Origin of the sequence: Streptomyces noursei (genome assembly GCF_001646665.1) — a bacterium.
Classification (GTDB): domain Bacteria; phylum Actinomycetota; class Actinomycetes; order Streptomycetales; family Streptomycetaceae; genus Streptomyces; species Streptomyces lavendulocolor.
The window spans coordinates 57,002-170,962 of the sequence record NZ_LWBU01000091.1 but is presented as its reverse complement, the minus strand read 5'-3'; the positions used below and the strand labels follow the sequence as shown (position 1 = coordinate 170,962).

General features: G+C 74.1%; 98 protein-coding genes and 4 pseudogenes (2 of these 102 only partly in view). 51 read left to right on the top strand and 51 right to left on the bottom strand.

The window, feature by feature from the left end:
- Together A4V12_RS09090 and A4V12_RS09085 are read right to left on the bottom strand one after the other, a co-directional pair.
- Positions 1-3: the 5' end (the start) of a GNAT family N-acetyltransferase gene (locus A4V12_RS09090; RefSeq protein WP_064068736.1), read on the bottom strand. Its footprint begins 570 nt before the window's first position; only the first 3 of its 573 coding nucleotides appear in the window; it begins with the start codon at positions 1-3; its stop codon lies off the left edge, out of view.
- A gap of 484 nt (positions 4-487) precedes the next feature.
- Entirely contained in the window at positions 488-877 is a 390-nt protein-coding gene (locus A4V12_RS09085; protein ID WP_064068735.1) for a VOC family protein, read from the bottom strand.
- Between the two features lie 68 nt (positions 878-945).
- Here A4V12_RS09085 and A4V12_RS09080 point away from each other — a divergent pair, with 68 nt between their 5' ends.
- Positions 946-1,572 carry a nucleoside/nucleotide kinase family protein gene (locus A4V12_RS09080; RefSeq protein ID WP_064068734.1) on the top strand — a complete coding sequence of 209 codons (627 nt, stop codon included), beginning with the start codon at positions 946-948 and terminating at the stop codon, positions 1,570-1,572.
- A gap of 107 nt (positions 1,573-1,679) precedes the next feature.
- Here A4V12_RS09080 and treZ read toward each other — a convergent pair whose 3' ends face one another.
- Positions 1,680-3,425 (bottom strand): malto-oligosyltrehalose trehalohydrolase, encoded by a 1,746-nt coding sequence (treZ, locus tag A4V12_RS09075; RefSeq protein ID WP_064068733.1) that lies wholly within the window; start codon positions 3,423-3,425, stop codon positions 1,680-1,682.
- Positions 3,426-3,619: 194 nt separating this feature from the next.
- On the opposite strand from treZ, the gene A4V12_RS09070 reads away from it, so the two are divergent.
- Positions 3,620-4,168, top strand: coding sequence for a DUF1707 and FHA domain-containing protein (locus A4V12_RS09070; RefSeq protein ID WP_064068732.1), 549 nt, complete (start codon positions 3,620-3,622; stop codon positions 4,166-4,168).
- A gap of 1 nt (position 4,169) precedes the next feature.
- Here A4V12_RS09070 and treY read toward each other — a convergent pair whose 3' ends face one another.
- Positions 4,170-6,506: a malto-oligosyltrehalose synthase gene (gene treY / locus A4V12_RS09065; RefSeq protein ID WP_064068731.1), complete on the bottom strand. Its 2,337-nt coding sequence runs from the start codon at positions 6,504-6,506 to the stop codon at positions 4,170-4,172.
- 98 nt (positions 6,507-6,604) lie between these two features.
- A complete protein-coding gene (locus A4V12_RS09060; protein WP_064068730.1) occupies positions 6,605-7,213 on the bottom strand; it encodes a TetR/AcrR family transcriptional regulator in 609 nt (202 codons plus the stop codon).
- A 137-nt stretch (positions 7,214-7,350) separates the two neighbouring features.
- Here A4V12_RS09060 and A4V12_RS09055 point away from each other — a divergent pair, with 137 nt between their 5' ends.
- On the top strand, positions 7,351-8,145 hold the full coding sequence (locus A4V12_RS09055; protein WP_064068729.1) for an alpha/beta fold hydrolase: 795 nt from the start codon (positions 7,351-7,353) through the stop codon (positions 8,143-8,145).
- 7 nt (positions 8,146-8,152) lie between these two features.
- Positions 8,153-8,365 carry a DUF4287 domain-containing protein gene (locus A4V12_RS09050; RefSeq protein ID WP_064068728.1) on the top strand — a complete coding sequence of 71 codons (213 nt, stop codon included), beginning with the start codon at positions 8,153-8,155 and terminating at the stop codon, positions 8,363-8,365.
- Between the two features lie 79 nt (positions 8,366-8,444).
- Here the strand turns inward: A4V12_RS09050 and glgX are convergent, their stop codons facing one another.
- On the bottom strand, positions 8,445-10,568 hold the full coding sequence (glgX, locus tag A4V12_RS09045) for a glycogen debranching protein GlgX (protein ID WP_064068727.1): 2,124 nt from the start codon (positions 10,566-10,568) through the stop codon (positions 8,445-8,447).
- A 479-nt stretch (positions 10,569-11,047) separates the two neighbouring features.
- On the opposite strand from glgX, the gene A4V12_RS09040 reads away from it, so the two are divergent.
- Both A4V12_RS09040 and A4V12_RS34520 read left to right on the top strand, forming a co-directional pair.
- The gene (locus A4V12_RS09040) at positions 11,048-12,289 is read left to right on the top strand and encodes an SAV2148 family HEPN domain-containing protein (protein WP_079136922.1); all 1,242 of its coding nucleotides are present in this window, start codon (positions 11,048-11,050) and stop codon (positions 12,287-12,289) included.
- A gap of 106 nt (positions 12,290-12,395) precedes the next feature.
- Positions 12,396-13,106: pseudogene (locus tag A4V12_RS34520) on the top strand (3'-5' exonuclease); the annotation flags it as partial.
- Positions 13,107-13,161: 55 nt separating this feature from the next.
- On the opposite strand, the gene A4V12_RS38435 reads toward A4V12_RS34520, so the two are convergent.
- Positions 13,162-14,016 (bottom strand): phosphotransferase enzyme family protein, encoded by an 855-nt coding sequence (locus tag A4V12_RS38435; RefSeq protein WP_064068724.1) that lies wholly within the window; start codon positions 14,014-14,016, stop codon positions 13,162-13,164.
- 127 nt (positions 14,017-14,143) lie between these two features.
- On the opposite strand from A4V12_RS38435, the gene A4V12_RS09025 reads away from it, so the two are divergent.
- The 6 genes from A4V12_RS09025 (at position 14,144) to A4V12_RS09000 (ending at position 20,609) form a co-directional block, all read left to right on the top strand.
- Entirely contained in the window at positions 14,144-15,082 is a 939-nt protein-coding gene (locus A4V12_RS09025; RefSeq protein WP_079136920.1) for a carbohydrate ABC transporter permease, read from the top strand.
- Positions 15,079-15,921 carry a carbohydrate ABC transporter permease gene (locus A4V12_RS09020; RefSeq protein ID WP_064068722.1) on the top strand — a complete coding sequence of 281 codons (843 nt, stop codon included), beginning with the start codon at positions 15,079-15,081 and terminating at the stop codon, positions 15,919-15,921. The genes A4V12_RS09025 and A4V12_RS09020 overlap by 4 nt, the downstream gene beginning before the upstream one ends.
- Positions 15,921-17,225 carry an ABC transporter substrate-binding protein gene (locus A4V12_RS09015; RefSeq protein ID WP_064068721.1) on the top strand — a complete coding sequence of 435 codons (1,305 nt, stop codon included), beginning with the start codon at positions 15,921-15,923 and terminating at the stop codon, positions 17,223-17,225. Before A4V12_RS09020 ends, A4V12_RS09015 begins: the two co-directional genes overlap by 1 nt.
- An 85-nt stretch (positions 17,226-17,310) precedes the next feature.
- Positions 17,311-18,531: a macrolide-inactivating glycosyltransferase gene (gene mgt, locus A4V12_RS09010; protein ID WP_064068828.1), complete on the top strand. Its 1,221-nt coding sequence runs from the start codon at positions 17,311-17,313 to the stop codon at positions 18,529-18,531.
- 253 nt (positions 18,532-18,784) lie between these two features.
- Complete coding sequence (locus A4V12_RS09005; RefSeq protein WP_064068720.1) at positions 18,785-19,984, top strand: S8 family peptidase; 1,200 nt, start codon at positions 18,785-18,787, stop codon at positions 19,982-19,984.
- Between the two features lie 73 nt (positions 19,985-20,057).
- The gene (locus A4V12_RS09000) at positions 20,058-20,609 is read left to right on the top strand and encodes a DUF1697 domain-containing protein (RefSeq protein WP_064068719.1); all 552 of its coding nucleotides are present in this window, start codon (positions 20,058-20,060) and stop codon (positions 20,607-20,609) included.
- Positions 20,610-20,664: 55 nt separating this feature from the next.
- On the opposite strand, the gene A4V12_RS08995 is transcribed toward A4V12_RS09000, so the two are convergent.
- The 14 genes from A4V12_RS08995 to A4V12_RS08940 all read right to left on the bottom strand — a co-directional run bounded on the left by A4V12_RS08995 (position 20,665) and on the right by A4V12_RS08940 (position 34,303).
- A complete protein-coding gene (locus A4V12_RS08995) occupies positions 20,665-21,471 on the bottom strand; it encodes a sirohydrochlorin chelatase (RefSeq protein ID WP_079136919.1) in 807 nt (268 codons plus the stop codon).
- A gap of 10 nt (positions 21,472-21,481) precedes the next feature.
- Positions 21,482-22,378: an ABC transporter permease gene (locus A4V12_RS08990; protein WP_064068717.1), complete on the bottom strand. Its 897-nt coding sequence runs from the start codon at positions 22,376-22,378 to the stop codon at positions 21,482-21,484.
- Complete coding sequence (locus A4V12_RS08985) at positions 22,365-23,153, bottom strand: ABC transporter ATP-binding protein (protein WP_064068716.1); 789 nt, start codon at positions 23,151-23,153, stop codon at positions 22,365-22,367. Before A4V12_RS08985 ends, A4V12_RS08990 begins: the two co-directional genes overlap by 14 nt.
- Before the next feature lie 42 nt (positions 23,154-23,195).
- Positions 23,196-24,302 (bottom strand): aliphatic sulfonate ABC transporter substrate-binding protein, encoded by a 1,107-nt coding sequence (locus A4V12_RS08980; protein WP_064068715.1) that lies wholly within the window; start codon positions 24,300-24,302, stop codon positions 23,196-23,198.
- Positions 24,303-24,502: 200 nt separating this feature from the next.
- Positions 24,503-25,843: a sulfate adenylyltransferase subunit 1 gene (locus tag A4V12_RS08975; protein ID WP_064068714.1), complete on the bottom strand. Its 1,341-nt coding sequence runs from the start codon at positions 25,841-25,843 to the stop codon at positions 24,503-24,505.
- A 2-nt stretch (positions 25,844-25,845) separates the two neighbouring features.
- Positions 25,846-26,781, bottom strand: coding sequence for a sulfate adenylyltransferase subunit CysD (gene cysD / locus A4V12_RS08970; protein WP_064068713.1), 936 nt, complete (start codon positions 26,779-26,781; stop codon positions 25,846-25,848).
- 91 nt (positions 26,782-26,872) lie between these two features.
- Complete coding sequence (gene cysC, locus A4V12_RS08965; protein WP_079136918.1) at positions 26,873-27,430, bottom strand: adenylyl-sulfate kinase; 558 nt, start codon at positions 27,428-27,430, stop codon at positions 26,873-26,875.
- Complete coding sequence (locus tag A4V12_RS08960; RefSeq protein WP_064068711.1) at positions 27,430-28,131, bottom strand: phosphoadenylyl-sulfate reductase; 702 nt, start codon at positions 28,129-28,131, stop codon at positions 27,430-27,432. Before A4V12_RS08960 ends, cysC begins: the two co-directional genes overlap by 1 nt.
- Positions 28,128-28,307: a hypothetical protein gene (locus A4V12_RS34515; protein ID WP_079136917.1), complete on the bottom strand. Its 180-nt coding sequence runs from the start codon at positions 28,305-28,307 to the stop codon at positions 28,128-28,130. Before A4V12_RS34515 ends, A4V12_RS08960 begins: the two co-directional genes overlap by 4 nt.
- Positions 28,308-28,338: 31 nt before the next feature.
- The gene (locus tag A4V12_RS08955) at positions 28,339-30,036 is read right to left on the bottom strand and encodes a nitrite/sulfite reductase (protein ID WP_064068710.1); all 1,698 of its coding nucleotides are present in this window, start codon (positions 30,034-30,036) and stop codon (positions 28,339-28,341) included.
- A gap of 126 nt (positions 30,037-30,162) precedes the next feature.
- Positions 30,163-30,246, bottom strand: coding sequence for a putative leader peptide (locus tag A4V12_RS39710; protein ID WP_312846103.1), 84 nt, complete (start codon positions 30,244-30,246; stop codon positions 30,163-30,165).
- Between the two features lie 152 nt (positions 30,247-30,398).
- Positions 30,399-30,968 (bottom strand): GNAT family N-acetyltransferase, encoded by a 570-nt coding sequence (locus A4V12_RS08950; RefSeq protein WP_064068709.1) that lies wholly within the window; start codon positions 30,966-30,968, stop codon positions 30,399-30,401.
- A gap of 37 nt (positions 30,969-31,005) precedes the next feature.
- On the bottom strand, positions 31,006-32,361 hold the full coding sequence (locus tag A4V12_RS08945; protein WP_064068827.1) for a GAF domain-containing protein: 1,356 nt from the start codon (positions 32,359-32,361) through the stop codon (positions 31,006-31,008).
- Positions 32,362-32,662: 301 nt separating this feature from the next.
- Complete coding sequence (locus A4V12_RS08940; protein ID WP_064068708.1) at positions 32,663-34,303, bottom strand: acyl-CoA dehydrogenase family protein; 1,641 nt, start codon at positions 34,301-34,303, stop codon at positions 32,663-32,665.
- A 17-nt stretch (positions 34,304-34,320) separates the two neighbouring features.
- Here A4V12_RS08940 and A4V12_RS08935 point away from each other — a divergent pair, with 17 nt between their 5' ends.
- Both A4V12_RS08935 and A4V12_RS34510 read left to right on the top strand, forming a co-directional pair.
- The gene (locus tag A4V12_RS08935; RefSeq protein WP_064068707.1) at positions 34,321-35,613 is read left to right on the top strand and encodes a YihY/virulence factor BrkB family protein; all 1,293 of its coding nucleotides are present in this window, start codon (positions 34,321-34,323) and stop codon (positions 35,611-35,613) included.
- Between the two features lie 67 nt (positions 35,614-35,680).
- Positions 35,681-35,978, top strand: a pseudogene (locus A4V12_RS34510) (helix-turn-helix domain-containing protein); the annotation flags it as partial.
- Here A4V12_RS34510 and A4V12_RS38430 read toward each other — a convergent pair.
- A pseudogene (locus A4V12_RS38430) lies at positions 35,974-36,300 on the bottom strand (hypothetical protein); the annotation flags it as partial. The pseudogenes A4V12_RS34510 and A4V12_RS38430 overlap by 5 nt on opposite strands.
- Positions 36,301-36,421: 121 nt before the next feature.
- Between A4V12_RS38430 and A4V12_RS08925 the strand changes: the two are divergent.
- The 7 genes from A4V12_RS08925 (at position 36,422) to A4V12_RS08895 (ending at position 43,541) form a co-directional block, all read left to right on the top strand.
- Positions 36,422-37,165: a response regulator transcription factor gene (locus A4V12_RS08925; protein ID WP_079136936.1), complete on the top strand. Its 744-nt coding sequence runs from the start codon at positions 36,422-36,424 to the stop codon at positions 37,163-37,165.
- Positions 37,158-38,273 (top strand): sensor histidine kinase, encoded by a 1,116-nt coding sequence (locus tag A4V12_RS08920; protein ID WP_064068706.1) that lies wholly within the window; start codon positions 37,158-37,160, stop codon positions 38,271-38,273. Before A4V12_RS08925 ends, A4V12_RS08920 begins: the two co-directional genes overlap by 8 nt.
- An 85-nt stretch (positions 38,274-38,358) precedes the next feature.
- Positions 38,359-38,925: a DM13 domain-containing protein gene (locus tag A4V12_RS08915; RefSeq protein WP_064068705.1), complete on the top strand. Its 567-nt coding sequence runs from the start codon at positions 38,359-38,361 to the stop codon at positions 38,923-38,925.
- A gap of 69 nt (positions 38,926-38,994) precedes the next feature.
- Positions 38,995-39,465 (top strand): cation:proton antiporter regulatory subunit, encoded by a 471-nt coding sequence (locus A4V12_RS08910; protein ID WP_064068704.1) that lies wholly within the window; start codon positions 38,995-38,997, stop codon positions 39,463-39,465.
- Positions 39,466-39,470: 5 nt separating this feature from the next.
- A complete protein-coding gene (locus tag A4V12_RS08905; protein ID WP_064068703.1) occupies positions 39,471-40,709 on the top strand; it encodes a cation:proton antiporter in 1,239 nt (412 codons plus the stop codon).
- Positions 40,710-41,042: 333 nt separating this feature from the next.
- Entirely contained in the window at positions 41,043-42,152 is a 1,110-nt protein-coding gene (gene rsgA, locus A4V12_RS08900; protein ID WP_064068702.1) for a ribosome small subunit-dependent GTPase A, read from the top strand.
- Positions 42,153-42,233: 81 nt separating this feature from the next.
- Complete coding sequence (locus tag A4V12_RS08895; protein ID WP_064068701.1) at positions 42,234-43,541, top strand: Ada metal-binding domain-containing protein; 1,308 nt, start codon at positions 42,234-42,236, stop codon at positions 43,539-43,541.
- A 9-nt stretch (positions 43,542-43,550) separates the two neighbouring features.
- On the opposite strand, the gene A4V12_RS08890 is transcribed toward A4V12_RS08895, so the two are convergent.
- Positions 43,551-44,033 carry a DUF456 domain-containing protein gene (locus A4V12_RS08890; RefSeq protein WP_064068700.1) on the bottom strand — a complete coding sequence of 161 codons (483 nt, stop codon included), beginning with the start codon at positions 44,031-44,033 and terminating at the stop codon, positions 43,551-43,553.
- A gap of 355 nt (positions 44,034-44,388) precedes the next feature.
- The gene (locus A4V12_RS08885) at positions 44,389-45,339 is read right to left on the bottom strand and encodes a helix-turn-helix domain-containing protein (RefSeq protein ID WP_064068699.1); all 951 of its coding nucleotides are present in this window, start codon (positions 45,337-45,339) and stop codon (positions 44,389-44,391) included.
- A 255-nt stretch (positions 45,340-45,594) separates the two neighbouring features.
- On the opposite strand from A4V12_RS08885, the gene A4V12_RS08880 reads away from it, so the two are divergent.
- Together A4V12_RS08880 and A4V12_RS08875 are read left to right on the top strand one after the other, a co-directional pair.
- Complete coding sequence (locus A4V12_RS08880; RefSeq protein ID WP_064068826.1) at positions 45,595-46,830, top strand: protein phosphatase 2C domain-containing protein; 1,236 nt, start codon at positions 45,595-45,597, stop codon at positions 46,828-46,830.
- A gap of 27 nt (positions 46,831-46,857) precedes the next feature.
- Positions 46,858-48,600, top strand: coding sequence for a pyruvate dehydrogenase (locus A4V12_RS08875; RefSeq protein ID WP_064068698.1), 1,743 nt, complete (start codon positions 46,858-46,860; stop codon positions 48,598-48,600).
- Positions 48,601-48,713: 113 nt separating this feature from the next.
- On the opposite strand, the gene A4V12_RS08870 is transcribed toward A4V12_RS08875, so the two are convergent.
- The gene (locus tag A4V12_RS08870; protein WP_064068697.1) at positions 48,714-49,976 is read right to left on the bottom strand and encodes a beta-ketoacyl-[acyl-carrier-protein] synthase family protein; all 1,263 of its coding nucleotides are present in this window, start codon (positions 49,974-49,976) and stop codon (positions 48,714-48,716) included.
- 65 nt (positions 49,977-50,041) lie between these two features.
- Between A4V12_RS08870 and A4V12_RS08865 the strand changes: the two genes are divergently transcribed.
- The 3 genes from A4V12_RS08865 to A4V12_RS08855 all read left to right on the top strand — a co-directional run bounded on the left by A4V12_RS08865 (position 50,042) and on the right by A4V12_RS08855 (position 53,446).
- On the top strand, positions 50,042-50,665 hold the full coding sequence (locus A4V12_RS08865) for a TetR/AcrR family transcriptional regulator C-terminal domain-containing protein (RefSeq protein WP_064068696.1): 624 nt from the start codon (positions 50,042-50,044) through the stop codon (positions 50,663-50,665).
- Between the two features lie 533 nt (positions 50,666-51,198).
- On the top strand, positions 51,199-52,641 hold the full coding sequence (locus tag A4V12_RS08860; protein WP_423563956.1) for an alpha/beta hydrolase family protein: 1,443 nt from the start codon (positions 51,199-51,201) through the stop codon (positions 52,639-52,641).
- A 334-nt stretch (positions 52,642-52,975) separates the two neighbouring features.
- Positions 52,976-53,446 carry an ATP-binding protein gene (locus A4V12_RS08855; protein ID WP_423563957.1) on the top strand — a complete coding sequence of 157 codons (471 nt, stop codon included), beginning with the start codon at positions 52,976-52,978 and terminating at the stop codon, positions 53,444-53,446.
- 44 nt (positions 53,447-53,490) lie between these two features.
- Here A4V12_RS08855 and A4V12_RS08850 read toward each other — a convergent pair whose 3' ends face one another.
- Positions 53,491-54,591 carry a DUF2637 domain-containing protein gene (locus A4V12_RS08850; RefSeq protein WP_064068694.1) on the bottom strand — a complete coding sequence of 367 codons (1,101 nt, stop codon included), beginning with the start codon at positions 54,589-54,591 and terminating at the stop codon, positions 53,491-53,493.
- A 208-nt stretch (positions 54,592-54,799) separates the two neighbouring features.
- Positions 54,800-55,651 carry a (2Fe-2S)-binding protein gene (locus A4V12_RS08845; protein ID WP_064068693.1) on the bottom strand — a complete coding sequence of 284 codons (852 nt, stop codon included), beginning with the start codon at positions 55,649-55,651 and terminating at the stop codon, positions 54,800-54,802.
- A 152-nt stretch (positions 55,652-55,803) separates the two neighbouring features.
- Here A4V12_RS08845 and A4V12_RS08840 point away from each other — a divergent pair, with 152 nt between their 5' ends.
- Complete coding sequence (locus A4V12_RS08840) at positions 55,804-56,562, top strand: GntR family transcriptional regulator (RefSeq protein ID WP_064068692.1); 759 nt, start codon at positions 55,804-55,806, stop codon at positions 56,560-56,562.
- A 2-nt stretch (positions 56,563-56,564) separates the two neighbouring features.
- Complete coding sequence (locus tag A4V12_RS08835) at positions 56,565-57,749, top strand: hypothetical protein (RefSeq protein ID WP_064068691.1); 1,185 nt, start codon at positions 56,565-56,567, stop codon at positions 57,747-57,749.
- A gap of 66 nt (positions 57,750-57,815) precedes the next feature.
- Here the strand turns inward: A4V12_RS08835 and A4V12_RS08830 are convergent, their stop codons facing one another.
- A complete protein-coding gene (locus A4V12_RS08830; protein WP_064068690.1) occupies positions 57,816-58,592 on the bottom strand; it encodes a hypothetical protein in 777 nt (258 codons plus the stop codon).
- Between the two features lie 594 nt (positions 58,593-59,186).
- Between A4V12_RS08830 and A4V12_RS36305 the strand changes: the two genes are divergently transcribed.
- From A4V12_RS36305 to A4V12_RS08815, 4 genes and pseudogenes are all read left to right on the top strand, one after another.
- Positions 59,187-59,297: a keywimysin-related RiPP gene (locus A4V12_RS36305; protein WP_107415367.1), complete on the top strand. Its 111-nt coding sequence runs from the start codon at positions 59,187-59,189 to the stop codon at positions 59,295-59,297.
- A 25-nt stretch (positions 59,298-59,322) separates the two neighbouring features.
- A pseudogene (locus A4V12_RS08825) lies at positions 59,323-61,143 on the top strand (lasso peptide isopeptide bond-forming cyclase); the annotation flags it as partial.
- 35 nt (positions 61,144-61,178) lie between these two features.
- On the top strand, positions 61,179-61,433 hold the full coding sequence (locus A4V12_RS08820) for a lasso peptide biosynthesis PqqD family chaperone (protein ID WP_064068689.1): 255 nt from the start codon (positions 61,179-61,181) through the stop codon (positions 61,431-61,433).
- Positions 61,430-61,876 carry a lasso peptide biosynthesis B2 protein gene (locus A4V12_RS08815; RefSeq protein WP_064068688.1) on the top strand — a complete coding sequence of 149 codons (447 nt, stop codon included), beginning with the start codon at positions 61,430-61,432 and terminating at the stop codon, positions 61,874-61,876. The genes A4V12_RS08820 and A4V12_RS08815 overlap by 4 nt, the downstream gene beginning before the upstream one ends.
- A gap of 58 nt (positions 61,877-61,934) precedes the next feature.
- On the opposite strand, the gene A4V12_RS08810 is transcribed toward A4V12_RS08815, so the two are convergent.
- Together A4V12_RS08810 and A4V12_RS08805 are read right to left on the bottom strand one after the other, a co-directional pair.
- Positions 61,935-62,777, bottom strand: coding sequence for a pentapeptide repeat-containing protein (locus A4V12_RS08810; protein WP_064068824.1), 843 nt, complete (start codon positions 62,775-62,777; stop codon positions 61,935-61,937).
- A gap of 48 nt (positions 62,778-62,825) precedes the next feature.
- The gene (locus tag A4V12_RS08805; protein ID WP_064068687.1) at positions 62,826-64,544 is read right to left on the bottom strand and encodes a PucR family transcriptional regulator; all 1,719 of its coding nucleotides are present in this window, start codon (positions 64,542-64,544) and stop codon (positions 62,826-62,828) included.
- Between the two features lie 356 nt (positions 64,545-64,900).
- Between A4V12_RS08805 and A4V12_RS08800 the strand changes: the two genes are divergently transcribed.
- From A4V12_RS08800 to A4V12_RS08740, 14 genes are all read left to right on the top strand, one after another.
- The gene (locus A4V12_RS08800; protein ID WP_064068686.1) at positions 64,901-65,791 is read left to right on the top strand and encodes an FAD binding domain-containing protein; all 891 of its coding nucleotides are present in this window, start codon (positions 64,901-64,903) and stop codon (positions 65,789-65,791) included.
- A gap of 2 nt (positions 65,792-65,793) precedes the next feature.
- The gene (locus A4V12_RS08795; protein WP_064068685.1) at positions 65,794-66,408 is read left to right on the top strand and encodes a (2Fe-2S)-binding protein; all 615 of its coding nucleotides are present in this window, start codon (positions 65,794-65,796) and stop codon (positions 66,406-66,408) included.
- A gap of 2 nt (positions 66,409-66,410) precedes the next feature.
- A complete protein-coding gene (gene pucD, locus A4V12_RS08790; protein ID WP_064068684.1) occupies positions 66,411-68,819 on the top strand; it encodes a xanthine dehydrogenase subunit D in 2,409 nt (802 codons plus the stop codon).
- 222 nt (positions 68,820-69,041) lie between these two features.
- On the top strand, positions 69,042-70,484 hold the full coding sequence (locus tag A4V12_RS08785; protein ID WP_064068683.1) for an NCS2 family permease: 1,443 nt from the start codon (positions 69,042-69,044) through the stop codon (positions 70,482-70,484).
- Positions 70,485-70,524: 40 nt separating this feature from the next.
- The gene (locus A4V12_RS08780) at positions 70,525-71,664 is read left to right on the top strand and encodes an XdhC family protein (RefSeq protein WP_064068682.1); all 1,140 of its coding nucleotides are present in this window, start codon (positions 70,525-70,527) and stop codon (positions 71,662-71,664) included.
- Positions 71,665-71,747: 83 nt separating this feature from the next.
- Positions 71,748-72,962, top strand: a complete 1,215-nt coding sequence (locus A4V12_RS08775) for a GNAT family N-acetyltransferase (RefSeq protein WP_064068681.1) — start codon at positions 71,748-71,750, stop codon at positions 72,960-72,962.
- Positions 72,963-73,132: 170 nt separating this feature from the next.
- Complete coding sequence (locus A4V12_RS08770; RefSeq protein WP_064068680.1) at positions 73,133-74,230, top strand: glutamate--cysteine ligase 2; 1,098 nt, start codon at positions 73,133-73,135, stop codon at positions 74,228-74,230.
- A 74-nt stretch (positions 74,231-74,304) separates the two neighbouring features.
- Positions 74,305-75,090 (top strand): hypothetical protein, encoded by a 786-nt coding sequence (locus A4V12_RS08765; RefSeq protein ID WP_064068679.1) that lies wholly within the window; start codon positions 74,305-74,307, stop codon positions 75,088-75,090.
- Positions 75,091-75,120: 30 nt separating this feature from the next.
- Positions 75,121-75,285, top strand: coding sequence for a hypothetical protein (locus A4V12_RS37975; protein WP_199831244.1), 165 nt, complete (start codon positions 75,121-75,123; stop codon positions 75,283-75,285).
- Positions 75,286-75,414: 129 nt separating this feature from the next.
- Positions 75,415-75,897, top strand: coding sequence for a DUF5709 domain-containing protein (locus A4V12_RS08760; RefSeq protein WP_064068678.1), 483 nt, complete (start codon positions 75,415-75,417; stop codon positions 75,895-75,897).
- Positions 75,894-76,538: a (2Fe-2S)-binding protein gene (locus tag A4V12_RS08755; RefSeq protein WP_079136913.1), complete on the top strand. Its 645-nt coding sequence runs from the start codon at positions 75,894-75,896 to the stop codon at positions 76,536-76,538. The genes A4V12_RS08760 and A4V12_RS08755 overlap by 4 nt, the downstream gene beginning before the upstream one ends.
- Positions 76,535-77,527: an FAD binding domain-containing protein gene (locus A4V12_RS08750; RefSeq protein WP_064068677.1), complete on the top strand. Its 993-nt coding sequence runs from the start codon at positions 76,535-76,537 to the stop codon at positions 77,525-77,527. The genes A4V12_RS08755 and A4V12_RS08750 overlap by 4 nt, the downstream gene beginning before the upstream one ends.
- A 15-nt stretch (positions 77,528-77,542) precedes the next feature.
- Positions 77,543-79,681, top strand: coding sequence for a xanthine dehydrogenase family protein molybdopterin-binding subunit (locus A4V12_RS08745; protein ID WP_064068676.1), 2,139 nt, complete (start codon positions 77,543-77,545; stop codon positions 79,679-79,681).
- Positions 79,682-79,699: 18 nt separating this feature from the next.
- Positions 79,700-80,635, top strand: coding sequence for a glutaminase (locus tag A4V12_RS08740; protein WP_064068675.1), 936 nt, complete (start codon positions 79,700-79,702; stop codon positions 80,633-80,635).
- Between the two features lie 21 nt (positions 80,636-80,656).
- Here A4V12_RS08740 and A4V12_RS08735 read toward each other — a convergent pair whose 3' ends face one another.
- Positions 80,657-82,318, bottom strand: a complete 1,662-nt coding sequence (locus tag A4V12_RS08735) for an IclR family transcriptional regulator domain-containing protein (RefSeq protein ID WP_064068674.1) — start codon at positions 82,316-82,318, stop codon at positions 80,657-80,659.
- Positions 82,319-82,577: 259 nt separating this feature from the next.
- Here A4V12_RS08735 and ctaD point away from each other — a divergent pair, with 259 nt between their 5' ends.
- A complete protein-coding gene (ctaD, locus tag A4V12_RS08730; protein ID WP_064068673.1) occupies positions 82,578-84,320 on the top strand; it encodes an aa3-type cytochrome oxidase subunit I in 1,743 nt (580 codons plus the stop codon).
- Between the two features lie 6 nt (positions 84,321-84,326).
- Here the strand turns inward: ctaD and A4V12_RS08725 are convergent, their stop codons facing one another.
- The 7 genes from A4V12_RS08725 to A4V12_RS08695 all read right to left on the bottom strand — a co-directional run bounded on the left by A4V12_RS08725 (position 84,327) and on the right by A4V12_RS08695 (position 92,855).
- The gene (locus A4V12_RS08725) at positions 84,327-84,977 is read right to left on the bottom strand and encodes a phosphoribosyltransferase (RefSeq protein ID WP_064068672.1); all 651 of its coding nucleotides are present in this window, start codon (positions 84,975-84,977) and stop codon (positions 84,327-84,329) included.
- Between the two features lie 110 nt (positions 84,978-85,087).
- Positions 85,088-85,606: a GNAT family N-acetyltransferase gene (locus A4V12_RS08720; protein ID WP_234372112.1), complete on the bottom strand. Its 519-nt coding sequence runs from the start codon at positions 85,604-85,606 to the stop codon at positions 85,088-85,090.
- A gap of 191 nt (positions 85,607-85,797) precedes the next feature.
- Complete coding sequence (locus A4V12_RS08715) at positions 85,798-87,123, bottom strand: lysine N(6)-hydroxylase/L-ornithine N(5)-oxygenase family protein (RefSeq protein ID WP_064068671.1); 1,326 nt, start codon at positions 87,121-87,123, stop codon at positions 85,798-85,800.
- Positions 87,120-87,704 carry a GNAT family N-acetyltransferase gene (locus A4V12_RS08710; RefSeq protein ID WP_064068670.1) on the bottom strand — a complete coding sequence of 195 codons (585 nt, stop codon included), beginning with the start codon at positions 87,702-87,704 and terminating at the stop codon, positions 87,120-87,122. Before A4V12_RS08710 ends, A4V12_RS08715 begins: the two co-directional genes overlap by 4 nt.
- The gene (locus A4V12_RS08705) at positions 87,701-89,497 is read right to left on the bottom strand and encodes an IucA/IucC family protein (protein WP_064068669.1); all 1,797 of its coding nucleotides are present in this window, start codon (positions 89,495-89,497) and stop codon (positions 87,701-87,703) included. Before A4V12_RS08705 ends, A4V12_RS08710 begins: the two co-directional genes overlap by 4 nt.
- Positions 89,494-91,032: a pyridoxal phosphate-dependent decarboxylase family protein gene (locus A4V12_RS08700; protein WP_064068668.1), complete on the bottom strand. Its 1,539-nt coding sequence runs from the start codon at positions 91,030-91,032 to the stop codon at positions 89,494-89,496. The genes A4V12_RS08705 and A4V12_RS08700 overlap by 4 nt, the downstream gene beginning before the upstream one ends.
- An 11-nt stretch (positions 91,033-91,043) precedes the next feature.
- Positions 91,044-92,855, bottom strand: coding sequence for an IucA/IucC family protein (locus A4V12_RS08695; RefSeq protein ID WP_064068667.1), 1,812 nt, complete (start codon positions 92,853-92,855; stop codon positions 91,044-91,046).
- Positions 92,856-93,045: 190 nt separating this feature from the next.
- On the opposite strand from A4V12_RS08695, the gene A4V12_RS08690 reads away from it, so the two are divergent.
- Positions 93,046-94,569 carry an MFS transporter gene (locus A4V12_RS08690; RefSeq protein WP_064068666.1) on the top strand — a complete coding sequence of 508 codons (1,524 nt, stop codon included), beginning with the start codon at positions 93,046-93,048 and terminating at the stop codon, positions 94,567-94,569.
- A gap of 91 nt (positions 94,570-94,660) precedes the next feature.
- On the opposite strand, the gene A4V12_RS08685 is transcribed toward A4V12_RS08690, so the two are convergent.
- Genes A4V12_RS08685 through A4V12_RS08675 form a run of 3 tightly spaced genes read right to left on the bottom strand, consistent with a single transcriptional unit; the run spans position 94,661 to position 98,597 of the window.
- On the bottom strand, positions 94,661-96,736 hold the full coding sequence (locus A4V12_RS08685; RefSeq protein ID WP_064068665.1) for an iron ABC transporter permease: 2,076 nt from the start codon (positions 96,734-96,736) through the stop codon (positions 94,661-94,663).
- Positions 96,736-97,737 (bottom strand): ABC transporter substrate-binding protein, encoded by a 1,002-nt coding sequence (locus A4V12_RS08680; protein WP_064068664.1) that lies wholly within the window; start codon positions 97,735-97,737, stop codon positions 96,736-96,738. Before A4V12_RS08680 ends, A4V12_RS08685 begins: the two co-directional genes overlap by 1 nt.
- 56 nt (positions 97,738-97,793) lie before the next feature.
- The gene (locus tag A4V12_RS08675; RefSeq protein WP_064068663.1) at positions 97,794-98,597 is read right to left on the bottom strand and encodes an ABC transporter ATP-binding protein; all 804 of its coding nucleotides are present in this window, start codon (positions 98,595-98,597) and stop codon (positions 97,794-97,796) included.
- 358 nt (positions 98,598-98,955) lie between these two features.
- On the opposite strand from A4V12_RS08675, the gene A4V12_RS08670 reads away from it, so the two are divergent.
- The gene (locus tag A4V12_RS08670) at positions 98,956-99,906 is read left to right on the top strand and encodes an NAD-dependent epimerase/dehydratase family protein (RefSeq protein ID WP_064068662.1); all 951 of its coding nucleotides are present in this window, start codon (positions 98,956-98,958) and stop codon (positions 99,904-99,906) included.
- A 62-nt stretch (positions 99,907-99,968) separates the two neighbouring features.
- Positions 99,969-103,604, top strand: coding sequence for an aminotransferase class I/II-fold pyridoxal phosphate-dependent enzyme (locus tag A4V12_RS08665; RefSeq protein ID WP_064068821.1), 3,636 nt, complete (start codon positions 99,969-99,971; stop codon positions 103,602-103,604).
- Here A4V12_RS08665 and A4V12_RS08660 read toward each other — a convergent pair.
- From A4V12_RS08660 to A4V12_RS08625, 8 genes are all read right to left on the bottom strand, one after another.
- Positions 103,597-104,154 carry a hypothetical protein gene (locus A4V12_RS08660; RefSeq protein ID WP_064068661.1) on the bottom strand — a complete coding sequence of 186 codons (558 nt, stop codon included), beginning with the start codon at positions 104,152-104,154 and terminating at the stop codon, positions 103,597-103,599. The genes A4V12_RS08665 and A4V12_RS08660 overlap by 8 nt on opposite strands.
- Complete coding sequence (locus A4V12_RS08655) at positions 104,151-104,591, bottom strand: helix-turn-helix domain-containing protein (RefSeq protein WP_064068660.1); 441 nt, start codon at positions 104,589-104,591, stop codon at positions 104,151-104,153. The genes A4V12_RS08660 and A4V12_RS08655 overlap by 4 nt, the downstream gene beginning before the upstream one ends.
- 350 nt (positions 104,592-104,941) lie before the next feature.
- Complete coding sequence (locus A4V12_RS08650) at positions 104,942-106,111, bottom strand: MAB_1171c family putative transporter (protein WP_064068659.1); 1,170 nt, start codon at positions 106,109-106,111, stop codon at positions 104,942-104,944.
- A 43-nt stretch (positions 106,112-106,154) separates the two neighbouring features.
- Entirely contained in the window at positions 106,155-106,865 is a 711-nt protein-coding gene (locus tag A4V12_RS08645) for a TetR/AcrR family transcriptional regulator (protein WP_107415366.1), read from the bottom strand.
- Positions 106,866-107,144: 279 nt separating this feature from the next.
- Positions 107,145-107,819 carry a DUF3618 domain-containing protein gene (locus A4V12_RS08640; RefSeq protein ID WP_064068657.1) on the bottom strand — a complete coding sequence of 225 codons (675 nt, stop codon included), beginning with the start codon at positions 107,817-107,819 and terminating at the stop codon, positions 107,145-107,147.
- On the bottom strand, positions 107,795-108,241 hold the full coding sequence (locus A4V12_RS08635) for a phage holin family protein (RefSeq protein WP_064068656.1): 447 nt from the start codon (positions 108,239-108,241) through the stop codon (positions 107,795-107,797). The genes A4V12_RS08640 and A4V12_RS08635 overlap by 25 nt, the downstream gene beginning before the upstream one ends.
- Positions 108,232-109,038, bottom strand: coding sequence for a hypothetical protein (locus tag A4V12_RS37420; RefSeq protein ID WP_064068655.1), 807 nt, complete (start codon positions 109,036-109,038; stop codon positions 108,232-108,234). The genes A4V12_RS08635 and A4V12_RS37420 overlap by 10 nt, the downstream gene beginning before the upstream one ends.
- Positions 109,039-109,645: 607 nt before the next feature.
- A complete protein-coding gene (locus A4V12_RS08625) occupies positions 109,646-110,215 on the bottom strand; it encodes a suppressor of fused domain protein (protein ID WP_064068654.1) in 570 nt (189 codons plus the stop codon).
- Between the two features lie 291 nt (positions 110,216-110,506).
- On the opposite strand from A4V12_RS08625, the gene A4V12_RS08620 reads away from it, so the two are divergent.
- Complete coding sequence (locus A4V12_RS08620; protein ID WP_159028833.1) at positions 110,507-111,469, top strand: SGNH/GDSL hydrolase family protein; 963 nt, start codon at positions 110,507-110,509, stop codon at positions 111,467-111,469.
- 84 nt (positions 111,470-111,553) lie between these two features.
- Here A4V12_RS08620 and A4V12_RS08615 read toward each other — a convergent pair whose 3' ends face one another.
- On the bottom strand, positions 111,554-113,116 hold the full coding sequence (locus tag A4V12_RS08615) for an alpha/beta fold hydrolase (RefSeq protein WP_064068652.1): 1,563 nt from the start codon (positions 113,114-113,116) through the stop codon (positions 111,554-111,556).
- 84 nt (positions 113,117-113,200) lie between these two features.
- A protein-coding gene (locus A4V12_RS08610) for a macrolide family glycosyltransferase (RefSeq protein WP_064068651.1) crosses the window boundary here: on the bottom strand, positions 113,201-113,961 show its 3' portion. Its footprint extends 454 nt past the window's final position; only the last 761 of its 1,215 coding nucleotides appear in the window; its start codon lies off the right edge, out of view; it ends in the stop codon at positions 113,201-113,203.

Here is a 113,961-nt window from a genome sequence, read left to right as displayed (position 1 = left end):
CATGCCGCCAGCCTACCCGTCCGGCCCCCGCGCCTCAGGGGTCGCCGGGTGGCGAAAGCCCAGGCAGCGCCGGACAGTTGGAGGGCACCGCCGGCGAGCACGACCACCAGGTGGTAGCCCCCGTCGAAGCCGTGCGAGAGCACGAACGTCAGGAGCGAACCGGCCAGGAAGACCCGCAGCGGGGCGGCGTACCAGGCCTCGGCGGCCGGTATCCGCGGCGCCTTCGCGCCGCCGCCGGACGAGGGCGCGCACGGCGGAACGGGCGCGCGCAAGGAGGCGGGCGCATCTGCCGAAGCGCGCGGACGGGCGTCCCCTGCCATCACGGTGTCCATGGCTCAAGTCCACCGCGCCACGGCGGCCGTGTCACTGGCGCCTGCTCTCGTACGGGGGTGGGGTCCGCCCCACCCCCGCAGGCCGGGCCCGCCCCCGGTTCCTGACACCCCGGTTCCTGGCACCTCCGGCGTGCGGCGCCCCGGCACGGGCGGCCTCAGGCGGGCTGGAGCAGGTCCCACCGGTTGCCGTACAGGTCCTCGAAGACGGCCACCGTGCCGTACGGCTCGTGGCGCGGCTCCTCCAGGAACCGCACCCCCGCGGCCAGCATCCGCTCCCGGTCGCCGGCGAAGTCCTCGGTGTGCAGGAAGAACCCGACGCGCCCGCCCGTCTGCGCGCCGACGCTCCGCTCCTGCGCCTCGCCCGCCGCCCGGGCCAGCAGCAGACCGGTCCCCGCGCCGGCGCCCCGGGGCCGGACCACGACCCACCGGGAGCCCCCGCCGCGATCCGCGTCCTCCACCAGGTCGAAGCCGAGCGCGCGGGTGTAGAAGGAGATGGCCTCGTCGTAGTCACGGACGACGAGGGTGATCAGGGCGATGTGCGACATGCTTCCAGACGTTATACGTATGACCCTAGATCTGACCAGCGGGCCCGCCGACTGCCACACTGGCTGCCATGGACTCGCACGCGCTCGCAGGGCTCACCGCCCGCGCCCGCCGCCTCGCCGTCCCGGGCACCCGCCGCATCCTCGGGCTGGCGGGAGCACCGGGCGCGGGCAAGTCGACCCTCGCGGCCCGGCTGGTCGACCGCCTCGGCGGGCTCGCCGCGCTCGTCCCGATGGACGGCTTCCACCTCGCCCAGGCGGAGCTGCACCGGCTGGGACGGGCCGCCCGCAAGGGCGCCCCCGACACGTTCGACGCGGCCGGCTACGCCGCGCTCCTCGCCCGCCTCCGCACGCCCGAGCCCGGCACCGTCGTCTACGCCCCGGCCTTCGACCGCGCCCTGGAGGAACCGGTCGCGGGCAGCATCCCGGTCGCCCCGGACGTGCCGCTCGTCGTCACCGAGGGCAACTACCTCCTCCACGACGACGGCCCCTGGGCGCCCGTCCGGCCGCTCCTCGACGAGGTCTGGTTCCTGGAGCTGGACGACCACCGCCGGGTCCACCGCCTCGTCGAACGGCACGTCCGGTTCGGCAAGGACCGTCCGGCCGCCGAGCGCTGGGTCGAGGAGAGCGACGAGGCCAACGCCCGGCTGGTCTCCGCCGGCCGTGACCGCGCCGACCTCGTCGTCCGCATGACCTGACGCCCACCGTCACCCGCCGGGGACACCGTTACCCCGGCGGGCCGCCGCCCCGGCATCGCGCGAGCGGCGGTGGCAGCCTGGGCGGCGGCGCGCGGGGAGCCGGAGGACTACGCGTCCGCCAGTACCACGCACGACTCCGGGGGCAGGGTCATCAGCCCGTCGCCGTTCGGCATCTCCACCGGCTCCCAGGCCGCCAGGACGCGCCCCCGGCCGCCGAGCGGGATCGCGGCGGGTTCCTTGGCGAGGTTCACCGCCACGCGCAGGTCCCCGCGCCGGTAGGCCAGCCAGCGGGCGTCCTCGTCGAAGGCCACCCGCACCGCGGCCAGGTCGGGGTCGGTCAGGTCCGGCTGCGCGGCGCGCAGCGCGATCAGCTCCCGGTACCAGGCGAGCAGCCGGGCGTGCGGCTCCCGGTCGCGCTCCGCCCAGTCGAGGCAGGACCGGTCGCGGGTGGCGGGGTCCTGCGGGTCGGGGACGTCCTCCTCCGCCCAACCGTGCTCGGCGAACTCCCTCCGGCGGCCGTTGCGGACCGCCTCCGCGAGCTGCGGGTCCGTGTGGTCGGTGAAGAACTGCCACGGGGTGCCCGCGCCCCACTCCTCGCCCATGAACAGCATCGGCGTGGCCGGGCCGGTCAGCACCAGGGCCGCCGCGCACGCCAGCAGCCCGGGGGAGCAGGAGGCCGAGAGCCGGTCGCCGGTCGCCCGGTTGCCGACCTGGTCGTGCGTCTGGGCGTAGCCCAGGAAGCGGTGCGCCGGGGTCCTCGACCGGTCGAGCGGCCGGCCGTGCGTGCGGCCGCGGAAGGTCGAGTACGTGCCGTCGTGGAAGAAGACGTGCCCCAGGGTCTTGGCCAGGGCGGCCAGCGGGGCGCGCGCGAAGTCCGCGTAGTAGCCCTGGGCCTCACCGGTCAGGGCGGTGTGCAGGGCGTGGTGGAAGTCGTCGTTCCACTGGGCGTGCAGACCCAGACCGCCCTCGTTGCGGGGCGTCGTGGTGCGCGGGTCCGCGAGGTCCGACTCGGCGATCAGGAACAGCTCACGGCCCTGCTCGGCGGCGAGCCGGTCCACCGCCGCCGACAGCTCCTCCAGGAAGGTCAGCGCACGCGTGTCGGCCAGCGCGTGCACGGCGTCGAGCCGCAGGCCGTCGATCCGGTAGTCGCGCAGCCAGGCCAGGGCGCTGCCCAGCAGATACGCCCGGACCTCGTCGGAGCCGGGCGCGTCCAGGTTCACGGCGGCGCCCCACGGGGTGTGGTGGGTGTCGGTGAAGTACGGGCCGAAGGCCGGGAGGTAGTTGCCGGACGGGCCCAGGTGGTTGTGGACGACGTCCAGCACCACGCCGAGCCCGAGCCCGTGCGCCGCGTCGACGAAGCGCCGCAGCGCTCCGGGCCCGCCGTACGGCTCGTGCACCGCCCACAGCGACACGCCCTCGTACCCCCAGCCGTGCCGGCCGGGGAAGGGGCACAGCGGCATCAGCTCCACGTGCGTGACGCCCAGCTCCACCAGGTGGTCCAGCCGGGCGGCCGCCGCGTCCAGGGTGCCTTCGGGGGTGTACGTACCGACGTGCATCTCGTACAGCACGGCGCCGCGCAGCCCGCGCTCCGGCGGGTCGTGCCGCCAGTCGTACGCGGCGTGGTCCACGACCGCGCTCAGGCCGTCCGGCCCGTCCGGCTGGCGCCGCGACCGCGGGTCGGGCAGCACCGGGCCGCCGTCCAGCGCGTATCCGTACCGTGCGCCGTCGGCGGCCTCCACGTCGGCCACCCACCAGCCGTCCCGCTCCGGGTCGCGCTCCAACCCGTGGGTGGTGTCCTCCAGTAGGAGCTCCACCCGTTCCTCTGCCTGCGGTGCCCACACCTCGAACAGCACTGGTGATCCCCTCGTCGTCGTAACGCCCCAATCCTGGCAAGATCGAGATCGGGAAGCACGGCACTTGGCCGAACGGAACGCGAGCGTCCCCCCGCGCGAAGCCCCCGCTGATCACGTACCAAGACCGTACCAACGGGGTCCGACAACGGGGTCCGTCTGGACACTCCGCCCCGCCCCGGCCGACAATCACGTCTGTGACGTCCGCTTTCGAGCCCCACACGTATCCCGCCCGGCTCTCCGACGCCGAACGGGACCGTGCGCTGGGGCTGCTGAGGGAAGGCGCCGCGCAGGGCAAGCTGTCGCACGACACGTTCCTCCGGCGCATGGAACTGGCCCTGGTCGCCCGCCGCCCCGACGAGCTGGCGGCGCTCACCGCCGACCTGCGCACCGAAGGGCGTTGGTCGAAGCGGCTGTTCGGCGCGGTCGAAAAGATGTCCGCCTTCAACGTCCGGCTGCGCCGGGCGTGGCAGGCGGAGCGGCTGCCGAAGCTGCTGCTCCCCGAGCCCGGACCGTACCCGCTGCGCATAGGGCGGGACCCGGCCAACGGACTGCGGCTCAGTCACGAGACGGTCTCCCGGCTGCACGCCGAACTCGCCCTCCAGGACGGGCTGTGGGTGCTGCGCGACCTCGGGTCCACCAACGGCACCGCCGTCAACGGGCAGCGGGTCACCGGCCCGGTCGTCGTCCAGGCCGGTGACATGGTGGCCTTCGGCCGGATGAGCTTCCGGCTCTCGGGCCGCTGACTCACCCGGCCGCGTCCGCCTCCGGCACGGGGCGGCGGCTGAGGAGGGCCACCGGCCGCGTCGCGAACAGGTCGGCCAGTGCCACCGCCTCCCCGCCCTCGAACTCGCGCCCCGCCTCCAGGGCGTCGAACCACCGCCCGTCCGGCAGCGTCAGCGAGGTGTCGCCCCAGCCGCCGCTCTCCGCGAGCCGCATCGACAGCCGCGTGACCGCCGTGACCGTCCCGCCCGCGCGGCAGAACGCCACGCAGTGCCCGGCGGCCGGGCCGTCCGCCACCAGCGGCTCGTACGTCCCCGACGGGCCGAACACGTCCGGGTACCGCTGCCGCAGGCGCAGCGCCGCGCGCGTGACGGCGGTCTTCTCGTCCGGGGGCCCCTCCCGGAAGGGCCGCCGGTTGTCCGGGTCCACCAGCGCCAGATACACCCGCTCCGTCTCCTGGTACAGGTCCGGGACGCCCGGCATGGTCAGGTGCAGCAGCGCCGCACCGAGCACGTTGGCCCGCACGTACGGATCCAGCTCGCGGGCCAGGAGGGACACCGTGTAGAGACCCGGCCCGGCGGGGCCCGCGTCCACGAAGTCCAGCACCGCCTGCTCGTACGCCGGGTCCGGCTCGGTCCAGCTGGTGCGCAGCCCCGCCTCCCGCACCGCCTTCAGCAGCGCCGGCGCCAGCCGGTCCCCGAACGGGTAGCCGAAGCCCACCGCCGTCTGCCACGCCGTCCACGCCACCTGGCCGTCCGGCGCGGGCGTCCGGGCCACGTCGTCCAGGAGCTTGGCCCACCGCTGCGGGCACTCGGACAGGACCGCGATCCTGGCCCGTACGTCCGCGCTGCGCTTGGTGTCGTGCGTCGACAGCACCGTGCCCGTGGCCGGCCAGTCGCGGGCCAGCCGCGCGCAGTAGGCGTGGAACTCCTCCGGGCCCACCGCCGGCCTGCCGGGCTCCCCGCCCACCTCGTTCGCCGACACCAGCGGGGTGTACCGGTAGAACGCCGTGTCCTCCACGGACTTAGCCCGCAGCGCCGACGAGGTCTGCGCGAACCGCGTCAGGAACGCCCGCTGCTCCGGCCCGTCCCCGAGCCGGCCCAGGGCCAGGTCCCGCACCACGTCGACGGCCGCCGCCTCCTCCGGGACGACGAACGTGGCCCTGGCCTCCTCGGCCGCCTCCTCCGTCAGGACGTCCTCCGCGCCGGGCCCGTACGGGCGGTAGACCGGCACGCGGATCAGCAGCTCCCGGACCGCCGCCCGCAGCGCCCAGGGCGCGTGGTCGCGCAGCGCCGGGTCGGCGGCGCACACGGCCTCCGCCGTCCTGGTCAGGTACGCCACCTCCGAGGCCAGCTGGTGCGTCACCACCTTGTACGCGGCGCGCCGCGCCGTCGCCTCCCAGTGGCCGCCCCGGTCCCCGGCCGGGCCGGCGAACCGCCGGTAGGCGTCGGCCAGTTCCGCCGCGCCGGTCCCGTCCACGAAGAGCCCGTCGACGTGCCGCAGGGCGTCGTAGCCGGTCGTCCCCGCGACCGGCCACCGGGCGGGCAGCCGTTCCTCGCCGGTGAGGATCTTCTCGACCACGATCCAGCAGTCCTCGCCCGTGGCCCGGCGCAGCCGGCGCAGGTACGCCTCGGGGTCGGCGAGCCCGTCCGGGTGGTCGATCCGCAGGCCCTGGACCACCCCGTCCCGCACCAGCTCCACGATCTTGGCGTGGGTCGCCTCGAAGACCTCCTCGTCCTCGACCCGTACCGCGATGAGGTCCGAGATGGTGAAGAACCTGCGGTAGTTCAGTTCCGTACGGGCCAGGCGCCACCACGCCGGCCGGTACCACTGGGCGTCCAGCAGCTCCGGCAGGGGGAGGTCCTCCGTACCGGGCCGCAGCGGGAACTCCTGCTCGCCGTGGCGCAGCGTCCCGCCCTCCACGCGCATCGCGGCCAGCTCGTCGCCGAGCCGGCCGGGCAGGACCGGCAGCAGCAGCTTTCCGCCGCCGGCCGCCCAGTCGATGTCGAACCAGCGGGCGTACGGGGACGAGGGGCCCTCGCGCAGCACCTCCCACAGGGCCCGGTTGTGGCGCGGAGCCGCCGCCATGTGGTTGGGCACCAGGTCGACCACCAGCCCCATGCCGTGGGCCCGGGCGGTGCGCGCGAGGTCTCGCAGGCCGGCCTCGCCGCCGAGCTCCTCGCGCACCCGTCCGTGGTCGGTGACGTCGTACCCGTGCGTGGAGCCGGGGACCGCCTCCAGCACCGGCGACAGATGCAGGTGCGAGACCCCGAGCGAGGCGAGGTACGGCACCGCGTCCCCGGCCTCCGAGAAGGGGAAGTCCGGCTGGATCTGGAGCCGATAGGTCGAGTTGGGCGTCATGCGAACGTACGTACCCGGTTGGGCGGCTTCTGTGTCATGGGGTGAGGCGATTTACGCCCGACGCCACGTCCGCCCCGGCCCGGCCGCCGGCGGGCCGGTCAGCCGTGGGCGGCGAGGAAGGCGCGGACGCCGCCGGCCGCGTACGCGTCGAGGTCGTCCTCGGAGTGCTGGGGGCCGCCGTGGAACATGGCCCGGTTCACCGGGATCCAGAGCAGCAGCCCGGCGAAGTGGTGGGCGGCGAGGAGCGGGTCCTCGGCGTGGAGCAGTCCCCGGTCGGTCAGGCGCCGGAAGGTCGCCGCGAGGGTGGCCAGGACGCGCTCGAAGCCCTGTTCGTACCAGGCGGCGCCCAGTTCGGGGAAGGCCTCGGCGTTGGCGATGACCAGGCGCCGCAGCCGGAGGACGTCGGGGCGGGTGAGGGTCGTCAGGAACCCGCGGGCGAGGCGGGTCAGGTTCTCCTCCAGGTGCTCGGCGTCGGCGGGGATGTCGGCGACCAGGTCGATCACGCCGTCGATGCGGTCGGTGGTGGCCATGACGATCTCCGTGAACAGCTTCTCCTTGTCGGCGAAGTGCTTGTAGACCGTCTGCTTGGACACCGCGGCCAGCCGCGCGATGTCGTCCATGCTCGTCCCCGAGTACCCCTTGTTCAGGAACACCGTGGTCGCGGCGTCCAGGATCGCCTGGTGCTTTCGTTCCGAACGGTTGTCCATCGTCGGCTCCTCGACCCGTCGTCCGTCCCCGCGCCAGAAGAGTACTGGACTGACCAGTACTCGTACGAGTACTGTACCGTCCAGTTCCGCAGCGGACGGGCAACCGGCTCGTGCCGCGCATCTGAGGAGGGGTCCGCATGGACCAGGTGTTCTCCGCCGACGGCACGGCCATCGCCCACGAACGGCGGGGCTCGGGTCCGGTGGTGGTGCTCGTGGGCGGCGCCTTCATGACCCGCCACGACTCCGCCCCCCTCGCCGAACGGCTGGCGGAGCACTTCACCGTGGTCACCTACGACCGCCGGGGGCGCGGCGACAGCGGTGACGCCCCCGTGTACGAGGTGCGCCGCGAGATCGAGGACCTGGACGCGGTGATCGCCGCCGCCGGCGGCACCGCGAGGGTCTTCGGCATGTCCTCCGGCGCCGTGCTGGCGCTCCACGCCGCGGCCGGGGGCAGCGCGATCGGCCGGCTCGCCCTCTACGAGCCCCCGTTCATCACGGACGACAGCCGTCCGCCGCTGCCCGCCGACTACGTGCCCCACCTGGAGGGCCTGGTGGAGCGCGGGGCGTACGGCGACGCCGTGGCCTACTTCCTGACCGCCGCCGTGGGCATGCCCGCCGAGGCCGTCGCCGGGATGCGGCAGGCGCCCTTCTGGGCCGGGATGGAGGCCACCGCCCGGACCCTGCCGTACGACGGCCGCGTCATGGGCGACACCATGTCCGGCCGCCCGCTGCCCGCCGACCGGTGGCGGTCCGTGACGGTCCCCGTCCTCGTCGGCAGCGGGGACGCCGGCGATCCGCACATGCTCACCGGCGCGCGCGAACTGGCGGAGCTGGGAGGCAACTTCACCCTGCGCACCTTCCCCGGCCAGGGGCACGACATCGACCCCGGCCTCCTCGCCCCCGTCCTGACCGACTTCTTCGCCGGAGAGTGATGACCGCATGAGCGAACCCGTGAAGGGCCCCGCGAGCTACTTCCCCTCGATCGAGAGGACGTACGGCCGCCCGATCGCGGAGTGGAAGGACCTCATCCGCTCCGCTCCCGCGACCCGCCACATGGAGCTGGTCGCCTGGCTCAAGACGGAGCACGGCCTCGGGCACGGCCACGCCAACGCCCTGGTGGCCCACACCCTGGCCGAGGACGCCGGGCGGTAGCCGGGGGCGGCCGCGGCACCGCCGCCGCACCCCTGCCGCCCCGGGGCCGCCGCGGTCGCCCGCCGCGGCCGGGGGAGCGTCACGCGGGGCGGCGCAGCACCGTCAGGCTGCGGCCGATCAGGGTCAGCCGGTCGCCCGCGGCGACCTTCGCGCCCTGCCCCGGCTCCACGCCCCCGGGGACGGCCGTGTCCACGACCACCTGCCACTGACGGCCGTGGTTGACCGGCACCACGAACTCCAGGTCCTCCGCGCTGGCGTTGAACATCAGCAGGAACGAGTCGTCCCCGATCCGCTCCCCGCGCGGCCCCGGTTCGGAGATCGCGCTGCCGTTCAGGAACACGGACAGGGCCTTGGCGTGCGCCGCCTGCCAGTCCCGAGCGGTCATCTCCTCACCCTCGGGGGTGAACCAGTTGATGTCCGACAACTCGTCGTGCGTCCCCTCCACCGGCCGCCCGTGGAAGAAGCGCCGCCGGCGGAAGACCGGGTGGTCGCGCCGGAGCCACACCATCGAACGGGTGAACTCCAGCAGTGACCGGGCCTCCTCCGAGTCCTCGTCCGGCCAGCGCACCCAGGCGACCTCGTTGTCCTGGCAGTACGCGTTGTTGTTGCCGCCCTGGGTGCGCCCGAACTCGTCGCCGTGGCTGAGCATCGGCACGCCCTGCGACAGCATCAGCGTGGCGATGAAGTTGCGCATCTGGCGCAGCCGCAGCTCCGCGATCGGCTCGTCGTCGGTGTCGCCCTCCGCGCCGCAGTTCCAGGAGCGGTTGTGGCTCTCGCCGTCCCGGTTGCCCTCGCCGTTCGCGTCGTTGTGCTTGTCGTTGTACGAGACCAGGTCGCGCAGCGTGAACCCGTCGTGGCAGGTGACGAAGTTGACGGAGGCGAGCGGGCGCCGGCCGTCGTCCTGGTAGAGGTCGGACGAACCGGTCAGCCGGGAGGCGAACTCGGCGAGCGTGCGCGGCTCGCCCCGCCACAGGTCCCGGACCGTGTCGCGGTACTTGCCGTTCCATTCGGTCCACAGCGGCGGGAAGTTGCCCACCTGGTACCCGCCCTCGCCGACGTCCCACGGCTCGGCGATCAGCTTGACCTGGCTGACCACCGGGTCCTGCTGGACCAGGTCGAAGAACGACGACAGCCGGTCCACCTCGTGGAACTGGCGCGCCAGCGTGGCCGCCAGGTCGAAGCGGAACCCGTCGACATGCATCTCCGTCACCCAGTAGCGCAGCGAGTCCATGATCAGCTGGAGCACGTGCGGCGAGCGCATCAGGAGCGAGTTCCCGGTGCCGGTGGTGTCCATGTAGTACCGGGGGTTGTCCTCGACGAGCCGGTAGTACGAGGGGTTGTCCAGGCCGCGGAAGGAGAGCGTCGGGCCCAGGTGGTTGCCCTCGGCCGTGTGGTTGTACACCACGTCCAGGATGACCTCGATGCCCGCCTGGTGCAGCGCCCGCACCGCGGACTTGAACTCCAGCACCTGCTGGCCGCGGTCGCCCCAGGAGGCGTACGCGTTGTGCGGGGCGAAGAAGCCGATGGTGTTGTAGCCCCAGTAGTTGGACATGCCGGCGTCCACGAGCCGGTGGTCGTTGACGAACTGGTGCACGGGCATCAATTCGAGCGCCGTGACCCCCAGTTCGGTCAGGTGCTCGATCACGGCCGGGTGGGCGAGGCCCGCGTACGTACCGCGCAACTCCTCCGGCAGCGCCGGATGGAGCATCGTCAGGCCCTTCACGTGCGCCTCGTAGATCACCGTCCGGTGGTAGTCGGTGCGCGGCGGCCGGTCGTCACCCCAGTCGAAGTACGGGTTGACGACGACGGAGGTCATCATGTGCGGCGCCGAGTCGAGGTCGTTGCGGGAGTCCGGCCTGCCGAAGTGGTAGCCGTACACCGCCTCGCCCCAGTCCACGGCGCCGGCGACCGCCCGCGCGTACGGATCGAGCAGCAGCTTCGCGGAGTTGCAGCGCTGTCCCTGCTCCGGCGCGTACGGCCCGTGGACCCGGAACCCGTACCGCTGGCCCGGCATCACGCCGGGCAGGTACGCGTGCCGGACGAACGCGTCGGTCTCGCGCAGCTCCACCGCGGTCTCCGAGCCGTCGTCGTGGAGCAGACACAGCTCGATTCTGTCGGCGGCCTCCGAGAAGACCGCGAAGTTGGTTCCGGCGCCGTCGTACGTGGCGCCGAGGGGATACGCCTGTCCCGGCCAGACCTGCATAGATAAGACTCTTCCACTTCTGATCCGGCTGATGGGGGTCACTTGAGCCAGAATCCTCCCCGAAAGTGGTCCGAGCTCCTAGGACTTCGGCCGGTCCTACCGGGTGACCGGGTGGCACGGGGAGCGCACTGGCCGGAAATCGCTCCCTGGTCCCGATTCGTCCGATCAGCACACCATCGGGTGGTGGGGGCGGTCGTCCCGTTGCCCGGGTCAACTTCGCGTTCCGGCCCGTCGCCCCCGCCGGGCCGGGCCCGCCGGGCCGCCGCGCGGGCGGCCGGGAGCGGGCGGCGGACCGCGCGGGCGTCCGCCCCACCACTATGAATCCGCTCACTCCGGGTCCGCCGGTGGCCGGGAACGGCCGCACGAATCATGGGGGTTGGGAAAGGAGCCTGGGGATCGGGCTGCACCGCCTCCCGCTCGCGGAGTACCCTTCCTTGATCGTTGGAGACGGGCGTCCAGGAGCAGAAGGCGGTGCGCGGGTGAGCTCGGGAGGGCTGGAGCTGCCTCCAGGTGACTCAGGTCACGAGGGGGACTCCACTGACCCCGCTGATGTCCCGCCCGGCGCGGTGTCACTCGCCCGGCCCATGGAGATCGGTGCGGAACTCGACTGGGGTGCGGAGGCCTGGAGCGAGGTGCGGACCCGCGCCCAGCGTGCCGGCCGCGCCTATATCTGGCTGAATCTTGTCGAACAGCGACTGCGTGCCGTGGTCGCCGCCGTCCTGCGGCCCGTCTACGAACCGGTGCACGGCGACGACTGGGTGGTGGCGGCGGCCGGGCCCGCGGGCCAGGAGTGGGTCCAGCGGGCCGTCGCCGTGCGCGAGGTCTCGCGCCGCAAGGGCTACCTCCTGGACCCCGCCGACGACAACGTGCTCAGCTTCCTCACGCTGCCCCAGCTGCGCGAGCTGATGGTCCAGCACTGGCCCTGCTTCGAGCCCTACTTCGACGACCGGCGCGAGGTCGAGCTGGCCCTGGACGAGCTCGAGGTCACCAGGAACGTGGTCTCGCGCAACCGGGCGCTGTCGCGCACCGTGCTGGACCAGTCCGAGCGGGCCTCCGCCCGGCTGCTGGAGATCCTCGGCGGCGGCGGGGGCGTGCCGTCGGCGCACCGGCTGCCGGTCGACGCGGTCGAGGACCTCGTCGGCGACCGGTACGCCGATGTCGTCTCCGTCCATCCCGACCGGGTGCGGCTGCAGCGGCAGCTGCCGGCCGAGGACCTGTTCGGCGGGGCGCGGCGCCTCGACGCCATCGGCATAGGCCTGAACCTGCTCGTGCAGAACTTCTCCGGACGGCGGCTGGTGCGGCTCGCCGAGTCCGGGTGCCGGATACGCCTGCTGTTCCTGAACCCGGCGAGCAGCGCCGTCAAACGGCGCGAAAGGGAACTAGGGATCAAAAAGGGCGAATTGAGCCGCTCGGTGGAGATGAACATCCTCCACATGCGACGCGTGCGCTCGAAGCTCCGCGACCCGGGCGCCTTCCAGATCCAGGTCTTCGACGAGACGCCGCGCTTCACCGCGTACCTCGTCGACGGCGACGGGCCCGACGGGGTGGGCGTCGTCCAGTCCTACCTGCGCCGCGCCAGGGGCATGGAGGTGCCGGTGCTCGTGCTGCGCGGCGGCCGGCGGCCGGTCGTCACGGCCGGAGCCGAGAGCGACCACGGCCTGTTCGAGACCTACCGCGAGGAGTTCGAGTCGGTCTGGGCCGATTCCCGTCCGGTCTCGTGAGAGCGGGATCCGAGCGGCGTTGTCAGTGGTGCGTGCGAGGGTGAAGACCCACAGGGGGAGTGCACCGCACGAGGGAGCGCACCACGGCATCGCGAGGAGGGGCAGCATGGGCTGGCACGGGGAGACGCTCGTCGGCTTCGATCTGGAGACGACGGGCACGGAGCCGCTGGAGGCGCGCATCGTGACGGCGGCGGTCGTCGAGGTGCGGGCCGGGGAGACCGTGCTGCGCCGGGACTGGCTGGCCGATCCGGGCATCAGGATCCCCGCCCAGGCCTCGGCGATCCACGGGATCAGCAACGAGCGGGCCATGGCGGAGGGCCGCCCCGTCCGCGAGGTCGCCGACGAGGTCGCCGACACCCTCGTCGGGTACTGGACGCGCGGTGTGCCCGTCGTGGCGTACAACGCCGCCTTCGACCTGACGCTGCTCAGCGCGGAGTTGCGGCGGCACGGGCTGCCGGACCTGAGCGAACGGCTGGGCGGCGCGCCGATCGGCCCGGTCGTCGACCCCTACACCATCGACCGCGCCGTCGACCGGTACCGCCGGGGCAAGCGGAACCTGGAGGCCGTCTGCGCCGAGTACGGCGTGGTGCTCGACGGTGCCCACCAGGCGGCCGCCGACGCGCTCGCCGCCGTGCTGGTCGCCTGCGCGATAGCGGAGCGGCACACCGCGGTGGCCGCGCTGACCCCCGTGGAGCTCCACCAGCGACAGGTGGTGTGGTACGCCCGGTGGGCGGCGGACTTCCAGAACTTCCTGCGCCGCAAGGGCACCCCCGACGCCGTCATAGACCCGGCCTGGCCACTGCGCGGTCTCGCCCCGGCGCCCACCCGGCGGCCGGCTGAACCTCCGCGCCGCGCCGGGCCCGGCCGGCGCGTCAGAACGGGTACCAGCGCACCCGCGGGTCGCCGTCCCGCAGCGAGGCCACCCGGCGGCGGAACTCCGCCAGGGCCTTCGGGTTCGACGGCGCGTGCTGGGCAACCCAGGCGCAGCTCGCCGTCTCCCGGGCGCCGCGCAGCACGGCGCAGCCCTCCCAGTCGCGCACGTCCCAGCCGTACGCCTCGGTGAACGCGTCATGGGCGGCCGGGTCCAGGCCGTAGCGGTCCCGGGCGAGCGCGAGGACCACCAGGTCGTGCTCGCGAAGGTCCGACGCGAAGGTCTCCAGGTCGACCAGCACCGGACCGTCCGGGCCCACGTGCACATTGCGCGGCAGCGCGTCCCCGTGGACCGGGCCGGGCGTCAGGTGCGGTGTCAGCGCGGCCGCCGCCCCGGCGAACCCGTCGCGGCGCTCACGCAGGAAGGCGGCGTCCGCCGGGTCGATCGCGTCGCCCGCGAGCCGCAGCCACCGCTCGACGCCGCCGAGCAGGTCACGCGGCGGCAGCGGGAAGGACGGCTCCGGCAGCGCGTGGACCCGGCGCAGCAGCGGGGCGAGGTCCCGGGGCTCCGGCGGGCGCACGGCATCGGGCAGCCGGCGCCAGACGGTGACGGGGTGGCCCGCCACCAGCCGGGCGCCGGGCCCGGCCGCGCGCACGGCGGGTACGCCGGCGTCCTCCAGCCACGCGGCCACGGCCACCTCCCGCTCGGCCCGCGCCAGCAGCTCGGCGTCCCGGCCGACCTTCACCACCAGGTCGCCGGTGGCGAAGACGGCGTTCTCGCCCAGTGCCAGCAGGGCGGCTCCCCGCTCCGCCAGGCCGGCGGCGGCCAGGACCTCCCGCGCCCGTGCCTCGTCCATCGCGTCCGTCCCTCCCGTGCCGTGCCGATCCGGCCCAGTCTCGCATCCGCGCAGGTGGCCTTGACGAACCGACGGCCCGTCAGGACGATGACGCCAGGCTGGCCCGACCTCACAAAGGGGACTGTCCGTGACATCGGTGACCGCACCGGAGCGGTCCGGCGGGAGAGCCGGGCGACCGTCGGACCGGCCGGCGCCGCGCCCGCGGACCGACCACGGGGCATGGTTCCTCGTCCTGCCCGCGCTGATCCCCATCCTGCTGCTCAGCGTCGGCCCCCTCCTCTACGGCATCGCCCTGGCCTTCACCGACGCCCAGTCGGGGCGCACCCGGGCCACCCAGTGGGTGGGCACGCTCAACTTCCAGGACCTCCTGCACGACACGCTGTTCTGGGAGTCGTTCCGGATCGGCCTGCTCTGGGCGGTGGGCGTCACCGTGCCCCAGTTCCTGCTGGCCCTCGGCCTGGCCCTGCTGCTCGACCAGCGGCTCCGCTTCCGCTGGCTCGCGCGGGCCCTGGCGATCGTCCCCTGGGCGATGCCCGAGGTCGTCGTCGGCATCATGTGGCGGCTCGTCTACCACCCCGACGCCGGCATCCTCAACGAGACCGTCCGCGACCTGGGCCTCGGCGACGGCAGGGACTGGCTCACCTCCCTCGCCACCGCGCTGCCCGCCGTGATCCTGGTGGGCGTCTGGGCCGGCATGCCGCAGACCACCGTCGCCCTCCTCGCCGGGCTCCAGAACACGCCGCGGGAGCTGCACGAGGCGGCCGCGCTCGACGGGGCCGGCGCGTGGCGGCGCTTCCGTACCGTCACCTGGCCCGCCCTCAGGCCGGTCGCGTTCGCCATCACCGCGCTCAACTTCATCTGGAACCTCAACTCCTTCGCCCTGGTGTACGTGCTGACGAGCGGCGGTCCCGGCGGCCGCACCCGGCTGCCCATGCTCTTCGCGTACGAGGAGGCGTTCCGCTATGGGCAGTTCGGTTACGCGGCGGCGATGGGCTGCGTGATGGTCGCCGTCATCTCCGTACTCCTCGCCGTCCATCTGGCGAGCCGGCTGAAGGGGGACGAATGAGCGGCCCGCGCACCCGGGGCGCCGTGCGGACGGGCCAGTACCTCGCGCTCCTCGCGTACCTGGTCTTCCTCGCCGTGCCCTTCCTGTGGCTGATCTCCACCGCCTTCAAACCGGCCGCGGAACTCGGTTCCCTGCACCCCACCTGGATCCCCGAGGACCCCACGTCGGCCAACTTCCGGCAGGCCTTCGACGAACAGCCCCTGCTGCGGGCCGCCGCCAACAGCCTGGTCGCCGCCGTCTGCGCCGCTCTGATCGCGGTGGTCGTCGCCACCCCGATGGCCTACGCGACCGCCCGCCGCCGGGGCCGGCTGTCGGCGGCCACCACCGGCTGGGTGGTGGTCAGCCAGGCGTTCCCGTTCGTCCTGGTGATCATTCCGCTGTTCCTGGTGCTGAAGAACCTCCACCTGATCAACACCGTGACCGGCCTGGTCCTGGTGTACGTCGTCTGGTCGCTGCCCTTCGCGCTGTGGATGCTGACCGGGTACGTACGGGCCGTCCCGGCCGAGCTGGAGGAGGCCGCCGCCGTCGACGGCGCGGGCCGGCTGCGCACCCTCGTCTCGGTCACCGCGCCGCTGCTGGCACCGGGCATCGTCGCCACCGCGCTCTTCGCCTTCATCACCGCCTGGAACGAGTTCTTCTTCGCCCTCGTCCTGCTCAAGACCCCGGAGAAGCAGACCTTGCCGGTCGTCCTCACCCACTTCCTCGGCGCGGAGGGTGCGGCCGACCTCGGCCCGCTGGCCGCCGCCGCGTTCCTCGCCACCCTCCCCTCCCTCGTCGTCTTCGCGATCATCCAGAAGCGGATCACGAGCGGCATGCTCACCGGGGCGGTGAAGTCCTGATGCGCCGGCTGCCGCGCCTCGCCGCCGTGTCGGCCGTCGTCCTCGCCCTGCTCGCGGCCGGCTGCGCGGCGGGTGACGGCGACGGCCGCCGGGACGGCGGGACCGTGCTGCGCTTCCAGTCCCTGGCCTGGCAGAAGGAGTCGGTCGACGCCAACCGGGAGCTGGTCGCGGAGTGGAACGCCGCCCACCCCGACATCCGGGTGGAGTACGTCCAGGGCAGCTGGGACAGCGTCCACGACCAGCTCCTCACCTCCTTCGAGGGCGGCGAGGCGCCCGACATCATCCACGACGCCTCCGACGACCTCGCCGACTTCGCCCACGGCGGGTACCTCGCGGACCTGCGCCCGCTGCTGTCCGGCCGGCTCAAGGCCGACATCCCGGCGGAGAGCTGGCGGACGACCACCTTCGGCGAGGGCGTGTACGGCGTGCCGTTCCTCCAGGAACCACGCGTCGTCCTCGCCAACAGCAAGCTGCTGCGGGCCTCCGGCGTCCGCGTCCCCACCCCGGAACGCCCCTGGACCTGGCCCGAGTTCCGCCAGGTGGCCAGGGACCTGACGGCGGCCATGGGGGAGGGCAGGTACGGCGTCGCCTGGCCGCTGAAGGAGCCGGTCTCCGTCTCCCTGAACCTGGGTCTGTCGGCGGGCGGGCGGCTCTTCCACCGGAGGGACGACGGCAAGGCCGAGGTCCGGTTCACGGGCGGTGACGCGATCGTGCCGGACACCGTCCACGCCCAGGTGAACACCGACCGCAGCGCGCCGCGCACGACGCTCGGCATGGGCGGTTCCGACACGCTGCCGGGGTTCTTCGGCGGCAAGTACGCGATGGTCCCGCTGGGGTTCTCGTACCGCCAGCAGGTCGTGCAGCAGGCGCCGGAAGGGTTCGAGTGGACGGTGCTTCCCCCGCCCGCCGGTGACGGCGGTCTGGCGCAGGGCGTCAGCCCGCAGACCCTCTCGATCGCCGAGCAGAGCCCGTACAAGGAGGAGGCCGCCCGGTTCATCGACTTCCTCCTGCGGCCGGACAACATGGTGCGGCTCGCCCGGGGCGACTGGATGCTGCCGACCGGTGCCGAGGCCCTGAAGGACCCGTCGCTGCGCACCGCCGAACACGGCTGGGCCACCGGCACCGCGCTGGCGGCGGGCCTGCGGCCCGCCCCCGCCCAGTCGGTGCGGGGCTACCCCGAGTGGAAGGACAAGGTCGCCACCCCCGCCTACCAGGAGTACTACAGCGGTGCCATCGACGCCGCGGAGCTGGCCGAGCGTCTCGTCCGGGACGGGAACCGCGTGCTGGCGCGCTACCAGCGCTGAATCGCGCACGGCGCGTGGCGCCGGGTCCCGGGCGGAGACCGCAAATGGATTGCACGAGACGTCTCGTCTCGCTAGTCTCGTGGTCATGACCTCCACCGAGCGTGCCCACATCGCCATGTTCTCCATCGCCGCCCACGGGCACGTCAACCCGAGCATCGACGTCATCAGGGAGCTCGTCGCCCGCGGGCACCGCGTCAGCTACGCGATCCCCGCCTCCTTCGCCGGCAAGGTCGCCGCGACCGGCGCGGATCCGGTGATCTACACCTCGACGCTGCCGACGGACGAGGACCCGGACGCGTGGGGGACGGAGCTGATCGACAACATCGAACCCTTCCTGGACGACGCGGTCCAGGCGCTCCCGCAGCTCGAGGCGGCCTTCGCGGGGGACGAACCCGACCTCGTGCTCCACGACATCACCGCCTACCCGGCCCCCGTCCTCGCCCACCGCTGGGGCGTCCCCGCGGTCTCCCTGTGGCCCAACCTCGTCCCCTGGGAGGGGTACGAGGAGGAGGTCGCCGAGCCGATGTTCGCCGACCTCAAGGCGTCCGAGCGGGGCAAGGCGTACTACGCGCGCTTCGCGGCGTGGCTCGCGGCGAACGGCGTCGACACGCACCCCGACCGGCTCGTCGCCCGCCCCCGCAAGGCCGTCGTCCTGATCCCCAGGGTCCTCCAGCCGAACGCCGACCGCGTCGACGAGTCCGTCTTCGCCTTCGTCGGCGCCTGCCAGGGCGAGCGCGCCGAGCAGGGGACGTGGCAGCGGCCGGCCGGGGCGGAGAAGGTGCTGCTGGTGTCGCTCGGCTCGGCGTTCACCAAGCAGCCCGAGTTCTACCGCCGGTGCGTCGAGGCCTTCGGCGGTCTGCCCGGCTGGCACGTCGTGTTCCAGATCGGCGCCTTCGTCGACCCCGCCGAACTGGGCGAGCTGCCCCAGAACATCGAGGTCCACGACTGGGTGCCGCAGTTGTCCGTGCTGCGCGAGGCGGACGCGTTCATCACGCACGCGGGCGCGGGCGGCAGTCAGGAGGGGCTGGCGACGGGGACGCCGATGGTCGCCGTCCCGCAGGCAGCCGACCAGTTCGGCAACGCCGACATGCTGGCCTCGCTCGGTGTCGCCCGCCACCTCCCGATGGCCGACGCCACCGCCGGGGCCCTGCGGTCCGCGGTCCTGGAGCTCGTCGCCGACCCCGAAGTGGCTCGCCGGGCCGAGGAGATACGGCGCGGCATGGCGGGCGAGGGCGGCACCGGGCGCGCGGCGGACCTCATCGAGGCGGAGCTTCCGGTCGCGCGCCGTGCGCCGTCCTCCCCCTGACGCGGTACCGGAGCGCTCCCGGGGCGCCCGCGGAACGTCACGTGGCATGGCCATTTGGGCCATGCCACGCCGTGTTGCCGAGAAACGTCCCACGTGAGGGATTTGTTATTAAGAAAGTTTGTTGAGTAAGTATCAGGTATGTGAAGGCCTTGATCTGCGCGCATCAATCGACCAGGGTTTCGAACAGTCCCCGGAAGAATTGTCGTCCGGAGGCGAACCCCCCACACAATTGATGACGAGGAGTCCCCTCTTCATGGCAACTCTCAAGCGCGCAGCCGGAGTCCGTCTCGCCGCCGCCACAGCCGTCGTCGTCGGCCTCACCGCCTTCGGCACGGCCCACGCGGGCACCACGTCCGCCCCCGCACCCGCGGAGGGAACGGTCTACGGCCTCGGCGCCGAAGGCGCCGTCTCCGGCAGCTACATCGTCCTGCTGGACGAGAAGGCCGACAAGGCGAAGCTCGCCCGGGAATACGGCGGCACCCTCAAGCGCAACTACACCTCGGCCGTCGACGGCTTCTCCGCGAGCGGCCTCACGCAGACCGAGGCCAAGCGGCTGGCGGCCGACCCCGCCGTCGCGAAGGTCGTGCAGAACAAGAAGTTCACCATCAACGCCACCCAGGACAACCCGCCGTCCTGGGGCCTCGACCGCGTCGACCAGGCCGACACCGCGGGCGACAGCAAGTACACCTACCCCGACAACGCGGGCGAGGGTGTGACCGCGTACGTCATCGACACCGGCGTACGCGTCGGGCACAAGGACTTCGAGGGCCGGGCCGTCTCCGGCTTCGACGCCATCGACAACGACAACGACGCGAGTGACGGCAACGGGCACGGCACGCACGTCGCCGGCACCATCGCCGGGGCCGCGCACGGCGTCGCCAAGAAGGCCAAGGTCGTCGCCGTCCGCGTGCTCGACGACAACGGCTCCGGCACCACCGAGCAGGTCGTCGCGGGCATCGACTGGGTCACCAAGAACCACCAGGGCCCGTCCGTCGCCAACATGAGCCTCGGCGGCGGCGTGGACCCGGCCCTCGACGCGGCCGTCAGCAAGGCCATCGCCTCCGGCGTGACCTTCGCCATCGCCGCGGGCAACGAGTCGAGCGACGCCGGACAGAGCTCCCCGGCCCGCGTCCCGGAGGCCATCACCGTCGCCTCCTCCACCAAGGACGACCAGCAGTCCGACTTCTCCAACTACGGCTCCGTGGTGGACGTCTACGCCCCCGGCTCGGACATCACCTCGGCGTGGAACGACAGCGACGAGGGCACCAAGACCATATCCGGCACGTCCATGGCCACGCCCCACGTCGCCGGCGCCGCCGCCGTCTACCTGGCCGGCCACCAGGACGCCACCCCGGAGCAGGTCGCCAAGGCCCTCACGGACGGCGCCACCGCCGACAAGATCTCCAACCCCGCCCAGGGCACCCCGAACAAGCTGCTGAAGATCGTCGAGTAACCGGCGCAGCGCCCTGACCGGCGGCCGCCGTGCCCTCCCCCACGGGGCACGGCGGCCGTCATATCGTGTGACCATGACGACCAGGTACGCGGCCCTGCTGCGCGGGATCAATGTCGGCGGACACAAGAAGGTTCCGATGGCGCAGTTGCGTACGCTGCTGACCGGACTCGGCCACAGCGACGTCACCACGTACCTCCAGAGCGGCAACGCGGCCTTCACCAGCGCGTCCGGCGCCGGTGAGGACGCCCTCGCCGAGGAGCTGGCGGCGGCGATCGAGGAGCACTTCGGCTTCCGCGTGGACTGCCTGGTCCGCAGCGGCCCCTATCTGCGCGCCGTCGCCGAGGACTGCCCCTTCCCCGCCGCCGGCCTGGAGCCGAAACAGCTCCACGTCACCTACTTCTCCGGACCCGTGGCACCCGACCGGTTCGCCGGACTGGACCTGCCCGCGTTCCTCCCGGAGGAGATCCGGCTCGGCGACCGGGCCCTGTACCTGTACGCGCCCGAGGGGCTGGGCCGCTCACGGCTCGCCGAAGCGCTCTCGCGCCCCGCCCTCACCAAGGGTGTCACGGCCACCACCCGCAACTGGAACACCGTCGTCAAACTGGTGGAAATGACCCGCGGCTGAGCGGCGGAAGCAGAAACGGAAGCGGACGCGGAAGCAGAATCTGGGGCGGAGGGACTCAGGCCGCCGCCGACAGGGCGACGCCCGCCTCGTCGTACCGCGCCAGCAGCAGCCGCGCCAGCTCCGGGGACGGCCCGAGCACGTCCGCGAGGACGTCGGCGCCGGCGGCGCCCTCCGCGATGCGGTCCGGCAGGCGGCCCGGCGCGATGACGTACGGCGCGACGGCCACCCGGCGCACCCCGTCCTCCCGCAGGGCCCGCACCGCGTCCTCGGTGCGGGGAAGGGATGCGGAGGCGAACGCAGGCCGCACGGCGCACCAACCGGTGTGCCGCAGCTCCCGCGCCATTTCAGCGATCACTGCGCTCGCCTCCGGGTCGGTGGAGCCCGCCGAGGCCAGGACGACCCCGGTCGAGCCCTTGTCGGCGGGCGTGAGGCCCGCCTCGTACAGCCGCCGCTCCAGCGCCGCCACCAGCAGCGGCGAGGGCCCCAGCACGGGGGCCTGCCGGATCCGCAGGGAGGGCGGGGCCTCCCGCAGGACGGCGGGGATGTCCGCCTTGGCGTGGAAGGCGCGGGTCAGCAGCAGCGGGAGGGCCACCACATCGCGTACGCCCTCCGCGGCCAGCCGCTCCAGGACGGCCGTCACCGACGGCACGTTGAAGTCCAGGAACGCCGTCTCCACCCGCACGTCCGGCCGCAGGCCGCCCGCCCGCCGCACCAGGGCGTGCACGGTCGCGGCGTGCCGCGGGTCGCGGCTGCCGTGGGCGATGACGACGAGGACCGGCGCGACGGGGCTGCCCCCGGACAAAGTCCGGGGGAGCTTCCTCGCACGGGCGGTGGCGGGCGACGGGAGGGCGGGACGGGTCATGGCGGGACGCTCAGCTCTTGACGAGGAGACCGCGGCGGCGCAGCACCGCCCGCTCCAGGGGGCTGAAGATCAGCAGGTCGATGGCGATGCCGACGATCAGGATCAGCAGGATCGCCAGGAAGATGCCGGGCATGTCGATGTTGTTGCGGCCGTTCTCCAGCAGCTGCCCGAGCCCCAGACCCAGTTCGGGCGAGGACGCGATGATCTCGGCGGCCATCAGCGAGCGCCACGAGAAAGCCCAGCCCTGCTTCAGGCCCGCCAGGTACCCCGGCAGCGCGGCCGGCATCACCACGTGCCAGGCGCCCCGCAGACCGGTCGCGCCGAGCGTCCGGCCGGCCCGCAGGAACAGCGGCGGCACCTGGTCCACGCCGGACACCAGGCCGTTGGCGATCGACGGCACGGCACCCAGCAGGATCACCGCGTACATCATCGAGTCGTTGAGGCCCAGCCACAGCACGGCCGGCGCCACCCAGGCCACCGACGGCAGCGACTGCAGACCCGACAGGATCGGGCCGATCGCCGCCCGCACGAACCGCACCCGGGCCACCAGCAGCCCCAGCGGCGTACCGATGGCCAGCGCCATCACGAAGCCGAGCAGCGCCCGGGACACGCTGGTCCACAGCACGTCCAGCAGCGTGCCCTCCAGCCACATGGTGGTCAGGCTGTCCCACACGGCGGCCGGCGGCGGGAGCTTGTACTCGTCGGTGACCCGCGCCCAGACCAGGAGCTGCCACACCACCAGCACCAGCCCGACGGCCACCAGCGGGGGCAGGACCTTGCGGAGCAGCACCTCCCGCACCGGCGTCCGGCGCACCTGCACCGCGTCCAGCGCGTCGAGTCCCGCCTCCAGGCCGGCCAGGTCGTCCGTCTTGGCGACGGCCTCGGTCGTCGTCTCAGTGCTGCCCATGACGGCGGATCTCCCCACGCAGTTCTTCGGTGATCTCGACGGACAGCTCCGCCACGGCGGCGTCCTCGATGCGGCGCGGCTGAGGGATGCCGATCTCCCACTCGCGGGCGATCCGCCCCGGCCGGGAGGACAGCAGCACCACGCGCTCGGCCAGCCGCACCGCCTCGCGCACGTTGTGCGTGACGAACAGCACCGACAGCCGCGTCTCGCGCCAGATGCGCGTCAGCTCGTCGTGCAGCACGTCCCGGGTGATCGCGTCGAGCGCCGCGAACGGCTCGTCCATCAGCAGCAGGTCGCTGTCCTGCGCCAGCGCCCGCGCCAGGGCCACCCGCTGGCGCATGCCGCCGGACAGCTCGTGCACCCGCTTCCCGTACGCCCCGGTGAGCCGCACCAGTTCCAGCAGCCGCTCCGCCTCGCCGCGCCGGTCGTTCTTCGGCACGCCGCGCAGCCGCAGCGCCAGCTCGATGTTCTTGCCGGCCGTCAGCCAGGGGAACAGCGCGTGCTCCTGGAACATCAGCGCCGGCCGGCCGCCGGGGGTCTCGATGGACCCCGCGGTCGGCCGGTCGAGCCCCGCCACGAGGTTCAGGAGCGTGGACTTGCCGCACCCCGAGGCCCCCAGGAGGGTGACGAACTCGCCCGGGGCGACATCGAGCGAGATGTCGTCGAGCACGAGCTGCTGTCCGGTCGGTCCGGGGTAGGACTTCGAGACGTGCTCGATCCGGGCCGCGTGGCTCACCGCGACGCGGTCCTCGGCCTTGGCGAAGGTCGTGGCCATGGTCGTCACCTCCTGGGAACGGGAACTGGGCTGCTGCGCGGACTACTTGACGCCGAGGCCGGCGTCGGCGACCGGGGGCCTGCCCTCGGCCTTGAGGACCTTGTTGAGCGGCCCGAGGTCGTAGATGCCCTTCAGGTCGGGCTTCTCCAGGAGGCCGGCGGCCACCGCGTGGTCGGCCTGCGCCTGCAGGGTCGCGGCCAGCGGGTCGTCGATGAACTGGATCGACGGCCACGCCGGGTCGATGACCTTGTCACCCAGGGGCTTGCCGGTGAGCGCCTTGAGCCGGGCGTTGGCGGAGGCCTTCGCCTTCTCCGGGTTGGCGTTGATCCACGCGTTGGTCTTGACCGACCCGCGCAGCACCGCCTCCACGACGTCCGGGTGCGCCTTCAGGAACTTCTGCGACACGATGATGTTCGTGATCACGAACTTCTTGTCCGGCCACAGGGACGACTCGTCGAGGAGCACCTTGGCACCCTCGCTGACCAGCTTGGACGCGGTCGGCTCCGGGACCCAGGCACCGTCGATGGAACCGGACTTGTAGGCGTCCGGGGCGACCTTGTTCTCGGTGCGGACCACCGAGACGTCGCCCTTGCCGCTCTGGGCGTCGACCTTCCAGCCGCGCTCCTTGATCCAGTTGAGGAACGCGACGTCCTGGGTGTTGCCGTGCTGCGGGGTGGCGATCCTCTTGCCCTTGAGGTCGTCCAGGGTCTTGATCTTGTCGGGGTTCACGACCAGCTTCACGCCGCCGGACGCGGAGCCGCCGATGATCCGCAGGTTCTTGCCCTGGGACTTGACGTAGCCGTTGATCGCGGGGGAGGGGCCGATGAAGCCGATGTCGATCGACTCGGCGTTGAGCGCCTCGATCTCGGAGGGGCCGGCGTTGAAGGTCGACACCTTCAGCTCGGTGCCGCCCAGCTCCTTCTGGATGATGCCTTCCTGGTCGCCCACCAGGGCGGTGGCGTGGGTGAGGTTGGGGAAGTACCCGAGCCTCACCTGGCCGGCGGAGAGCTTCTCGCCCTCGGCCGCCACCTTCTTCTCGTCCTGGGTGGCCTTGGAGCCGTAGCCGCAGGAGGCGAGCACGCCGATCAGCAGCGGCAGGGCCGCGGCGGCGGCGACGGAACGGCGCAGGGTGGTACGGGAGGCAGGCACGGAGGTGTATCCCCTCGGTTCAGGGTGTTCGGGATCTTCGTCGGTGATGCGCGTGGCGCGGGTACGGCTTCGGGAGGGCGCACGGCAGGTGCGCGGGCGTCAGCCGGCACATCGCGCCACACCCCCGGTCCCCGCGCCGAGGGCGCCGCTGCCTACCCGGCCGCCCTCCTTCGCGAAGGTCGCGTAGACGTCGGTCATCATCAGAAGTCCCAGCCCTCGTCGTCCTGCGGGGCGGCGGGAGCCGTGGCGGCGGCGAACGCGTCGCCCGCCATGCCGGCGGCCAGCGTGGTGCCGTCCGCCGGGTCGATCAGCAGGAACGAGCCGGTGCGCCGGGAGTCGGCGTACGTGTCGAGCGCCAGCGGCTCGGCGGTGCGCACCACGACGCGGCCGATGTCGTTGGCGACCAGCTGCCCGGGCGCCGGGTGCTGGGACAGGTCGTCCAGCGTCAGCCGGGACGGGATGTCCTTGACGATCGCCTTGACGGTACGGGTGGTGTGCTTCAGCAGCACCCGCTGACCCACCGCCAGGGGCTGGTCCGCCACGTGGCACACCGTCGCCACGACGTCCTGCGTGGTCGCCGGTGCGTCACCGGCCGGGGCGATCAGGTCGCCGCGCGAGATGTCGATGTCGTCGGCCAGCCGGATCGTCACCGACTGCGGCGCCCACGCGATGTCCACGCTCTCGCCGAGCGCGTCGATCGCCGTGATGGTGCTGGTACGGCCGGACGGCAGCACGGTGACCGGCTCGCCAACCCGGAAGGCACCGGCCGCGATCTGGCCCGCGTACCCCCGGTAGTCCGGGTGCTCGGCGGTCTGCGGGCGGATCACGTACTGCACCGGGAAGCGGGCGTGGCAGGCCGTCAGGTCGTGGCTGACCGGGACGGTCTCCAGGTGCTCCAGGACCGTCGGGCCGCCGTACCAGTCCATGTTGGCGGACGGCTCCACCACGTTGTCGCCGGCCAGCGCCGAGATGGGGATCGCGGTGATCTCCGGGACGCCCAGCTCCGAGGCGTACGTGGTGAACTCCTCGGCGATCGCCGCGAAGACCGGCTCCGCGTAGTCGACGAGGTCCATCTTGTTGACGGCCAGCACCACGTGCGGCACGCGCAGCAGCGCGGCCACCGCGGCGTGCCGGCGGGTCTGCTCGACCACGCCGTTGCGGGCGTCGACCAGCACCACGGCCAGCTCGGCGGTGGAGGCGCCGGTGACCATGTTGCGGGTGTACTGCACGTGGCCCGGCGTGTCGGCCAGGATGAACCGGCGCCGCGGCGTGGCGAAGTAGCGGTAGGCGACGTCGATGGTGATGCCCTGCTCCCGCTCGGCCCGCAGGCCGTCGGTGAGCAGCGCCAGGTCGGGGGCGTCCTGGCCGCGGCTCAGGGACGCGGCCTCGACGGCCTCCAGCTGGTCGGCCAGCACCGACTTGGAGTCGTGCAGCAGCCGGCCCACCAGGGTGGACTTTCCGTCGTCGACGGACCCGGCGGTCGCGAAACGCAGCAGGGTGGTGGCCGACAGGTCGGCGAGCTGCTCGCTCGTGGTGCTCATGTCTAGAAGTACCCTTCGCGCTTGCGGTCTTCCATCGCGGCCTCGGACAGCTTGTCGTCGGCGCGGGTGGCGCCCCGCTCGGTGAGGCGGGAGGCGGCGATCTCGGCGATCACGGCCTGGAGCGTGGTGGCGTCGGAGTCGACGGCGCCGGTGCAGGACATGTCGCCGACCGTGCGGTAGCGGATCAGCCGCTTCTCCACCGGCTCGGTGTCCTTCGGGCCGCCCCATTCGCCGGCCGTGAGCCACATGCCGTTGCGGGAGAACACCTCACGCTCGTGCGCGAAGTAGATCTGCGGCAGCTCGATGCCCTCGCGCTCGATGTACTGCCACACGTCCAGCTCGGTCCAGTTCGACAGCGGGAACACCCGCACGTGCTCACCGGGCGCGTGCCGGCCGTTGTACAGCTGCCACAGTTCGGGCCGCTGACGGCGCGGGTCCCACTGCGAGAACTCGTCCCGCAGCGAGAACACCCGCTCCTTGGCCCGCGCCTTCTCCTCGTCGCGCCGCCCGCCGCCGAACACGGCGTCGAAGCGGTGCTCCTGGATGGCCTCGGTCAGCGGCACGGTCTGCAGCGGGTTGCGGGTGCCGTCCGGGCGCTCCTTGAGGACACCGCGGTCGATGTAGTCCTGCACGGAGGCGACGTGCAGGCGCAGCCCGTACTTCTCGACCGTACGGTCGCGGTACTCGATGACCTCGGGGAAGTTGTGCCCGGTGTCGACGTGCAGCAGCGAGAACGGCACCGGGGCCGGCGCGAACGCCTTCAGCGCCAGGTGCAGCATCACGATCGAGTCCTTGCCGCCGGAGAAGAGCACCACCGGCCGCTCGAACTCGCCCGCCACCTCGCGGAAGATGTGCACGGCCTCGGACTCCAGCGAGTCCAGGTGCGACAGCGCGAACGGGCTGTCGGTGTCTTCGTGGACGTTGGCCACGGTGGTCATGCTGCGTCCCCTTCGTGAGCTTCTCCGCCCGCGTGGCGCGAAGGTGCGGGCATCGTTGCTGTCTGCGGCTCGGCGGCCGCGCGTGCGACGCTCACAGGAGTCCCCTCTCGGTCAGCAGGGCGTGGACCGCCGCGGCGGACTCCTGCACGGTCTGGTTCTGGGACTCGATCCGCAGGTCCGGCGTCTCCGGCTCCTCGTACGGGTCGTCCACGCCCGTCAGCCCGCTGATCTCGCCCGCGGCCTGCTTGGCGTACAGCCCCTTCACGTCCCGCACGGAGCACACCTCCACCGGAGTGGCGACGTGCACCTCGACGTACGGGGTGCCCTCCCGCTGGTGGCGCTTGCGCACGGCCTCGCGGCTGTCCGCGTACGGGGCGATGACCGGCACCAGGACGTGCACGCCGTTCGACGCCAGCAGCTCGGCGACGAAGCCGATCCGCTGCACGTTGGTGTGCCGGTCCTCACGGCTGAACCCGAGGCCCGCCGAGAGGAACTCGCGGATCTCGTCGCCGTCGAGCACCTCGACCCGGCGGCCCGCGGCGCGCAGCCGGTCCGCCAGTTCGTAGGCGATGGTGGTCTTGCCGGCGCTCGGCAGCCCGGTGAGCCAGATGGTGGCCCCAGTCACGTTCTCTTCTCCCACAGTCGTCATCAGCCGTGCAGCCCGCACTCGGTCTTCGCCCGGCCCGCCCAGCGGCCGGCCCGCGCGTCCTCGCCCTCCAGCACCCGGCGCGTGCAGGGCGCGCAGCCGACGGAGGCGTACCCGTCCATCAGCAGCGGGTTGGTGAGGACGCCGTGCTCGGCGACGTACGCGTCCACGTCGTCCTGCGTCCAGCGGGCGATCGGCGAGATCTTGACCTTGCGGCGCTTCTCGTCCCAGCCGACCACCGGGGTGCCGGCCCGGGTCGGGGACTCGTCGCGGCGCAGCCCGGTCGCCCACGCGTCGTACCCGGTCAGACCCTCCTCGAGGGGCTTGACCTTGCGCAGCGCGCAGCACAGGTCCGGGTTCCGGTCGTGCAGCCGGGGGCCGTACTCGGCGTCCTGCTCGGCGACCGTCTGCCGCGGGGTCAGCGTGATGACGTTGACGTCCATCACGGCCTCGACCGCGTCCCTGGTCCCGATGGTCTCGGGGAAGTGGTAGCCGGTGTCGAGGAAGACGACGTCGACGCCGGGCATGACCCGGGAGGCGAGGTGCGCGACGACCGCGTCCTCCATGGAGGAGGTGACGCAGAAGCGCGGGCCGAAGGTGTCGGCGGCCCACTTGAGGATCTCCGGGGCGGACGCCTCCTCGAGGTCGCGCCCCGCCCGCTCGGCGAGCGCCTTGAGCTCTTCCCTGCCGCGAACCGCCGTCATATCGCTTCCCCTCCACCGTCGTTGCGCCGAAGACCCCGGGCCAGCAGCCCGAGGAACTTCAGCTGGAAGGCCCGATTGCACGCCCCGCATTCCCAGGCGCCGTGTCCCTGCTCGCCGGGGCGCAGGTCCTCGTCGCCGCAGTACGGGCAGTGGAACGGTGCCGCGCGCTCGCTCATGCCGTGCCGCCCCTCGTCTCGTCCGCCGCGCTCACGACAGGGCCTCTTCCGGTGCGCGGGCCGCCCAGGTGGCGAAGCGCTCGCCGTCCTCGCGCTGCTCCTGGAAGCGGCCCAGGACCCGCTCGATGTAGTCGGGCAGTTCGGCGGCGGTGACCTTCAGGCCGCGGACCTTGCGGCCGAAGCCCGCCTCCAGGCCGAGCGCACCGCCCAGGTGGACCTGGTAGCCCTCCACCTGGTTGCCCGCGTCGTCGAGGACCAGCTGGCCCTTGAGACCGATGTCCGCCACCTGGATGCGCGCGCAGGCGTTGGGGCAGCCGTTGATGTTGATGGTGATCGGCTCGTCGAAGTCGGGGATGCGGCGCTCCAGCTCGTCGATCAGCGACGCGCCGCGCGCCTTGGTCTCGACGATCGCGAGCTTGCAGAACTCGATGCCGGTGCAGGCCATCGTGCCGCGCCGGAACGGTGACGGCTTGACCTGGAGGTCCAGCGCCTCCAGCCCCGCGACCAGCGACTCGACCTGGGCCTCGTCGACGTCGAGGACGAGCATCTTCTGCTCGGCGGTGGTCCGCAGCCGGCCGGAGCCGTGCGCCTCGGCCACCTCGGCGATCTTGGTGAGCGTGGCGCCGTCGACACGGCCGACGCGCGGCGCGAAGCCGACGTAGAACCGGCCGTCCTTCTGCCGGTGCACGCCCACGTGGTCACGCCACTGCTGTACGGGCTGCTCGGGAGCGGGGCCGTCGACCAGCGCGCGGCCCAGGTACTCGTCCTCCAGCACCTTGCGGAACTTCTCCGCGCCCCAGTCGGCGACGAGGAACTTCAGGCGGGCGCGGTTGCGCAGCCGGCGGTAGCCGTAGTCGCGGAAGATCGAGATGACGCCCTCGTACACGTCCGGGACCTCGTCGAGCGGCACCCACGCGCCGAGCCGCACACCGATCTTGGGGTTGGTGGAGAGGCCGCCGCCGACCCAGAGGTCGAAGCCGGGGCCGTGCTCGGGGTGGTGCACACCGACGAAGGCGATGTCGTTGATCTCGTGCGCCACGTCGAGCAGCGGCGAGCCGGAGATCGCCGACTTGAACTTGCGGGGCAGGTTGGAGAAGTCCTTGTTGCCGACGATCCGGCGCTGGATCTCGTCGATGGCGGGGGTGCCGTCGATGATCTCGTCCTCGGCGATGCCGGCCACCGGCGAGCCGAGGATGACGCGCGGGGTGTCGCCGCACGCCTCGGTGGTGGAGAGCCCCACGGCCTCCAGCCGGTTCCAGATCTCGGGCACGTCCTCGATCCGGATCCAGTGGTACTGCACGTTCTGCCGGTCCGTGATGTCGGCCGTGCCGCGCGCGAACTCCTGCGAGATCTCCCCGATGACGCGCAGCTGCTCGGTGGTCAGCCGGCCGCCGTCGATGCGGACGCGCAGCATGAAGTACTCGTCGTCCAGCTCCTCCGGCTCCAGGATCGCGGTCTTGCCGCCGTCGATCCCGGGCTTGCGCTGGGTGTAGAGGCCCCACCACCGCATCCTGCCCCGCAGGTCGTTGGGGTCGATCGAGTCGAAGCCGGCCTTGGAGTAGATCGTCTCAATACGTGTCCGAACGTTGAGACCGTCGTCGTCCTTCTTGAACTGCTCGTTGCCGTTGAGGGGCGTGAAGTGGCCCACGGCCCACTGGCCTTCGCCGCGGTGACGCCCGGTCTTGCGACGGGCGGTGGCGGAGGCGGGCTTCTCAGGGGTGGCGGCCATGACGATACGTCCTTCGGGACTGCAGGAGGGCGGCTCTGACCTGCACACTCGCGCGCTGAGCAGGGTGTGGCGCGGCGGTGCGCTGGGGGTTCAGAAATTCGGGGGATCGCGGTGGTGCTGGGCTGATCAGCTCACCGGACAGATGGCGCTGGACATGCGGCCGAGGTCGACGTGCCGCCGACTCACCAAGGCAATTCCAGCTCGAGACATGACGGAAGCGTGCCACGGGACTTTGGACCCAGTCCAGGTTCGTCCGCGATATGGACACCAGTGTCCCGCATCGTGGACAGCTGTGGTGTGGGTCACGTGCGGGACGGCGTCGGCCCCCGCCGGCGCGGCGGGGGCCGACGGGCCGCGAGGGGTCAGCGGGCGCCCGCGCCGGGCCACGGCCCGGGGGCGGCCGACTCCGGCTCCTCCGACACCTCGGTGCCGAAGAGCGTGAAGCCGCGACGCCGATAGTTCCCCATCGCGTGCTCCCCGTCCAGCGAGCAGGTGTGCAGCCACACCCGCTTGGTCGGGGCCCGCCCCGGCCAGCGGTCGGCCAGGTCCCAGGCGCGCGCGGTCCCGTACGACAGCAGGTGCCCGCCGATGCCCCGGCCCCGGAACGCCGGTATCAGCCCGAAGTAGACGATCTCGACCACCCCGTCCTCCTGCGGGTCCAGCTCCACGTACCCCGCGGGCGTCCCGCGGTCGTACGCCACCCAGATCTCCGCCCCCGGCCGCTCGACGATCTCCCGCCACTGGGCGTACGTCAGCCCCAGCCGGTCCGTCCAGCGGACGTCGCCGCCCACCGCCGTATAGAGGAAGCGGGCGAACTCGGGCGAGGGCACCTCCGCGCGGACGATCCGCACGTCACCGGGGGGCGCGGCGGCGGGCCGCAGATCGTCGGGCGAGGTCTGTTCGAGGGACCAGGTGGTCACGGTGATGCTCATGCGCCCAAGCGAACCACGTGCCCGCGCGCCGAGGCGATCAGGACCCGGCGCCCTCTCCCGCCCCGGCCCTCGCCCCGGCCCTCGTCCCGTCCTTCTCCCCGGCCCCGTCCGCCGCCCCCGCCCCGCCGCCCCGCGACGCGCGCACCGCGGGGGCCGTGGAGTGGGGGAGCAGGTCGGCCGGATCCCCGGGGCCGACCACCTCCACCCGAACCTCCTCGCGGAACCGGTAGGGGCGGTGCTCCAGCACACCCGCGAGAGTGCGGCGCACCCGGGACATCTCCGCCCGGACCGTCACCGCACGCGTACGGTCCCCGAACACGTCGTACGCCAGCTCCGCCGCCGTGCGCCCGCCCCGGTGCAGCGCCAGCACGTACAGCAGCTCGGTGTGGCGCGGACTCAGCTCCTGCGTCCAGCTGCCCGCCGCCCCCGACACCTCCAGCGACCAGCGGCGCGGCCGGCTCACGTCCAGCACCACCCGGCTCGCCGCGGCGGCCTCCCGCGCCTCCTCGTCCACCACCCGCAGCAGCCACCCGCCCGGCAGCGGCTCCGCGTCGCACATGCCCAGCGACGGCAGCCACACCCGGCCCGCCCGGAACGACGCCGGCAACGGCAGCCGGTCCACCGGCGGCATCCCCGTCACACCGGCCAGCCAGCCGTGCCCGTCCACCGCCAGCGCCCTGCCCCCCACCCGGCACAGGACCGGCGCGGCCACCGCCCGCAGCCGCGCCAGCTCCGTGAGGTGCCGGTTGCGCAGCTCCGCCTCCGCCAGCCGCGCGACCGAACGCACCAGCATCAGCGTCGCCGGGTGCATCGTCGCCAGCGGCCCGCTCACGTCCACCGCGCCCAGCAGCGTCCCGTCCCGCGGATCGGTGAGCGGAGCGCCCGCGCACGTCCACGAGTGGTGCGTCGCGACGAAGTGCTCCGCCGAGTGCACCTGCACCGGCCGGCGGGCCACCAGCGCGGTGCCCACCCCGTTCGTGCCCACCGTCGACTCCGCCCAGTCCGCGCCCGGCTCGAACCCGTGCCCGTCCGCCTTGCGCAGCACGCTCGCGCTGCCCTCGCGCCACAGCACCCGGCCCTCGGCGTCGGCCACCACCATGATGTGCCGCACCGCGTCGGACACCGCCGAGCACGACACCAGGCCCTCCCGCAGCACCGGCAGCAACTCCGCCAGCGGCGACGCCGCACGACGCCGCTCGATCTCCGCCGGCGGCAACAGCCCCGACCGGTGGTCCCGCTCCGGATCGACGCCCCTGCGCAGCATCCGCTGCCACGACTCGCCGATCTCCGCGCGCGGCGCCAGCGGGGGCCGCCCGCCCCTCAGCGCCGCCTCCCGCACCCCCTTGAGCAGCAGCGCCGCCTCGCGCGTGTCCATCGCGGCGAGCCGCGCCATGTCGACCGTCGCCTGACGCACCGGTTCTCCCCGCTGCCGCTGTCGCCGCCCCACCCGGTGGCTGGTCCGTGTCACCCCATCCTCCCCTGCCCGCGGGCGGCCCGCCGCCGGCATCGCCCACGGCGGTGCAACCCTTTGCAACTCTCGCGGCCGCTCCCCGCCCCGTAGGAAAGTGGTACGGCGACGGGATGGTGCCGTGTCGGCGCAGCACCATCCCAGCCGCTCTCCGGGCGCGGGCCGAACGGACACACGGCCCGCGCCCACCTTCCCTCTCCCGCGGCGCGGTCACCGCCCGCCAGGGTCAGACGACCGCCCGCGCCCGCTCCACCACCGACGCCAGGTCCAGGGTGTGCGGCAGCGTGCCGAACGCCGCCCCCCAGTCCCCGCCGAGCCGCGACGCGCAGAACGCGTCCGCCACCGCCGGCGGCGCCCACCGCACCAGCAGCGACCCCTGGAGCACCAGGGCCATCCGCTCCACCAGCCGCCGCGCCCGCGCCTCGACGCCTTCCAGGTCGGCCAGCTCGGCCAGCAGGTCCTTGATCGCCCCGTCCAGCCGGTGGTCCGCGCCCCGCGCCCCGCCGACCTCCTCGAGGAAGGCGTTCAGCGCCTGGGGCTCCCGCTGGAGCGCCCGCAGCACGTCCAGCGCCTGGACGTTGCCCGACCCCTCCCAGATGGAGTTCAGCGGGGACTCGCGCAGCAGCCGGGGCATCCCGGACTCCTCCACGTACCCGTTGCCGCCCAGGCACTCCAGCGCCTCCGCCGTCACCGGCGTGCACCGCTTCGTCACCCAGTACTTGGCCGCGGGCACCGCCAGGCGCAGGAACGCCCGGTCCTGCTCGCCGTCGCTGTCGTACGCGGCCGCCAGCCGCATCGCCAGGACCGTCGCCGCCTCCGACTCCAGCGCCAGGTCGGCCAGGACGTTGCGCATCAGCGGCTTGTCGATCAGGAGACCGCCGAACGCGCCGCGGTACGCGGCATGGTGCACCGCCTGCGCCACCGCCTGCCGCATCAGCGCCGCCGAACCCACCACGCAGTCCAGCCGGGTCGCCGCCACCATCTCGATGATGGTGCGCACCCCGCGGCCCTCCTCGCCCACCCGGCGCGCCCACGTCCCGTCGAACTCGACCTCGCTCGACGCGTTCGACCGGTTGCCGAGCTTGTCCTTCAGCCGCTGGATCCGGAACACGTTCCGCTCGCCGCCCTCCAGCACCCGCGGCACCAGGAAGCACGTCAGGCCCCCGGGCGCCTGCGCCAGCACCAGGAAGGCGTCGGACATGGGAGCCGAGCAGAACCACTTGTGACCCGTCAGGACGTACGCGTCGCCCCCCTCCACAGGGGTCGCCGTCGTCGTGTTCGCCCGTACGTCGCTGCCGCCCTGCTTCTCCGTCATGCCCATCCCGAAGAGCACACCGGACTTGTCCGCGGCCGGGCGTGTCGTCTCCTCGCCCTCGTAGATCTGCGACGTCAGCTTCGGCTCCCACTCGGCGGCCAGCGCCGGGTCGGTGCGCAGCGCGGGGACGGCGGCGTGCGTCATCGACAGCGGGCAGCCGTGCCCGGCCTCGGTCTGCGTCCACACCAGGAACCCGGCGGCGCGCCGCACGTGACCACCCGGCCGGCCCCAGGCGTTGGTGAGCCCGTTGGTCACCGCGTGGCCGAGGAGCCGGTGCCAGGCGGGGTGGAAGTCGACCTGGTCGATCCGGTGGCCGTACCGGTCGTGGGTGCGCAGCTTCGGCGGGTTCTCGTTGGCGAGGAAACCCCACTCCTGCGCCTGGACGGAACCGGCGGTCGTGCCGAGCGACGAGAGCTCCCGGCGGGCGTCGTCGAGGAGGTCGAGCGGAAGGTGACGCTCCACGGCCTCGGTGAGCACATGATCGGCGGTGAAGACGTCGTACCCGACCAGGGGCGGAGGCTGGTTGGTCACTGTGTGGGTGGTGGTCGCCATGCGGATACGGTAAGGAGGTGCAGGCAGCAAATGAAACACCCCCGGGGCCTCCTCGGCCACCGGGCAGACTCCACCGGGCCCGGGCCCTCTACCGCAACGTGTCGAAGCGGAGGATGGCCTGGCTGCTCCTGAAGGACACCGTCAATTCGTGCATCGAGTACCGGATCCTCGGTCTCGCCGCCGAGGCGGCCTTCTTCACCCTCCTGTCGCTGCCGCCCCTGATGCTGGGCCTCCTCGGCCTCCTCGGCTACATCGACGACTGGACCGACACCACCACCGTCGCCTCCATCGAGCGCAACATCCTCGGAGCGGTCGGCACGGTCCTGTCCGACCGGGGCGTCAACGACATCGCGCGGCCGCTGCTGGCGGACGTCACCCACGGCGGCCGGCCCGACATCATCTCGATCGGTTTCGCCATCGCCCTGTGGTCCGGTTCGCGGGCGGTCAACGTCTTCATCGACACCATCACGGTGATGTACGGCCTGGACGGCCACCGCGGCATCGTGGCCACACGGCTGCTGGCCTTCCTGCTCTACATCGTCGCCCTGATAATCGGAGCGGTCGTCCTGCCACTGGCGGTGGTCGGCCCGGACCGGGTGGTGGAACTGGTCCCCTGGGGCACCGAGGTCGTCTCCGTCCTGTACTGGCCGGTGATGATCCTGTTGTCCATCGCCTTCCTCACCACCCTTTACCACGTGTCCGTCCCGGTGCGGTCCCCGTGGATCGAGGACGTCCCCGGCGCGCTGGTGGCCCTCGCCATGTGGGTGCTCGGCAGCTTCCTGCTGCGCATCTACCTCACCAGTACCGTCGAGGGCCCCACGATCTACGGCTCGCTCGCCGCGCCCATCGCGGTCCTGCTGTGGATCGGCATTTCGGCGTTCGCGGTCCTGGTGGGCGCGGCGGTGAACGCGGCGATCGACCGCGTGTGGCCGTCGGTCGCCACCGCGGCCGCCCGCGCCGAGAACGAGCGCGCCCGCACCGCCGAGGCGGCGGCCCTGGTCGCCCGGGCCAAGGCGGCGGTCGAGGGCCTGGACGACCTCGACCCCGACATGCCCTCGGAGTTCCCCGAGCGCTGGTCGCGGTTCCTGCCCCCGGACGACGTGAAGTCCCGGCTGCACACCGCGAAGGACAAGGAACGCGAACGCGACAAGGAGCGCGAACGCGCCAGGGAACGGGGCCGGGAGCGGGACCGGGACGCCGGCCGGGACGTCGGCCGGGACCGGGACGCTGATCGCGGCCCTGACGGCGACCGGGGCCGGGAAGGGGACGGCGACCGGAACGGGCACCGGCACCGGGGCGGCTCCGTCTAGCCTGGACGGGTGTACGAGGAACGGCCCTCACGGCTCGACGGCGCGGTCGTCCGGACCCGTACCGGCGGGCCCGCGCCCCGATCCGTTGCTGCGGGCGGTCGTCGACGGGCTGAGCGCCGGGTGGACCGTCGCCCGCGCCGCCGACGCCGTCGGGCTCGGCGCCCGGCAGCTGCACCGGCGGTCGCTGGACGCCTTCGGGTACGAGCCCAAGACCCTGGCCCGGGTGCTGCGCCTCCAGTGCGCCCTCGCGCTCGTACGGTCGGGGCTGCCGTACGCCGTGGCGGCAGTCGAGGCGGGCTGCGCCGACCAGGCGCATCTCGCGCGTGAGACGCGGGCCCTGGCCGGCACCACGCTCAGCGCCTACACCGCGTCGCTCGCGCCGCTCCCGGCCGCCGGGGCTGCACCCGTGCCGCCGGCCGCGCCCGTGTCCGGGCCGGCGTCCGCCAAGAGGGACACCCCGCAGCCGTCCGGGTCCAGCACCACCGCGTAGCGCTGGCCCCACACCGCGTCCCACGGCTCCAGGTGGCCCCGGTGCCCGGCGGCGACCAGCGCCTCGCGTGCCACCGGGCAGGGGGGCCTCCATGTGCGGGGCGGTGCCGGCGCCGGCCGGGACGTCAGGCCGAGGCGGCGGTAGAAGGCGAGGGAGGCGGCCATGTCGGAGACGACGAGGCCGATCGCGTCGAGTCGGGCGCAGTCCATGCCCGACGCCAGGGCGCTCCCCGGGGGCGGGTCTTGAACGGATCGGACGCCGGCGGACGTCACCGGACCGTCATGGTCCGCCGTGGCCGCCGTGCGCGACACTGACCGGATGCGGAAGATCCTCGTCGTCGACGACGACCCCACCGTCTCCGAGGTCGTCACGAACTACCTGGAACGGGCCGGGTTCGCGGTCGTGGGGGCGGCCGACGGCCCGGAAGCACTGCGCCTCGCCGCCGAGCACCGGCCCGACCTCGTGGTCCTCGACCTGATGCTGCCCGGCACGGACGGCCTGGAGGTGTGCCGCACCCTGCGCGGCCGGGGGCCGGTGCCGGTCATCATGCTCACGGCGCGCGGTGCCGAGGAGGACCGCGTCCTGGGCCTGGAGGTCGGCGCCGACGACTACGTGACCAAGCCGTTCAGCCCCCGCGAACTGGTCCTGCGCGTCGAGTCCGTGCTGCGCCGGGGCGCCGCCGCCCCGCCGGCGGGCGGACCGGTGAGCGGGGGCGGCATCACCCTGGACCCGGCCGCCCGCACGGCCACCCGGGACGGCCGGGAACTGTCCCTGACGCTGCGCGAGTTCGACCTGCTCGCCCACCTGCTCCGCCACCCGGGCCGGGCGCACAGCAGGGAGGAGCTGATGCGCGAGGTGTGGGGCTGGGAGTTCGGCGACCTGTCGACCGTCACGGTCCATGTGCGGCGGCTGCGCGGGAAGGTCGAGGACGACCCGGCCGACCCCCGGCTCATCCGCACCGTGTGGGGAGTCGGGTACCGCTTCGAGGCGGGCGGCTCCGGCGGGGCGGGCGACCCCGGCCGAGTGGGCGGCCCCCGCCGGGAGGGCAGCGAGGATGCGTGACCTGCTGCTGATCGCGGGGTACGCCTTCGCCGGCGCGTCCGCCGCGGGGCTCGCCGGCGCCCTGGTCCTGCGCGCCCTGCGCCACAGGTCGGTCGCGGTCTCGCTGACGGTTGTCGCCGCCGTCACGGTGACCGCCATGCTGGCGGGCACCCTGACCGTCTGCGAGGCGATGTTCCTGGAGCCGCACGACTTCTCCGTGGTCAGCACCGTCGTCGCCATGGCCGCGGTGGTGTCGCTGGCCACGGCGCTGGTGCTGGGCCGCTGGGTCGTCGCCCGCAGCCGTGACCTGACCCTCGCCGCCCGGTCGTTCGGCGAGGGCGGGAGCTTCGCCGCACCCGGCGGCGCGGCCACCGCGGAACTGGCCGCGCTCAGCCGCGAACTCGCCGCCACCAGCGCCCGGCTGGCCGCGTCGCGCGAACGCGAGCGGGCCCTGGAGGCCTCCCGGCGCGACCTCGTCGCCTGGATCTCGCACGACCTGCGCACCCCCCTCGCGGGCGTGCGGGCCATGTCGGAGGCGCTGGAGGACGGTGTCGCGCCGGACCCGCAGCGCTACTTCCGGCAGATCCGCACCGAGGTCGACCGGTTGAACGCCATGGTCGGCGACCTGTTCGAGCTGTCCCGCATCCACGCCGGCACGCTGGCACTCGCCCCGTCCCGGATCTCCGTGTACGACCTGGTCGGCGAGGCGCTGGCGGGCGCGGACCCGCTCGCCCGGGAGCTGGGCGTCCGGCTGGTCGGCGAACGGGTCGACGCCGTACCGGTCGAGGTGGACGGCCGGGAGATGACCCGGGTGCTGGCCAACCTCCTGGTGAACGCCATCCGCCGCACCCCGCCCGACGGCACGGTCGCCGTCGCCGCCGAGCGGCGCGCCGGGGAGGTGGTCCTCTCCGTCACCGACGGCTGCGGCGGCATCCCGGAGGACGACCTGCCCCGGGTGTTCGACACCGGCTGGCGCGGCACCGCCGCCCGCACCCCGCCGGCCGGCGCGGGCCTGGGCCTCGCCATCGTGCGCGGCATCGTGGAGGCGCACGAGGGCCGCGCGGGCGTGCGCAACGTCCGGGGCGGCTGCCGGTTCGAGGTGACGCTGCCGGCGGCCCCGGGGACGTAAGACTTCCGTCATCGGATCACCGGCTCCGGCCTGCCCCGTTCCGCGTTGAATGGGGACAGGACACCTTTGGTTCGAGGAGGCAGCGGTGACACGCGTACGACGGTCGACGGTCCGCAGGGTGATGCTCGGCGCGCTGGTGCCGGTGCTGGTGGCGGTGGGCCTCGGGCTCTACTGGTTCCAGCCCTGGAAGCTGTGGGAGGACCGGACGGTGAGCGAGGCCGTGCCGCCGGCCGTTCCCTCCGCCGCGCCCGCCGACCCCTCGGCGGCCCCCTCGGCCCGCCCCTCCCGGCCCGCCGCGCCGCGGACGGTCGCCACCGGCACGCTGATCAGCCACGAACACGGCACCACCGGCACGGTCCGGGTGCTGGAGCCGGCCGACGGGCCCATGATCCTGCGCATCGAGAACCTCGACACCAGCAACGGCCCCGATCTGAAGGTCTGGGTCACCGACGCCCCCGTCCGCGAGGGCAGGGCGGGCTGGCACGTCTTCGACGACGGCGCCCACCTCGACCTCGGCGACCTGAAGGGCAACAAGGGCGACCAGAACTACGAACTGCCCGTCGGCTTCGACCCGAAGAAGTACACCAGCGTCAGCATCTGGTGCGACCGCTTCGACGTCTCCTTCGGCGCCGCGACCCTCACCGCAGTGTAATGATAAGGTAAAGAAGATCCTTTCTTCTTGCCCGCCGGCACCGCCGGCACCACACGCGGAGGGGCGATCATGGGTACGCGCCGCACCCCACTGCCCGGCGTCGGGACGCAGTTCGACTTCACCACCGAGGCGGGGCAGCACATCTCCGTCGTCGTCCACCACGACGGCCGCCGGTTCCTCGGCTTCTACCGTGCGGACGACCCCGACACCTGCCAGGCCTCCGTCCCCCTCACCCCCGAGGAGGCCACCGGCCTGGCCCATCTGATCGACCCCGCGCCGATGGACGCCATCCGCACCGACGGCCTGGACCTCGTCACCGAGCACATACCCGTCGGCAGCCGCTCGCCCTACGGAGGGCGGCTGCTCGGCGACACCAGGGCCCGTACCCGCACGGGTGCCTCCATCGTCGCCGTGCTGCGCCGCACCAGCGTCCACCCGTCCCCCGGACCGGAGTTCCGGCTCGCCACCGGGGACACCCTCGTCGCCGTCGGCACCCGCGAGGGCGTCGACGCCCTCGCCGGCATCGTCGCGGGGGACTGACGGCCATGCACGACACCACCGCGCTCCTCATCGAACTCGGGGCGGTCATCCTCGGCCTCGGCCTGATAGGGCGGTTCGCCGGACGCATCGGACTCTCCCCGATACCCCTGTACCTCCTCGCCGGACTGGCCTTCGGGCACGGCGGACTGCTCCCGCTCGACGCCAGCGAGGACTTCGTCGCCGTCGGGGCCGAGATCGGCGTCATCCTGCTCCTGCTCCTCCTCGGCCTCGAGTACAGCGCCAGCGAACTCGTCACCAGCCTGCGCACGCAGTACCCCTCGGGCGCCGTCGACTTCGTCCTCAACGCCACCCCCGGCGCCGCCGCCGCGCTCCTCCTCGGCTGGGGACCGGTCGCCGCCGTCGCCCTCGCCGGCGTCACCTGGATCTCCTCCTCCGGCGTCATCGCCAAGGTCCTCACCGACCTCGGCCGGCTGGGCAACCGCGAGACCCCCGTCATCCTCGGCGTCCTCGTCATCGAGGACCTGTCCATGGCGGTCTACCTGCCCCTGCTCACCGCCCTGCTGGCCGGCGTCGGACTCGCCGGCGGCAGCATCACCCTGCTCATCGCCCTCGGCACCGTCGGCCTCGTGCTGTACGTCGCGCTCCGGCACGGCCGCCTCATCAGCCGCGCCGTCTCCTCCGACAACCCCGAGATGCTGCTGCTCGTCGTGCTCGGCCTGACCGTGCTCGTCGCCGGCATCGCCCAGCAGCTCCAGGTCTCCGCCGCGGTCGGCGCGTTCCTCGTCGGCATCGCCCTCTCCGGAGAGGTCGCCGAGGGCGCGCGCAAGCTCCTCACACCGCTGCGCGACCTGTTCGCCGCCGTGTTCTTCGTCTTCTTCGGCCTGTCCACCGACCCGGCCGCCATCCCGCCGGTTCTCCTGCCCGCACTGCTGCTGGCCGTCGCCACCGCGCTGACGAAGATCCTCACCGGCTGGTACGCGGCCCGGCGCGCCGGCATCGGGCCGCGCGGACGGCTGCGCGCGGGCGGGGCGCTGGTCGCCCGCGGCGAGTTCTCCATCGTCATCGCGGGCCTCGCGGTCGCCACCGAACCCCGCATCGGGCCCATCGCCACCGCGTACGTCCTGATCCTCGTCGTCCTCGGCCCGCTCACCGCCCGGTGGACCGAGCCCGCCGTCGGACGGCTGCGCGGGGCGCTGCGCCGCAAGCCGGGGCCGCGCGCCGATCCGCCGCCGGGGCACGAGGAGATCGCCGAGGCGTCCGAGGCGGGAGCCAGGACCACCTGAGGCGGGGCCACCGATCGAGGCGCGGCCGCGGACCGGGGCGGGGCCGGGACGACCCGAGGCGGGGGCCACGACGAACCGAGGCGGGGGAGCCGAGCCCGGGGAAAAAACCCTTGGCGCGCGCGCCGGACTCCCCGCTAGAGTGAGGGCGTTCCGCCGATCCGCGGAACCGTGGGACGTAGAACCGAGTGCAGAACCAGGAGGTGTGACCGATGGCTGTCGTTGCGACGGGCGCTGCCCGCATCCCGGCTTTCCTCCACTCCACCTCCGTGGCCACCGGCTGACCCACCGCCCGCAGCGGGCGCCGTCCGGGGCCACCCTCGGAAGGGTTCCCCCTTGTCTCTCGTTTCGTCCTCCACCCCGTCCTCCTCGCGCACCCTGTCCTCGTACGGCTGGGACAGCGCATGGGAGGCGGAGTTCGCCCGGTACGCCGACCAGGGGCTCGTCCCCGGACGGGTCGTCCGGGTCGACCGCGGCCAGTGCGACATCATGACCGCCGACGGCGTGGTCCGCGCCGACACCGCGTTCGTCACCCCGCACGACCCCCTGCGGGTCATCTGCACCGGCGACTGGGCCGCCGTCGACACCGACGGCACCCCGCGCTACGTGCGGGCGTACCTGCCGCGCCGGACCGCCTTCGTACGGTCCACCTCCTCCTCCCGCTCCGAGGGGCAGATCCTCGCCGCCAACGTCGACCACGCGATCATCGCCGTGCCGCTCTCGGCGGAGCTGGACCTCGGACGGATCGAACGCTTCCTCGCCCTGGCGTGGGAGTCGGGCGCCCAGCCGCTCGTCGTCCTCACCAAGGCGGATCTGGTGCCCGACCAGACCGGCCTCTCCTACCTGGTGCAGGACGTCGAGACGACCGCGCCCGGTGTCCAGGTGCTGCCGGTGAGCTCCGCCACCGGCGAAGGCGTCGACGTGCTCACCGCCGTCGTCTCGGGCGGCACGAGCGTGCTGCTCGGCACCTCCGGCGCCGGCAAGTCGACCCTCGCCAACGCCCTCCTCGGCGAGGACGTCATGGCCGTCCAGGCCGTCCGTGACGTCGACGGCAAGGGCCGGCACACCACCACCACGCGCAACCTCCTCGCCCTGCCGGGCGGTGGCGTCCTGATCGACACGCCGGGGCTGCGCGGCGTCGGCCTGTGGGACGCCGGCACCGGAGTCGGCCAGGTCTTCGCCGAGATCGAGGAACTGGCGCAGGACTGCCGCTTCCACGACTGCGCCCACCTCGCGGAGCCGGGCTGCGCGGTCCTCGCCGCCATCGAGGACGGCTCGCTGCCCGAGCGGCGGCTCGACAGCTACCGCAAGCTGGTGCGCGAGAACCAGCGGATCGTCGCCAAGACCGACGCCCGTCTGCGGTCCGAGATCCTCAAGGACTGGAAGCGGAAGAACGCCGCGGGACGCGCGGCCCTCAAGGCCAAGCGCGGCGGGCGCGACCGCTGACGGGTCCGCCCCGGCCGCCCGGCGGACACGGTGTCCGAATACCGCCGGACGGCCGGGGCGCGGGCCCGCAGACTTGATGCCGTGACGGACGAGGAGGACACCAGGTACCAGGCGGTCAGCAGCCGGGACGCGCGGTTCGACGGCGAGTTCTTCTTCGCCGTCAGCACCACCGGCATCTACTGCCGGCCCAGCTGCCCGGCGGTCACCCCCAAGCGGTGCAACGTGACGTTCCACGCCACCGCGGCGGCGGCCCAGCGGCGCGGCTTCCGGGCCTGCCGCCGCTGCAGGCCCGACGCGGTGCCCGGTTCCGCCGCCTGGAACGTCCGCGCCGACCTGGTCGCCCGCGCCGTGCGCCTGATCGGCGACGGGGTGGTCGACCGGGAGGGCGTGCCGGGGCTCGCGGCACGGCTCGGGTACAGCGCCCGGCAGGTGCAGCGGCAGCTCACCGCCGAACTCGGCGCCGGGCCCGTCGCGCTCGCCCGCGCGCAGCGCGCCCACACCGCGCGGATCCTGCTCCGGACGACCACGCTGCCCGTGACGGACGTGGCCTTCGCCGCCGGGTTCGCCAGCGTCAGGCAGTTCAACGACACCATGCGCGCCGTGTACGCCCGTACGCCGAGCCGGCTGCGGGCGGAGGCGCGCGGGCGCGCCGCGGGCGCGGGCACCGGCGGCGTACCGCTGCGGCTCGCGTACCGCGGGGCGTACGCGCGGCGGGACGTCTTCGACCTGCTGGCGGACGAGGCCGTCGTACGGATCGAGGAGGTCGTCGGCGCCCCCGGGGCCCGCACCTACCGCCGCACCCTGCGGCTGCCCCACGGCTCCGGGATCGCGGCCGTCGCCGAACGGTCGTCCGGCCCGTGGCTGGAGGCCCGGCTGCACCTGAGCGACCTGCGGGACCTCACCACCGCCGTGCACCGGCTGCGGCGCCTGTTCGACCTGGACGCCGACCCCTGCGCCGTGGCCGGGCGGCTCGGCATCGACCCCGCCCTCGGGCTCCGGTCGCCCGGCGCGGCGGAGCCCGAGGAGTACGCGCTGCGGGCGCTGCTGGACCGGGCGGAGGCGGCCCGGCTGGTCGAGGAGCACGGCACCCCACTGGAGGTGCCCTGCGGCGGGCTCACCCACCTGTTCCCCGAACCGGGCGCGCTGCGGCACCACCCGGTGGCCGGCCCCCTCGCCACGGCGCTGGCGGCCAGCGGCGTGCGGCTCGACCCGGGGGCCGACCGGGCCGCCGCCGAGGAGGCCCTGCGCGCCGTCCCCGGGGTGAGCGCCCGGACCGCCGCCCTCATCCGGATGCGGGCGCTCGGGGACCCGGACGTGGCGCCCGACGCGCCGGCGGACCGGGAGGAATGGCGCCCCTGGCGCTCGTACGCCACCCGCCTGCTCGGCTGAGGGCGCCGCTCAGCCCGCCAGCACGGCGCCCATCCACGCGCCGACGATCAGCAGGCAGGCGAACAGCTCCACCAGCACGCTCGTCCCGACGGCCCGCATCACCGCCCGGGTCGAGGTCATGGCAGGGCCGTGCCCGCCGAGGCGGAGCCGCTCGCACAGATAGATCCCCCCGACGTACCCCGGCACGGCGCCCACGACGGGCAGCAGGACGAATCCCACCAGGGCGCCGACACCGGCGTACGCCACCATCCGGCGCGTCACCCCCACGCCGCGCAGCCGGCGTGCCGGGAGCTGCCAGACCACCACCTGCGTCACCAGCAGCAGCGCGGTGGCGCCGACCAGCAGCCACCAGGCCACCCCCGTCTGCACGTGCAGCGCCCACCACATCACCGCCGCCCACACCAGCCACGCGCCCGGCACACCGGGCACGAGCACGCCGAACAGGCCGAGCAGCATCACCAGCCCGACCAGCAGCAGCTGCCACGCACCCATACGGCCAGCCTGCCGGACGCCCTCCGCTCCCGCAGGTCAGCAGCGCACGGCCGCGACCCCGGCGGGAGGCCGAACGCGCGGCCCGGCGCGGGGGGCACGGGGACGGGGCGGGTGTCCGTAGGCGGCCGGGGGCGGGCGGGCGGAAGGCCGTGCATGGGCCGGACCCGTGCCCCGAGGGGCCGGGACGGGGCCTGCCCGAGCGGAGGCGGGACCGGCGACGGGACGGGCGACGGGCGGGCGCGGGGCCGGGCGGGTGGGGGCAGGCCGTGCCCGGCACCCGGCCGTCAGGGGCCGGACGCGCGCCGGAGGCGGCCGGGAGTGGCGTCGGCGCCGGTGGCGAGCCGCCGGCCGCCGGTCAGACGCGGGTGACCCAGCCCCGCTCACGGGCGTGCCAGCCCAGTTGCAGGCGGGTCGTGACGCCCGCCAGTTCCATCAGGCCCTTCACCCGCCGCTGCACCGTCCGCAGCCCCAGGTCCAGCTGCTTGCCGACGCTCGCGTCCGTCAGGCCCGCCAGCAGCAGCGACAGGATCTCCAGATCCGTGGCGTCCGGCCCCGCCGCCGCCTCCTCGGCGACCTCGCCCCCCGTACCCAGCCGCAGCGGCAGCGCGTCCCGCCACACCGCCTCGAACAGGGCCGACAGCGACTCCAGCAGCCCGCTCGCCCGCGCCACCAGCGCCACCGGCTCGGCGCCCGGGCCGGTCAGCGGCACCATGCCCGACGACCGGTCGGCCACCACGAGCCGCGCCGGCACCCGGTCGGCCACCCGCACCCGCACCTCGTCGCCGAGCACCGCGGACAGCGCGGCGGCGCCCCCCGGTAGCGACAGCACCTCCCGCTCCACCACCACCCGGTACGCCACCCCCGGCTCCGGCACCGGCACCGGGCCCCGCGTCACGAGGGCGCACACCTCCCGCCGCGCACCCAGCAGCAGCTGGTCCAGCCGGTGCTCCACCGCGGCCGCACCGGTCACCACCTCCACGAGGTCCGGCACGGCGCACTCCGCCGCCTCCGCCCGGTACTCCTCCGCCAGCCGGGCCGCGGCCGCCTGCGCCCGCTCCAGTTCCTGCCGCTGCCGGGTCAGCAGCGCCCCCAGCGCCACCCCCGGCGGCGCCGCCACCCATCGCCCGGCGCGCGCGGGCGACCCGGCCGCCAGCCCGCGCGACTCCAGGCGCCGCAGCGCCCGTTCCGTCTCCGCCTCCGTCAGCCCCAGCCGGTGCGCCAGGTCCGTCACGTCCGCCGCACCCAGCGCGACCAGCGCCCGGTACGCCGCCTCCTGCCGCTCGTCGAGCCCTATCGCCGCCAGCACCCCTGGTACCCCCTCGTCGCCCTCCGGCGTCCGCCGTTCCCCGCCGCTCTCACTCCGTGGACATTCTGTTCACGATTTGACCAAAGCGGTCTACTCTCGAAGTCCGCTCATCCCCCGGACCGTGGTCCGCGCGTATGACGTGCGTCGATCACGCCGGTCCGCCGGGCGTCCTTCCCGTGGGGGGTGGGGTCGCCCGGCGGACCACTTTTCCGGATGCCCGTTTTCGTACGCCCCGCGCGGTCGACAATTATGGGCATGAGCCCACAGGGGGAGACGCCCACCACCGGCGGGGACGACTGGTGGGACAAGCTGTACGACGACACCGCCCCGGACACGGCCCCGACCGGACCGGGCGGCACGCTCCACGACCGCTCCCGCCCGGCGCCCGGCGCCTCCGCCGGACCGCCGGGCCGTAACCGCGCCCCCTGGGAGCCCAAGGACCGGGCGGACGGGCCCCCGGGCACCCCGCGCACCTTCCCGGCCGGCCCGCGACCGGCCGCCCGCCTGCCGCGCCCGCGCCCGGAGTACGTCGGCGACGGACCGCCCACCTACGAGGCCGAACCGACCGCGCTGCCCCCGGCCCGGCCGCAGGAGCTGGACGAGCTCGTCGCCGACACCGTCCTGGACGGCGCCCGTTACGGCACGTACACCCTGCGGGCCGCCTCCGTGCGGGGCGACTCCGCCCGCCACCGCGGCGAGCCCCGCCGCGACGCGCTGCTCACCGCCCGCTTCGGCTCCGGCGACGCCGCGCTGGTGCTGGTCGCGGTCGCCACCGGGGCCCGCCCGTACGCGGGCGCCCACCTCGCCGCCGCCGACGCCTGCCGCTGGATCGGCGAGGCCGTCGGCCGCAGCCACGGGCGGCTCGCCGAGGACATCCGCGCCGGCCGCCGCCGCGACCTCAAGTCCGGACTGCACCGGCTCACCGACCGCTCCTACGGCCGGCTCCGCGCCCGCGCCGCCGACCTGGGCCTCGCCCCCGACGAGTACACCGCGGGGCTGCGCTGCCTGCTGCTGACCGCCGACCCCGGCTGCCGCACCCGGGTGTTCTTCGGCGTCGGCGAGGGGGGTCTGTTCCGCCTGCGCGACGGCGTCTGGCAGGACATCGAACCACCCGTCCCCGAACCGGCCGCCCTCACCGGTGAGCCCGTGATCGGCTACGGATCGCCGCCGGCCGAGACGGCGCAGGGCGACCGGCTGACCATGGACCTCGGCATCACGACACCCCCGGCCCCGCACGTCGACGCGCCCGTACCGCCGCCCGCCGAGCCGTTCCGCTTCCGCGCCTCCGTCGCCCGGCCCGGCGACACGCTGCTGCTCGCCGCCCGCGGGCTGGCCGAGCCGCTGCGCGGAGAGCCCGCCCTCGCAGAGGAACTGGCCGGACGCTGGGCCACCGGCGAACCGCCCGGCCTGGCACAGTTCCTGGCGGACACCCAGCTGAGGGTGAAGGGGTACGCCGATGACCGTACGGCTGCGGCGATCTGGGAGGCGTGATCGCGGACACCGTGACTTGATGGACGCATGGCCAAACAGAATGTGGCAGAACAGTTCGTCGACATCCTGGTCCGCGCCGGTGTGCAACGGCTGTACGGGGTCGTCGGCGACAGCCTGAACCCCGTCGTCGACGCCATCCGCCGTACCCGCGGCATCGACTGGATCCAGGTCCGGCACGAGGAGACCGCCGCGTTCGCGGCCGGCGCCGAGGCGCAGATCACCGGCGGCCTCGCCGCCTGCGCCGGCTCCTGCGGACCCGGGAACCTCCACCTCATCAACGGTCTCTACGACGCGCACCGCTCGATGGCCCCCGTGCTGGCCCTCGCCTCCCACATCCCCTCCGGCGAGATCGGGCTCGGCTACTTCCAGGAGACCCACCCCGACCGGCTGTTCCAGGAGTGCAGCCACTACAGCGAACTGATCTCCAGCCCCAAGCAGATGCCCCGGCTGCTCCAGACGGCCATCCAGCACGCCGTCGGGCGCGGCGGCGTGAGCGTGGTGGCCCTGCCCGGCGACATCGCCTCCGAGCCGGCCCCGGAGAAGGCGGTGGAGCACGCGCTGGTCACCTCGCGCCCCACCGTCCGCCCCGGTGACGCGGAGATCGACGCCCTGGTCCGGCTCATCGACGACGCGGACCGGGTCACGCTGTTCTGCGGCAGCGGCACGAAGGGCGCCCACGCGGAGGTGATGCAGTTCGCGGAGCGGATCAAGTCGCCCGTCGGGCACGCGCTGCGCGGCAAGGAGTGGATCCAGTACGACAACCCCTACGACGTGGGGATGAGCGGACTCCTCGGCTACGGCGCCGCCTACGAGGCCACGCACGAGTGCGACCTGCTGATCCTGCTGGGCACCGACTTCCCGTACAACGCCTTCCTGCCCGACGACGTGAAGATCGTCCAGGTGGACGTGCGGCCCGAGCACCTCGGCCGCCGCTCCAAGCTCGACCTCGCGGTCTGGGGCGACGTGCGCGAGACTCTGCGCTGCCTCATCCCCCGGGTGCGGCCGAAGACGGACCGCAGGTTCCTCGACAAGATGCTCAAGAAGCACGCCGACGCGCTGGAGGGGGTCGTCAGGGCGTACACCCGGAAGGTGGAGAAGCACCGGCCGATCCACCCCGAGTACGTGGCGTCCGTCCTCGACGAGATCGCCGACGACGACGCGGTCTTCACCGTGGACACCGGGATGTGCAACGTGTGGGCGGCCCGCTACCTCACCCCCAACGGGCGGCGCCGGATCATCGGTTCCTTCAGCCACGGCTCGATGGCCAACGCCCTGCCGCAGGCGATCGGCGCGCAGTTCACCGACCGCCGGCGGCAGGTCGTCTCCATGTCCGGCGACGGCGGGTTCTCCATGCTGATGGGCGACTTCCTCAGTCTGGTCCAGCACGACCTGCCGGTGAAGGTCGTGCTGTTCGACAATTCGTCGCTGGGCATGGTCGAGCTGGAGATGCTGGTGGCGGGCCTGCCGTCGTACGGCACCACCAACCTCAACCCGGACTTCGCGGCGATCGCCCGCGCCGCCGGTGCGTACGGCGTCCGGGTGGAGAAGCCGAAGGACCTGGCCGGCGCGTTCAAGGACGCCTTCCGGCACAAGGGTCCGGCGCTCGTCGACGTGGTCACCGACCCCAACGCCCTGTCCATCCCCCCGAAGATCAAGTCGGAGATGGTGACCGGCTTCGCCCTGTCCGCCAGCAAGATCGTGCTGGACGGGGGAGTGGGCCGGATGCTCCAGATGGCCCGCTCCAACCTGCGCAACGTCCCCCGCCCCTGACGTCGGGCGCCGGCGCCGCTCCGCCCCGGGGACGGCCGGACCCGGAGTGGGGGACGACCACCCATGGGGCGTGCCCGGTCGGCGCACCGCCGGGCCGCGGGCGTCGGCGTCGGTCAGGGTGTCGTCGGGGTCGTGGGGGAGGTGTGGTGCCGTGCACCGGTGACGATGAGTGAGACGTTCTGCCCGCCGAAGCCGAAGGAGTTGCTGAGCACGGCATGCTGGGGGACGTCCCGTCGCTCCGCGACGACATCGAGGTCGATGCCGGGATCGACGCCGGCCGCGGTGAGGTTACGGGTCGGCGGGATGACGCCGTGCTCGACACTGAGGACGGCGACGAGTGCTTCGATCGCGCCGGCGGCGCCGAAGAGATGACCGAGCGCCGCCTTGGGGGCCGTCACGGTGGCGCGGCCGAAGACTTCCCCGATCGCGTGTGCCTCGGCGACGTCGCCGACCGGAGTCCCGGTGGCGTGGGCGTTGATGTGGCTGATCTGCTCGGGGGCCAGACCGGCCTGCGCGAGGGCCTTGCGCATGGCCGAGATCTGACCGGAGCCGTCGGCTGCGGGCGCCGTGATGTGGTGGGCGTCGGCGGCGATGCCGGCCCCGGCGAGGACCGCGTGGACGTGCGCGCCCCGGGCGCCGGCGTGCTCGGCGCTTTCCAGCACCATGACGGCCGCGCCTTCGCTGAGGACGAATCCGCCGCGGTCCGCGGCGAACGGCCGGGACGCGGATGCGGGGTCGGCCGTATGCCGTGACAGTGCCTTCGCCTGGGCGAAGCCGGCGACGGTGATCGGGGCGATCGCGGCCTCGGTCCCGCCCGCGATCACCACGTCCGCCTCGCCGGCACGGATGAGCCTGGCCCCCAGGGCGATCGCCTCCGCACCGGAGGAGCACGCCGATACGGGCGTGTAGGCGCCGGCCCGGGCGCCGTATTCGATGCTTATCAGCGCCGCCGCCGCATTGGGCATGAGCATCGGGACCGTACGGGGCGAGACGCGCCGCGTCCCGGACGCCTCCAGAACGTCGTCTTCCTTCAACAGCGTCTGTACGCCCCCGATGCCGGTGCCGATCGCCGACGCGAGCCGGTCGGGATCCACCTCCGGGGCCCCCGCGTCGGCCCAGGCCTCGGCGGCCGCGACCAGAGCGGCCTGCTGTGAGCGGTCGAGCCGCCTGGCCCGCACCGGCGGCAGCAACTCCGCGGGATCGACCGCCATCGTCCCCGCGGCGGTGTCGGGAAGGCCGGCGTCCGCGTGGCCGTGCGGGACGCCGCCGCGGATGCCGGATTCCCCGGCGAGCAGGGCGGCCCAGGTGGACGCGACGTCCGCGCCGAGCGGTGTGATCGCGCCGAGTCCGGTCACGACGACTTCAGTCCGGTGCATGCGCCTCAAACTTTCTTGTATGCGATACAAGTGAACGCCTTTGTTGTATCACATACAATCGCGGTGTGGAGAAGACGCGAACCGAAGCCCGTGCGACGTCGCCCCGGTCGCGTGACCGCGGCCGCGCGACGCGGCACCGGCTCATCGAGGCGGCCGCACGGCTGTGCAGGGAACGGCCCGGCGCCGAGGTGAGCGTCGCGGAGATCGCCGACGCGGCAGGCGCCTTCCCCAATCAGGTCACGTACTACTTCGGCTCCAAGGACGCGCTCCTCGTGCGCGCCGCCTTCCTCGGCCTGCTGCACGATGCGCGACGCATTGAGCGCATCGGCCGCCAGGCCCCCGATGCGGCGGCGTTCCGGCGCAACATCGCCCGCGCCGTACTGGCCATGCCCTCGCTTCCGTCGGTCACGCGAGCACTCGCCGCCGGGATCTCCAGGCCCGAACTCGCCCCCGTGGTCGACCAGCACCTCCAGCTGCTGTTCCGGCAGTCCGAGCGCTTCGTGGGCCGGCTCATCGACAGTCGCGGCTGGAAGACCCGCCGACCGCTCGGCGTGGAAGCCAGGACGTTCTGGAGCACCGCGCTCGGTGCGGTGCTCCTCGTCCGCGCAGGGGCACACGGCACCGCCGGCGAACTCGACCTCGCGGGAACCCTGACCATCCACGACGAACCCGATCCCGATCACACCTAGGGCGCTTCCATCGGATCTTGCCGGGCTCGCGTGCCCCGGCACGCGCGTCTGCGGCGTTGCCGTCGGTCGCCACTGCCCCCCGTAGCCCTCCGGGCACGGGAGGTGCCCCCACCGCAGTGAGCCTCCGCCTGCCTTCGGCCGGGGGGGACCCCACCTCCGCCGTGCATCCGCCCGCACCAGACCCCGCTCCCCTGTCCGGCCCGATCCAAAAGAAGCGCCCCGGCCCGACCGAACAGGCCGGCGACCGGTCCGTCTCGCGGCGCCGGGGCGTCGCCGACCGCGACCAGCCCCGGAGCACCCGCAGGCCGCCGCCGCGGACTGTGCCACGGGTGTCCTGTCACGGTGGGGCCGCGAGCCCGCGGGGCGGAGGTCCGGTGTCCGCGACCGCAGCGAGGTGCGACCGCAGGAGGAGCTCGGCTCCTGCCGCGGTCGCACGCGGGCCGCTGCCCGGCGTGCGCGAATGCGACTCCGGTCGCACACGATGGCGACCGGGGGCCGATGTGCCACGGGTGGCCTGCCCCGAGGATGGCGAGGTGACCGAGATCATCACGGGGCTGCACATGTCTCCCCCGGAATGCCTTGTCCTGCTGGGTGCCACAGTGATCGTGGGGGCGCGCTGGACGGCCCCCGCCGCCCGTCCACGTGTCACGATCGCGGCGGTGACGCTCTTCACCCTGTCCGCGATCGTGCTGAGCGTGGTGGGGCTCAGGTGGCAGATGCTGCCGGTGCTGGCAGGCGCTGCCTTCGCGCTGCCGTTCGCCCTGTCCCCACTGCTGCGCCACCGCGGCGGACGCCCGGCGCGGCGGGCGCGGTGGTGGCTGGCGTTGCCGGGGTCGGTGGCCTGCCTCGGCCTGATCGCCATGAGCCCGGTGGCCGCCTGGGCCTTTCCCGTACCCGTGTTCCCCGCGCCGTCGGGCGACTTCGCGGTCGGCACCCGCGTGGTGCAGTGGACGGACCCACTCCGTCACGAGACCGCCACCTCGGACCCTCGGGACCGGCGCACGGTCGTGGTCCAGCTCTGGTATCCCGCGAAGAGGAGCCCCGCAGGCGCGCAGCGTGCCCAGTACCTCGGACGCACACAGAGCGAGGCGCGCATCGTCTCCGACGCCCTCGCGCGCTACACCGGTCTGCCCGGCTTCCTCGTCGACGGCGTCCCGCGCGCCCACAGCCACGCGGTCTTCGACGCCCCGGTGGCCGACGGGGGCGGACGGTTCCCGGTCGTCCTGTTCTCGCCCGGGCTCGGAGGAGTGCGCACCCAGAACACCGCCTGGGCGGAGGAACTGGCCAGCCACGGCTATGCGGTCGTCGCTTTCGACCACCCGTACGACTCCGCCGCGGTCGTCCTCGCCGACGGCCGGACGATCAACACGAGGATCACTCCCACCGGCAACGACGACGAAGACGACCGGCGGGCCGTGGAAACGACGAGGATCCGGGCCGCGGACCTGAGTTTCGGCCTGACCCAACTGGGCCGCCTGGACCGGGGCGAGATCCCCGGCCCGCTGACCGGGCGTCTGGACACCGGCCGGGTCGCGGTGACCGGTCACTCCCTTGGCGGCGCCGCCGCCCTGCAAGCAGCCCGACAGGACCGCCGGTTCGCCGCCGTCATCGATCTGGACGGCTATCCCCGCGACCCCGGACCGACCTCCTACCCCCAGCCGGTGCTCGGGCTCACCCAGGCCGTCACCCCGGAGACCGACCCGCGCTACCTGCCGCGCCTCACCAAGGTTCTCGAACTGAGCACCGCGACGAGCTACCGGCTGACCGTTCCCGGCGCCGCGCATCTCACTTTCATGGACGCCCCCCTCTACCTGCCGCCTGTGCCCTCCATGGTCGGATCCCTGGGCCGTACGGAGAGCCCGCGCGTCGTCGCCGCAACCACTCGCGCCTTCCTGGACTCCACGCTCCGGGGCGAACCGGGCCCCCTGGCCGACGTTCTGTCGGCCTACGGCGACCTCGGCGTCCACCACCCGTGACGCACGGCCGAGCCGCGGGCGGACGCGAGTCGTCCATGCCGGGGAACTCCCTCACGGTTCCGGGGGCGGCCGGGTGCCGCGCGGGGCGCACGGACTGGCGCACGGCCCGTCGTGCGCGGCCGTACCGCGCGTGACGCCCGCCGGACGCCGCGGTTCCTCCCGCGGCCGCGCACCGGTCGATCTCCGCTCCGCGCGGCCTGACGGGGACTTACCCCGATGCGCCCCCCGGGCGCCCCCCGGACCGTCCGATCCCAGGCGTGACGGCGTGTAGGCGGGGGCATGCATCCCGTGAACCTGTTCGAGGGGAAGGGCCGACGACGTGCGGGTGGGGGAGATGATGGGACGTCATGGAGGGGCTGGATCCGTCACCGACGGGCTGGTACCCGGGGCGGAGCGGCACGGCCGGTCGGTGCAGTGGCGCCGCCACGTGGCGAGCGCGGACCTGTCGGCGGTACCGGAGGTGCGGCGCGCCCTGCGCGAGCTGCTGCGGCACTGGGGCGGGCCGGGCGTGCCGGACGTCGCCGAGCTGCTGACCAGCGAGCTGGTCACCAACGCGCTGATACACACCGAGCACGGCGCGGTGATCACGGCGACCATGACCCCGAGGACGCTCCGCGTGGAGGTACGGGACTTCGCCACCGACCTGCCGACCCCGTACGCCCCCGCGGTCGACGACGGGACGCACGGCCGGGGCCTCGTCCTGGTGCAGGCGCTCGCCGACGCGTGGGGAGTGCTCACGCACGGGGTGGGCAAGGTCGTCTGGTTCGAACTGTCCGGCGGCACGACCGCGCCCGCCGGGGCGTAGGGAGGGCCCGCCCGACCGGCGGACCCGCCCCCGTTCAGGACCGGTCAGCCGAACTGCTGCTCCAGGTCCTTGAGTTTGCGCTCCAGCGAGTCGAGCCGGGGCAGTGTCTGGGTGTCGTCCTCGGCGGTGAGGTCGACCGTCCGGGGCGGGTCACTGCCCCGCACGGCCTGGAGGGAGGGCCGGGAGCGCGGCGGCTGGTGTCCCCGCTCGGATATGGCGGGCTCCGCGACGGACGCTCCGACGGCGGCGGGGGCGGAACCGCCCATGGAGCCGCCTGAGTTCACGGCCTGGACGTCCACCTGGGTGGCGGTCATCGCCGGGACGTCGACCTGGCGGCCGGCCCGCCCCGGGCCCCAGGCCCGGTGCTGGCGGTTGAACGCCTTCAGCCGCGCCCGCTCCATCTTCTGGTGCTCGCGCTGCCGCTGCTTGTCCTGCTCCTTGCGGCGCCGGTCCTCGCGAACCTCGTCGACCGCCTCGTCCAGGGTGCGTACGCCCTCCAGCAGCATCAGCGACCAGGCGCCGAACGTCTCGCGCGGGGCCCGCAGCCACCGGACGATCCGGATCTGCGGCAGCGGGCGGGGCACCAGGCCCTGCTCCCGCAGCGCGGACCGGCGGGTCTGCTTCAGCGCCCGGTCGAAGAGCACCGCCGCCGACAGCGACATGCCCGCGAAGAAGTGCGGGGCGCCCGCGTGCCCGAGGCCGCGCGGCGCGTGCACCCAGTTGAACCAGGCGGCCGCGCCCGCGAACGTCCACACCAGCAGGCGGGAGCCGAGCGCCGCGTCACCGTGGCTCGCCTCGCGCACCGCGAGGACCGAGCAGAACATGGCGGCGCCGTCGAGCCCGAAGGGGACGAGGTACTCCCAGCCGCCCGAGAGGTTCAGGTTCTGCCGGCCGAAGCCGACCAGGCCGTGGAAGGAGAGCGCGGCGGCCACGGCCGCGCAGCAGAAGAGCAGCAGGTAGGAGGCGGTGCCGTAGACCGCTTCCTTGCGGCGGCGGCGCTCCTCGCTGCGCTCCCAGGAGTCGTCGGCCGCGGCCTTGTCGCCGACGCGCCTGCCGCGCGTCACCACCGCCACCGCCACCAGGACTCCCACCAGCATCACGCCGCCCGGAAGCAGCCAGTCCAGCGATATGTCGGTCAGTCTCATGCGGTGTCCCTTGCATCGCTCGCGGTAGGGCGTTCGGGCGCCATAGTGGCCGAACGGCGAGGGACCCCACGCGGTTTCCGGGCAAGAGAACGCCATCGGGGCCGCAGGGCGGGCGAATAGCCGCGATCTTCTCGAACGGCCTTGTGCAGCAAGGGAGTTGTGTTCGATTCACGTCACCCGTGAGGGTGGCGTGGACTGCGGCCGGAGGTCACGCGGATGCGCTCAACCTGGCGACCCGGTCGGCGTCGCAGGTACGCGGACAGGTGACACAGGTGTCCTCCGGGCGCAGCGTGTAGAAGAGGCAGCAGCTCGCCCGGTCGCGGGTCGGCAGCGGTGCGCCGTCCGGGCCCGTCAGCTCGCGGAAGCCGGCCGTGCCGACGTACGGCTTCGCCGTGCCCGTCCCCGGCAGCAGCAGCCCCAGCTCCGCCATGGCCCGGGGCTCCTCGCCCAGCAGGTGTCCGACGTACCACAGGCCCTCGACGATCTCGTCGGTCGCCATTCCCCACAGGGCCCGCTTGCCGCGCCGCATCCGCGGCCCGAAGCCCTCCAGCACGGGCCCCAGGTGCTCGGCGACGGCCGCCCGCACCTCGCCGCGCAGCGCCTCCTCGTCCGCCACGACCAGCGCCCCGGGCAGGGCGGCGGCGGGGTCGCCGGGAAGGCAGGCGAACTCCCGCACCCGTACCGTCATCCGGCCCAGCGCCCGCTGGAAGGCCACGTCCCCGACCGGCAGACGCGGCACCCGGCGGTGCAGGAACCACGGCACGGTGATCAGGAGGCAGGCCGGCCAGGCGTACCGGTGCAGACCGAAGCTGGCCACGACGTCGGGACGCGCCTGCTGCCCGTAGTCCCGCAGCACCTGCGCGTCGTCCCAGGAGAGGAAGGCGTCCAGGGCCGCACCCCCCGCCGCCAGCTCGTCCGCACCGACCCAGCCGGAGCCCCGCGGAGCCTCTTCGCCGTCCGCCAGCTCCTGCACGCGCAGCCCGGGGAAGACCTCCGCCAGGCGTTCGTACGCGTCCGCGACGGGCGAGGTCAGGGCGGGGAGGAGGGCGGGAGCGGGCATGCAGGGGACCACCGAATCGCGATCGTTAGCAGGTAAGCCTTACCTTACCCGATCTGATCGATGTGTGAACGGCGACCCTGTGCGCCTATCGTGCACAGGGGCCCCGTCCACCGCGAGCCGGGCCCCCGGTACGCATCGCCAGGAGGACCCGAGTGGAGCAGGGCAGAACGCGCGACGCCGCGCCGCCGGACCCGGCACCCGGCGCGCCCGGCCACGAGCCGCACGGCCTCGACCGGGTACCCGGGCAGACCCGCGGCGAACACACCCACAGCGAGCCCCCCGCCCCCCGCACCGTGCAGCGCCACTCCGTGCGCGGACAGGTCCTCTACGCGCTGCGCACCGCCCTCGTCGGCGGCGAGCTGGTACCCGGTGAGGTCTACTCCGCGCCCGCCCTGGGCGCCCGCCTCGGCGTGTCCGCCACCCCCGTCCGCGAGGCCATGCAGCAGCTCGCCACCGAGGGCGCCGTCGAGGTCGTCCCCAACCGGGGGTTCCGCGTCACCGAACGCACCCCGGACGAACTGGCCGAACTCGCCGAGGTGCGCGCCCTGATCGAGGTGCCCGTCATGCTTCGCCTGGCCCGCACCGTCCCGGCCGACCGCTGGCACGAGCTGCGTCCGCTGGCCGAGGCCACCTCCGCCGCGGCGGCCCGCGGCGACCTCGCCCACTACGCCGAGTCCGACCGCGCCTTCCACCGCGCCGTCCTCGCGCTGTCCGGCAACCGGCAGCTCGTCGCCGTCGCGGAGGACCTGCACCGCCGCTCCCAGTGGCCCCTCGTGGCCGGCCCCGCCGTCCGGCGGGCCGACCTCGTCGCGGACGCGGCCGAGCACTCCGCCCTGCTGGAGGCACTGATCGCCCAGGACCTCCCGGTCGTCCAGTCCCTGGTGCGCGAGCACTTCACCAGCGCCAAGTGAGCATGCGCGTCGCCGTGTGGGAGGTGGCGAACCGGCTCGGCGTGGTCGCCGGGACCCCCGCCGAACTGTTCTCCGTGCTGCTCGCCGGGCCGCGCCGCACGGTACGGCTGCCGCTGCCGCCGGACCACGCCCTGGTGCGGGCCCTTCGGCCGCTCGGCCACCTGGACCTGGTCCTCGACGAGCCTCCGGAGCTCCCCGGGCCCCCGCCCGCCGGCTCCGTCGACCTCGGCGACCCGGCCGCCGTCTGCGCGGCCGACCCCGTGCGCGTCACCCGGGCGTACGAGGCCGACCCCGACCCCCGCGGCGGTCTGCGCCCCGCCTGGCTGCGCGCGGGCCAGTCGCTCCTGCGCGACCAGGACCCGGCCGACCGGGCCCTGGTCCTGCTCGCCGCCCTGGACGAGGGCGCCGACCCGCGGACCGCGGCGGCGCTCACCCGGGGGGCGGCCGGATCGCCGTGGACGCTCGCCCGGTCGTCCCGCAGGCCGTGCACCGCCCTGACGGCCGCGCCCGACGGGCGGCCGGTGGTACGGGAGGACCGCGTCCTCGCGGTGGCGTGTCTCCCGGACGGCACCCAGGCGGCCCTCGACGAACGGGGCCGCCTGCGGCTCCCCGGCGGCCGGGCCGGCCGGCTGGCGGACGCGGTGGCGGCCACCCTGGCGAGTCACCCGGCCACCGCCCTCGCCGCCGCGGGCGACTCGGTGCTGACCGGCGACCGGATGGGCACCGTGCACGCGTTCAGCCTGACGGGCCTGGAGCAGGCGGCTCTGCACTCCGGCCGCGTCACCGCCCTGACGGCGACGGCGACGGCCACGGCACCGGCCGCGGCGACCGCGACGGCGACGGCGTCCGGGGCGGCACCGTCACCCGCCCCCGCCGCGCTCACGGTGTACAGCGGCGGGACGGACGGCACCGTACGCGCCTGGCGTCCCGGCCGGCCGCCCGGCCGGTCCGCCCTGGCACGGCGCCCGTGCCCGGTCGTCGCCCTGCACGCCGCGGGCCCGTACCTGGCGGTCGCGTGGGCGGACGGCCTGGCCGAACTGCGCCGCCCCGACACCGGCGGCACCGCGCTCTTCCGGCCCGGCCCGCGGATCCGCGCGGTGGCCGCCACGGCCGACGGGACCCTGGTCGTCGGGCTGGACGACGCGGTGCTCCACCTGGCGTGCCGCGCGTCCCGCCCCCGCCGCTGACGGGTCCTCGCCGCGCACCCCGGTGTCCGCTGCCGCCGGTGTCCTCTGCGTCGCGCGACGACCGCGTCAGGCGGCGGCCGGCGGCGCCAGCCGGTCCGCCAGCCACGTCGGTACGCCGCCGAGGAGCTGGAACAGCCGCCGGGCCTCCGCCCGCAGCCGTGTGGCCTCCGGTTCGGGCTCGGCGTCGGCCAGGGCCACCAGGGCCGGCGCCGTACCGACCAGGTAGCCCAGCTCCTCGCGCAGGCGCAGCGACTCTGCGAAGCCGTGCCGGGCCTCCGCGACGTCGCCGTCGTGCAGGGCCAGTCCCGCGAGGTGCCGCCAGGTGGCGGAGAGCAGCAGGGCGTCGCCCTGGGCGGTGGCGCCAGCGTGGGCCCTGCGGTACGCGGCGCGGGCGGCCTGCGGGGAGTCGCCGAGGTTCTGGGCGACCAGCCCCCGGCGGTAGTCCAGCAGCGGGCGGCCGGGCGCGGAGGGGGCGATGAGCGCCGCCGCGCGGCCCAGCGCCGCCCGCGCCTCGTCGGCCCGGTCGCGCACGCCCAGCAGGGTGGACGCGTAGGCCAGATGGCCGCGTTCGCAGGCGGCGGCGCCGCGCTGGTCGTCCTCCTGGGCGAGCGCCTCGGCCGCGCGCAGCGCGTCCTCCGCCTCGGCCCAGCCCTGCTCGGTGTAGAGGCACCGCTCGATCAGCAGGGAGGCGCGTTGCAGGGCGACGGCCGGGTCGGCCGCGCCGGGCGCGAGGAGGGCGGCCGCGTCGCTCCAGCAGCCGCGTGAACGCAGCCGCCATACCGCGGTCTGGAGGGGATCGTCGCTTGCGGTCGTTCCGGAACCAGACATGGCGGTATGCGCCACATTGCCCTCCCCGAGCGCGCCATTGAGCTGTTGAGTCCGATGCATCTCAGCACGGAACGGACGCCCGGCCAAGAGGGCCGAGTGAATTGATTCACAATCACCGGAGGCGGTGGGGCCAGGCGTCACGGGCTCGGGGCCGTCCCGGGCGGGCACCGCCGTTCCACACGAACGAGTGAAGGGGGACGGGGCGGCCCGGCGGCCGCGGGCGGACGCCAACGGTGGCCGGAATCCGGTCCGTTCGTACCGGCGCTCCACGGAGGACGGCGAGGCACGGTACGGGCGCGCGGCCGACGGCTTCCGCGCCGGGCGGCGACAGGCCGGCCAACCGGACGGCTCCGTAGGCCGGTTGCCCCATGCACGGACAAGGGTGCAGATGGAAACGTTTCGCTGGCCGACCCGGGCCGGCCGGGCCGGCGCGGCGGGCGTCCGACGCCGCGGAGTCAGTGGTTCCGCACATCGGTGATCATGGCGGAAAGTCATACGGTATGAGCAACCGATGAGCTGTTGCGGTGTCCCCCTCCACCGCGTCTACCTTCCGAAGGACGGTCACCCGCCATCGCAGGGCGGGTGGCGAACCAAGCAGAAGGAGACGTCATGAAGAAGGCCTACGAGGCGCCGACGCTCGTCCGGCTCGGATCGTTCCGCAAGCAGACCGGCCTGCTGGGCCTGGCGGGCAACGACCGTCTCGTCCTCAGCAAGAACTGACGGCCGACGGCGATCCCTCGGTCTCATGACTGAAGCGCACGAAAGTGCGGGCCCGGGCCCCGGTGACGCGCACGTCGCGGTCCTTCCCGACCTCGACGCCGCGGCCGCCGTGGCCCGGTTCTTCGCCCGCCCCGGTACGCGCACGCTGCCGCACCCCTCGGGCCGCCCCTGGCTGGTCGGCCACTGGCGGGACGACGAGATGGTGACCGCCCGCGCGGGCTCCACCGCGCTCGCCCTCATCGGCTGCCACACCCTCGACCCGGACGCGCTGCGCCGCCACGCCGCGCGGTTGCGGGACATCGCCCGGCTCGACGCCCTGGCCCGTAGCCTCCCCGGCAGTTGCCACCTCCTGGCCGCGCTCGACGGCCGGCTCAGGGCGCAGGGCACCGCGTCCGGCCTGCGGCTGGTGTTCCACGCCCGGATCGAGGGCGTGACGGTGGCCGCCACCCGCGCCGACGTGCTCGCCGCGGCGCTGGGCCTCGCCCCGGACGAGGAGCAGCTGGCCGTACGGCTGTTGTGGCCCGTGCCCCACCCGCTCGGGGAGGCGCCGATGTGGCGCGGTGTCACCGCCGTACCGCCCGGCGAGGCGCTCGTCGTCGGCCCGGACGGGCGTACCGTCCGCCACTCGCGGTGGTGGACGCCCCCGGAACCGGTCCGGACGCTCGCCGCCGGGGCGCCGCTGGTCCGCGAAGCCCTGACCGAGGCGGTCGACGCCCGCACCCGCCAGGGTGGCGTGGTCAGTTGCGACCTGTCCGGCGGGCTGGACTCCACCACCATCTGCTTCCTCGCCGACCGCTCGCCCGCCCGTGTGGTGGCCAGCACCTGGCCCGGGCGCGACCCGGCCGACACCGACCTCCAGTGGGCCCGGCAGGCCGCCCGGTTCCTGCCGGACACCGAGCACGTCGTCTGGGATCCCCACGCTTCACCGCTGGTCTACACCGACCTGCTCGACATCGACGACCTGCTGGACGAACCCACGATCGGCGTCATGGACCGCTCGCGGGTCCTGCACCACCTGCCGGCCATGGCCGGGCGCGGCAGCCGCCTCCACCTGACCGGCATCGGCGGCGACCACGTCGCCTGGTGCTCCGAGGCGTACTACCACCGACTGGCGCGCCGGCGACCGCTGTTCGCCCTTCGGCAGCTGCGCGGGTTCCGCGCCCTGTGGCAGTGGCCGCTCGGCGGGACCCTCCGCGCCCTGGCCGACTCCCGCTCCTACCGGGCCTGGCTCGCCGACGCGGAACGGCACCTGCACGACCCGCTGCCCGGCTCGGTCGACAGCGGCCTCGGCTGGGGCGTGCCCCCACGCCTCTTCGACTGGGTGACCCCCGACGCGGCCCGGACGGCGCGGCGGGCCCTCCGGGAGGCGGCGGCGGGCGCGCGACCGCTGCACCCGGACCGGGGCATGCACACCGACCTGGAGCAGATCCGCTCCTGCACCCGGATCATCCGGCAGTGGGATCGGATGGCGGTCGGCGCCGGGGTGCCGATGGCCTCGCCGTTCCTCGACGACCGGGTGATCGAGGCCTGCCTCGCGGTCCGCCCCGAGGAGCGCGTCACCCCCTGGGCGTACAAACCCCTGCTCGCCGCCGCCATGCGCGGCGTCGTGCCGGACGTCTGCCTGCGCCGCACCAACAAGGCCGCCGCGTCCATGGACGCGGCCGACGGACTGCGGGAGCACCGGGCGGAGCTGGCCGAACTGTGGGCGGACCCTCACCTCGCACGGCTCGGCCTGGTGGACGCCGAGGTGCTGCGCGGCCTCGCCCGGCGGCCGTCCGCACCCGGACTGCGCGACGCCGTCCTCTACTCGACGATCGCCTGCGAGGTCTGGCTGCGCGGCCTCGCGGCGCGCTCGGCACTCTCGAAGGAAGGGAAGTCACCATGGCACTGCGCTTCGGAACCGACGTCTCCACCACGGAGACCGGATACGGCACCGTCCTCCTCGACCAGCGCAACGGGCAGTACTGGGAGCTGAACCCCACCGCCACGCTGATCGTGCGCGTGCTGATGGAGAGTGGCGACGAGACCGCGGCCGTCGAGGCGCTCACCGACGCGTACGACATCGACCGGGCCGGCGCCGAGGCGGACGTCGCCGCGCTGGTGGCCGAGCTGCGCGCCTCCGGGCTGGCCGCATGACCACGCCCAGCGCCCTGGACATCCCCACCGGCGTGCCCTTCGGCCGCCGCCTCGCCGCCCGGCTGGTGCTGGTGCCCGCCGTCCTGCTGTCGCTCCTGCCGCCGCGCCGCATCCGGGCCGTGCTGGAGGTCGTGCGGCGCGGGGCGCGCCCCGCCACCGCAGGCCGGGCGCAGGCAGCCCGCGACGCCGTGTGCGCGGTGAGCCTGCGGTGCGCCGGACCGCGCGGGTGCCTGCCCCGCTCGCTGGGCGCCGCACTGCTGTGCCGGCTGACCGGCACCTGGCCCACCTGGTGCACGGGGGTGAGCGTGGTGCCGCCCTTCGCCGCGCACGCCTGGATCGAGGCGGAGGGCCGCCCCGTCGGTGAGCCGATGCCCGACGACTACTTCACACGTCTGCTCGCCGTGGGCCCCGCGTCACCGCCCGGAGGCGCCCCGCACCACTGACCGCTCCGGACCGCTCGGCACCCGGCGGCGGCCCGCGTCACCGGGCCCGGGCCGGGGCCTACTGCCGCGGCGTCCAGTGCGCGGGGCGGGTGAGCCGGGCGGGCAGCACGGTACGGTCGTCGCCGCGTGCCGCGTTGAGCTGCGGCTGGGTGAGGAACAGCGCCCCGGTCAGGTCGGCGCCCGCGAGCCGCGCGTCGCGGAGGTCGGCCCCGAGCAGATCGGCGTCCCGCAGGTCGGCGCCGGTGAGGTCGGCCGCGATGAGGTACGCGCCGCGCAGCGTCGCGCCGCGCAGGTCCGCGCCGGCCAGCCGGGCGCCCATGAGGTCGGCGCCGCGGCGGTTCTTCCGCTTGCCCCTGGCGCCCGGCACGCCCGCCCGGACCAGTTCGGCCGCCCGCGACAACAGGTCGCCGACGGTCCGCCGGTGCGCGTCCAGGTCCAGCGCGGCGAGTTCCTCGGGCGGCAGGAGCGTCAGCCGCTCGGTCTCGGCGAGGACACGCCCCGCCTCGTCGTGCAGCCGGCTCGCGGGCTCCAGGGCCAGGACCTCGGTGAGGTACGCGAGGAGTTCGTGCAGGTGCCGTACGACCGGGAACGCGGCGAACATCCGCCGTGCGGTGTCCGGGTCCTGCCGCCAGTCGCGGCCGCCGAACGTGATCTGCGAGACCTTCTGCCCGGCGCCGAAACAGTCGTACACCGTGCAGCCGGTGAAGCCCCGGTCGCGCAGCCGCTCGTGGATGCCGCAGCGGAAGTCCGCGGCCAGGTTCGCGCACGGGGTGCCCGCCGGCTTGTCGACGGCGAAATCCGCGGAGGCGGCGAAGGGCAGGGCGACGCAGCACAGGCCGAAGCAGTTCGCGCAGTCCCCGCGCAGGGGGTCGGTCTGGGTGCCGGTCCGTCCGGACGTCACGTGGTGTTCGCTCTCTCGGGTGTCGGTACGGGTGCTGATGGTCAACGGTCAGGACATGCGCAGGGCGAGGAAGAAGTCCAGCTTGTCCTCCAGCCGCGCCAGGTCACGCCCCGTCAGCTGCTCGATCCTGCCCACCCGGTACCGCAGGGTGTTGACGTGCAGGTGCAGCCGGCCGGCGCAGCGCGTCCAGGAGCCGTCGCAGTCGAGGAAGGCCTCCAGCGTCGGGATCAGCTCCGCCCGGTGCCGCCGGTCGTAGTCGCGCAGCGGGTCCAGCAGCCGCGCCGTGAACGCCCGCCGCACGTCGTCCGGCACGAACGGCAGGAGCAGCACGTGCGACGCCAGCTCGTGGTGGCCCGCCGCGCACACCCGCCCCGGCCGCGCCGCCGCCACGCGCCGGGCGTGCCGCGCCTCCTCCAGGGCACCGCGCAGTCCCTCGGCCGAGTGCACGGCGGCGCTCACGCCCAGGGTCAGGCGCCCGTCGTCCGCAAGCCCCGCCGACAGGGGCCCGCGCACGGCGGCCAGCAGGGCGTCGGCGTGCAGCCCGCCGCCGTCCGGGGCGGGAGCCGCGTCGTCCTCCTCCGCCGGGGCGTCCCCGTCCGCGCCCGGCACCGCAGGCAGCGGCACCAGGGCGATGGCCTCGTCCCCGGTGTGGGCCACCGCGATGCGGTCGGCCGAGTCGGGGCCGGCCGTCGCGGGGTCGACCAGGATCTCCTCCAGCAGCGACTGGGCGACCGGCCCGGCGTCGATGCCCGGCGCGCCGGTACCGCCCTCGCCCCACTCGACCCGCGCCACCACGACCTGCCAGTGCGGTGCCGTCCCGAGCCCCGGCAGCAGCACCGGGGCGGCCACCCGGAGGCGGGCGGCGATCTCGGCGGGCGGGGCGCCCGTCTGCACCAGCTCCAGGACCTCCTGGGCCAGCCGCCGCCGTACCGTGCGGGCGGCGTCCCGCCGGTCCCGCTCGACGGCGATGAGCTGCGTGACCCCCTGGAGCAGGTCCAGCCGGGCGGCAGGCCAGTCGCCGGCGTCCGCCTCGACGGCCAGCAGCCAGTCCGAGAGCACCGTCTCCCGGACGTCGCGGGTGGCGGGCGCGGCGCCGCGCCCGGTGTTACGGATCGGGAAGAGCGAGTACGTCAGGCCACGCACGACGGCCCGGTGCGGACCGCGCCGCCCGGTGCGCGTGGCGGACAGGTGCTCGCCGGCCAGGGCGGCGCCGATCCCGGGGGGCAGCGGGGCGCCCGCCCCGGCGATCTGCCGTCCGGTCGGTGACAGCACCCAGGCGCGAAGGTCCAGGTCGGAGCCGAGGAGGTCGAGGACCACCTCCGGGCCGCCGCCCGCCGGACCGGATGTCATCAGTCTTCTGTGGCGATCGACGACCGCCGCGAGGTCGCCGGCCCGTTCACCCGACACCTGTCGAACAACGTGCTCGGTGATAGTTGCGAAAGCAACCGACTCGTTCACCGCGAACAGCGGGAGGCGGTGGCGCAAACACGCCTGCACGAGATCGTCGGGGATCGCTCCCAGCTCCGCCTCGCCCGCCGCCAGGCCCGCCACCCCGGCGCTCGCCAGGATGCGGACGAAGGGCTCGGTGTCGGCCGCGTCCCGGCGCCAGGCCAGACCGGTGAGCACCAGCTCGCCCCCGGAGAGGTACCTGCTGGGGTCCCGCAGGTCCGTCGTCATCACGCCGCGGACCGTGCGGTCGAGCTCGTCCTCGCCGCCGAGCAGCCGCAGCCCCAGCGCATCGGTCTCCAGCAGTGCGCGCAGCCGCATGTGATCGCCGCCGATCTGTCTCGTGGGTGTCTCGTTGTTGCCGGTGAGCCGTGGCCACCGTTTCCGGGGGGAAACGGCGAGGTTACTGCTCCTCGTCTTTCGTTCGAATCTACAAGACTCGGCGGGTGACCGGCCAACCGCTTCATGGTTTCGGTGACTGCACCGGGCGGAGCACCGCTGGGTGTACTTGCTCCACGACGCGTTAACAGCACATGAACATGAAGACGAACACGAGGGCCGGCCGTCCCCCGAGCCCCAGCGAAGCAACTGATCACGCGGAACCCGGAACGAGTCGATCGCCACGATCACCCACCGCGGGACCAGTGATCACCGGATCACGTAGAAGAGAGCCACTCATGGACTTCCTTCGCCCCGCCAGCTGGGAGGAAGCGCTCGCCGCGAAGGCCGAGCACCCCACGGCTGTGCCCATCGCGGGTGGCACCGATGTCATGGTCGAGATCAACTTCGACCACCGGCGGCCCGAGTACCTGCTGGACCTCAACCGCATCGAGCTGCTCCGCGAGTGGGAGGTCGGCGAGGAGAACGTCCGGCTGGGCGCCTCCGTCCCGTACACCGAGATCATGGAGCACCTGCGGGCCGAGCTGCCCGGCCTGGCGCTCGCCTCCCACACCGTGGCCTCGCCGCAGATCCGCAACCGCGGTGGTGTCGGCGGCAACCTGGGCACGGCGTCCCCGGCCGGCGACGCGCACCCCGCCCTGCTGGCGGCCGGTGCCGAGGTGGAGGTGGAGTCCGTGCGCGGCTCCCGCTTCATCCCGATCGACGCGTTCTACACGGGCGTGAAGCGCAACGCGCTCCAGCCGGACGAGCTGATCAAGACCGTCCACATCAAGAAGGCCGACGGGCCGCAGCAGTACTCCAAGGTGGGTACTCGCAACGCGATGGTGATCGCGGTGTGCGCGTTCGGTCTGGCGCTGCACCCGGAGACCCGGACCGTTCGGACCGGCATCGGCTCGGCCGCCCCCACACCCGTACGGGCGAAGGAGGCCGAGGAGTTCCTGAACGCCGCGCTCGAAGAGGGCGGGTTCTGGGAGAGCGGCAAGATCATCACTCCCTCGATCGCCAAGCAGTTCGCGGAGCTCGCCTCCGGGGCCTGCAACCCGATCGACGACGTACGGGGCACGGCCAAGTACCGCCGGCACGCCGTCGGCATCATGGCCCGCCGCACGCTCGGCTGGACCTGGGAGCAGTACCGCGGCACCGGCCGCACCCTTGAAGGAGCTGCATAACGATGCGCGTCAATTTCACGGTCAACGGACGCCCGCAGGAGGCCGACGACGTCTGGGAGGGCGAGTCCCTCCTCTACGTCCTGCGTGAGCGCCTGGGCCTGCCCGGTTCCAAGAACGCCTGCGAGCAGGGCGAGTGCGGCTCCTGCACGGTCCGTCTCGACGGCGTACCGGTCTGTTCCTGCCTCGTGGCCGCCGGCCAGGTCGAGGGCCGCGAGGTCGTCACCGTCGAGGGCCTCGCCGACTACGCCAAGCAGCGGGCCGAGCACGGCGGCGCCTGCGGCACCGGCGCCTGCGGTTCCTCCGGCACGTCCCTCCAGGACGCCCAGGGCTGGTCCGCCAAGGGCAGCGACTCCCAGACCGGCGAGGGCACCGAGCTCTCCCCGATCCAGCAGGCCTTCATCGACGCGGGCGCCGTGCAGTGCGGCTTCTGCACCCCCGGCCTCCTCGTCGCGGCCGACGAGATGCTGGAGCGCAACCCCTCCCCGTCCGACGAGGACATCCGCGAGGCGCTCTCCGGCAACCTCTGCCGCTGCACCGGTTACGAGAAGATCCTGGACGCCGTCCGCCTCGCGGCCGCCCGCCAGGAACGTCAGGGGATCCAGGAAGGCGCGGTCTGACCATGTCACGGAACACCCGAGTCGCCGCCGCCCCGGCCGGCACTCCCACCAAGGTCACCCAGGGCTCCCGGACCAAGGGCGGCATCGGCGAGTCCACGCTCCGCCCCGACGGCACCCTCAAGGTCACCGGCGAGTTCGCCTACTCCTCGGACATGTGGCACGAGGACATGCTGTGGGGCCAGATCCTCCGCTCCACGGTCGCGCACGCCGAGATCGTCTCCATCGACACCTCCGAGGCCCTCGCCCAGGCCGGTGTGTACGCCGTCCTCACCTACGACGACCTGCCCACCGAGGTGAAGAACTACGGCCTGGAGATCCAGGACACCCCGGTCCTCGCCCACGGCCGGGTGCGCCACCACGGCGAGCCCGTCGCCCTGGTCGCCGCCGACCACCCCGAGACCGCCCGCCGCGCCGCAGCCAAGATCAAGGTGGAGTACAAGGAGCTGCCCGTCGTCACCGACGAGGCCTCCGCGACCGCCCCCGGCGCGCCGCTGCTGCACCCCGGCCGCGACGACCACCACGCCGGCCACGTCCCCCACCCCAACATCGTGCACCGCCAGCCGATCGTCCGCGGCAACGCCGACGAGGCCGCCAAGAAGGCCGACGTCATCGTCTCCGGCGAGTACGTCTTCGGCATGCAGGACCAGGCCTTCCTCGGCCCCGAGTCCGGCCTCGCCGTACCCGCCGAGGACGGCGGCGTCGACCTGTACGTCGCCACCCAGTGGCTGCACTCCGACCTCCGCCAGATCGCCCCCGTCCTCGGCCTGCCCGAGGAGAAGGTCCGCATGACACTCTCCGGCGTCGGCGGTGCCTTCGGCGGCCGCGAGGACCTGTCGATGCAGATCCACGCCTGCCTGCTCGCGCTGCGCACCGGCAAGCCGGTCAAGATCGTCTACAACCGGTTCGAGTCCTTCTTCGGCCACGTCCACCGCCACCCGGCGAAGCTCTGGTACGAGCACGGCGCCACCAAGGACGGCAGGATCACGCACATGAAGTGCCGGATCGTGCTGGACGGCGGCGCCTACGCCTCGGCCTCCCCGGCCGTCGTCGGCAACGCCTCCTCGCTCGCCGTCGGCCCGTACGTGATCGACGACGTCGACATCGAGGCGATCGCGCTCTACACCAACAACCCGCCCTGCGGCGCCATGCGCGGCTTCGGCGCGGTCCAGGCGTGCTTCGCGTACGAGGCCCAGATGGACAAGCTCGCCAAGAAGCTCGGCATGGACCCGGTGGAGTTCCGGCAGCTGAACGCCATGGAGCAGGGCACCCTGATGCCGACCGGCCAGCCGGTCGACTCGCCCGCCCCGGTCGCCGAGCTGCTGCGCCGCGTCAAGGCGCGTCCGCTGCCGCCCGAGCGCCAGTGGGAGTCCACCGAGGGCGCCGACGTCCGCGCGCTGCCCGGCGGCCTGTCCAACACCACGCACGGCGAGGGCGTCGTACGCGGCGTCGGCTACGCGGTCGGCATCAAGAACGTCGGCTTCTCCGAGGGTTTCGACGACTACTCCACCGCCAAGGTGCGCATGGAGGTCATCAACGGTGAGGCGGTCGCCACCGTCCACACCGCGATGGCGGAGGTCGGCCAGGGCGGCATCACCGTCCACGCGCAGATCGCCCGCACCGAGCTGGGCGTCACCCAGGTGACCATCAACCCGGCCGACACCCAGGTCGGCTCCGCCGGCTCCACCTCGGCCTCCCGCCAGACGTACGTCACCGGCGGCGCGGTCAAGAACTCCTGCGAGCTGGTCCGCGAGAAGGTCCTGGAGATCGGCCGCCGCAAGCTCGGCACCTACCACCCCGCCTGGGCCACCGCCGAGCTGCTGCTCGAGGGCGGCAAGGTCGTCACCGACGGCGGCGAGGTCCTCGCCGACCTGGTGGACGTCCTGGAGGACGAGGCCGTCGAGATCGAGGCCGAGTGGCGCCACCGCCCCACCGAGGCCTTCGACCTGCGCACCGGCCAGGGCAACGGCCACGTCCAGTACTCGTTCGCCGCGCACCGCGCGGTCGTCGAGGTGGACACCGAGCTGGGCCTGGTCAAGGTCATCGAACTGGCCTGCGCCCAGGACGTCGGCAAGGCGCTCAATCCGCTGTCCGTCGTCGGCCAGATCCAGGGTGGCACCACCCAGGGCCTGGGCGTCGCGGTCATGGAGGAGATCATCGTCGACCCGAAGACCGCGAAGGTGCGCAACCCCTCCTTCACGGACTACCTGATCCCCACCATCCTCGACACCCCGACCATCCCGGTCGACGTGCTCGAGCTTGCCGACGACCACGCGCCCTACGGCCTGCGCGGCATCGGCGAGGCCCCGACCCTGTCGTCCACCCCGGCCGTCCTCGCGGCGATCCGGAACGCGACCGGACTGGAGCTCAACAAGACGCCGGTACGCCCCGAGCACCTCACCGGCACCCTGTAGGCCCTCCGGGCGGTGCGTGCCTCCCGGGAACGTCACACTTCCACGCCCGCACCGCCCGGAGCATCCCCCACTCCCCGCTCCCCCCACGCAGTACCGCTCCACAGCCCCACCCCGTTCGTCTCGGGCCGTCCCCCGGGTCGTGCAGCCCACGCAGCATCCCAAATCCCGCAGTCTTTGCCCCCGGGCATGCGGGTGCCCCTTTGAACCTTGGGAGTAGGCACCATGACCCAATCGTCAGTGGAGCCGAAGACCGTCGCCGAAGACGCGGGACCCGGTTCCCGCGTCCCCGCCGGACGGTCTTGGCTCGACCGGTACTTTCACATCACCCACAGAGGATCGACGGTCGCGCAGGAAGTGCGCGGCGGCATCACCACCTTCATGGCGATGGCATACATCCTCCTGCTCAACCCGCTGCTGCTCGGCGGTCCGGACGCGGCCGGTGACAAGCTCAGCCAGCCCGCCCTCATCACCGCCACCGCTCTCGCCGCGGCGGTCACCACTCTGGCGATGGGTTTCATCGGCAAGGTCCCGCTCGCCCTCGCGGCGGGCCTGAGTGTCGCGGGCGTCATCTCCACACAGGTCGCCCCGGACATGACCTGGCCGCAGGCCATGGGCATGTGTGTCATCTACGGCGCCGTGATCTGCCTCCTGGTGGTCACCGGTGTCCGCGAGATCATCATGAACGCGATACCGCTCGCCCTGAAGCACGGCATCACCATGGGCATCGGGCTCTTCATCGCGATGATCGGCTTCGTCAACGCCGGATTCGTCGGCAAGGGCGAGGGCGGTGGCCCCGTCACCCTCGGGGTCGGCGGTTCGCTCGCCGGCTGGCCGGTCGCCATCTTCTCCTTCACCCTGCTGCTGATCTTCATGCTCCAGGCGCGCAGGATCCCCGGAGCGATCCTCCTGGGCATCGTCGTCGGCACGATCGTGTCCGTCACCGCCACCGCGACCGGACTCATCGACGAGGCCGCGTGGGCCGGCAAGGCCCCCGTCCTGCACGGCAGCGTCGTCTCGATGCCGGACTTCTCGCTCTTCGGCATGGTCGAGTTCGGCGGCTGGGAGAAGCTCGGCTACACCACCGTCTCGATGATCGTCTTCACCCTGGTGCTGGCGGGCTTCTTCGACGCCATGGCGACGATCATCGCCGTCGGCCAGGAGGCCAAGCTCGCCGACGCCCAGGGCCGCATGCCCGGCCTGAGCAAGGCCCTGTTCATCGACGGCGCCGGCGGCGCGATCGGCGGAGTCTCCGGAGCTTCCGGCCAGACCGTCTTCATCGAGTCCGCCACGGGCGTCGGCGAGGGGGCGCGTACGGGCCTGTCGGCCTCGGTCACCGGCCTGTTCTTCGCCGCCTGCCTGTTCTTCACCCCGCTCACCCAGCTCGTGCCGGGCCAGGTGGCTTCCGCCGCCCTGGTCGTCATCGGCGCGATGATGCTCCAGAACGCCCGGCACGTGGACTGGACCGACTGGTCCGTCGCCGTCCCGGTCTTCCTGACCGTCGTGCTCATGCCGTTCACGTACACCATCACCACCGGTGTCGGCGCCGGCGTCATCGCCTACTGCGCCATCAAGGCCGCACAGGGCAAGTGGCGCGAGCCGAGCGTCCTGATGTGGGTGCTCTCCGCGGTGTTCATCTTCTACTTCGCCTCGGGTACCGCTCACTGACGGGACCCCCTCCCACACATCCGCCTGCAAGGAGGCCGACATGCTGGACATCGCCGAGGAACTTCACCGGTGGGTCGGGCAGGGACGTGACTTCGCCGTCGCCACTGTGGTGGCCGTCGGCGGCAGCGCGCCCCGGCAACCGGGCGCGGCCCTCGCCGTCGACAGCGAGGGCACCGCGATCGGGTCGGTCTCCGGCGGATGTGTGGAGGGGGCCGTGTACGACCTGTGCCGGCAGGCGCTGGAGGACGGCGGGACCGTCCTGGAGCGCTTCGGCTACAGCGACGAGGACGCCTTCGCGGTCGGTCTGACCTGCGGCGGTGTGATCGACATCCTCGTCACCCCGGTCCGCGGCGGGGTCTTCCCCGCCGCCCTGGGCGCCGCCGTCGCGGGGGAGGCGGCGGCCCTGGCCCGGATCACCGACGGCCCGGCCGACCTGATGGGCCGCGCCCTCCTGGTCCGCCCCGACGGCTCGTACGAGGGCGGTCTGGGCGGTCACCCCGAGCTGGACCGCACGGCGGCCGCCGAGGCCGGCGCGATGCTCGACGCCGGCCGCACCGGCACGGTGACCATCGGCGAGGACGGCTCGCGCTGCGGACAGCCGCTCACCCTGCTGGTCGAGTCCAGCGTGCCGGCCCCCCGCATGATCGTCTTCGGGGCGATCGACTTCGCCGCGGCGCTGGTACGGGTGGGGAAGTTCCTCGGCTACCACGTCACCGTGTGCGACGCCCGCCCCGTCTTCGCGACGCCCGCCCGCTTCCCGGACGCGGACGAGGTGGTCGTCCAGTGGCCGCACGAGTACCTCGCGCGCACCGAGGTGGACGGCCGCACCGTGCTGTGCGTCCTCACCCACGACGCCAAGTTCGACGTGCCCCTGCTCGAACTGGCCCTCAAGCTCCCCGTCGCGTACATCGGCGCGATGGGCTCCCGCCGCACCCACGAGGACCGCAACCGCCGTCTGCGCGAGGCCGGCGTGACCGAACTGGAACTGGCCCGGCTCCGCTCCCCGATCGGCCTCGACCTCGGCGCCCGTACCCCGGAGGAGACGGCGCTCTCCATCGGCGCGGAGATCGTCGCCGGCCGGCGCGGCGGCAGCGGCGTGTCCCTGACCGGCGCCCACACCCCCATCCACCACGACGGCCCCGACGCCGCCCCGGCCGGGCGCATCGGGTCGGTGGCCTGAACCCCCGGCCTGCGGCGGCCCCCGGCGACGGCGGCGGAAAACCCCCGTGACCAGCCCATAGCCGGCGCCCTAGAGTCCGGACCATGGACATCCGCGGTGTGCCCGAGGCCCATGTGGACCGGGCCCTGGATCTCGTGTACCTCGTCTTCCACGACGCCCCGGAGGAGGAGCGGCGCAAGCACCACCGCGAGCTGGTGCTCGGCTGCGAGCGCATCGGCGCGTACGACGGCGACACCCTCGTCGGGTTCCTCGCCGCGCACCGCTTCACCCTCTCCGTCCCCGGCGGGGACCTGCCCTGCCCCGGGCCGACGTTCGTGGCCGTCGCCCCCACCCACCGCAGGCGCGGCGTCCTCTCCGCGATGATGGCCGAGCTGTTCCGGCGCGGCATCCGGCAGGGCCGGCCGCTCGCCGCGCTGTGGGCCTCGCAGGACGCCATCTACGGCCGCTTCGGCTTCGGCCCCGCCACGGAGGGCCTCGGCGTCGAGATCGACTCCCGGCGCCCGCTCGCACTGCGCGTCCCGCCCGACGAACGGCCGCTGCGGCTGATCGACCCGGCGGACGCCCCCGCGGTCGTCGGCCCGTACTTCGAGGCCACCCGCGCCGCCCGCGCCGGACGCCACGCCCGCGACGCGGAGCGCTGGCGCGGCGAATGGCTGGCCGAGCACGACGAGGACGACGACGAACTGTCCCCGCCCCGGATCGTCGCCCTCGGCGAGCCCCTCGCCGGGTACGCGGTCTACCGCACCAAGGCCGGCGGCGACGGCCCCGGAGCGCCCGGCCTGGTCCGGGTGGACGAGCTGGAGGCGGACGACGCCGCCGTGGCCGCCGCCCTCTGGCGCTACCTGGCCTCCATCGACCTCACCGGCACGGTCCGCGCCTGGGGCCGCCCCCTCGACGACCCCCTGCTGCGGTTCGCCGCCGACCGGGACCAGGTGCGTGTCACGGGCCAGTACCCCGGCCTGTGGGTGCGGCTGGTCGACGTGGCCGCGGCGCTCACCGGCCGCGGCTGGGCGGCGCCCGTGGACGTCGTCCTGGAGGTGCGCGACGACCACCTGCCCGCCAACAGCGGCCGGTTCCGCCTCACCGCAGGCCCGCGGAGCAGCGCGTACGGACCGACCGGCGACGCCCCCGACCTCACCCTCGACGTGCGGGACCTCGCCGCCTGCTACCTCGGCGGCACACGCGTGGGCAGCCTGGTGCGGGCGGGCCTCGTCACGGAGCACACCCCGGGCGCCGCGGCCCGGCTCGACGCCGCCCTGCGCACGGAACTGCTGCCGCACACGGGCGACGAGTTCTGATCCGCCGCCGCTCCGCACGGCACCGTACGCGGAGCGGTTCCGGCCGAAGGCGTCGGGAACCCGCCACATCCCCGGCGGCGGCCCGGCGCACCGGTGCGCACCGGCCCCCGAGCCGCCATGATGGTGCGTCCCGCAGTCCCCGCCGGACGCGATCGGAAAGGTGGTTTCCGTTGCGCACTGTCGGAGTGGAAGAGGAACTCCTGCTGGTGGACCCGCGGAGCGGTGAGCCGCGCGCCCTGTCCACCGCCGTCCTGGCCGCCGCCACCAGGGAGAGCCGTGGTAGGGCCCACGCCTTCACCAAGGAACTCCAGGGCCAGCAGCTGGAGTTCGCCACGTACCCGCAGACCGGGATGAAGGAGCTGGGCGCCGAGATCGGACGTCACCGCGCCGAGGCGGCCCGGCACGCCGCCGGGGCCGGGGCGGCGGTGGTGGCCCTCGCCACCTCCCCGCTGCCCGCCGGACCGGCACTCACCGAAGGCCGGCGCTACCGCTGGATACGGGAGCAGTTCGGCCTCACCGCGCTCGAACAGCTCACCTGCGGCTGCCACGTCCACGTCTCGGTCGAGTCCGACGAGGAGGGCGTCGGCGTCCTGGACCGGATGCGGCCGTGGCTGTCCGTCCTGCTCGCGCTGAGCACCAACTCGCCCTTCTGGCAGGGCAACGACAGCGGGTACAACAGCTACCGCAACCGGGTGTGGGGGCGCTGGCCCTCCGCCGGCCCCGTGGAGGTCTTCGGCTCCGCCGACCGATACCACCGGCAGGTGAGCGACCTGCTCGACACCGGTGTCCTACCCGACGAGGGCATGGTCTACTTCGACGCCCGGCTCTCCCGCACCTACCCCACCGTCGAGGTCCGCGCCGCCGACGTCTGCCTCGACGCCTCCACCACCGCCCTGCTCGCCGCCCTCACCCGGGGCCTGGTGGACACCGCCGCCCGCGAGTGGCGCCAGGGCGAACCCCCCGCCCGCCACGGCGTCGGCCTGCTGCGCGCCGCGACCTGGCAGGCCGCCCGCTCCGGCCTCGACGGCGACCTGATCCACCCGCTCACCATGCGCCCCGCCCCCGCCGACCGGGTCGTGCACGCCCTGCTCGCCCACATCGAGAAGGCCCTCGACGACAACGGGGACCTCGCCCAGGCCCGGCAGGGCCTCGCCGAACTCCTCGCCGGCGGCAACGGCGCCCGCGTCCAGCGGCAACTGCTGCGCCGCACCGGCAGCCTCCGCGAGGTCGTCGCCGCCTGCGTACGCCGCACCCAGGAAGGCCCCTAGCACGGGTCGCCCCCGCCGCCTTGGCCGCGCGGGGACGGGGTACCCGGTGCTCCCCGACACCGAAGGGAGCCCCTGTGGCGATCGAGAAGCAGGCCTTCGGAGTGGCGCGGCGCCTCGCCCGACGGCGGTCCGCCCCCGCCCTGCACCCGGACGGGCTGATCTGCCCGGGCGTGCTCGACGTACCGGGGACCGGCGCCGCGGACGCCGCCCCGTGGGGCGTGCCCTTCCTGGACCGGACGGGCCGCTACGACGCGGCCGTGCGGTGGTCCCGGGCGCTCGGGCTGCCGGCCGGCCGGCCCGACGGCCTGGGCCTCGCCGTGCGGGTGGAGGACGCCGGCGGGCCGGGCGTCCCGCTGGACCTGCTCATGACCTCCAGCGGCACCGGCCGCCTGGGCCGCCACGTGCCCCTGCCGCGGCGCGACGCCCTCGCCGGGCCGTACTCCACGCTGCTCTCCTACCGCACCGGCGGCCGGGAGCGCGTCGTCGCGGCCTTCCCGGTCCGCACGGGTCACCGCCGCGTCCCGGGCGACCCGGACGCGCTGCGCCGGGCACTGGACCTGGCGCCCGTCCGCCTCGCCCTGTGCGCGGCCGCGCCGGACGAGCCCTGGCGGCCCTTCGCGACCCTGACCGTACGGGCGCCCCGGCCGCAGGGCGAACCCTCCGCGCCCGCCTTCGACCCGTACCTCCACGCGCTCGCCGGCCTGCGCCCCACCCACCGGCTGCACGGCCTGCGGGCCGCCGCCTACAGCGGTTCGCGCCACGGGCGCCACGCGATGCTCACCGCCCCGCACGAACCGGCCGGGCATGAACCGGCCGAGCAGGGGCAGATGCCCCGGCGCCGGGGCCGCCCCGGCCCGTAGCCCTACGTGCCTCAGGAGTGACCTCCCGTGATGACCCGCCCCGCCCTGCTCGGATCACCCATATACGACCAGCTCGTCGACGAGCACGGAGACGTGCCCGGCGAGGCGAGAAAGCTCGCCGACATCACCCGCCGGGAGGCCGAGCGGCTCCTCACCTGGGACCTGTCCGCGTCCGGGGCCGATCCCGCGGAATAGTCCGAGGGGCGGCCGCCCACGGGCGGGGCTCCCGTTCCGCGCCGCCCGGAATGCCGGGATGTGTGACCTGATCCAGGCTGGATACGCGATCAGCAGACGTGATCAGGAGCCGCACACGGGAGTGACGCCATGGACACCGAGAGCACGATGGGCGACAACGTCTACCAGCCGGACGACGCCGAGGGCCGGGAGGACGACGGCATCCTCGACCCCGAGGACACGCTGTCGGACCGGGAGGCCGACCCCTACGACGAGGGCTGGTCCCCGCCCGAGCGGCCCCTCGCCGTCGACCACGTCGGCACCACCGCCCGCGAGCAGCGCGAGGGCGAGACCCTCGACCAGCGGCTCGCGGAGGAGGTGCCCGACCCGGCGCTGGCGGAGCCCGACGACTCCAACGGCATCGGCGACCTCCCCGGCGGCGACGGCGAACCCATCGACGACCAGGTGGGCCGCGAGCGTTCCGGCCGCCTCGTCGCACCGGACGAGGGGGTGCGGGAGGACGACGAGAAGGACGTCGTCGCCCGGGACGTCGGCATCGCGGGCGCCGCCGCGTCCGCCGAGGAGGCGGCCATGCACACCGTCCCCGACGAGGCCGACGAGACCTATCGATGAGCGCCGCACACCCGCCCCGCGACCCCGCGGCCACGGACGGGGCCGCCGGCCGGTCCCACGACCCCGCCGCCACGGGCGGCGACGCGACCCGGCCCCACGACCCCGCCGCCGCGGACCGCGACGACACCCGGTCCCGCGTCACCCTCCAGGTGAACGGCGCGCCGAGGGACCTCACCGTCGACCACCGGGCCACCCTGCTCGACGTCCTGCGCGAGGACCTCGGGCTGACCGGGGCGAAGAAGGGCTGCGACCACGGGCAGTGCGGGGCGTGCACCGTGCTCGTCGACGGGCGGCGCGCCAACAGCTGCCTGCTCCTCGCCGTCGCCCAGGACGGCGCCGAGGTCATCACCGTCGAGGGACTGGCCGCGGGCGGCGAGCTGCACCCGGTCCAGCAGGCGTTCCTCGACCGGGACGCCTTCCAGTGCGGGTACTGCACCCCCGGGCAGCTCTGCTCCGCCGTCGGCGTGTTCGCCGAGGCCGCGGCGGGCCACCCCTCCCACGTCACCGACCCGGCCCGGCCGGCCGGGCGGGGCCCGGTGGAGCTCACCCGCGAGGAGATCCGCGAGCGGCTGAGCGGCAACCTCTGCCGCTGCGGCGCCTACCCCAACATCGTCGCCGCCGTCGAGGACGTGACCCGGTGAAGCCCTACGGATACGTACGCGCCACCAGCGTCGAGGAGGCCACCGCCGCGCACGCGGCCCGCCCGGGCGCCCGCTACCTCGCCGGCGGAACCAACCTCGTCGACCTGATGAAGCACGGCGTCGAAGAGCCCGGCACCCTCGTCGACGTCAGCAGACTGCCGCTCGACACCGTCGAGGAACTGCCCGACGGGGGCCTGCGCGTCGGCGCGACGGTGCGCAACAGCGACCTCGCCGCCCACCCCCTCGTCCGCGAGCGGTACCCCGTCCTGTCGCAGGCGCTGCTCGCCGGGGCGTCGGGACAGCTGCGGAACATCGCCACCACCGGCGGGAACCTCCTCCAGCGCACCCGGTGCCCGTACTTCCAGGACACCGCCATGCCCTGCAACAAGCGCGAGCCCGGCACCGGCTGCGGCGCCCTCGAGGGGGTCCACCGCGACCACGCCGTCCTCGGCCACTCCCCGCACTGCGTCGCCACCCACCCCTCCGACATGGCCGTCGCCCTCGCCGCCCTGGACGCCACCGTCCACCTGCACGGCCCGGACGGCGAACGGACCGTGCCGGTGACCGGCTTCCACCGCTCGCCCGGCGACCACCCCGAGCGGGACACCGTCATCCGGCCCGGCGAGCTGATCACCTCGGTGGTCCTGCCGGCCGCCACGGCCGGCCTGCCGTCCGCGTACCGCAAGGCCCGCGACCGCGCCTCGTACGCCTTCGCGCTCGCCTCCGTCGCCGCCGTCCTCGACCTGGCCGACGACGGCACCGTGCGCGGGGTCGGCCTCGCCTTCGGCGGCCTCGCCCACCGGCCGTGGCGGGCCCGGCTCGCCGAGACCGCGCTCCTGGGCGCCACGCCCACCGACCGGGCCATCGCCCACGCGGTGGAGGCCGAACTCGGCCTCGCCCAGCCGCTGCGGGACAACGCCTTCAAGGTGCCGCTCGCCCACAACCTGGCCTGCCGGGTCCTGTCCGAACTGGCCGCCGACCGCCCCTGAACCGGGAGACCAGCGATGCACTCCACCCGCGCCCGGGTGCCCGCCGCCCCCGCCCCCGCCCTCGGCGCCGCCACCGAGCGGGTCGAGGGCCGCGACAAGGTCACCGGCACCGCCCGCTACGCCGGCGAACACGCCCACACGCCGCCCGACTGCGCCTACGCCTGGCCCGTGCCCGCCACCGTGGCCCGCGGCCGGGTGACGGGCGTCGACACCTCCGCCGCCCTCGCCCTGCCCGGCACCCTCGCCGTCCTCACCCCCGGCACCGCCCCCCGCCTCGGCGAGGCCGACGATCCGACCCTCGCCGTCCTCCAGGACGACGCCGTGCCGCACCGCGGCTGGTACGTCGCCCTCGCCGTGGCCGAGACCCTCCCGGACGCCCGCGCCGCCGCCCGGGCCGTCCGCGTCACGTACGCCACGGAACCGCACGACGTCACCCTCACCGAGCACCACCCGGACGCCTACCGGCCCGACCTGGCCAACGGCGGCCAGCCGGCCTTCCGCGAGCGCGGCGACATCGACGCCGCCCTCGCCGCCGCGCCCGTCCGCGTGGACGTCACCTACCGGATCCCGCCGCTGCACAACCACCCGATGGAGCCGCACGCGGCGTTCGCCCGCTGGGACGGCGAGGGCGACGGGACCCACCTGACGGTGTACGACTCCAGCCAGGGCGCCGACCCGGTCCGCAAGACCCTCGCCGCCCTCTTCCGCCTGCCCGAGGACCGGGTCACGGTGGTCTCCGAGCACGTCGGCGGCGGATTCGGCTCCAAGGGCACTCCCCGCCCGCACGTCGTGCTCGCCGCGATGGCCGCCCGCCACACCGGCCGGCCGGTGAAGCTCGCCCTGCCCCGCGGCCACCTGGCGGCCGTCGTCGGCCACCGCGCGCCGACGATCCAGCGGGTCCGGCTCGCCGCCGGACGCGACGGCACCCTCCTCGGCGTCGGCCACGAGGTCACCACCCACACCTCCCGCGTCAAGGAGTTCGTCGAGCAGGCCGGCGTGCCCGCCCGGGTGATGTACGCGTCGCCGCACGGCCTCACCGACCACCACGTCGTGCCCCTCGACGTCCCGACCCCCTCCTGGATGCGCGCCCCGGGCGAGGCGCCCGGCATGTACGCGCTGGAGTCGGCGATGGACGAGCTGGCCGAGGCCCTGGGCATGGACCCGGTCGAGCTGCGGGTGCGCAACGAGCCCGCCACCGAACCCGACAGCGGCCTGCCCTTCAGCAGCCGCAACCTCGTCGCCTGCCTGCGCGAGGGCGCCCGCCGGTTCGGCTGGGCCGACCGCGACCCGCGCCCCGCCACCCGCCGCGAGGGCAGGTGGCTCACCGGCACGGGAGTCGCCGCGGCCACCTACCCGGTGCTCGTCACCCCGTCCACCGCCACCGCCACCGCCCTCCACGACGGCGGCTACGACATCCGCGTCAACGCCACCGACATCGGCACCGGCGCCCGGACCGTCCTCGCCCAGATCGCCGCCGACGCCCTCGGCGTCGCCGTCGGCTCGGTGACGATCGGCATCGGCAGCACCCGCCTGCCCCGCGCCCCGCTCGCCGGCGGCTCGTCCGGCACCGCCTCCTGGGGCTGGGCCGTGCACCGGGCCTGCACCCACCTGGCCGAGAGGCTGGCCAGGCACACCGGTCCCCTGCCCGCCGAAGGGGTCACCGCCTCCGCCGACACCACCGAGGAGGCCGGGCGGACCCCGCCGTTCGCCCGCCACGCGTTCGGCGCCCACTTCGCGGAGGTGCAGGTCGACACCGGCACAGGGGAGGTGCGGGTGCGGCGGCTCCTCGGCGTCTACGCCGCCGGGCGGATCCTCAACCCGCGTACCGCCCGCTCCCAGTTCATCGGCGGCATGGTCATGGGACTGGGCATGGCCCTCACCGAGCACAGCACCGCGGACCCGGCCTTCGGGGACTTCGCCGAACGGGACCTCGCCTCCTACCACGTACCGAGCAACGCCGACGTGCCGGAGGTCGACGCGCACTGGGTCGACGAGGACGACCCCCACCTCAACCCCATGGGCAGCAAGGGCATCGGGGAGATCGGCATCGTCGGCACCCCGGCCGCCATCGGCAACGCCGTGCACCACGCCACCGGCGTCCGCTTCCGGGAACTGCCGCTGACCCCGGACCGGGTACTGCCCGCCCTGCGGTAGCCCTTAGGGTGGGCGACCGTGTCACCCTCCTTCCAGCCCGTCACGGACTTCCGGCCGGTGCTCGACCGCATCGCCGCCGAGGTCGCCGCCACCCCCGGCCGGGGCCGGCCCGCCGACTACATCCCGCTGCTCGCCGAGGCCGACCCCGGCCGCTTCGGCATGGCGGTCGCCGAGCTGGACGGCACGGTGTACGGGGTGGGGGACTGGCAGCAGCCGTTCTCGGCCCAGTCGATCACCAAGGTGTTCACCCTCGCCCTCGTCCTGTCCATGGACGGCGGGGCGCTGTGGGAGGGCGTGGGGCGCGAGCCGTCCGGCAACCCCTTCAACTCCCTGGTGCAGCTGGAGTACGAGAACGGCATCCCGCGCAACCCGTTCATCAACGCGGGCGCCCTGGTCGTCACCGACCGGCTCCAGGCCCTGACCGGTGACGCCTCCGGGACGCTGCGGGACTTCCTCCGCGCCGAGAGCGGCAACCCGGACCTGGACTTCGACGAGCGGGTGGCCGCCTCCGAGTCGGCGCACGGCGACCGCAACGCCGCCCTGGCCCACTTCATGGCGTCGTACGGCAACATCACGGGCCCGGTGCCGGACCTGCTCGACCAGTACTTCCGCCAGTGCTCGGTGGAGGCGTCCTGCGCCGACCTCGCCCTGGCGGCCGGCTTCCTGGCCCGGCACGGCATCAGGGCCGACGGCTCGACGCTGCTCACCCGCAGCCAGGCCAAGCAGATCAATGCGGTGATGCTGACGTGCGGGACGTACGACGCGGCCGGCGACTTCGCCTACCGCGTCGGGCTGCCCGGCAAGAGCGGTGTAGGCGGCGGCATCATCGCCGTCGTGCCCGGCCGCTGCACCCTGTGCGTGTGGAGCCCCGGCCTGGACCGGCGCGGCAACTCGGTGGCGGGCGTGGCGGCACTGGACCTCTTCACGACCCTGACGGGACTGTCCGTCTTCTGACCCCGCGCCGAGGGGGCGGGGTCAGGCCGTCGCGACGGGGGAGAAGCGGCCCGCAACCTGCAGGTCCGCCTCGATGCGGCCGGCCGTCGCCCGCAGCTGCGGCAGCAGCTCGTCCACGCACTGCGCGCGGGTGCGGCGGACGCTGTGCATGGCGACGTTGACCGCCGCGACCACCGTCCCTGCCCGGTCGCGGACCGGTACGGCGAGGGAGCGCAGCCCCTCCTCCAGTTCCTCGTCGACCAGGGCGTACCCGGAGCGGGCGACGGACTCCAGGACCGCGCCCAGCTCGCCGGGATCGGTCACGGTGCGCGGGGTGAGCGGGCGCAGGCCGGTGCCCGCCCACCGCTCCGCCCGCCGAGCCGGGGGGAGCGCGGCCAGCAGGACCCGGCCCATCGAGGTCGCGTACGCCGGGAAGCGCGTCCCGACGGTGATGTCGACGCTCATGATGCGGCCGGTCGCCACCCGGGCCGTGTACTGGATGTCGTCGCCCGCGAGCACGGCCAGCGACGCCGAGTCGTGCACCCGGGTCACGAGCGCCGCGAGGTGGGGCGTGGCGACGGCGGCGAGCGTGGTCCGGGACAGCGGGGGGTGGCCGAGGTCCAGGACGCGGGGGGTGAGGCGGAAGTCCCGCTCGTGGGCCGTGACGTACCCCAGGTGCTCCAGGGTGATCAGCGCGCGGCGCGCGGTGGCGCGGGCCAGGCCCGTCGCCTCCGCCACCGCGCTGAGCGTCAGGGTGTCCCGCCCCTCGCCGAAGGCGGTCAGCACGGACAGCCCGCGGGCCAGCGACTCGACGAAGTCCCGGCCCAGTTCCCCTTTGGCCGCCCGGATCCGGGCGGCCGGCCCGCCGTCCGGGCAGGGCGCGGGCGCGGGGCCGGCCGGCCGGGCCGCGAGCAGCTCCCGCTCCATGTCGTGGACGGCCGCCCGCAGCCGGGGCAGTGCCGCGTCCCGCAGCGAGGCGGCGCTGTGCCGGCTGGTGTGGCTCACCACGCCCGCGGCGCACACGATCCGTCCGTCCGGCCCGCGCACCGGTACCGCGAGGGCGACCAGGCCGGGCGCGACGAGCTGGTCGTCCAGGGCCCAGCCGCGCCTGCCCGCCTCCGCGGCCCGCCGCTCGAACCCCTCGCCGTGCGGGACGGCCGCCGGCGGTACGGCGGGGAAGTCCCGGCCGTCCGGGTCGGCGGCGCGGTGCTCGCGCCACCGCGTCCACTCCGCCGCCGTCCAGCCGGCGGCGAACAGCGGTCCGGGAGCGGTGCGCTCCGCGGGCAGCAGGTCGCCGATGCGGAAGCTGAGGGACATCGCGCGGCGGCGGGTCGCCTGGTGGACGTGGCGGACGCCGTCCCGGTCGGCGACCGCGAGGGACACCGACTCGTCCAGTTCGGCGGCGAGGGCGGCGGCGCGGCCGCCGAGCAGGTCGGGGAGGCGGATCGCGGCCAGGTAGGCGTTGCCCAGTTCCATCAGGCGCGGGGCGAGGACGGCGTCGCGGCCGTCGAGGCGGACGTACCCCAGGCGTGCCAGGGTGGCGGTGACCCGGTCGACGGTGGCGCGGGCGAGGCCGGTGGCGCGCTCCAGTTCGCTGAGGCTGAGCGTCCCGGCGGCGTGGCTCAGCGCGCGCAGGACGGCGATGCCCCGCATCAGGGGCGCGACGGCCTCGGGCGGCGGCTGCGTCGGGCTGGGCGCGGGCATCGGTCCCTCCGTCGCCGGGGTCGGAACGCGGGAGCCGGCCGGGCGGGCGGGCGCGCGTCCGGGCCGGGACGTGAAGTTTACGTCGCCGGACGAACGCGGGAGGACGCACGGGGCGCTGACCGGTACGGGTGACGTACCCGGCGCCGTACGGGTGCAAAGCGGGCGGGACCGGCGGCCGACTGCGTAGCGTTTCCGAGCGCGGCACGGGGGGTGCCCGGCCGCGCGTCCTGCCCGTGCGTGTGCGTTGACGAGGATTCGTATGGTGACGACGACGGAGCCGGTCACCCCGGTACCGGTTGCGGGGCGCGGTGCCGGCCGGGTGATGGTGGCGTGGCTGACCACGACCGACCACAAGAAGATCGGGCAGCTGTACCTGGCCACGTCGTTCGCGTTCTTCCTGTTCGCCGGCGCGCTCGCGCTGCTGATGCGGGCCGAACTCGCCCGCCCCGGCATGCAGTTGATCTCCATGGAGCAGTACAACCAGGCGTTCACCCTGCACGGCACCGTGATGCTGCTGCTCTTCGCCACCCCCACCTTCGTGGGGTTCGCCAACGCCGTCATGCCGTTGCAGATCGGCTCGCCCGACGTCGCGTTCCCCCGGCTCAACATGTTCTCGTACTGGCTGTTCCTCTTCGGCGGCCTCATCGTCGTCGGCAGCCTGCTCACGCCCGACGGCAGCGCCGACTTCGGCTGGACCGCCTACGCGCCGCTCAACAGCCAGGAGCGCAGCCCCAGCCTCGGCGCCGACCTGTGGATCATGGGGCTGGCGCTCTCCGGCTTCGGCACGATCCTGGGGGCGGTCAACTTCATCACCACCGTCGTCTGCATGCGCGCGCCCGGCATGACCATGTTCCGGATGCCGATCTTCACCTGGAACGTCCTGCTCACCTCGGTACTGGTGCTGCTGGCCTTCCCGGTGCTCGCCGCCGCCCTGCTGTGCCTGGAGGCCGACCGGCGCTTCGGGTCGCACATCTTCGACCCCGGCAACGGCGGGGCACTGCTGTGGCAGCACCTCTTCTGGTTCTTCGGCCACCCCGAGGTGTACATCCTGGCGCTGCCGTTCTTCGGGATCGTGACCGAGATCCTCCCCGTCTTCTCCCGCAAACCGCTGTTCGGCTACATCGGGCTGATCGGCGCCACCATCGCCATCACCGGCCTGTCCGTCGTGGTGTGGGCACACCACATGTTCGCCACCGGCGCCGTCCTCCTGCCGTTCTTCTCCTTCATGAGCTTCCTCATCGCCGTGCCCACCGGGGTGAAGTTCTTCAACTGGGCCGGCACGCTGTGGAAGGGCTCCCTCACCTTCGAGACCCCCATGCTGTGGGCCATCGGCTTCCTGGTCACCTTCCTCTTCGGCGGGCTGACCGGCGTCGTCCTCGCCTCCCCGCCGATGGACTTCCACGTCACCGACTCGTACTTCGTCGTCGCCCACTTCCACTACGTGCTCTTCGGAACGATCGTCTTCGCGATGTTCGCCGGGTTCCACTTCTGGTGGCCCAAGATGACCGGCACGATGCTCGAAGAGCGCCTCGGCAAGATCCACTTCTGGACCCTGTTCGCCGGCTTCCACCTGACGTTCCTCGTCCAGCACTGGCTCGGCGCCGAGGGCATGCCCCGCAGGTACGCCGACTACCTCGCCGCCGACGGGTTCACCGCCCTCAACACCGCCTCCTCGATCGGCGCCTTCCTGCTGGGCCTGTCCACCCTGCCGTTCCTCTACAACGTGTGGCGGACCGCCGCGCACGGCGAGCGCGTCACGGTCGACGACCCCTGGGGCCACGGGCGGTCACTGGAGTGGGCGACCTCCTGCCCGCCGCCCCGCCACAACTTCACGGCGCTGCCCCGCATCCGCTCCGAGTCGCCCGCCTTCGACCTCCACCACCCCGAGATCGCGGAGGTGGAGAAGGCGCACACCGGGGGCCGCCGCGACGTCGTCGAACCCGGCCGGGGCGCCGCCTCGCCGTTCGGCGGGCCCGACGAGCGGGGCGAGGGGCACGTCTGACCGGCGTCAGCCGCCGTGCGGCTGCCGCAGCGTCCGTACCACCTCGTCGTCGGTGAGCTGCGCGAAGTCGTCGTACCACTGCCCCACGGCCTCGAAGTACGGCGGCTGGTACACGTACACGATCTCGTCGGCCTCCTCGCGCAGCGCCTCCGTCGCCTGGTGCGAGCAGACCGGCACGGCCAGCAGCAGCCGGGCCGGGGCGGCGGCCCGTACGGCCCGCAGCGCGGCCCGCGCGGTGACCCCGGTGGCCAGCCCGTCGTCGACCACCACCACGGTCCGCCCGCGGAGCACGGGAGCCGGACGGCCGCCGCGGTACAGCTCCTCACGGCGGCGCGTCTCCCGCCGCTCGGCGTCCACCCGGCCGCTCAGCTGCTCGGGCGTCAGGCCGAGCACCGCGAGCGCCCGCTCGTCGAAGACCGGCGGCTCCTCGCCGACCAGGGCGCCGATCCCGACCTCCGGATTGAACGGCGCGCCGATCTTGCGGACGACGAGCACGTCCAGGGGCGCCCGCAGCGCCCCGGCGATCTCGTCGGCCACCGGCACGCCCCCGCGCGGCAGGGCCAGCACCACCGGGTTCTCCAGCAGGCCGCTCCGCTGCCGCTCGACCAGGGGGGCGGCCAGCTCCCGGCCGGCCTCCCTGCGGTCCTGGAAACGCATCGCGCTGCCTCGCCTCCGTCTCGGGTGCACCCCGGGGTGACGGGTACCGCCGACGGGGCGGGCGACACCCGCCGGGCCCGTCGGGGAGCGACGGGCCCGGCGGGCGGGGATCACCGGTGCGGGGAGGCGGCCGCGGTGCGGTAGCGGGCGGTCGTCCCGTCCTCGCTCCAGCGCCGCAGCCCGGCCTTCTCCAGCACCCGCGCCGAGGCGGGGTTCGACAGCTCCACCGTGGCGCACACCGTGTGCACGCCCGGCGCGGTCAGAGCGTGCGCCACCATGGCCCGGGTGGCCTCGGAGGCGTAGCCCCGGCCGCGGCGGGAGGGGACGACGCCGTACCCGACCTCCAGGACACCTCCGGCCGACGTGCGGAACAGGCCGATCGAGCCGACGACCAGGCCACCGGCCCGTTCGATGATCAGCCGCTGGCCGTATACGCCGAGGCTCGCGGGGTCCTCGCGGACGAACCCCGCGATGACGCCGTCTCCCTCGGCGGGGAAGTCCTCCGCGAAGTGGGGGAGGCGGGTGCCGGCCAGGACGGCGTCGAGGTCGCCGGGCGACCACGTCCGCAGCACGAGGCGGTCGGTGGCCGGATCGGGGACGGGCGGGTGGGACAGGGGGCGGAAGGACACGTGACACTCCAGGTCGTCGCGGGGTGACCGGGTCGCGTCCCCGCGGCTACCGCCGCGCGCCGACCCGGATTCGGGCATGCCGGTGAAGCGCCTGGCGGGCCATATTCATCGACCTCCCTCGTCCGGTTCCTGCGGAACGATCAACGTACCAAAGGCCCGCCGGACCGGGCAGCGGTCCGGCGGGCCCGGGTTCACGACACCCGCCCCGGCACGTCGAAACTGGTGAACGCGCTCCGTTTCGGCAGCCGGTACGCCTCCCGCCCGGTGACCGCGTTGAGGATCGCCGCGTTGCGCACCGCGCCGATGTCCAGGTTGGGCGCGGAGACGCCGTGGCTGTGGATCTCGGCGTTGGCCACGAACACCCGCCCGCTCACCCCGTCGGCGAGCTCGACCGAGTGGTCCGCCCGGACGCGCGGGCGGCCCCGGTCGTCCCGCAGCAGCAGGTCCTCCACCGGCGCGAGGAAGCCCGGCGTGCGGTTGCGGTAGCCCGTGGCCGCCACCACCAGGTCTGTGGTGTGCGGGAAGCTCTCCCCGGTGTCCCGGTGACGGCACGTCAGTACCGCCCGGCCCGTGCCGGCGTCGACGGACGCCGACTCGACGGTGATGCCGAACCGCAGCTCCACCTCCGCCAGGCCGTGCTCCAGCTGGCGCCGGTACAGCAGCTCGTGGATCTCCTCCAGGGTGTCGGTGGAGATGCCCTTGTAGAACTGCCACTGCTCCTTCACCAACCGGTCGCGGACCTGCTCGGGCAGGGAGTGGAAGTACTGCATGTACGCCGGGGTCGTCAGCTCCAGATTCATCTTGGTGTAGTCGAGCGGGGCGAACGACGACGTGCGGGTCAGCCAGCTGACCGCCGGCCCGCCCGCCACGTTCCGCCCCAGCAGGTCCACCGCCACCTCGGCGCCCGACTGCCCGGACCCGACCACCGTCACCTTCCCCGCGGCGGCCACGTCGTCCGCCCGGTACAGGTACTCGGAGGTGTGCAGCAGCATCGGCTCCGGCAGGCCCGCCAGCGCCTCCGGGACGTACGGAGCGGTACCGATGCCCACCACCAGGTCCCGGGCGCGCATCCGCAGCCGGGTGCCGTCACCGCGTACCGCGTCCACGGTGAACCGCTGCTCGCCCGCGTCCCACCGCACCTCCTCCACCCGGTGCGAGAAGCGGACCGAGGGCAGCTTCGCCGCCGCCCAGCGCAGGTAGTCCTCGTACTCGCGGCGCGAGGGGAAGAAGTTCTCCCGCACGGTGAACGTGTACAGCCGGTCCATGTCGTGCAGGTAGGCGAGGAACGACAGGGGGTGCCAGGGGGCGACGAGGGTGACGAGGTCGGCGAGGAAGTTCACCTGCATCGACGCGTCGCCGAACATCATCCCGCGGTGCCAGGTGAGTTCGGGCTGCTCCTCCAGGACGACCAGGTCGACGTCGTCGACGGTCGAGGCCAGCGCGGCGAGCCCCAGGTTGAAGGGGCCGCAGCCGATGGCGACCACGTCGTGGTCACCGGTCGGGACGGTACCGGTCATCGGGGCATGTCCTCCTCACGGCGGGGGTGGACCATCAGGGCGGCGGTCTTGTCGGGGAAGACGACCTCCCCGGCGGGACGGAAGCCCGCCGCCTCGAACGCCCTCAGCGACGGCGCGTTGGCCACGTCGGGCTCGGCGACCACCCGGGCGCAGTCCGGGTCGGCCACCAGCAGGCCCTCCGCCACGGCCCGCAGCAGGGCCCGGCCGAGCCCCTTGCCGGTCCGGCCCTCCTCACCGATCGCGATGTGGACGCCCAGGTCGTGCGGCAGTTCGGCGTAGTGCCCGGCGAGCCGGTCCCTGACCACCCGGTACACCTCGAGGTACGCGAGCGGCCGGCCGTCCAGGTCGACCAGGACCGGCAGGATCGCGTCCCCCGCGAGGTGCCCGGCGATCTCCTCGTACCAGCGTGTCCGCGGCCACGCCTGGTGCCAGAAGGCGTCGATGTGCGCCGACTGCATCCAGCCGTGCACCAGGTCGAGGTCGGCGCCCTCGGCCCGGGCGACCCGGGCCGACCAGGGGGCGGGCAGTAAGGGCAGCGGCGGGCCGGGGACGGTGCGCGCGGCCGACTGTGCCGGGGTCATGCGGTGGCCTCCTGGAGGGGGTTGGGGGCGTCGAGGTAGACGGACTGGGCGTCGAGCGGGGCGAGCACCTCGTCGATGCCGTGCAGCCGGGTCAGCAGGTTGCCCTTGCACGGCAGCGTGCCGGCCTCCAGCCAGCGGCGCGCCAGCCGGTCGCCGTCCGGCCCGGCCTCGGCGAGCGCAGGCAGCGCGGCCCGCAGCCGGCCGGCGAGCACGGCGAGCAGGTCCCGCTCGTCCGCCAGCCCGTCGACGGCGAGGCAGCCCACGACCGACAGCGCCTGGTTGCGCAGCAGGTAGTACGAGAGCCGGTCGTCGACGAGGGCGTCGTCGACGACGGCCAGCGTCGAGGAGTCCGCGCCCAGCCGCTCCAGCAGCCCGGGCAGATACGACGTCGCCAGGTAGTAACCCTGGTTGTCGCGGAACGTGGAGCCGGTGACCCGGCCCGCCGCGTCCAGCCGTACCAGGGTGTTCTGCTGGTGGGCCTCCAGGCCGATGCCGGTCGCGGCGTACAGGTGCAGCATCGGCACCAGCACCTTGTCGGTGTAGTCGGCCGTCCACTCCTCGGCCGCGCCCGGGCCGAGCGCGGCGACCAGTTCGCCCAGCGCGCTGCGGCCGATGCCGGGCCGCGGGGCGACCAGGCCGACCAGGCAGCGCAGGTCGGCGATGCCGTCCGGGACCTCCCGCACGGCGACGTCGAGGCCGGTGACGTCCGGGCCCCCGGCGCGGCCGGGCTCGTCCACCGCGAGCCACGCCGGGTCGCGGGTGATGGCGAAGCCTGGGTGCGCCCGGAAGGTGCTCTCGGCGTACCCGGCGTCGAGGAGCCGGTTGATCTCCAGGCCCCGGCGCAGCTCCGTACGGGTCGACTCGCGGCGGGAGTTGGTCAGCCGCAGCCCGAGCGAGAGTTTCAGCATCACCTCGGCGTCCGGCCGGTACACGGTCCGCACGCTGGAGGTGGGCCACCACTCGGGGCCCAGCTCACCGAGCGGCCGCAGCGCCCCCGACGCGACGAGCGCCTTGATCCGGGGGCGGTGCAGCAGGTCGCGGGCCTGCCAGGGGTGCGCGGGCACCAGCACCGTACCGTCGTCCGGCCGCCGGCCGGCCAGGTCGGCGAGGAGGGCCACCGTGTCGCGGCCCGCCAGCGAGGGTGCCTCGTCGACCGCGTCGTGCGAGACCACCGACGCGTCGGCGGCGAACCAGTGCAGCCGGAACGAGCCGCGCAGCTCCGGCGAGAAGGCGGCGGCGTCGTGGTCCGAGATGCCGTCGCGGCTCTTGGGCGCCGGGTGGTTCAAGTGGCCCAGCAGCAGAGCCTGTTCCGCGTCGAGGAAGCCGTCCGTGCCGGGCGGCGGCTCCGGGTGGGCGCGCCGTTCGGAGATGAACGTGGCGACCCGGCGCACGGATTCGGCGGTGCGCTCCACCAGATCGGCGACCTCGCCGGCCGGGACGCCGCCGGGGCGGCTGCCGCCGCGCACCGCCGCCTCGGTGGACAGCAGCGCGACGGCCGTCACCGGGTCGGCGGCCGGGCCGAGCGGCCCGCCGGGGCCCTCCAGGCGGGCGGGGCCGAACCGGTGCCAGCCGGTGGGGGAGCAGTGCGTCACCTCGGTGACCAGGGCGAGCCCCGCGGTGGGCAGCTCCACCCGCAGCGGGCCGGGCGCGACGGGGGTGCCGGTCTCGCGCAGCCAGCACCGGAGCAGGGCCTCGATGTGGGCGTGCTCGGCGGCGCCCCGGGCGTCGGGCCCGTGCAGCGGATCGGCCTCGGCGGCCCGGGTGGTGGTTGCCGCCGTGGTGGTGATGCTCATGCGGCGCCCTCCTCGATGAGTCGTTCACAGGTGCGGCCGGCGTCGAGGACGGTGTCCACGAGGCCGTCGATGTCGTCGGTGGTGGCGGTGGGGTTGAGCAGGGTGAACTTCAGGCACACCCGCTCGGGCGAGCCGGGCCCGCCGGTCCGGGCCCCGGTGCGCCCGATGAGGGCGGTGCCCGACTCCAGCAGCCGGCGGCGCAGCGCGCCGTTCAGCGCGTCGGAGAGGGCCGGGTCCTGGGCGCGGTAGCGGAACAGCACGGTGGTCAGTTCGGCCGGGGCGACCAGTTCCAGCTCGGGTTCCGCGAGGATGCGCCGCTCGGCGTGGCGGGCGAGGTCGTGGCACGCGTCGACCATCCGGCCCATGCCGTCCCGGCCGTACGCCAGCAGCGTGGCGGCCGCCTTGACGGCGTCGGGGCGGCGGGTGGTCTGCAGGCTGCGGCCGAGGAGCCCGTCGTACCCGGCTTCGGTGTCGTCCACCGGGTTGAGGTAGGCGACCTGGCGGTCCAGCGAGGTGAACGCGGTCGTGTCGGAGACCAGCAGGACGCTGGTGGCGGCGGGCTGCCAGCCGATCTTGTGCAGGTCGAGCGTGACCGAGTCGGCCAGCTCCAGTCCGGCCATGCGGTCGGCCAGGCGCCGCGAGAAGAGCGTGCCGAACCCGTAGGCGGCGTCGACGTGCATCCACACGGCGTGCCCCGCGGCGATCTCGGCGATCTCCGGCAGCGGGTCGACGGATCCGAAGTCGGTGGTCCCGGCGGTGGCCACCACCGCGATCGGCGTCCGGTCCGGGCCGAGCGCGTCCAGGGCGGCGGCCAGCGCGTCCGGCCGCATGCGGCGGTGCTCGTCGACCGGCACCGTGTGCACGGCGGCCTCGCCCAGCCCGAGGGCGGCGCAGGCGCGGTGGGTGGAGAAGTGGGCGAGTTCCGAGCAGAACACCACCGGTCCGGGCAGCGCCGCCACGCCCTGCTCACGGGCGTCGACACCCCTGTGCAGCGCGGCGGCGTCCCGGGCCAGCAGCAGGCCCATCAGGTTGGAGAGGGAGCCGCCGGGCGTCAGGACGCCGTCGGCGCGTTCCCCGAGGCCGGCCAGGCGGATCAGTACGCCGATGAGCCAGCGCTCCACGGCGAGTGCGGAGGCCCCGGAGTCGTAGGTGTCCAGGGAGGCGTTGCCGGCGCTCGCCAGGGCGTCGGCGGCGACGGCGACGGCCAGCGAGGGCGGCTGGAGGTGGGCGGCGGCCCTGGGGTGGGCCAGGTCGATGCCGCCCTCGACCAGCAGGGTCGTCAGCAGCTGGAGCGCGGCCTTGGAGCCGAGCCCCTCGGTGGGGAGTTCGGCGGGGCCCAGTGCCCGGGAGGCGGCGGCGAGGACCTCGGCGGGGGTGCCCGCCGGGACGGGGCCGTCCGGCCTGCGCGCGGCCGCCGCGGTGTCGACCGCCTCGGCGAGCGTGGCCAGGACCTCGGCGAGCCCCTCGTGGGAACCGGCCAGCAGGGCAGGGGGGAAGGGGGACAGCGGGGGCCGTGTCCCGGTCAGCGGTGTCACGCCCGGTCTCCTCAGTGCTCGGCCAGCGGGTTGGGGTGCGTGCCGTTCGGGTGGAGCGCGTGGCGCAGTGCGCGGTCGGTGTACCGGGTCACCACGATCCGGTCGCGGTTGAGGCCGTAGCGGGGGATCTCCGGGGTGAGCAGGTCGTACTCGGCGAACCGCTCGGACAGCTCGGGGAACCGCCGCTGGAAGTCGAGGATCGTCTGCCGCACCAGGCGCCAGAACGTCTTCTCCGGTACGCCGAGCTGGTCGGCGCAGAGCGGCGCGAGGTAGCGGAAGTGGCCCACGAAGACCTGGTCGACGACGTGCTGCTTGATGATCGAGGGGTGTTTGCGGGGGAGCACGTGGTCGTGCCCGTCCGGCTCCGGGCCGCGCTCGGGCACGTCGGTGAACGACACGCACACGTCGTCCACGAAGTCCTTCAGGTACAGGCGGGCGGGGACGTCGTTCTCGTCGTACCCGATGAGCGTGTTCTGCCCGTGCGGGTTGAAGGTGACGCCGTACCGGTACAGCACGTGCATGATCGGCACGAGCAGGGTGTCGAAGAGGCGCCGCAGCCACTCCTGCGGGTCGAGCCCCGAGGCACGGACGAGTTCGGCGACGAACGCGTCGCCCGTGTGGTCGACGTGCAGCAGCGAGGCGAAGGTCCGCACCCGCTCGCCGGGGTCCCGGCGCGCCGACACCGAGTCCCGCCAGATGCAGCCGAGCGTTTCGAGGTGCTGGTAGGGCGCGTCGTCGAGCCGCGTGAGGTAGGGATGGCGGACGGTCACCGAGGCGACCTCGCCGAGGAAGACGGTGCGGCACTCCTCGGTCAGGAATGCGTCGCGCTCCACGAGGCCGCGCAGCCACTGGGTGACGACGGGCGCGCCCATCGTGCAGTGCGGCGGGATGCCGCGCCAGACGAGGGTGTTGAGGATCTTCAGGGGGAGTTTGACGTCGAACCGCTCGGGCGTGGTGACGTTGGCCATGGTCCGGATGGACTGTCCGGGCAGATACGCGTCCGGGCTCTCGCCCAGCGGGACGATGCGGCGCTGCGCCACGTCGGCGGCGTGCAGGATCTGCACGGCGTGGTCCCACTGCCAGGGGTGCACCGGCATCCAGACGTAGCCCTCGGGATCGACGCCCGCCTCCTGGAGGACGGCGGTGAACCGGGCCCGGGTCTCGTCGTCCAGCTCCGCCGCGAGGATGTTCTTTTCGGACAGCTCCGAGGTGCCGCGGAACTCGGCCAGCCCGCGGTGGACGGCCACCCAGCGGAGTTTCAGGGACTGCGCGGACTCGGGGGCGTAACGGCGCACGTCGGTGGCGGAGAAGCCGATGCGTCCCTTGTTGGCCACGAGGAGGTTGTGCCCGGTCATGCGGCACTCCAGCTCGGTGTGGTCCAGGGCGCGCATCTCGGCCACCGTCTCGCCGCCGTGGGTGATCCGGGCTGCGTCGACGGCGAGGGTGGCGGACAGTTCGGTGAAGTACGTGGCGACGGTCGACGGGTCGCTGCCGATGGTCGACGCGGCCTCGATCAGGAACTCCTGCGCGTCCCAAGCCGGTTGGGCGATGCTGTTGCCCAGCATGCTGGTGGCGGTGCGGGTGATCGACGCCGGGTCGACGCGCAGCCAGCCGAACGCGCCCGGCGCGGCCGTGAACGCGTAGGTGGTGCCGCTGTCAAGGTCGATGCGGTAACCGCCGTCACCGGTTTCCACCGCCTTGAGCATGTCCTCGAAGCACCACTCGCCTATCGCTTTGGCGAGAAGTCGTCGGTTGGCCTCCCGCCATGCTGCGGGGGCCACGTCGGGCAGCGCGGGCACGGGATGGTCGGCGGGGGTGGGCATCAGGCGGCTCCGATGTCTGTCCGGATCATTGCGCTCGAACGCCTGGACGTCCAAGCGGAGTTAGATTAGGTTAGGCTTACCTAATGGGCAAGGTCAACTTTCGGCCACAGGGCCCCAGTTGACACCTGACGCAACGTCAGTTCCCTGTGCGCGATTGGCCGAACCCCCCATCTCACGGAGGTGATCAGCGGTGCCTTCCCGCCGTCGTACCCCGCGCTGGACCTTCGCCCTGGTCAGCGCCGGTGGCGTGATGATGACCCTGGACGTGACCGTGGTGAACGTCGCCCTGTCCGACATCGCCCGGGACGTCGACGCGGGACTCGGCAGGGTGCAGTGGACCGTGTCGGCCTACTCGCTGGCGTTCGGCGCGCTGCTCCTCACGGCGGGCGCCCTCTCCGACCGCGTGGGGCGCCGCACCGTCTTCACCGCCGGCATGGCGCTGTTCACCCTCGCGTCGGCCGCCTGCGGCCTGGCACCGGACGCCGGCACCCTCATCGCCGCCCGCGCCGCCCAGGGACTCGGCGGCGCCATGGTGTTCGCCCCCACCCTCGCCCTGCTGGCCGCCGTGTACGAAGGCGCCCGCCGCCAGGCCGCGATAGCCGCCTTCGCCGCCATCGCCTCCGCGGCCGGCGCCCTCGGCCCCATCGTCGGGGGCCTGTTCGTCCAGGTCCTCGGATGGCGCTGGATCTTCCTGGTGAACGTCCCCATCGGCATCCTCGTGGTGGCCGGGGCGCTCACCCGCATGCCCGAGTCCCTGGCCCCGCGCGGCGACCGGCGCCGCCTGGACCTGACCGGCGCGGGGCTCGGCGTCGGAGCCCTCCTGGCGCTGCACTACCCGCTGGTCACGGGACCCGAGTCCGGCTGGGCGGCACCGGAGGTGCTCGTCTCGGCGGCCGTCGGCGTCCTCCTCGCCGCCGCGCTGGTGGCCAGCCAGCGGCGCGGCGACGGCCTGCTCGACATGACCCTGCTGCGCGTGCGGGCGTTCTCCGGCGCCGCCGTGCTGGGCTTCCTGGCCCGGCTGACCAGCCTGGGCGTACTCGCCTTCGTCACCCTGTGGCTCCAGAGCACCCACGCGTACTCGCCGCTCGAGGTCGGGCTGCACCTCCTGCCGCTCACCGGCAGCCTGCTGGTGGCCGGACTCTTCGTGGCGCGCCTGCAACGGGTCTTCCCGCCCGACCTGCTGGTCGCCGCCGGCTTCGCGGCCCAGGGGCTCGGACTGACCGGACTGGCCGTCGCGGGAACGGTGGCCGGAGGCACCGGCCGCGCCGTCACCGTCCTCGCGCTGGTGCTCCTCGGCATCGGAGGGGCCGTCATCTTCCCGCCCCTCATGGGCATCGCCGTCGGCGCGGCGCCCGCCGACCGGGCGGGAATGGCCTCCGGGCTGACCAACGCCTGCTATCCGCTCGGCACGGCGACCGGCGTCGCCGTCTTCGGCGCGGTCTTCTCCGCCCGGCTGAGCGACGGGCTCGGCACGGGCCCCGGCATCACCGCGCCGGTGCGCGAGGCCGTCGAGACCGGGCGGCTCGAACTGCTCGACCCCGCGCTCCAGCCGCTCGCCCGCACGGCCTTCTCCGGTGCCTTCACCACCGTGTGCCTGGCGTCCGCGCTCGTCTGCCTGCTGGGCGTGCTGGCCGCGCGGACGCTCAGGGGCGGGCCCGGGGCCGCCGGGAAGACCCCCCGGCGCTCCCGGACCCGCGTCGCGCAGACCTCCTGAGCCGGGGCCGCCGCACCGGGTCCGCGGCACCCGAGCCGCCGGGCCGGAGCCGCCGGTCCGCGGCGCCGGACCTGTGGTGCCGGACCTCCCGTCACAGCCGGCGCAGCAGCCACACCAGGTACGGGGCGCCGACCAGCGCCGTGACGATGCCGACCGGGATCTCGGTCGGCGCCAGCAGCCAGCGGCCCAGGGCGTCCGAGGACACCACCAGCACCGCCCCGAGGACGGCGGCCATCGGCACCATCCGGGCCGTGTTGTTGCCGACGATCCGCCGGGCCAGATGCGGAGCCACCAGCCCGACGAACCCCACCGCTCCCACCGCCGCCGCCGTACCCGCCGCCAGCACCGCGCCCGCGCCGAGGACCAGCAGCCGGGCGCGGCCCAGCTCCAGCCCGAGGGCGCGCGGCAGTTCGTCACCGAGCGAGAGCAGGTTCACCGGCCGCGCCGCGACCACCAGGACCACCGCGACCAGGGCGGGCAGCGCGAGCCAGCCCAGGGCCGAGAAGTCCCGGGCGTACGTACTGCCCGCCAGCCAGCCCAGCGCGGAGGAGATGTTCATCTGGACGCTGACCACCATGATGTTGACCAGGGCCATCGAGGTGGCGGCGGCCCCCAGGCCCACCAGCACCACCCGGGTCGGGTCCAGCCCGGCCCGCCCGTCCTTGGCGCTCCCCCGGGCGACCAGCACCACGAGCGCGAGCATCGCGACGCCGCCGATCCCCGCCGCCGCCGGCAGGGCCACCAGCGGGGCCGACGGCACGGCGACGATGACCGCGATCGCGCCGAGCGACGCCCCGCCGGTCACGCCCACGAGCCCCGGCTCGGCCAGCGGGTTGCGGACGACCGCCTGCACCGCTGCCCCCGCCACCGCCAGGCACGCCCCGGCCAGCGCGGCCACCAGGATGCGGGGCAGCCGGTAGTCCACCACCGCTTCGGTGATCTGCTCGGCGGAACCGAACAGCGCCGCGCCGAGCTGACTCCAGGTGATCTCGACGTCCCCGACGCGCAGTGAGACCGCGACGGCGACGGCCAGCGCCACCAGCCCACCGCCGAGCGCGACGGCGTACGCGGGCGCCCGCCTCCGGTCGGACACCACCACCGCGGCGCCCGTGTCGGCGTCACCGGTGCTCACCCGGCGGGCCAGTGCCATGAACACCGGGCCGCCGATCAGCGCCGTCACCACACCGACCGGGATCTCGGCGGGCTGCGTGGCGGACGGCGTCACGATCAGCTGCGCCGCCGCGTCGGCACCCAGCACGAGCGCCGAGGCCAGCAGCGCCGCCAGCGGGATCATCGTGGCGTGCCGGCGGACGCCCAGCTGCCGGACGATCACGGGGGCGATCAGCCCGACGAAGCCGATCGGCCCGGCGAGCGACACGGCCGCCGCCGACAGCAGGACGGCGACCAGGAAGGCGGCCGGGCGGACGCGTTCCACCCGTACGCCCATGGCCTCGGCCGTCTCGTCGCCGAGCGCCAGCAGGTCCAGCGGGCGGGCCAGGAACGGGGCGAGCAGCGCGCCGGCGACGACGACCGCGCCGAGCGTCAGGGGCCGCTCCAGGGAGGTCTGCATCAGGGTGCCGTTGCCCCAGAAGAACAGCCCCCGGGTGGCCTGCACGTCGAGCATCTGGAGGAACTCGGCCCCCGCGGTGCCCGCGAGCGCGACCGTCGCCCCGGCGAGGAGCACCCGCCCGGGCGTCATCACACCGCCGCTGCTGAGCAGGTACACCACGGCGACCGCGACGAGCCCGCCGAGGAACGCCGCGCCGCCCGCCGGGATCGGGCCGAGGCTGATGCCGGTGAACGCCACCAGCACCACGGCGAAGTACGCCCCGGCGTTGACGCCCAGGGTGTCGGGGGCCGCCAGCGGGTTGCGGGTCGCGCCCTGCACCAGCACGCCGGAGACACCCAGCGCGACGCCGACGACCAGGCCGGTCAGCGTGCGCGGCAGGCGGCTGCCGAGCAGTACGTCCCGGGTGCGGGCGTCGCCGTGGCCGAGGATCAGGTCGGCGATGTCGCCGATGCCCACGCCGGACACGCCGAGCCCGAGGTGGACGACGCCGACCAGGCACAGGGCGAGGGACAGGCCGCCGCCCACGAGCAGGGCCCGTGGGCGGCGGCCGGGCAGACGGGCGGCGGGTGCGGCCGTCGTCAGTCCTTCCGGGGCCATCAGACCTTCAGAGCCTTGCCGGTCTCGTCGAGGATGTGCATCGCCGACAGCGGACCGCCGAAGAGCCAGGTGCCCGGGTCGAGCGGCAGGGCCTTGTCCTTCTTGACGAACTCCAGGCCCTTCCAGACCGCGTTGCCGGCGAGGTCCCCGGTGAACGGGTTGTCGTTGGCGGCGGCGACGTACAGGAACGTCGCGTCCTTCTCGACCTTGGTCAGACCCTCGACGCCGACGGTCGTCATGCCCCAGGCGTCGGACTGGCCCTTCCAGCCGTTCTTCAGCCCGGCGAGGTTCAGCACCTGCGGGGCGATGGCGTCGTCGGTGAGCATCCGGATCGAGGCCGCGCCGTTGGCGGTGAAGCCCTGCGCGAGGGCGTACTTCAGGCCACCCTTGCCCGCCTTGTCCAGCCGGCCCTTGAGGTCGGCGGCCTTGGCGTCGATCTGCCGCGTCACCTCGGCGGCCTTGTCCTCCTTACCGACCGCCTTCGCCAGCTCGCCGAAGTTCTTCTTCATCGTCTCGAGCTGCGGCTTGGTGGTGTACGTGAACGACAGCACCGGCGCGATGGCCCGCAGCTGCTTGAGGTTGGCCTTCGACCGGTCGTTGTCGATCACGATGAGGTCGGGCTGGAGGGCGCGGATCTTCTCCAGGCTGGGCTCGTTGCGGTCGCCCACGTCGGTCACCTTGCCCGACAGGGCGGCGCCCTTGGCGGTGATCCAGGTGCCGTAGCCCTTGTTGTCGGCGTTGCCGGCCGGGGTCACGCCGAGCGCGACCAGTTCCTCGGTGTACGTCCACTCCAGCGCGACGACCTTGGTCGCGGGCTTGTCCAGGCTGACCTTGCCCTGCGCGGTGTCGACGGTGATCGCGCCCTTCGCCGGCTTGTCGGCGCCGCCCTTCCCGCCGCCGTCCGTACTCTCCTCGACCGTGCCCGACCCGCAGCCGGTGGCCGTCAGCAGCAGGGCCACGGCGGTACCGCCCGTCGCGAGGGCGCGCAGCATTTTCTGCATGGTGAATCTCTCCTTGTGTGCTGGTGATGCGGGCGGACCGCCGAGGGCCCTCGGGTTCAGGACGCGGCGGGAGCCTGGGACCGCTGGGGGAAGCAGGCGAGATGGCCGGTGGCGGGATCGCGGACGACGTTCACGCGCAGCCCGAAGGCCCGCTCGATGACGTCCGGCGTGAGGACGTCGTCGGCCGAGCCGGCGGCGGCGATCCCGCCGTCGGCGACCACCACGACGTCGTCGGCGTAGGCCGCCGCCTGCATCAGGTCGTGCAGGACCACGCCGACGGCGATGTCGTGCTCCAGGGCCAGGCGCCGCACGACGTCGAGTACTTCGAACTGGTGGCGCATGTCGAGGTACGTGGTGGGCTCGTCGAGCAGGAGGACCCCGGCGCGCTGCGCCAGCACCATGGCGAGCCAGGCGCGCTGGCGTTCACCGCCGGACAGCTCGTCGAGGCGCCGCTCGACGAGGGGGGCCGCGTCCGTGACGTCGAGCGCCCAGTCGATCGCCTCGGTGTCCTCGCCGGTGTGCCGGGCGAGCGCCCCGCGGTGGGCGTAGCGGCCGTGCCGTACCAGCTCACGGACCGTCACCCCGGCCGGTGCCTGCGAGGTCTGGGGCAGGAACGCCAGCCGCTGGGACAGCGAGCGGCGGGCGAACGAGGCGAGGGGGGCGTCGTCGATGCGCACCTCACCGGCGAGCGGTGGCAGAAGGCCGGCCACCGTGCGCAACAGGGTCGATTTCCCGCAGCCGTTGGGGCCGACCAGCACGGTGATCGCACCGGCCCGGAGGGAGAGGTCCACCTGCTTCAGCACCGGGCGGCCGCCGTGCCCCACCTCGAGGTCCTTCGCCACCAGGCGGACGTCGCCCATGCACACCACTTTCCTTCCCCCGCTGCCGGTCCGACGGCGCCACCATACAACTTAGGTAAGGCACACCTTAGGGGTGTGACCGTGATCGTGCGGCTTGTGACCATGTCGAGATCTGTCGCACCACCCCGCGCCCCCTCCACGCACACTCAAGCCACTTTCGTCACAAGCCAGTTCGGTGTAAAGGCCCCCTCGCCGAGACGTCGCCGACACCACCGCCACCGGCCGCGTCCGCCAACCCGCGCGCCGGACGAGTGGCCTGAAGTCGCCCTGCCGCGGCCCCCGTTGGCGCCGGCCGGCTGCGGCGGCCGGACGGCGGGTCCCCGACGGGCGCCTCTCGCCCCCGGGTTACTGTGCGGGGGTGAACCTTCATGTCGTCATAGGTTTCGGGCCCGCCGGTGCGGCCACCGCGCGGCTGCTGGCAGCACAGGGCCACTCCGTACGCGTCATCACCCGGTCGGGCCGCAGCCCCGAACCGGGGATCGAGCACCTGGCGCTGGACGCCACGGACAGCGCCGGACTCACCGCCGCCGCCGAGGGCGCCACCGCCCTCCACTGCTGTGCCGCCCCGCCCTACCACCGCTGGGTGAGCGACTGGCCACCGCTGGCCTCGTCGGCCTTCGAGGCGGCCGAGGCGACCGGCGCCGTCCTCGTCATGCTGAGCAACCTCTACGGCTACGGCCCGGTGGACCGCCCGCTGACCGAGGACCTGCCTCTCGCGGCGACCGGCCCGAAGGGGCGCCTCCGCGCCTCCCTGTGGGAGCAGGCCCGGACCCGGCACGAACAGGGCCGCCTCCGGGCGGTCGAGGTACGGGCCTCCGACTTCTTCGGGCCCGGCGTCACCGACGGCGGCCACCTGGCGGCCCGGGTCATGCCCCGGCTGCTGCGCGGCAGGCCGGTCACCGCCCTCGGCGACCCGGACGCCCCGCACAGCTGGACCTACCTCCCCGACGTGGCCGCGGCACTGGCCGAGGTCGCGGGCGACGAACGGGCCTGGGGCCGCGCCTGGCACGTCCCGACGGCGCCCGCCCTCTCCACCCGCGCCATGGTCGACCTCCTGGCGGCCCGCGCGGGAACGGCACCGGTCCCGGTCCGCGCGATGCCGCCGGCCGTCCTGGGCATCGCCGCGCTCCTCTCCCCGCTCGTCCGCGAACTCAAGGAGGTGCGCTACCAGTTCGACCGTCCCTTCGTCGTCGACTCCGGCGCCTACGAGGCCGCCTTCGCCGTACGGGCCACCCCGGTCGACGAACAGGTCGCCGCCACGGTCGACTGGTGGCGCGAACGGCAGGCGACCACCGGGTCGCGGCGGTGACCGCCGGCGAGGCCCCGCGGGGCCCCCGGGAGGCGCGGCACGACGACATCGCGATCGTGGGGATGGCCTGCCGCTTCCCCGGGGCGCGCGACCTGAACCAGTACTGGCGCCTGCTGATGTCCCCGCGCGCCCAGTTCTCCGCAGTCCCCGGCTCGCGGTGGCGCAGCGCCGCCTTCCTCGGCGACGACTTCCGCGACCCGTCCTCGGTCTACACGGACACGATGGCGCTCCTGCCGGACGTGGGGCACTTCGACGCCGCGCACTACAACATCCCGCCCCGCCGGGCCGCCGCGATGGACCCCCAGGGCCGGCTGCTCATCGACCTCGCCCGCGAGGCGATCCAGGACGCGGGCTGGGAGGCCGGGGGCTTCGACCGCGAGGAGACCTCGGTGATCACCTCGCTCACCGAGAGCGGCTACCGCGAGATCAGCACCCTGCAGATCCGGATGCGCCAGCTGGCCGGCGGCGAGTTCGGCGCCCGGGTGGCCGACCCCCGGTGGCGCGAGTCGGCCCGGGCCGTCGGCGGACTGCACGGGTCGTCCGCGGCCGGGCTGCTGCTCAACATGGGCCCCAACACCATCAGTTCGGTCTTCGACCTGCACGGCGAGAGCTACGCGCTGGACTCGGCGTGCTCCGGCGGCCTGATGGCCGTGGCCAACGCCGTGTTCGCGCTGCGCGCGGGCCGGTGCCGGATCGCCCTCGCCGGCGGGGCCCAGCTCCAGCTCACCCCCGACCTGCTGGTGGGACTGTGCCGCATCGGCGCCATCTCGCGCAGCGGCAGATGCCTGCCGTTCGGCGCGGAGGCCGACGGGTTCGTCCTCGGCGAGGGCGCCGGGGTCCTGGTCCTGCGGCCCCTGCCCGACGCCCTGGCGGCCGGCGACCGGGTGTACGCCGTGATCCGGGGCGTGGGGACCGCCAACGACGGCACCGTGCACGGCGGAATGCACCCCCAGGCCGCCGGCCAGCTGCGCGCCCTGCGCCGCGCCTACCGGGACGCCGGCCTGAGCCCCGGAGCGGTGGGCTACCTGGAGGCGCACGGCACCGGGACCACGGTCGGCGACCCGGTCGAGACCGGGGTCCTGCGCGACCTGCGCTGCGAGGCGGACGCCGCGCCCGCCCTCCTCGGAGCGGTCAAGGCGGTGGTCGGGCACTCGCTCAACGCCGCGGGCATCGCCGGCCTCATCAAGACGGTCCTGGCCGTGCACCGGGGAGTCGTCCCGCCGCAGCCCGACTTCGACCTGGCGGACCGCTCCGTCCTGGAGGCCGCACGGCTGACCGTGCCGACCGAGCCGGCCCCCTGGCCGGGCTCCGGCACCCCGCGCCGCGCCGGGGTGAGTGCCTTCGGCTTCGGCGGCACCGGGGTCCACCTCGTGGTGGAGGAGTGCGTCACGGCGCCGGCCCCGCCCCCGGCGGCGGACCCGGGACCGCACCTCCTGCTCCTGAGCGCCCGCGACCGCGCCGGGCTGGCCCGGTACGCCCGGGAGGTGGCGGAGACCCTCGCCGCCGACCGGCCGCCCCTGGCCCGGGTGGCGGACACCCTGGCCCGCCGCACCGCCCTGGCCGAGCGCCTCGCGGTGGTCGCGGAGGACACCCCCGACGCCGTGGCCCGGCTGATCGCGGCGGCCGGGGAGGTGGAGGCCGGCCGCACCGGGGAGCTGGGACCGGGACGGGTGACCGGCACGGCGAAGTCCGGCGGAGTGACGTCCGGCGAGGTACTGCCCGACGAGACGACGACCGGTGAAGCGACGTCCGGTGAAGTGGCGTCCGGTGAAGTGGCGTCCGGCGGGGTGGCGTCCGGCGGGGTGGCGGCGCGCACCGCCGCGCTGACCCGCCTCGCACACCGCGCGGTCACCGTCCAGGTGCCCCGCCCCGCGCCGGAACGTTTCCCCCCGTGCACCCTGCCGCCGAGCCCGCTCGCCCCACGCCACCACTGGGTGGTGAACGAGTCGGCCCGCGAGGCGACGGAGGAGGACCCCACGACGCCCCCGCTCACCGCCCTGTCCCCGCCCGCGCACGTACCTCCGTCCGCGCAGGCGCCCCCGCCCGCGCAGCTGCCCGCGCCGTCCGTGCCGCTGCCGGCGCAGCGCCGCGCGGAGGACCGGCCCGCGGCGCGGACCGGCGGCCCCTCCGGCGCGTCCGTCGTGCTGGCGGAGGTGTCGCGGATCGGCGTCTTCCCCCTCGCCGACCTCGACGAGCGGATGGCCCTGGTCGACGACCTCGGCTTCGACTCCCTGATGCTGCACGACCTGGAGGCCGGCATCGCCAGGCGCGTACCCGGCTTCCGCACCGAGGAGATGTACGCGCCGGGGCTCACCATCGGACGGCTGATCCACCTGGTCGATCCGCACCGCGAGGAGCCGTGGGCCACGGCCGGCCCTGCCCCCGCCCGGGCCATCGACCCGACCCCCGCCCCGGAGCCCCGCCCGGCAACGGAGCCGGAGCCCGGCCCCGATCAAGGTCCGCAGCCGCCCGCCGCGACCGGACGCGTCGAGGACTTCCCCGAGGTGCGGCAGTTCGAGGAGCGCCTGCACGCGGTCACCGCGGGCGGCGCGTCCTATCCGTACTTCCGCGTCCACCAGGGCACCATCCGCGACACGACGGTGATCGGCGACCGCTCGTACCTGTCGTTCGGCAGTTACAACTACCTGGGGCTGTCCGGCCATCCGGCCGTCAACGAGGCCGCCCGCCTCGCGGTGGAGCGGTACGGGACCTCCGTCTCGGCGAGCCGGCCCCTGTCCGGCGAGCGGGACCTCACCGTACGGCTGGAACGGGCACTCGCCGGCTTCCTCGGCGTCGAGGACTGCCTGGTGCTGGTCAGCGGCCACGCCACCAACGTCACCGCGATCGGCCACCTCGTCGGCCCCGACGACCTGGTGCTCCACGACGCGCTGGCGCACGACAGCATCCTCCAGGGCTGCGCCCTGTCCGGCGCGGCCAGGCGCCCGTTCGCCCACAACGACACCGGCCGGCTGGAGCAGTTGCTCCGGCTCAACCGCTCCCGGTTCCGGCGGGTCCTGATCGCCGTCGAGGGCGCGTACAGCATGGACGGCGACCTGGTCGACCTGCCGGCCGTGATCGAGCTGAAGAAGCGTTACGGCGCTCTGCTGATGGTCGACGAGGCCCACAGCATCGGCACGGTGGGGGAGAGCGGCCGGGGCGTGGGCGAGCACTTCGGCGTCGACCGGTCCGACGTCGACCTGTGGATGGGCACCCTCTCCAAGGCCTTCGCCAGCTGCGGCGGGTACCTGGGCGGCTCGGCGCGGACCGTGCGGTGGCTGCGGCACACCTTGCCCGGCTTCGTGTACAGCGTGGGCCTGACACCGCCCAACGCGGCCGCCGCGCTGGCCGCCACGGAGCTGATCGTCGCCGAACCGCACCGGGTGCGGGCCCTGCGGCGCAACGCGGAGCTGTTCCTCGGTCTGGCGGCCTCCGCGGGGCTCGCGACCGGCGCCAGCGCCGGCACGCCCATCGTGCCGTGCCTCCTCGGCGACTCCGCCCGGACCCTGCACGTCGCGGACCGGCTGTTCCGGCGCGGCGTCGTCGCCGACCCGATCCTGCACCCCGCCGTCGAGGAGGGGCTGGCCCGGCTGCGGTTCTTCGTCACCGCCGACCACCGTGAGGACGACATCCGGCGTACCGTGTCCGTCCTCGCCGAGGAGGTCGCGTACACCGCGCGGGAGGCCGGCCACGTCAGATGAGGGTGCGTTCTATGCGGCTGAGCGTGGCGTTCTCGCCCGGCCCCGCCGGGGCCTCGCCCTGCCGCCCCTCGGTGCCGCCGACCCGCTGGGATAGCAGGTAGGCGATGATCTCCGCCTCCTGCTCCTGGACGTCGTCGTAGGTGGCGCGCAGGAGCATGTCGCGCACGAGATCGGGGTCGAGGTCCGGGAAGAGGAGGCGGGCACTCGCCTCGTCCAGCCAACCCGCGCCGCGATGACAGCAGATGATGTGACCCAGCTCGTGCAAGATGATGTGCTCCTGATGCGCGCTGGTGGTGTTGGCGTCGTAGAAGATGAGGTCCTCGTCGCGGGCGGCGACCCACATCCCGCACGGGTGCGACGCCGGCATCTGCATCGGGACCAGGGTGATCGGGCGGCCCCGGACCTCGCTGAGATGGCGGCAGAGCTCGGCCACGTCGGCCACGCGCGGCAGGTCGAGATCGGCGATCCGCTGCGCGCCGGCCTTCCGGAGCCTCTTGAGCCGGCTGCGGCGGTCCTGGTCGGCCGGCCGGCCCCTCCTGCCGCTCCTCATTCGTGGTCCGCGGGGTCGGTGACGGGCGGGAGCCCCTGCATCTGCCGGTACTGGTCCATGATGGCCGTGATCGCCTGGAGGTTCTCCTTCTTCATCCCGGCGGCCCGCATCGCCACCGAGCGGACCCCCGCCTGCCGCAGCGCCTCGATGGCGGCGACCTGGCTCAGGACCGACTCGGCGACGTCGTCGTCGAAGAAGTAGGCGACCGACACCCCGAAGAAGCGCGCCAGGGCGGCCAGCAGGTCGGGGGAGGGGTTGGAGCGCTTGCCGGTCCGCAGCTGCGACAGGTACACACCCCCGACCCTGAGGTCGGGATTGGCCCGCTTCAGCTCCTCCGCCACCTCGGCGTTGGTCCAGTGCCTGCCCTTGGGGCGCACCGTCTTGAAGAGGTCGTCCAGACGCACCGCCAGCACGGGCCGGTCATCAGTCCCGGTCATCGCGATCTCCCTCCCGTCACCTCCTAGGCATAGCCCTTGGCTAACCGTCACTTTCCCAGATTAGCGGACAGTTGACAATTGGGCGCGTCTCAGACAACGTTGGAGCTCGCCGATAGCTGGCAGCTAACTTGGTTCACGGGGGTGGCCGAGTTCGCTGCCGGTCACCTCGGCCGGTCCGGTCCTCGGGGGATGGGTCGGGCCGTGGGGCCGGGCGGGGAACACCCGCCCGGCCCGCCAGACCGCAGTGGGAAACGGGGGGATGTCCCGCCCGGTCCGACGGGGGAAAGCCGGACCGGGCGGGTGGTGACCGCGGGAGCCGCAGGGCCGGGCGGCGGCCGGCCTCCGGGACCTCAACCCGCCTTGTCCAGCTTGCTGTAGGCGGCGGCGACCTTGGTCAGCCAGGCGACCTCCGCGGTGAAGTTGTCCGTGTCGCGGTCCTCGAAGTCGCCGGCGTCCGCGTTGTCGGCCGGGATCGTGCCGGCCCGCTTGGCGCTCAGCGCCTGCCGGATCTGCGCCGCCTCGGTGAACGCCTGCCGGGACTCCTCGGGCGTGCCCTCCTCCGCCCCCTCGCCCGCCCCCGTGGCGGCACCGGCCGTGCGGTCGATGTACGGGCGCAGGTCCCGCCAGCCGTCCCGTATCTCCACCACCCGCCGGTGCAGGCGGTAGTCGAGGTCGGCGACCGACGCGGCGCCGGGCGGCTCCAGGACGATGTCGGGAGAAGACTCGTACAGGTCGCGCCAGAGCGGATAGAGGGCCCGGTACGCGCGGTACCGGCGCGCCCAGCCCGCCACACCGGCGACCGAGGCCCACCAGGAGGACATGGTGAGGCTGAGGGAGAGCAGCACGATGCCCGCCGCGCTGAACACCGACGCGGCGACCTTCCACACCCCGATGTCCACCCCGGACGCGGCGGTGAGGATGTTGACCGTCCGCGCAGCGCAGTAGAGGAACAGGACCACCGCGGCGACCTTGAGCAGCCGCAGGGCCTGACGGAGCGAGGCGTTGTCGGTCATCCGCGCGTACGGTCCGCACTGGCGGAAGATCGTGACGCACGGAACCGCCTGCGAGACGATGAACAGCAGGAGGTACGTGAGGATCAGCGGCCGGCCGCTGCCCGTGTCGAAGTCCGAGGCGGGCCGGTCCGGGCCGTCCGCGACGAGGAACAGCGCCACCAGCACCACGTCGAGGACGATCCCGGTGACCAGCCAGTTGCGGGACTTGCGCGCCGCCTCCTCGCCGGTGGTCGCCCAGCGCAACAGGATGATCTGCGCGCTGACGCAGAAGGCCACGGCCGCCAGGTGCATCACCAGGATGGCGAGGTTGCCGACGCCGAGGAAGCTGCCACCGCCCATGGCGACGGCCCCCATCGTGAAGGTGAGGCACTGCAACAGCAGGGTGACGACGAGGGTGCGGTAGGCGCTGTCCCGCCAGCTGCGCCGCACCTGGCACAGCCGGTAGACCAGCGCGGAGTACGACGAGAGCGCCGCGATGACGAAGCAGAGGGTTCTGATGGTGTTCAACGGCCTGGTTCCCTGCGGGTGACGCGTACGCGCGGCGGACGGTTCAGTCGGTGGTCTCGCCCGCGGGTACCTCGAGCCCGATGCTCTCGGCCGCCACGGCGATGGCGTAGTCGAAGAACGCGGACTCGTCCCGGACGCTGTCGTGGGTGCGGCTGAAGACCTGGAACACCAGCAGCCCGATCAGGTTGCTCCACAGCACGATGCCCCGCTCGATGATGTCCGAGAACGGAGCCTCCGGTACGCCTCCGAACAGCTCCACCGCCTCGGGCAGGAGCAGCGGCGGCCCGGCCACGGCCCGCCGCGGCGGGGTCAGTTCACCGGCCTCCAGCGCCGAGCGGACGATCCCGGCCAGCACGGCGGGCGTACGGGACGCGGGGGGCACCGTGTCCTGCGGGGCGTGATAGCCGGGGATGGGGGAGCCGTAGATCAGTGTGAACTCGGCCGTGTTGTCGAAGGACCACCGCCGCAGCGCGCGGGTGGCCGCGAGGAGCCGGGCGCCCGCCGTGGCGCCGGCCTCCGCGGCCGTGCGGTCGGCCTGCTCCATCGCGGCGCCGGACGCGTCGTAGGCGTCGATCACCAGAGCGGTCAACAGGGCGTCCCGGTGCGGGAAGACGGCCTCCACGCCGGCGACGGGCACGCCGCTCTCGCGGGCGACGGCCTCCAGCGTGAGCCCGGCGGCGCCCGCTTTCACCAGCAGGTCGCGCGCGGTGGACTTGATGTTCTCGTCGGCGGAGCCGATTCCGGATGCGTCCATGGCCAAACCGTACCTGTCAGCTACTCCCGTACAGGAGTTCAGCCGGTCGGTCGCCGTGACCATGCGCTGTGATCCGGCCACGGCGCGGGACCACCCGGAAGGCGGCGGAGGCCCGGGGCCGTGGGGTGGTCCGCGTCGCGGGTGCGGCGCACGGGTGGGGGGCCCCACAGCAGCCGCCGACGTGGCCGACGTGGCCGACGCCCCCGTGCCGGGCGGCGGTCGGGCCACCGGCACGGGGGCGTCGCGTGTGCCCCGTTCGCTCCCGTCGTCGCGTGAGGGTCAGTGACCCGTCCGGTCCCGGACCTCGGCGACGGTGTCCTGCCCGGTCCGCCGCAGGCCCTCGGCGGTGTCCTGACCGGCGGTCCTGGCCTGCTCCTTGGTGGTGTCCACCGCGTCCTGGGCCGTGGACTTCACGGACTCGACGGCCTGGGCCGCCGGTTCGCGCAACTCCTCCTTGACCTCCTGCGCGGCCTGCACGGCCTGCTGCTTCACCGGCTCCAGCAGTTCGTCGGAGTGCTCGCGGATCCGCTGCCCGGCGCGTTCCTCGGCGCTGGTGGTGGGCAGCAGGGCGGCGGTGAGCATGCCGGCGCCGAAGGCGATGAGCCCGGCGGCCAGCGGGCTGCCCTGCGTCTGCCGCTTGATCTGCTCCGGGGCCTGCTGCAGGGCCTCCCCGGCCTGGCCGGCGGTCTCCTGGACCGTCCGCGCCGCACTGCTCGCCGTGTCACCGGCGCTCCCGGCGACCCCGTGCGCCGACTGCGTCAGCCCGTCGGCGGCGTCCCGCGTCGTGCCCATCACGCGCTCCTTCACTCCGCTGAGCCGGTTGCGGGCCGACCCCGCCTTGCGCCGCACCACCCTGCCGGGCGTCACCTTCTCCGCGAGGAGATCGACGTTGCGGGCGAGATGGGCGCGGCGGTACTCCACGTCGCTCCTCAACTCCTGGGGTGTCGCGCCCATCGGGCGTCCTCCTTCAGGTTCTCCATGGTCTGTTCGGGCTTGAGGTTGACGGTGCGCAGCCGCTTGCGGCCGGTCGTGTAGAGCACCGCGCCGACCACGGCCCACAGGGCCGTGACGATGAGGGCCGCCCACGCGATGTCCATGACGTTGGCCAGCGCGAAGATCACCGTGAAGCTGCCGAGCAGCAGCACCAGGTGTCCGGCGTACCCGGCCCCGCCGAGCATGCCCATGGCCTTGCCGGCCTTCGTGGACTCCTCTTTGATCTCCGCCTTGGCCAGCTCGATCTCGTCCCGGACCAGTTGGGAGAGGTCCGTGCTGATGTCACTGATCAGATCGCCGATGGACGTGTCCTCCACGGCGGCGGGCGGCGGCTCCTGCACGCCCACCCGGTCGCGTTCGGGCACGCGGGTCGTCACCGCCATTCGCCCTCACCCCCCGGCCGGGGAGTGGTGGGGTACGGCGAGCCCGGTGCCGCCGTGGGCGGCGCCGGCGCCGGCGGGGTGACGGGCGGGACGACCGGCGGGGCCGGGGGCACCGCCCCGACACCCGCGCCGGCGCCCGTGCCGACGCCTGCGCCCAGGCCCGCACCCGTGCCCGTGTCCAGGCCCGCACCCGCACCCGTGCCCGTGTCCAGGCCCGTGCCCGTACCGGCCGCGGGCCGCTGAGGCGCGTACTGCTGCCCGCCCTGCGGGCCGGCTCCCGTCGAACCGGACGAACCCGCGGCGCTGACGCCCTTCCCGGCCCGCGCGACGACGAACCCCGCCAGGGCCGCGCCCGCGAGGAAGACACCCGGTCGCCGCCGGGCGAAGTCCTGCAAGTCACCGACGAGACCCTCCGGGCCCCGCTGCTCCAGCCGCGCGGCCACCTGGTGCCCGCCGTCGGATATCTGCCGTACGACGCCACCGACGCCCGAATCCGGCTTGCCGTTCTCGCTCATGTCACGCAGCTCGTCGGAGAGCCGGCGGACGTTCTCCGCCAGCCGCTGCGTCTGGCTCTGGGCCTGGTCGCGGAGCTGTTCCCGCAGCTCGCCCACGAGGTCACGCGCCTGTGCCGTGGCCTCATGGGTCACCCCCGCAGCCTGCTCCTTGGCGGTGCCGGCCACCTCGGAGGCCTTGTCACCGACCATCCCCGCGCTCTCGGCCGCCTTGTCCTGCGCCGTTCGCGCCACCGCGCCGGGCGTGCTCTGGTCGCGGCGCCCTGGCTCCTCGAAGCCGCTCATAAATCCTCCAGAAAGGAAGGGAGTGCTCGTCTGCGAGCCTCCGCGTACCCGAATTCACGGCACCCATCACGCGTTGAAGAAAAAACCCTGACGGCCGACCGGTTCGGCTTGCGGGCGCCAATACGCCACGCCCTGAGCGGCGCTGACGCGCCGAAACCCCGATAGCGGGATCTCCCGGTGCTCCCCGGAATATGCCCTTCCGAAACACCCGGAAAAGATCCGGCGGAACGATCAGGGAATTCCACCGCGAATGGCCGGGGCACACCCGGACCGCCGCAGCGCGGAAAGGCCGGCCGCGGTTTCACGCCGTACCGGCGCGTGCCCGTGCGTTCCGTTGTGTGCGTACGTGTGTACGTGCGTGTGTACGTGCGTGCCGCGCCGGTCCGGCGCGGCGAGCGTCCCCGCGTCCCCGCGGCGCACGCTTGACCATGGTGGGCCGGGTACCCGCTTCGCGGGCGTACTCACCTCTTCACCGTGCCGCCCTGGCAAGCGGCCGGGCGGCGGAAAGGCGGGCGACCCGGCGGACCTGCACACCGGGGCCCGACTGATGTACTACGCGGCGACCTGGTCGAGGTCGCGCTCGCGGTGGTCGTGGCCGGCCAGTGGTTCACACGGCCGGTGCGCGCAGAACGTCGAAGGGCTCCCACACCTGCTGCCGGAAGACGTCGATCCCGTACGCGTTGATGAACTGCCGCTCCACCTCGTGGATGGGGTACAGCCCCTGGACGGCGATCACGTCGTGCCCCTCGTGGCCCGGGACACCGACGTCGATGGCCGAGCAGTCCTCCCGGGCGAAGGCGACCGGCTCGAACACGCAGAACCCCGTCATGGCGGACTCCGGCACGATCCGCTCGCCGAAGTCGACGGTGTCGCCGGGCCCGAAGGGGCAGGTGCCGCGGAGCTGTTCGGCGAGGAAGCCGGCCGCGTGCGCCCAGATCTCGTCCTCCGACCGCACGCTCAGGCACAGTTCGGGCGAACAGTGCCGCCAGTCCGGGTGGGTGGCGAGGGAAACGCCGTAGGTGAACGTGGTGAGAAGCCCCCGCGGCAGGTCGTCGTACACGATCGCCGTCACGCCCCGCAGCCCCTGCCTGGTCGACTCGACGGGGAAGAACCGGGGCTCCCTGCCTCCGGAGAGCCGGTCGAGACGGGCGAGGTACTTCTCCACGCGACTGGTCATCCCCCCAGCCTGCACGATCCCTCCCACCGGTACGCCCGCGGGGGTGGGCCCGGACACCCGCCGCCGGGGCGGGCACGTCATCCCCGCACCGGCGGGACCCGGCGGACGACGGACCGTGCCCTCCGCGAGACCCTCCGTGACACCTTCGATAGATCGAATACGCCGTGCCTTCCGCCCCGTGCCGGTCGTTGAGCGGGCGGTCGTATTCGCTCGAATGCCTGGAGTGTCTTGGTGAGTGTGACGTCGTCCCGGCCTCCGCGGGAGGCTCCCGCGAGGTGGTCGGGGAGGTCGGTGGGCCGTCGGCTGCGCAGGGCGCTGATCGGGTCTTCCATGCGGCTGGTGCTGCGCGGACCGCTGTGGAACGGCCGCTCCGCACCGGCCTGCACCGGGCCGTACGGGCCGGCGGACGGGGAGGGCATGACGCTGCTGCTCCTGGGCGACTCGTCGTCGGTGTCCGTGGGCGCGCTCCGGCGGGAGGAGACGGTCGGCGCGGTCCTCGCCGGTGCCCTGGTGGCGCGGTGGGGCGGCCGGGTGGACGTGGAGGTCCACGCCCGGGTGGGGGCGACCACGCCCGGGCTGGCCCGCCAGGTCCGGGCGGCCGTGCGGCGCGAGGGGCCCGGTGTGGCGCTGATCCTCATCGGCGGCAACGACGTCTTCCTGCCCGGCCGTTCGGCGCGGCGCGCCCGCCTCCTCGGCACCCACGTCGAACGGCTCCGGGCCGCGGGCCTGCACGTGGTGGTGGGAACGTGCCCCGACATCGGCGCGGCTCCGGCCCTGCGCGCCTGGAGCAGGGCGGTGGGCACGTGGCGCTCCCGGCGTCTGGCCGTGCGACAGGCCGAGGCCGCGCTGGCCGCGGGAGCGGTCGTCGTCTCGCTGACCGCGCCGGAGTTCCGGTCGGCACCGGACGAGCTGTACTGCGCGGACGGGTTCCACCCGTCGGGCCGGGGATACGCCCTCTACCTGGAACGGGTCTCCGTGGCGGTGTGCGAGGCGGCCGAGGCGAGCCGGGATGCGCGCACGGACTGGGCCGGGGAAGCCGACTTCGGCGGTGCGGCCGAGGCGGCCCGGTGCGTGGTGAGCCTGCCGGGCTCGTGCCTGCTGCCGCTCGGCCGGCCGGTCCGGGGCGTCGCCGTACGCCCGTTCACCCCGCCCCCGTCCGCCGCTGCCGGGGTCACGGGCCCGTCCGCCGCTGCCGGGGTCACGGTCCCGGGCAGCCGCCGCGGCGAGCGGTCGCCGGCCGGCACGGTCCGTTAGGCCGGCGGCCGGGTCCTCCTCGCGGACCTGGGGCCGCGAGGAGGACCCGGCCGTACGGCGGCGCGTGTGCGCGGGCAGCGGACCTCAGCGCCGGGAGAGCGGGGTGAGGGGGGCGGTCAGCCGGGTGGCGCCCGTGTGGACGGTCAGCAGGGCGCCCAGGGGGCTGTCGGAGGCGTAACGGTGGTCGACGGTGTCCAGGACGACGGCGAGCCGGTGCCCCGCCGGCAGGTCCCAGGCCGTGGCCGGCAGCGGGATCGTGAAGTCCAGCGGCCGGTGCGCGGGCCGGTCGCGGAAGGAGTACGGGGCGTGGGTCAGCAGCCTGGCGCGGCCGAGGGCGTCCACGTCGTACAGGTGGGCGATGAGGGTCCCGCTCGTGGCGTCCGCCGTCAGGCGCCCGGTCACCCGGGCCGCGCCCCGCAGGGCGTGGGGCGCCCGCAGGGGCGCGCCGGTCCACACGGCGGCGGCCGGTGGAACGAGGAGGGGCAGCAGCGCCGGCTGGTGCCCGCCGAGGGCGTCGAGCGCCCCCGATGCCGGGAAGGGCCCCGACTCGGCGGCCGAGGGGATCCCCGCGACGAGGTGCGCGTCGTCCGCGCGCCGCAGGGGGGTGAGCGGGACCTGCCGGTCGGCGTGCCGCAACGCCGCCCAGGAGGGGTGGTGCTCCAAGGCCACGGACGTACGGGACCGCAGGACGACCGCGGGGCCCGCCGGCCCCTCGGCGGTGTCCGCCACGTACCGGTCGACCCAGGCCACGGCCTCGTCCCACAGGCTCGCTCCCGCGAGCGGCCCGAGCGTGGGATTGACACTGTCCCCGTGGCCTCCGGGACGCATGTGCAGCTGCTTCGGCCCCTGGAGCAGGTCCAGGAACTCACCGGTCTGCCCGGCGGGGACGAGCGGGTCGTCCCACTCGTTGCCGAGCAGAACGGCGGGCGCGTGCCGGTTGAGCCGCGCCACGTGCGTCCTCGCGGAACGCTGCCGGGCCCAGGCGTGCGACCCGGTGCCGCCCCGGCGCAGATCGGCGAACGCCGCGGACAGCCGCTCGTCGAACCGGCCGTTGAGCCGGCCCACGAGCTCCTGGAAGAGCCCGACGGTGCTCGGCCGTGCCCCGTTGCGCCACTGGGAGCCGACCAGGTCGGTCCAGCCGCTCAGTGCGGCGACCGCCTTGACCCGGGGGTCGAAGGCGGCGGCGTTCAGGCTCACCGCCGCCCCGTACGACTCCGCCAGCAGACCGATCCTCGAAGGGTCGGCGCCCGCGTGCGCCACTGCCCAGTCGATGACCCGCGACACGTCGCCGGCGTCCTCGGGCCCCGCCATGTCGACGGACCCGCCCGAGCGGCGGAAGCCCCGGGGGTCGTAGGCGACGACGACGTACCCCGACGCCGCGAGGGCCCTCAGGCGCCGCGCGGAGGCCACCTCATGGGTGGGGAGCGAGATCCAGGCGCCCGGGACCACCAGCAGGGGACGGACGCCGGGGTGTTCGGGCCGGTGGACCTCGGCGGCGAGCACCACCCCGTCGGCGGCGGTGATGCGCACGTCCCGCCGTACGACGGACGGTGCGGCCGGCCCCTCCTGCCGGTCGCCGGACACGGACGAAGGGCGGTCCGGCGCGGTGGCCCACGCCGGCTGGGCGGCCGGAGGCGTCACCGCCACCAGCAGCGCACCGCACCACGCCAGGCCGCGCCGCGCGGATCCGCGCCCGCCCGTCCCGGAGCCTTCACCACGCGGGGACACCGTTCAGCGGACCGGGACAGGGGCGCCCGCCAGCACCCGCTCCACGGTGTCCGCGGCGGCCGCCGCGCCACCGGCGGCCCGGATCTCCTCGCGCATCCCCGCCACCCCGGCGGCGACACCGGGGTCCGCCGCCGCATGAGCCACCGCCTCCCGCAGCGACGTGCTCGAAACGGTCTCGCGCGGCAGGTGCACCCCCAGCCGGAGCCGTTCGATCTGCTCGGCGTTGACCCGCTGTTCGGCCATCTGCGGCACGGCCACCAGCGGTACGCCGTGGTGCAGCGCCTCCATGACGCTGCCCATGCCCCCGTGCGTGACGAAGACCGACGCGGCCGCCAGGACGTCGAGCTGGGGAACACTGGCGTGGACCTCGAAGTTGCCCGGCAGGGTCCCCAGCTCGGCCGGGGACACCGCGTCCCCCACGGTCATCACCACATGCCACGGTGAGCCGCCGAACGCCTCGACACAGGCCCGGTAGAACTCCGGGCGGCGGGTGAACTGCGACCCGAGCGAGACGTACAGGACCTCGGCGTCGGGGCGGGGAGGCAGCCAGCGCCCCTGGAAGGACCGGTCGGCCAGCGCCGGCCCGACGTACCGGCAGTCGCCGGCCGCGACGGTCTCCGGACGCCGCTGGAATGCCCGGGGGAAGAACGCCACGACGTGCGGCGGGGCCAGCGTCAGTTCGTGGACCGATGTCAGCCCGGCGGCGGCCACCGCACCGGCCAGCTCGGGGAACCCGGGGATCTCCGCGATGTCCGCGAGCCCGA

Excerpts from the sequence above, each read along its gene's own strand:
- A4V12_RS36305 (WP_107415367.1), top strand. The coding sequence starts at position 59,187 with ATGAAGAAGGCCTACGAGGCGCCGACGCTCGTCCGGCTCGGATCGTTC.
- A4V12_RS08655 (WP_064068660.1), bottom strand. The coding sequence starts at position 104,591 with ATGACCGGGACTGATGACCGGCCCGTGCTGGCGGTGCGTCTGGACGAC.
- A4V12_RS08905 (WP_064068703.1), top strand. The coding sequence starts at position 39,471 with ATGCACGACACCACCGCGCTCCTCATCGAACTCGGGGCGGTCATCCTC.
- A4V12_RS08725 (WP_064068672.1), bottom strand. The coding sequence starts at position 84,977 with ATGCGTTTCCAGGACCGCAGGGAGGCCGGCCGGGAGCTGGCCGCCCCC.
- A4V12_RS08665 (WP_064068821.1), top strand. The coding sequence starts at position 99,969 with ATGGCCTGCCGCTTCCCCGGGGCGCGCGACCTGAACCAGTACTGGCGC.
- A4V12_RS08880 (WP_064068826.1), top strand. The coding sequence starts at position 45,595 with ATGAGCCCACAGGGGGAGACGCCCACCACCGGCGGGGACGACTGGTGG.
- glgX (WP_064068727.1), bottom strand. The coding sequence starts at position 10,568 with ATGCAGGTCTGGCCGGGACAGGCGTATCCCCTCGGCGCCACGTACGAC.
- A4V12_RS09050 (WP_064068728.1), top strand. The coding sequence starts at position 8,153 with ATGAGCGAACCCGTGAAGGGCCCCGCGAGCTACTTCCCCTCGATCGAG.
- A4V12_RS08870 (WP_064068697.1), bottom strand. The coding sequence starts at position 49,976 with ATGCACCGGACTGAAGTCGTCGTGACCGGACTCGGCGCGATCACACCG.
- A4V12_RS08985 (WP_064068716.1), bottom strand. The coding sequence starts at position 23,153 with ATGGCCACGACCTTCGCCAAGGCCGAGGACCGCGTCGCGGTGAGCCAC.
- A4V12_RS08625 (WP_064068654.1), bottom strand. The coding sequence starts at position 110,215 with ATGACCAGTCGCGTGGAGAAGTACCTCGCCCGTCTCGACCGGCTCTCC.
- A4V12_RS09000 (WP_064068719.1), top strand. The coding sequence starts at position 20,058 with ATGACGACCAGGTACGCGGCCCTGCTGCGCGGGATCAATGTCGGCGGA.
- A4V12_RS08805 (WP_064068687.1), bottom strand. The coding sequence starts at position 64,544 with ATGCGGCTGCGCGCACTGCTGGAGACCGATGCGCTGGGGCTGCGGCTG.
- A4V12_RS08715 (WP_064068671.1), bottom strand. The coding sequence starts at position 87,123 with ATGACCGGTACCGTCCCGACCGGTGACCACGACGTGGTCGCCATCGGC.
- A4V12_RS08850 (WP_064068694.1), bottom strand. The coding sequence starts at position 54,591 with ATGAGACTGACCGACATATCGCTGGACTGGCTGCTTCCGGGCGGCGTG.
- pucD (WP_064068684.1), top strand. The coding sequence starts at position 66,411 with ATGTCACGGAACACCCGAGTCGCCGCCGCCCCGGCCGGCACTCCCACC.
- A4V12_RS08755 (WP_079136913.1), top strand. The coding sequence starts at position 75,894 with ATGAGCGCCGCACACCCGCCCCGCGACCCCGCGGCCACGGACGGGGCC.
- A4V12_RS08660 (WP_064068661.1), bottom strand. The coding sequence starts at position 104,154 with ATGAGGAGCGGCAGGAGGGGCCGGCCGGCCGACCAGGACCGCCGCAGC.
- A4V12_RS08675 (WP_064068663.1), bottom strand. The coding sequence starts at position 98,597 with ATGGGCGACGTCCGCCTGGTGGCGAAGGACCTCGAGGTGGGGCACGGC.
- A4V12_RS08940 (WP_064068708.1), bottom strand. The coding sequence starts at position 34,303 with ATGGCGACCACCACCCACACAGTGACCAACCAGCCTCCGCCCCTGGTC.
- A4V12_RS08735 (WP_064068674.1), bottom strand. The coding sequence starts at position 82,318 with ATGCCCGCGCCCAGCCCGACGCAGCCGCCGCCCGAGGCCGTCGCGCCC.
- A4V12_RS09080 (WP_064068734.1), top strand. The coding sequence starts at position 946 with ATGGACTCGCACGCGCTCGCAGGGCTCACCGCCCGCGCCCGCCGCCTC.
- A4V12_RS38435 (WP_064068724.1), bottom strand. The coding sequence starts at position 14,016 with ATGGACGAGGCACGGGCGCGGGAGGTCCTGGCCGCCGCCGGCCTGGCG.
- A4V12_RS08835 (WP_064068691.1), top strand. The coding sequence starts at position 56,565 with ATGCGCGTCGCCGTGTGGGAGGTGGCGAACCGGCTCGGCGTGGTCGCC.
- A4V12_RS08945 (WP_064068827.1), bottom strand. The coding sequence starts at position 32,361 with ATGGCGCGGCTCGCCGCGATGGACACGCGCGAGGCGGCGCTGCTGCTC.
- treY (WP_064068731.1), bottom strand. The coding sequence starts at position 6,506 with ATGACGCCCAACTCGACCTATCGGCTCCAGATCCAGCCGGACTTCCCC.
- A4V12_RS08875 (WP_064068698.1), top strand. The coding sequence starts at position 46,858 with ATGGCCAAACAGAATGTGGCAGAACAGTTCGTCGACATCCTGGTCCGC.
- A4V12_RS08775 (WP_064068681.1), top strand. The coding sequence starts at position 71,748 with ATGGACATCCGCGGTGTGCCCGAGGCCCATGTGGACCGGGCCCTGGAT.
- A4V12_RS37420 (WP_064068655.1), bottom strand. The coding sequence starts at position 109,038 with ATGAGCGGCTTCGAGGAGCCAGGGCGCCGCGACCAGAGCACGCCCGGC.
- A4V12_RS09020 (WP_064068722.1), top strand. The coding sequence starts at position 15,079 with ATGAGCGGCCCGCGCACCCGGGGCGCCGTGCGGACGGGCCAGTACCTC.
- cysC (WP_079136918.1), bottom strand. The coding sequence starts at position 27,430 with ATGACGACTGTGGGAGAAGAGAACGTGACTGGGGCCACCATCTGGCTC.
- mgt (WP_064068828.1), top strand. The coding sequence starts at position 17,311 with ATGACCTCCACCGAGCGTGCCCACATCGCCATGTTCTCCATCGCCGCC.
- A4V12_RS08710 (WP_064068670.1), bottom strand. The coding sequence starts at position 87,704 with ATGACCCCGGCACAGTCGGCCGCGCGCACCGTCCCCGGCCCGCCGCTG.
- ctaD (WP_064068673.1), top strand. The coding sequence starts at position 82,578 with ATGGTGACGACGACGGAGCCGGTCACCCCGGTACCGGTTGCGGGGCGC.
- A4V12_RS08855 (WP_423563957.1), top strand. The coding sequence starts at position 52,976 with ATGATGGGACGTCATGGAGGGGCTGGATCCGTCACCGACGGGCTGGTA.
- A4V12_RS09060 (WP_064068730.1), bottom strand. The coding sequence starts at position 7,213 with ATGGACAACCGTTCGGAACGAAAGCACCAGGCGATCCTGGACGCCGCG.
- A4V12_RS08955 (WP_064068710.1), bottom strand. The coding sequence starts at position 30,036 with ATGGCCGCCACCCCTGAGAAGCCCGCCTCCGCCACCGCCCGTCGCAAG.
- A4V12_RS08815 (WP_064068688.1), top strand. The coding sequence starts at position 61,430 with ATGACCACGCCCAGCGCCCTGGACATCCCCACCGGCGTGCCCTTCGGC.
- A4V12_RS08645 (WP_107415366.1), bottom strand. The coding sequence starts at position 106,865 with ATGGACGCATCCGGAATCGGCTCCGCCGACGAGAACATCAAGTCCACC.
- A4V12_RS08705 (WP_064068669.1), bottom strand. The coding sequence starts at position 89,497 with ATGAGCATCACCACCACGGCGGCAACCACCACCCGGGCCGCCGAGGCC.
- A4V12_RS08780 (WP_064068682.1), top strand. The coding sequence starts at position 70,525 with ATGCTGGACATCGCCGAGGAACTTCACCGGTGGGTCGGGCAGGGACGT.
- A4V12_RS08800 (WP_064068686.1), top strand. The coding sequence starts at position 64,901 with ATGGACTTCCTTCGCCCCGCCAGCTGGGAGGAAGCGCTCGCCGCGAAG.
- A4V12_RS34515 (WP_079136917.1), bottom strand. The coding sequence starts at position 28,307 with ATGAGCGAGCGCGCGGCACCGTTCCACTGCCCGTACTGCGGCGACGAG.
- A4V12_RS08925 (WP_079136936.1), top strand. The coding sequence starts at position 36,422 with ATGCGGAAGATCCTCGTCGTCGACGACGACCCCACCGTCTCCGAGGTC.
- A4V12_RS08640 (WP_064068657.1), bottom strand. The coding sequence starts at position 107,819 with ATGGGCGCGACACCCCAGGAGTTGAGGAGCGACGTGGAGTACCGCCGC.
- A4V12_RS08890 (WP_064068700.1), bottom strand. The coding sequence starts at position 44,033 with ATGGGTGCGTGGCAGCTGCTGCTGGTCGGGCTGGTGATGCTGCTCGGC.
- A4V12_RS39710 (WP_312846103.1), bottom strand. The coding sequence starts at position 30,246 with ATGTCTCGAGCTGGAATTGCCTTGGTGAGTCGGCGGCACGTCGACCTC.
- A4V12_RS09015 (WP_064068721.1), top strand. The coding sequence starts at position 15,921 with ATGCGCCGGCTGCCGCGCCTCGCCGCCGTGTCGGCCGTCGTCCTCGCC.
- A4V12_RS08745 (WP_064068676.1), top strand. The coding sequence starts at position 77,543 with ATGCACTCCACCCGCGCCCGGGTGCCCGCCGCCCCCGCCCCCGCCCTC.
- A4V12_RS37975 (WP_199831244.1), top strand. The coding sequence starts at position 75,121 with ATGACCCGCCCCGCCCTGCTCGGATCACCCATATACGACCAGCTCGTC.
- A4V12_RS09085 (WP_064068735.1), bottom strand. The coding sequence starts at position 877 with ATGTCGCACATCGCCCTGATCACCCTCGTCGTCCGTGACTACGACGAG.
- A4V12_RS08635 (WP_064068656.1), bottom strand. The coding sequence starts at position 108,241 with ATGGCGGTGACGACCCGCGTGCCCGAACGCGACCGGGTGGGCGTGCAG.
- A4V12_RS08845 (WP_064068693.1), bottom strand. The coding sequence starts at position 55,651 with ATGCCCGCTCCCGCCCTCCTCCCCGCCCTGACCTCGCCCGTCGCGGAC.
- A4V12_RS08680 (WP_064068664.1), bottom strand. The coding sequence starts at position 97,737 with ATGCAGAAAATGCTGCGCGCCCTCGCGACGGGCGGTACCGCCGTGGCC.
- A4V12_RS08910 (WP_064068704.1), top strand. The coding sequence starts at position 38,995 with ATGGGTACGCGCCGCACCCCACTGCCCGGCGTCGGGACGCAGTTCGAC.
- A4V12_RS08990 (WP_064068717.1), bottom strand. The coding sequence starts at position 22,378 with ATGGGCAGCACTGAGACGACGACCGAGGCCGTCGCCAAGACGGACGAC.
- A4V12_RS08695 (WP_064068667.1), bottom strand. The coding sequence starts at position 92,855 with ATGCCCACCCCCGCCGACCATCCCGTGCCCGCGCTGCCCGACGTGGCC.
- A4V12_RS09055 (WP_064068729.1), top strand. The coding sequence starts at position 7,351 with ATGGACCAGGTGTTCTCCGCCGACGGCACGGCCATCGCCCACGAACGG.
- A4V12_RS08920 (WP_064068706.1), top strand. The coding sequence starts at position 37,158 with ATGCGTGACCTGCTGCTGATCGCGGGGTACGCCTTCGCCGGCGCGTCC.
- A4V12_RS08785 (WP_064068683.1), top strand. The coding sequence starts at position 69,042 with ATGACCCAATCGTCAGTGGAGCCGAAGACCGTCGCCGAAGACGCGGGA.
- A4V12_RS08995 (WP_079136919.1), bottom strand. The coding sequence starts at position 21,471 with ATGACCCGTCCCGCCCTCCCGTCGCCCGCCACCGCCCGTGCGAGGAAG.
- cysD (WP_064068713.1), bottom strand. The coding sequence starts at position 26,781 with ATGACCACCGTGGCCAACGTCCACGAAGACACCGACAGCCCGTTCGCG.
- A4V12_RS08820 (WP_064068689.1), top strand. The coding sequence starts at position 61,179 with ATGGCACTGCGCTTCGGAACCGACGTCTCCACCACGGAGACCGGATAC.
- A4V12_RS08950 (WP_064068709.1), bottom strand. The coding sequence starts at position 30,968 with ATGAGCATCACCGTGACCACCTGGTCCCTCGAACAGACCTCGCCCGAC.
- A4V12_RS08795 (WP_064068685.1), top strand. The coding sequence starts at position 65,794 with ATGCGCGTCAATTTCACGGTCAACGGACGCCCGCAGGAGGCCGACGAC.
- A4V12_RS08760 (WP_064068678.1), top strand. The coding sequence starts at position 75,415 with ATGGACACCGAGAGCACGATGGGCGACAACGTCTACCAGCCGGACGAC.
- A4V12_RS08685 (WP_064068665.1), bottom strand. The coding sequence starts at position 96,736 with ATGGCCCCGGAAGGACTGACGACGGCCGCACCCGCCGCCCGTCTGCCC.
- A4V12_RS09005 (WP_064068720.1), top strand. The coding sequence starts at position 18,785 with ATGGCAACTCTCAAGCGCGCAGCCGGAGTCCGTCTCGCCGCCGCCACA.
- A4V12_RS08975 (WP_064068714.1), bottom strand. The coding sequence starts at position 25,843 with ATGAGCACCACGAGCGAGCAGCTCGCCGACCTGTCGGCCACCACCCTG.
- A4V12_RS08960 (WP_064068711.1), bottom strand. The coding sequence starts at position 28,131 with ATGACGGCGGTTCGCGGCAGGGAAGAGCTCAAGGCGCTCGCCGAGCGG.